Origin of the sequence: Clostridium swellfunianum, assembly GCF_023656515.1 — a bacterium.
In the GTDB taxonomy this organism is placed as follows: domain Bacteria; phylum Bacillota; class Clostridia; order Clostridiales; family Clostridiaceae; genus Clostridium_AT; species Clostridium_AT swellfunianum.
The window spans coordinates 2,277,460-2,392,802 of the sequence record NZ_JAMOFV010000006.1 but is presented as its reverse complement, the minus strand read 5'-3'; the positions used below and the strand labels follow the sequence as shown (position 1 = coordinate 2,392,802).

124 protein-coding genes, 4 tRNA genes, 2 pseudogenes and 1 riboswitch (2 of these 131 only partly in view) are annotated in these 115,343 nt (G+C 34.7%); of the genes and pseudogenes, 118 read left to right on the top strand and 12 right to left on the bottom strand.

The annotated features are described in order from the left end of the window. The 3 genes from NBE98_RS11340 to NBE98_RS11330 all read left to right on the top strand — a co-directional run. Positions 1-34: the 3' end of a DUF4474 domain-containing protein gene (locus tag NBE98_RS11340; protein WP_250815073.1), read on the top strand. 875 nt of this gene lie to the left of the window's left edge; 34 of the gene's 909 nt are visible here — the last part of the coding sequence; the start codon falls outside the window, past its left edge; its stop codon occupies positions 32-34. A 281-nt stretch (positions 35-315) separates the two neighbouring features. Further along, positions 316-398: transfer RNA gene (locus NBE98_RS11335), tRNA-Leu, on the top strand. 36 nt (positions 399-434) lie between these two features. Continuing rightward, entirely contained in the window at positions 435-1,595 is a 1,161-nt protein-coding gene (locus NBE98_RS11330) for a DUF4317 family protein (RefSeq protein WP_250815071.1), read from the top strand. A gap of 43 nt (positions 1,596-1,638) precedes the next feature. On the opposite strand, the gene NBE98_RS11325 is transcribed toward NBE98_RS11330, so the two are convergent. Continuing rightward, positions 1,639-3,033 carry a leucyl aminopeptidase family protein gene (locus NBE98_RS11325; protein WP_250815070.1) on the bottom strand — a complete coding sequence of 465 codons (1,395 nt, stop codon included), beginning with the start codon at positions 3,031-3,033 and terminating at the stop codon, positions 1,639-1,641. A gap of 188 nt (positions 3,034-3,221) precedes the next feature. Between NBE98_RS11325 and NBE98_RS11320 the strand changes: the two genes are divergently transcribed. The 29 genes from NBE98_RS11320 to NBE98_RS11180 all read left to right on the top strand — a co-directional run bounded on the left by NBE98_RS11320 (position 3,222) and on the right by NBE98_RS11180 (position 28,414). Continuing rightward, positions 3,222-3,737, top strand: coding sequence for a GNAT family N-acetyltransferase (locus NBE98_RS11320; protein ID WP_250815068.1), 516 nt, complete (start codon positions 3,222-3,224; stop codon positions 3,735-3,737). Between the two features lie 94 nt (positions 3,738-3,831). After that, a riboswitch (cyclic di-AMP (ydaO/yuaA leader) is annotated at positions 3,832-3,964 on the top strand. A 3-nt stretch (positions 3,965-3,967) separates the two neighbouring features. Next, on the top strand, positions 3,968-4,609 hold the full coding sequence (locus NBE98_RS11315; RefSeq protein ID WP_250815066.1) for a C40 family peptidase: 642 nt from the start codon (positions 3,968-3,970) through the stop codon (positions 4,607-4,609). Between the two features lie 107 nt (positions 4,610-4,716). Continuing rightward, the gene (locus NBE98_RS11310) at positions 4,717-5,421 is read left to right on the top strand and encodes a hypothetical protein (RefSeq protein WP_250815065.1); all 705 of its coding nucleotides are present in this window, start codon (positions 4,717-4,719) and stop codon (positions 5,419-5,421) included. Between the two features lie 156 nt (positions 5,422-5,577). After that, positions 5,578-5,838: a DUF4321 domain-containing protein gene (locus NBE98_RS11305; RefSeq protein WP_250815063.1), complete on the top strand. Its 261-nt coding sequence runs from the start codon at positions 5,578-5,580 to the stop codon at positions 5,836-5,838. 21 nt (positions 5,839-5,859) lie between these two features. Then, positions 5,860-6,435, top strand: a complete 576-nt coding sequence (locus NBE98_RS11300) for a Maf-like protein (protein ID WP_250815062.1) — start codon at positions 5,860-5,862, stop codon at positions 6,433-6,435. Positions 6,436-6,449: 14 nt separating this feature from the next. Continuing rightward, positions 6,450-7,136, top strand: coding sequence for a RadC family protein (radC, locus tag NBE98_RS11295; protein ID WP_250815060.1), 687 nt, complete (start codon positions 6,450-6,452; stop codon positions 7,134-7,136). Positions 7,137-7,156: 20 nt separating this feature from the next. Next, a complete protein-coding gene (locus NBE98_RS11290; protein ID WP_250815058.1) occupies positions 7,157-8,164 on the top strand; it encodes a rod shape-determining protein in 1,008 nt (335 codons plus the stop codon). Positions 8,165-8,167: 3 nt separating this feature from the next. After that, complete coding sequence (gene mreC, locus NBE98_RS11285) at positions 8,168-9,013, top strand: rod shape-determining protein MreC (protein ID WP_250815056.1); 846 nt, start codon at positions 8,168-8,170, stop codon at positions 9,011-9,013. A gap of 11 nt (positions 9,014-9,024) precedes the next feature. Continuing rightward, positions 9,025-9,525: a rod shape-determining protein MreD gene (gene mreD, locus NBE98_RS11280; protein ID WP_250815055.1), complete on the top strand. Its 501-nt coding sequence runs from the start codon at positions 9,025-9,027 to the stop codon at positions 9,523-9,525. Positions 9,526-9,545: 20 nt separating this feature from the next. Next, complete coding sequence (locus tag NBE98_RS11275; RefSeq protein ID WP_250815054.1) at positions 9,546-12,398, top strand: penicillin-binding transpeptidase domain-containing protein; 2,853 nt, start codon at positions 9,546-9,548, stop codon at positions 12,396-12,398. Between the two features lie 123 nt (positions 12,399-12,521). Next, positions 12,522-13,154: a septum site-determining protein MinC gene (gene minC, locus NBE98_RS11270; RefSeq protein WP_250815053.1), complete on the top strand. Its 633-nt coding sequence runs from the start codon at positions 12,522-12,524 to the stop codon at positions 13,152-13,154. A 13-nt stretch (positions 13,155-13,167) separates the two neighbouring features. Then, positions 13,168-13,968 (top strand): septum site-determining protein MinD, encoded by an 801-nt coding sequence (gene minD, locus NBE98_RS11265; RefSeq protein ID WP_250815051.1) that lies wholly within the window; start codon positions 13,168-13,170, stop codon positions 13,966-13,968. An 11-nt stretch (positions 13,969-13,979) separates the two neighbouring features. After that, a complete protein-coding gene (gene minE / locus NBE98_RS11260; protein WP_250815049.1) occupies positions 13,980-14,249 on the top strand; it encodes a cell division topological specificity factor MinE in 270 nt (89 codons plus the stop codon). A gap of 202 nt (positions 14,250-14,451) precedes the next feature. Beyond that, a complete protein-coding gene (gene rodA, locus NBE98_RS11255; protein ID WP_250815048.1) occupies positions 14,452-15,567 on the top strand; it encodes a rod shape-determining protein RodA in 1,116 nt (371 codons plus the stop codon). Positions 15,568-15,596: 29 nt separating this feature from the next. After that, positions 15,597-15,971 (top strand): methylglyoxal synthase, encoded by a 375-nt coding sequence (gene mgsA, locus NBE98_RS11250; protein WP_250815047.1) that lies wholly within the window; start codon positions 15,597-15,599, stop codon positions 15,969-15,971. A gap of 135 nt (positions 15,972-16,106) precedes the next feature. After that, on the top strand, positions 16,107-16,868 hold the full coding sequence (locus tag NBE98_RS11245; RefSeq protein WP_250815045.1) for a M23 family metallopeptidase: 762 nt from the start codon (positions 16,107-16,109) through the stop codon (positions 16,866-16,868). Between the two features lie 33 nt (positions 16,869-16,901). After that, positions 16,902-17,756: a M50 family metallopeptidase gene (locus tag NBE98_RS11240; protein ID WP_250815044.1), complete on the top strand. Its 855-nt coding sequence runs from the start codon at positions 16,902-16,904 to the stop codon at positions 17,754-17,756. Between the two features lie 387 nt (positions 17,757-18,143). Next, positions 18,144-20,003 (top strand): TIGR03960 family B12-binding radical SAM protein, encoded by a 1,860-nt coding sequence (locus NBE98_RS11235; protein ID WP_250815043.1) that lies wholly within the window; start codon positions 18,144-18,146, stop codon positions 20,001-20,003. Then, entirely contained in the window at positions 19,972-20,685 is a 714-nt protein-coding gene (locus NBE98_RS11230) for a TIGR03936 family radical SAM-associated protein (RefSeq protein ID WP_250815041.1), read from the top strand. Before NBE98_RS11235 ends, NBE98_RS11230 begins: the two co-directional genes overlap by 32 nt. Positions 20,686-20,756: 71 nt before the next feature. Then, positions 20,757-22,199, top strand: a complete 1,443-nt coding sequence (locus tag NBE98_RS11225) for an Rne/Rng family ribonuclease (protein WP_250815040.1) — start codon at positions 20,757-20,759, stop codon at positions 22,197-22,199. 120 nt (positions 22,200-22,319) lie between these two features. Then, positions 22,320-22,631, top strand: coding sequence for a 50S ribosomal protein L21 (gene rplU, locus NBE98_RS11220; RefSeq protein ID WP_250815039.1), 312 nt, complete (start codon positions 22,320-22,322; stop codon positions 22,629-22,631). A gap of 3 nt (positions 22,632-22,634) precedes the next feature. Further along, positions 22,635-22,961: a ribosomal-processing cysteine protease Prp gene (locus tag NBE98_RS11215; RefSeq protein WP_250815038.1), complete on the top strand. Its 327-nt coding sequence runs from the start codon at positions 22,635-22,637 to the stop codon at positions 22,959-22,961. Between the two features lie 4 nt (positions 22,962-22,965). Then, positions 22,966-23,268, top strand: coding sequence for a 50S ribosomal protein L27 (gene rpmA / locus NBE98_RS11210; RefSeq protein ID WP_250815037.1), 303 nt, complete (start codon positions 22,966-22,968; stop codon positions 23,266-23,268). A 154-nt stretch (positions 23,269-23,422) separates the two neighbouring features. Continuing rightward, positions 23,423-24,697 (top strand): GTPase ObgE, encoded by a 1,275-nt coding sequence (obgE, locus tag NBE98_RS11205; protein WP_250815036.1) that lies wholly within the window; start codon positions 23,423-23,425, stop codon positions 24,695-24,697. Between the two features lie 18 nt (positions 24,698-24,715). Beyond that, on the top strand, positions 24,716-25,006 hold the full coding sequence (locus tag NBE98_RS11200; RefSeq protein WP_250815035.1) for a YhbY family RNA-binding protein: 291 nt from the start codon (positions 24,716-24,718) through the stop codon (positions 25,004-25,006). Between the two features lie 233 nt (positions 25,007-25,239). Further along, positions 25,240-25,863 (top strand): nicotinate-nucleotide adenylyltransferase, encoded by a 624-nt coding sequence (gene nadD / locus NBE98_RS11195; protein WP_250815034.1) that lies wholly within the window; start codon positions 25,240-25,242, stop codon positions 25,861-25,863. Between the two features lie 5 nt (positions 25,864-25,868). After that, positions 25,869-26,438, top strand: coding sequence for a bis(5'-nucleosyl)-tetraphosphatase (symmetrical) YqeK (gene yqeK / locus NBE98_RS11190; protein ID WP_250815033.1), 570 nt, complete (start codon positions 25,869-25,871; stop codon positions 26,436-26,438). Between the two features lie 11 nt (positions 26,439-26,449). Then, positions 26,450-27,400 (top strand): LCP family protein, encoded by a 951-nt coding sequence (locus NBE98_RS11185; RefSeq protein WP_250815032.1) that lies wholly within the window; start codon positions 26,450-26,452, stop codon positions 27,398-27,400. Between the two features lie 114 nt (positions 27,401-27,514). After that, positions 27,515-28,414, top strand: coding sequence for an RluA family pseudouridine synthase (locus tag NBE98_RS11180; protein ID WP_250815031.1), 900 nt, complete (start codon positions 27,515-27,517; stop codon positions 28,412-28,414). A 10-nt stretch (positions 28,415-28,424) separates the two neighbouring features. Here NBE98_RS11180 and NBE98_RS11175 read toward each other — a convergent pair whose 3' ends face one another. Next, entirely contained in the window at positions 28,425-29,663 is a 1,239-nt protein-coding gene (locus NBE98_RS11175; RefSeq protein ID WP_250815030.1) for a D-alanyl-D-alanine carboxypeptidase family protein, read from the bottom strand. 239 nt (positions 29,664-29,902) lie between these two features. On the opposite strand from NBE98_RS11175, the gene NBE98_RS11170 reads away from it, so the two are divergent. From NBE98_RS11170 to NBE98_RS11080, 19 genes and pseudogenes are all read left to right on the top strand, one after another. Continuing rightward, positions 29,903-30,508: a ComEA family DNA-binding protein gene (locus NBE98_RS11170; RefSeq protein WP_250815028.1), complete on the top strand. Its 606-nt coding sequence runs from the start codon at positions 29,903-29,905 to the stop codon at positions 30,506-30,508. A 150-nt stretch (positions 30,509-30,658) separates the two neighbouring features. Next, positions 30,659-31,687: a selenide, water dikinase SelD gene (selD, locus tag NBE98_RS11165; protein ID WP_250815027.1), complete on the top strand. Its 1,029-nt coding sequence runs from the start codon at positions 30,659-30,661 to the stop codon at positions 31,685-31,687. A 30-nt stretch (positions 31,688-31,717) separates the two neighbouring features. Further along, complete coding sequence (selA, locus tag NBE98_RS11160; RefSeq protein WP_250815026.1) at positions 31,718-33,103, top strand: L-seryl-tRNA(Sec) selenium transferase; 1,386 nt, start codon at positions 31,718-31,720, stop codon at positions 33,101-33,103. Positions 33,104-33,117: 14 nt separating this feature from the next. Next, positions 33,118-35,025 carry a selenocysteine-specific translation elongation factor gene (gene selB / locus NBE98_RS11155; protein WP_250815025.1) on the top strand — a complete coding sequence of 636 codons (1,908 nt, stop codon included), beginning with the start codon at positions 33,118-33,120 and terminating at the stop codon, positions 35,023-35,025. Positions 35,026-35,185: 160 nt separating this feature from the next. Then, positions 35,186-35,282: transfer RNA gene (locus NBE98_RS11150), tRNA-Sec, on the top strand. A 347-nt stretch (positions 35,283-35,629) separates the two neighbouring features. Beyond that, positions 35,630-36,322 carry a response regulator transcription factor gene (locus NBE98_RS11145; RefSeq protein ID WP_250815023.1) on the top strand — a complete coding sequence of 231 codons (693 nt, stop codon included), beginning with the start codon at positions 35,630-35,632 and terminating at the stop codon, positions 36,320-36,322. 89 nt (positions 36,323-36,411) lie between these two features. Then, entirely contained in the window at positions 36,412-37,335 is a 924-nt protein-coding gene (locus NBE98_RS11140; RefSeq protein ID WP_250815022.1) for an ATP-binding cassette domain-containing protein, read from the top strand. Further along, positions 37,328-38,083: a DUF2705 family protein gene (locus tag NBE98_RS11135; protein ID WP_250815021.1), complete on the top strand. Its 756-nt coding sequence runs from the start codon at positions 37,328-37,330 to the stop codon at positions 38,081-38,083. Before NBE98_RS11140 ends, NBE98_RS11135 begins: the two co-directional genes overlap by 8 nt. Positions 38,084-38,100: 17 nt before the next feature. After that, the gene (locus NBE98_RS11130; RefSeq protein ID WP_250815020.1) at positions 38,101-39,000 is read left to right on the top strand and encodes a sensor histidine kinase; all 900 of its coding nucleotides are present in this window, start codon (positions 38,101-38,103) and stop codon (positions 38,998-39,000) included. 24 nt (positions 39,001-39,024) lie between these two features. Beyond that, a complete protein-coding gene (locus NBE98_RS11125; protein WP_250815019.1) occupies positions 39,025-40,473 on the top strand; it encodes a serine hydrolase domain-containing protein in 1,449 nt (482 codons plus the stop codon). Positions 40,474-40,844: 371 nt separating this feature from the next. Then, positions 40,845-41,459, top strand: coding sequence for a GNAT family N-acetyltransferase (locus tag NBE98_RS11120; protein WP_250815018.1), 615 nt, complete (start codon positions 40,845-40,847; stop codon positions 41,457-41,459). 76 nt (positions 41,460-41,535) lie between these two features. Then, positions 41,536-41,980: pseudogene (locus tag NBE98_RS11115) on the top strand (hypothetical protein); the annotation flags it as partial. Further along, positions 41,980-42,945: a DUF2087 domain-containing protein gene (locus NBE98_RS11110; protein ID WP_250815016.1), complete on the top strand. Its 966-nt coding sequence runs from the start codon at positions 41,980-41,982 to the stop codon at positions 42,943-42,945. The pseudogene NBE98_RS11115 and the gene NBE98_RS11110, both read left to right, overlap by 1 nt. 108 nt (positions 42,946-43,053) lie before the next feature. Further along, complete coding sequence (locus NBE98_RS11105; protein ID WP_250817553.1) at positions 43,054-43,578, top strand: VanZ family protein; 525 nt, start codon at positions 43,054-43,056, stop codon at positions 43,576-43,578. A gap of 325 nt (positions 43,579-43,903) precedes the next feature. Beyond that, positions 43,904-45,187, top strand: a complete 1,284-nt coding sequence (locus tag NBE98_RS11100) for a glycoside hydrolase family 1 protein (protein WP_250815015.1) — start codon at positions 43,904-43,906, stop codon at positions 45,185-45,187. A gap of 57 nt (positions 45,188-45,244) precedes the next feature. Next, positions 45,245-47,581 carry an alpha-galactosidase gene (locus tag NBE98_RS11095; RefSeq protein WP_250815013.1) on the top strand — a complete coding sequence of 779 codons (2,337 nt, stop codon included), beginning with the start codon at positions 45,245-45,247 and terminating at the stop codon, positions 47,579-47,581. A 48-nt stretch (positions 47,582-47,629) separates the two neighbouring features. After that, entirely contained in the window at positions 47,630-48,994 is a 1,365-nt protein-coding gene (locus NBE98_RS11090; RefSeq protein ID WP_250815011.1) for a glycoside-pentoside-hexuronide (GPH):cation symporter, read from the top strand. A 97-nt stretch (positions 48,995-49,091) separates the two neighbouring features. Continuing rightward, a complete protein-coding gene (locus NBE98_RS11085; protein WP_250815010.1) occupies positions 49,092-50,879 on the top strand; it encodes an alpha-glucosidase in 1,788 nt (595 codons plus the stop codon). Between the two features lie 139 nt (positions 50,880-51,018). Continuing rightward, positions 51,019-51,579, top strand: coding sequence for a GNAT family N-acetyltransferase (locus NBE98_RS11080; RefSeq protein WP_250815009.1), 561 nt, complete (start codon positions 51,019-51,021; stop codon positions 51,577-51,579). 283 nt (positions 51,580-51,862) lie between these two features. Here the strand turns inward: NBE98_RS11080 and NBE98_RS11075 are convergent, their stop codons facing one another. Next, complete coding sequence (locus NBE98_RS11075) at positions 51,863-52,033, bottom strand: hypothetical protein (RefSeq protein ID WP_250815007.1); 171 nt, start codon at positions 52,031-52,033, stop codon at positions 51,863-51,865. A gap of 427 nt (positions 52,034-52,460) precedes the next feature. Between NBE98_RS11075 and NBE98_RS11070 the strand changes: the two genes are divergently transcribed. From NBE98_RS11070 to NBE98_RS11020, 11 genes are all read left to right on the top strand, one after another. Then, complete coding sequence (locus NBE98_RS11070; RefSeq protein ID WP_250815006.1) at positions 52,461-52,607, top strand: hypothetical protein; 147 nt, start codon at positions 52,461-52,463, stop codon at positions 52,605-52,607. Between the two features lie 84 nt (positions 52,608-52,691). Continuing rightward, the gene (locus tag NBE98_RS11065; protein WP_250815005.1) at positions 52,692-52,910 is read left to right on the top strand and encodes a PF20097 family protein; all 219 of its coding nucleotides are present in this window, start codon (positions 52,692-52,694) and stop codon (positions 52,908-52,910) included. A gap of 59 nt (positions 52,911-52,969) precedes the next feature. Beyond that, entirely contained in the window at positions 52,970-53,347 is a 378-nt protein-coding gene (locus NBE98_RS11060; protein WP_250815004.1) for a VOC family protein, read from the top strand. 71 nt (positions 53,348-53,418) lie between these two features. Then, positions 53,419-53,913 carry a hypothetical protein gene (locus NBE98_RS11055; protein WP_250815002.1) on the top strand — a complete coding sequence of 165 codons (495 nt, stop codon included), beginning with the start codon at positions 53,419-53,421 and terminating at the stop codon, positions 53,911-53,913. 1,362 nt (positions 53,914-55,275) lie between these two features. Further along, positions 55,276-56,247, top strand: a complete 972-nt coding sequence (locus tag NBE98_RS11050; RefSeq protein WP_250815001.1) for a DUF2971 domain-containing protein — start codon at positions 55,276-55,278, stop codon at positions 56,245-56,247. A 63-nt stretch (positions 56,248-56,310) separates the two neighbouring features. After that, positions 56,311-56,640, top strand: coding sequence for a cupin domain-containing protein (locus NBE98_RS11045; RefSeq protein WP_250814999.1), 330 nt, complete (start codon positions 56,311-56,313; stop codon positions 56,638-56,640). Between the two features lie 260 nt (positions 56,641-56,900). Beyond that, complete coding sequence (locus NBE98_RS11040) at positions 56,901-57,722, top strand: class I SAM-dependent methyltransferase (protein WP_250814997.1); 822 nt, start codon at positions 56,901-56,903, stop codon at positions 57,720-57,722. 186 nt (positions 57,723-57,908) lie between these two features. Then, positions 57,909-58,673 (top strand): alpha/beta fold hydrolase, encoded by a 765-nt coding sequence (locus tag NBE98_RS11035; protein ID WP_250814995.1) that lies wholly within the window; start codon positions 57,909-57,911, stop codon positions 58,671-58,673. 149 nt (positions 58,674-58,822) lie between these two features. After that, complete coding sequence (locus tag NBE98_RS11030) at positions 58,823-59,407, top strand: GrpB family protein (protein WP_250814994.1); 585 nt, start codon at positions 58,823-58,825, stop codon at positions 59,405-59,407. A 140-nt stretch (positions 59,408-59,547) separates the two neighbouring features. Then, positions 59,548-60,078 carry a DUF2812 domain-containing protein gene (locus NBE98_RS11025; RefSeq protein WP_250814993.1) on the top strand — a complete coding sequence of 177 codons (531 nt, stop codon included), beginning with the start codon at positions 59,548-59,550 and terminating at the stop codon, positions 60,076-60,078. 98 nt (positions 60,079-60,176) lie between these two features. Next, positions 60,177-61,058, top strand: a complete 882-nt coding sequence (locus tag NBE98_RS11020) for a carbon-nitrogen hydrolase family protein (RefSeq protein ID WP_250814992.1) — start codon at positions 60,177-60,179, stop codon at positions 61,056-61,058. Between the two features lie 576 nt (positions 61,059-61,634). Here NBE98_RS11020 and NBE98_RS11015 read toward each other — a convergent pair. Both NBE98_RS11015 and NBE98_RS11010 read right to left on the bottom strand, forming a co-directional pair. Beyond that, the gene (locus tag NBE98_RS11015) at positions 61,635-62,306 is read right to left on the bottom strand and encodes a DUF1048 domain-containing protein (RefSeq protein ID WP_250814991.1); all 672 of its coding nucleotides are present in this window, start codon (positions 62,304-62,306) and stop codon (positions 61,635-61,637) included. Positions 62,307-62,345: 39 nt separating this feature from the next. Then, positions 62,346-62,672, bottom strand: a complete 327-nt coding sequence (locus tag NBE98_RS11010; RefSeq protein ID WP_250814990.1) for a PadR family transcriptional regulator — start codon at positions 62,670-62,672, stop codon at positions 62,346-62,348. Positions 62,673-62,922: 250 nt separating this feature from the next. Between NBE98_RS11010 and NBE98_RS11005 the strand changes: the two genes are divergently transcribed. The 5 genes from NBE98_RS11005 (at position 62,923) to NBE98_RS22600 (ending at position 66,018) form a co-directional block, all read left to right on the top strand. Beyond that, positions 62,923-63,750, top strand: coding sequence for an MBL fold metallo-hydrolase (locus NBE98_RS11005; protein WP_250814988.1), 828 nt, complete (start codon positions 62,923-62,925; stop codon positions 63,748-63,750). 46 nt (positions 63,751-63,796) lie between these two features. Continuing rightward, positions 63,797-64,207 carry a peptide deformylase gene (locus tag NBE98_RS11000; RefSeq protein ID WP_250814987.1) on the top strand — a complete coding sequence of 137 codons (411 nt, stop codon included), beginning with the start codon at positions 63,797-63,799 and terminating at the stop codon, positions 64,205-64,207. Between the two features lie 43 nt (positions 64,208-64,250). After that, the gene (locus NBE98_RS10995) at positions 64,251-64,511 is read left to right on the top strand and encodes a hypothetical protein (RefSeq protein WP_250814986.1); all 261 of its coding nucleotides are present in this window, start codon (positions 64,251-64,253) and stop codon (positions 64,509-64,511) included. Positions 64,512-64,996: 485 nt separating this feature from the next. After that, entirely contained in the window at positions 64,997-65,479 is a 483-nt protein-coding gene (locus tag NBE98_RS10990; protein ID WP_250814985.1) for an NUDIX domain-containing protein, read from the top strand. Between the two features lie 353 nt (positions 65,480-65,832). Continuing rightward, positions 65,833-66,018 carry a GNAT family N-acetyltransferase gene (locus tag NBE98_RS22600; protein WP_432432666.1) on the top strand — a complete coding sequence of 62 codons (186 nt, stop codon included), beginning with the start codon at positions 65,833-65,835 and terminating at the stop codon, positions 66,016-66,018. Positions 66,019-66,057: 39 nt separating this feature from the next. Here the strand turns inward: NBE98_RS22600 and NBE98_RS10985 are convergent, their stop codons facing one another. Continuing rightward, on the bottom strand, positions 66,058-66,264 hold the full coding sequence (locus tag NBE98_RS10985; RefSeq protein WP_250814984.1) for an alpha/beta-type small acid-soluble spore protein: 207 nt from the start codon (positions 66,262-66,264) through the stop codon (positions 66,058-66,060). A gap of 487 nt (positions 66,265-66,751) precedes the next feature. Here NBE98_RS10985 and NBE98_RS10980 point away from each other — a divergent pair, with 487 nt between their 5' ends. From NBE98_RS10980 to NBE98_RS10855, 26 genes and pseudogenes are all read left to right on the top strand, one after another. Then, the gene (locus NBE98_RS10980; protein WP_250814983.1) at positions 66,752-67,051 is read left to right on the top strand and encodes a hypothetical protein; all 300 of its coding nucleotides are present in this window, start codon (positions 66,752-66,754) and stop codon (positions 67,049-67,051) included. Positions 67,052-67,083: 32 nt separating this feature from the next. Next, positions 67,084-67,905 (top strand): hypothetical protein, encoded by an 822-nt coding sequence (locus NBE98_RS10975; protein ID WP_250814982.1) that lies wholly within the window; start codon positions 67,084-67,086, stop codon positions 67,903-67,905. A 565-nt stretch (positions 67,906-68,470) separates the two neighbouring features. After that, the gene (locus tag NBE98_RS10970; protein ID WP_250814981.1) at positions 68,471-68,893 is read left to right on the top strand and encodes a hypothetical protein; all 423 of its coding nucleotides are present in this window, start codon (positions 68,471-68,473) and stop codon (positions 68,891-68,893) included. Positions 68,894-69,303: 410 nt separating this feature from the next. After that, positions 69,304-69,738: a GNAT family N-acetyltransferase gene (locus NBE98_RS10965; RefSeq protein ID WP_250814980.1), complete on the top strand. Its 435-nt coding sequence runs from the start codon at positions 69,304-69,306 to the stop codon at positions 69,736-69,738. A 98-nt stretch (positions 69,739-69,836) separates the two neighbouring features. After that, positions 69,837-70,061, top strand: coding sequence for a hypothetical protein (locus NBE98_RS10960; RefSeq protein ID WP_250814979.1), 225 nt, complete (start codon positions 69,837-69,839; stop codon positions 70,059-70,061). A 52-nt stretch (positions 70,062-70,113) separates the two neighbouring features. Further along, on the top strand, positions 70,114-70,584 hold the full coding sequence (locus NBE98_RS10955; RefSeq protein ID WP_250814978.1) for a GNAT family N-acetyltransferase: 471 nt from the start codon (positions 70,114-70,116) through the stop codon (positions 70,582-70,584). An 83-nt stretch (positions 70,585-70,667) separates the two neighbouring features. After that, complete coding sequence (locus NBE98_RS10950; RefSeq protein WP_250814977.1) at positions 70,668-71,147, top strand: DUF4829 domain-containing protein; 480 nt, start codon at positions 70,668-70,670, stop codon at positions 71,145-71,147. Positions 71,148-71,235: 88 nt separating this feature from the next. Beyond that, a complete protein-coding gene (locus tag NBE98_RS10945; protein ID WP_250814976.1) occupies positions 71,236-71,946 on the top strand; it encodes a hypothetical protein in 711 nt (236 codons plus the stop codon). Positions 71,947-71,984: 38 nt separating this feature from the next. Continuing rightward, on the top strand, positions 71,985-72,269 hold the full coding sequence (locus NBE98_RS10940) for a hypothetical protein (RefSeq protein WP_250814975.1): 285 nt from the start codon (positions 71,985-71,987) through the stop codon (positions 72,267-72,269). An 85-nt stretch (positions 72,270-72,354) separates the two neighbouring features. Further along, entirely contained in the window at positions 72,355-72,690 is a 336-nt protein-coding gene (locus NBE98_RS10935) for a hypothetical protein (protein ID WP_250814974.1), read from the top strand. Between the two features lie 372 nt (positions 72,691-73,062). Then, positions 73,063-73,392 (top strand): VanZ family protein, encoded by a 330-nt coding sequence (locus tag NBE98_RS10930; protein ID WP_250814973.1) that lies wholly within the window; start codon positions 73,063-73,065, stop codon positions 73,390-73,392. Positions 73,393-73,415: 23 nt separating this feature from the next. Then, a complete protein-coding gene (locus tag NBE98_RS10925) occupies positions 73,416-73,559 on the top strand; it encodes a VanZ family protein (RefSeq protein WP_349305985.1) in 144 nt (47 codons plus the stop codon). Between the two features lie 66 nt (positions 73,560-73,625). Continuing rightward, positions 73,626-73,976: a hypothetical protein gene (locus NBE98_RS10920; protein ID WP_250814972.1), complete on the top strand. Its 351-nt coding sequence runs from the start codon at positions 73,626-73,628 to the stop codon at positions 73,974-73,976. Between the two features lie 172 nt (positions 73,977-74,148). Then, the gene (locus NBE98_RS10915; protein ID WP_250814971.1) at positions 74,149-74,643 is read left to right on the top strand and encodes an RNA polymerase sigma factor; all 495 of its coding nucleotides are present in this window, start codon (positions 74,149-74,151) and stop codon (positions 74,641-74,643) included. After that, a complete protein-coding gene (locus NBE98_RS10910) occupies positions 74,633-75,829 on the top strand; it encodes an anti sigma factor C-terminal domain-containing protein (protein ID WP_250814970.1) in 1,197 nt (398 codons plus the stop codon). Before NBE98_RS10915 ends, NBE98_RS10910 begins: the two co-directional genes overlap by 11 nt. 41 nt (positions 75,830-75,870) lie before the next feature. Then, on the top strand, positions 75,871-76,401 hold the full coding sequence (locus tag NBE98_RS10905) for a GNAT family N-acetyltransferase (protein WP_250814969.1): 531 nt from the start codon (positions 75,871-75,873) through the stop codon (positions 76,399-76,401). Between the two features lie 344 nt (positions 76,402-76,745). Then, positions 76,746-76,820: transfer RNA gene (locus NBE98_RS10900), tRNA-Glu, on the top strand. Positions 76,821-76,827: 7 nt separating this feature from the next. Beyond that, positions 76,828-76,902, top strand: a tRNA-Gln gene (locus NBE98_RS10895). A gap of 934 nt (positions 76,903-77,836) precedes the next feature. Then, positions 77,837-78,226: an NUDIX domain-containing protein gene (locus NBE98_RS10890; RefSeq protein ID WP_349305984.1), complete on the top strand. Its 390-nt coding sequence runs from the start codon at positions 77,837-77,839 to the stop codon at positions 78,224-78,226. Between the two features lie 61 nt (positions 78,227-78,287). Then, positions 78,288-78,812 carry a hypothetical protein gene (locus NBE98_RS10885; protein ID WP_250814967.1) on the top strand — a complete coding sequence of 175 codons (525 nt, stop codon included), beginning with the start codon at positions 78,288-78,290 and terminating at the stop codon, positions 78,810-78,812. After that, on the top strand, positions 78,790-79,137 hold the full coding sequence (locus NBE98_RS10880; RefSeq protein WP_250814966.1) for a transcriptional regulator: 348 nt from the start codon (positions 78,790-78,792) through the stop codon (positions 79,135-79,137). Before NBE98_RS10885 ends, NBE98_RS10880 begins: the two co-directional genes overlap by 23 nt. A gap of 36 nt (positions 79,138-79,173) precedes the next feature. Continuing rightward, entirely contained in the window at positions 79,174-79,347 is a 174-nt protein-coding gene (locus NBE98_RS10875; protein ID WP_250814965.1) for a hypothetical protein, read from the top strand. A gap of 72 nt (positions 79,348-79,419) precedes the next feature. Then, the gene (locus NBE98_RS10870; protein ID WP_250814964.1) at positions 79,420-80,478 is read left to right on the top strand and encodes a DMT family transporter; all 1,059 of its coding nucleotides are present in this window, start codon (positions 79,420-79,422) and stop codon (positions 80,476-80,478) included. 423 nt (positions 80,479-80,901) lie between these two features. After that, positions 80,902-81,270: an ArsR/SmtB family transcription factor gene (locus NBE98_RS10865; RefSeq protein ID WP_250814963.1), complete on the top strand. Its 369-nt coding sequence runs from the start codon at positions 80,902-80,904 to the stop codon at positions 81,268-81,270. Between the two features lie 64 nt (positions 81,271-81,334). Continuing rightward, the gene (locus NBE98_RS22595; protein ID WP_250814962.1) at positions 81,335-81,472 is read left to right on the top strand and encodes a hypothetical protein; all 138 of its coding nucleotides are present in this window, start codon (positions 81,335-81,337) and stop codon (positions 81,470-81,472) included. Positions 81,473-81,475: 3 nt separating this feature from the next. Beyond that, positions 81,476-83,596, top strand: a pseudogene (locus NBE98_RS10855) (heavy metal translocating P-type ATPase); the annotation flags it as partial. Positions 83,597-83,684: 88 nt separating this feature from the next. Here the strand turns inward: NBE98_RS10855 and NBE98_RS10850 are convergent. Beyond that, positions 83,685-85,355 (bottom strand): M20/M25/M40 family metallo-hydrolase, encoded by a 1,671-nt coding sequence (locus NBE98_RS10850; protein ID WP_250814961.1) that lies wholly within the window; start codon positions 85,353-85,355, stop codon positions 83,685-83,687. A gap of 203 nt (positions 85,356-85,558) precedes the next feature. Here NBE98_RS10850 and NBE98_RS10845 point away from each other — a divergent pair, with 203 nt between their 5' ends. From NBE98_RS10845 to NBE98_RS10835, 3 genes are read left to right on the top strand one after another with little or no spacing between them, the layout of a single operon-like run. Continuing rightward, a complete protein-coding gene (locus NBE98_RS10845) occupies positions 85,559-86,239 on the top strand; it encodes an ABC transporter ATP-binding protein (RefSeq protein ID WP_250814960.1) in 681 nt (226 codons plus the stop codon). Then, on the top strand, positions 86,236-88,770 hold the full coding sequence (locus NBE98_RS10840; RefSeq protein WP_250814959.1) for an ABC transporter permease: 2,535 nt from the start codon (positions 86,236-86,238) through the stop codon (positions 88,768-88,770). The genes NBE98_RS10845 and NBE98_RS10840 overlap by 4 nt, the downstream gene beginning before the upstream one ends. Before the next feature lie 44 nt (positions 88,771-88,814). Continuing rightward, entirely contained in the window at positions 88,815-89,087 is a 273-nt protein-coding gene (locus tag NBE98_RS10835; RefSeq protein ID WP_250814958.1) for a SemiSWEET family sugar transporter, read from the top strand. A 99-nt stretch (positions 89,088-89,186) separates the two neighbouring features. Here the strand turns inward: NBE98_RS10835 and NBE98_RS10830 are convergent, their stop codons facing one another. Beyond that, the gene (locus NBE98_RS10830; RefSeq protein WP_250814957.1) at positions 89,187-89,999 is read right to left on the bottom strand and encodes an alpha/beta fold hydrolase; all 813 of its coding nucleotides are present in this window, start codon (positions 89,997-89,999) and stop codon (positions 89,187-89,189) included. A 346-nt stretch (positions 90,000-90,345) separates the two neighbouring features. Between NBE98_RS10830 and NBE98_RS10825 the strand changes: the two genes are divergently transcribed. From NBE98_RS10825 to NBE98_RS10800, 6 genes are all read left to right on the top strand, one after another. Continuing rightward, entirely contained in the window at positions 90,346-90,867 is a 522-nt protein-coding gene (locus NBE98_RS10825; protein ID WP_250814956.1) for a DEAD/DEAH box helicase family protein, read from the top strand. A 569-nt stretch (positions 90,868-91,436) separates the two neighbouring features. Then, positions 91,437-91,874: a GNAT family N-acetyltransferase gene (locus tag NBE98_RS10820; protein WP_250814955.1), complete on the top strand. Its 438-nt coding sequence runs from the start codon at positions 91,437-91,439 to the stop codon at positions 91,872-91,874. A 272-nt stretch (positions 91,875-92,146) separates the two neighbouring features. Then, positions 92,147-92,626 (top strand): NUDIX hydrolase, encoded by a 480-nt coding sequence (locus NBE98_RS10815; RefSeq protein ID WP_250814954.1) that lies wholly within the window; start codon positions 92,147-92,149, stop codon positions 92,624-92,626. 82 nt (positions 92,627-92,708) lie between these two features. Then, entirely contained in the window at positions 92,709-93,566 is an 858-nt protein-coding gene (locus NBE98_RS10810) for a class I SAM-dependent methyltransferase (RefSeq protein ID WP_250814953.1), read from the top strand. A gap of 24 nt (positions 93,567-93,590) precedes the next feature. Beyond that, positions 93,591-94,901, top strand: a complete 1,311-nt coding sequence (locus tag NBE98_RS10805; RefSeq protein ID WP_250814952.1) for a S41 family peptidase — start codon at positions 93,591-93,593, stop codon at positions 94,899-94,901. A gap of 12 nt (positions 94,902-94,913) precedes the next feature. Continuing rightward, positions 94,914-95,513: a YdcF family protein gene (locus NBE98_RS10800; protein WP_250814951.1), complete on the top strand. Its 600-nt coding sequence runs from the start codon at positions 94,914-94,916 to the stop codon at positions 95,511-95,513. A 155-nt stretch (positions 95,514-95,668) separates the two neighbouring features. Here the strand turns inward: NBE98_RS10800 and NBE98_RS10795 are convergent, their stop codons facing one another. Further along, complete coding sequence (locus NBE98_RS10795) at positions 95,669-96,121, bottom strand: hypothetical protein (protein WP_250814950.1); 453 nt, start codon at positions 96,119-96,121, stop codon at positions 95,669-95,671. A 405-nt stretch (positions 96,122-96,526) separates the two neighbouring features. On the opposite strand from NBE98_RS10795, the gene NBE98_RS10790 reads away from it, so the two are divergent. The 12 genes from NBE98_RS10790 (at position 96,527) to NBE98_RS10735 (ending at position 106,274) form a co-directional block, all read left to right on the top strand. Next, the gene (locus NBE98_RS10790; protein WP_250814949.1) at positions 96,527-97,012 is read left to right on the top strand and encodes a hypothetical protein; all 486 of its coding nucleotides are present in this window, start codon (positions 96,527-96,529) and stop codon (positions 97,010-97,012) included. 102 nt (positions 97,013-97,114) lie between these two features. Beyond that, positions 97,115-97,804 (top strand): hypothetical protein, encoded by a 690-nt coding sequence (locus NBE98_RS10785; RefSeq protein WP_250814948.1) that lies wholly within the window; start codon positions 97,115-97,117, stop codon positions 97,802-97,804. 167 nt (positions 97,805-97,971) lie between these two features. Then, positions 97,972-98,559 carry an RNA polymerase sigma factor gene (locus NBE98_RS10780; protein WP_250814947.1) on the top strand — a complete coding sequence of 196 codons (588 nt, stop codon included), beginning with the start codon at positions 97,972-97,974 and terminating at the stop codon, positions 98,557-98,559. Then, positions 98,537-99,562 carry a hypothetical protein gene (locus NBE98_RS10775; protein WP_250814946.1) on the top strand — a complete coding sequence of 342 codons (1,026 nt, stop codon included), beginning with the start codon at positions 98,537-98,539 and terminating at the stop codon, positions 99,560-99,562. Before NBE98_RS10780 ends, NBE98_RS10775 begins: the two co-directional genes overlap by 23 nt. Before the next feature lie 14 nt (positions 99,563-99,576). Further along, positions 99,577-99,984 carry a hypothetical protein gene (locus NBE98_RS10770; RefSeq protein ID WP_250814945.1) on the top strand — a complete coding sequence of 136 codons (408 nt, stop codon included), beginning with the start codon at positions 99,577-99,579 and terminating at the stop codon, positions 99,982-99,984. 37 nt (positions 99,985-100,021) lie between these two features. Beyond that, entirely contained in the window at positions 100,022-101,302 is a 1,281-nt protein-coding gene (locus NBE98_RS10765; protein ID WP_250814944.1) for a S8 family serine peptidase, read from the top strand. A gap of 296 nt (positions 101,303-101,598) precedes the next feature. Beyond that, positions 101,599-102,315, top strand: a complete 717-nt coding sequence (locus tag NBE98_RS10760) for a hypothetical protein (RefSeq protein WP_250814943.1) — start codon at positions 101,599-101,601, stop codon at positions 102,313-102,315. 179 nt (positions 102,316-102,494) lie between these two features. Further along, positions 102,495-102,761 (top strand): metal-sensing transcriptional repressor, encoded by a 267-nt coding sequence (locus NBE98_RS10755; RefSeq protein WP_250814942.1) that lies wholly within the window; start codon positions 102,495-102,497, stop codon positions 102,759-102,761. A 20-nt stretch (positions 102,762-102,781) separates the two neighbouring features. Next, positions 102,782-102,925: an LDCC motif putative metal-binding protein gene (locus NBE98_RS10750; protein WP_250814941.1), complete on the top strand. Its 144-nt coding sequence runs from the start codon at positions 102,782-102,784 to the stop codon at positions 102,923-102,925. 59 nt (positions 102,926-102,984) lie between these two features. Further along, the gene (locus NBE98_RS10745; protein WP_284703628.1) at positions 102,985-105,447 is read left to right on the top strand and encodes a heavy metal translocating P-type ATPase; all 2,463 of its coding nucleotides are present in this window, start codon (positions 102,985-102,987) and stop codon (positions 105,445-105,447) included. A gap of 82 nt (positions 105,448-105,529) precedes the next feature. Further along, entirely contained in the window at positions 105,530-105,745 is a 216-nt protein-coding gene (locus NBE98_RS10740; protein ID WP_250814940.1) for a heavy-metal-associated domain-containing protein, read from the top strand. Between the two features lie 241 nt (positions 105,746-105,986). Then, positions 105,987-106,274 carry a hypothetical protein gene (locus NBE98_RS10735; protein ID WP_250814939.1) on the top strand — a complete coding sequence of 96 codons (288 nt, stop codon included), beginning with the start codon at positions 105,987-105,989 and terminating at the stop codon, positions 106,272-106,274. Between the two features lie 60 nt (positions 106,275-106,334). On the opposite strand, the gene NBE98_RS10730 is transcribed toward NBE98_RS10735, so the two are convergent. Beyond that, entirely contained in the window at positions 106,335-107,396 is a 1,062-nt protein-coding gene (locus tag NBE98_RS10730; protein WP_250814938.1) for a cell wall-binding repeat-containing protein, read from the bottom strand. Positions 107,397-107,542: 146 nt separating this feature from the next. Beyond that, positions 107,543-108,943: an MATE family efflux transporter gene (locus tag NBE98_RS10725; protein ID WP_250814937.1), complete on the bottom strand. Its 1,401-nt coding sequence runs from the start codon at positions 108,941-108,943 to the stop codon at positions 107,543-107,545. A 476-nt stretch (positions 108,944-109,419) separates the two neighbouring features. Between NBE98_RS10725 and NBE98_RS10720 the strand changes: the two genes are divergently transcribed. After that, entirely contained in the window at positions 109,420-109,620 is a 201-nt protein-coding gene (locus NBE98_RS10720) for a hypothetical protein (RefSeq protein ID WP_250814936.1), read from the top strand. Positions 109,621-109,744: 124 nt separating this feature from the next. On the opposite strand, the gene NBE98_RS10715 is transcribed toward NBE98_RS10720, so the two are convergent. Beyond that, the gene (locus tag NBE98_RS10715) at positions 109,745-112,591 is read right to left on the bottom strand and encodes a M14 family metallopeptidase (protein ID WP_250814935.1); all 2,847 of its coding nucleotides are present in this window, start codon (positions 112,589-112,591) and stop codon (positions 109,745-109,747) included. A 292-nt stretch (positions 112,592-112,883) separates the two neighbouring features. On the opposite strand from NBE98_RS10715, the gene NBE98_RS10710 reads away from it, so the two are divergent. The 3 genes from NBE98_RS10710 to NBE98_RS10700 all read left to right on the top strand — a co-directional run. Next, positions 112,884-113,225: an RDD family protein gene (locus NBE98_RS10710; protein ID WP_250814934.1), complete on the top strand. Its 342-nt coding sequence runs from the start codon at positions 112,884-112,886 to the stop codon at positions 113,223-113,225. A 164-nt stretch (positions 113,226-113,389) separates the two neighbouring features. After that, the gene (locus NBE98_RS10705; RefSeq protein ID WP_250814933.1) at positions 113,390-113,989 is read left to right on the top strand and encodes a hypothetical protein; all 600 of its coding nucleotides are present in this window, start codon (positions 113,390-113,392) and stop codon (positions 113,987-113,989) included. A gap of 119 nt (positions 113,990-114,108) precedes the next feature. Then, positions 114,109-115,343, top strand: partial view of an ArsB/NhaD family transporter gene (locus NBE98_RS10700; protein WP_250814932.1) — the 5' portion only. The gene runs 34 nt beyond the window's last position; 1,235 of the gene's 1,269 nt are visible here — the first part of the coding sequence; it begins with the start codon at positions 114,109-114,111; the stop codon falls past the right edge of the window.

Genomic DNA, 115,343 nt, shown 5'->3' with positions numbered 1-115,343 from the left:
TAAAATAGAAAAATTCGCTAAGTATATAAACTAGAAAAGATAGAGCTGGATAGCTAGATGGATATTTAAATAAATATAAGAAGAAAAGAATATAAGAATATAAAAAGTTAACAATTTATCTAGTTATCTGGCTGACTAAAGACTTTAATTGGTAGTTAAGTCTTAAGTAAGGTGAATTTATTATACATGCTTCCACCAATTTTTTCATAAAAACCTCTTGAAAAAAACAAAAAAACAATATATAATCATATTTGTAAAAGACATAAGACATGTATCACATATTTGCAGTACATGTTCATAAGTCCAATAAGAAATGCAGGAGTGGCGGAATCGGCAGACGCGCACGTTTGAGGGGCGTGTGGGAGACCGTACGGGTTCAAGTCCCGTCTCCTGCACCATTTTTTTGTCCAAAATTAGAAGATGGGGGTAGGCAAATGAATAAAAAAGAGCTAAACAGAATGAAAAAAGAGTTTAAGCTAGATAGTGTAATGCTTAATTTTAAAGAGATATATAACGTTTATATTAAGAAGGACAGCAATTCAGTGCTATACTCAAACTTAAGCTATTTTCCAATGATTGATACCGAAGCTCAAGAGCTTTATTTAAATAATTTCAAGAAAATGCTTGGAGGAGCTTTAGATTCAAAATTGTTTGAGCTTCCTTTTATAGCAGTTGAAGAAGGCAACGAGGCACAATTAAACTTTGACAGCATGTATAGAAGCGAGGATTCAGAAAACTTCACTCAAGGTGCTGATAAAATTGTAGCCAAGCTGTTGGAAAACTATACATATGAAACTGATGTAGTTCTTACTCTTGCAAAAGGTGACTACTGGGTAGGAAACAAGAATAGAAAGGCTTCTGATGAAATACAGGAGCTTGATGAAGTTATTCAGTCTTTAAATTTTGTTATAGGAAGTATTAATAAGGTTGAGCCTTTTAAAAAGAGTTTGGTATTTAGCTATGAGGAAAAGGAGTTTAAGCCAAGCAGCGTACTTGATACCTTCATAAACCTAAATACTCCTTTAGATGGATTTATGTTTCCAACCTTCGACAACGGCTATGCCGATGTGAATAAGGTTATGTACTATAACTCAAAGCCAAAGGAGCTTAACTATAGATTTATAGAAAACATATTAAGCTGCAGCATGAAGCTTACAGCAGAGGAAGAGAAGCAGTGCTTTACAGATATAATAAAGACTGTGGTTGGCGAAAGCGTGAGGCCAGAAGTTATTGAAGACATGTATACAAAAATAGATGAACTTAAGGAGCTGCATGATGAAAATGAAGAGACAGCTATTACTTTAAGCGATATGAAATACATATTGAATGGAATAGAGGAAAAAGACATAGAGGTTCTGGAAAGGGCTTTTGAAGACACCTGCGGAAAAGACTACAGCTTTAACGTGAAAAACATACTTCCTGATTTTAAATCCAAGTCCTTAAAGATTTGGAATGAGGATTTATCCATTAGTATGAGCCCTAAAAACCTAAGCTTTATAAAGCAGGTTAAAGGGGATGACGGCGGAAGATACTTAATGATTGAGCTTGCTGATGATGTTAATATAGACGGTTTTAAATTAACTGCAGAAGAATAAATAAAAAATGCCCTGCTTTTTAGCAAGGCATTTTTTATGTGCTTTATTTCATTAGTAATTCAATAAGGGTTCTTGTTGGCATTCCAGTAGCACCAGCGTCGTATAAATCTGAGCCTGAGGCTGAACCAGCGCAGCCGGCAATGTCAAGGTGAGCAAAATTCACATCCTCAGCAAAGCTTTCAAGGAATAGACCTGCAACTATAGCTCCACAGGAGGTTCCAGAGTTTTTAAGATCCGCACTGTCTGTTTTTAACTGTTCTAAGTATTCAGGGTTGTTTGGAAGTCTCCAGAAGTTTTCTCCAACTTCCTTTCCTGTATTTATAATACTGTTTGCAAGCTCATCAGAATTGCTTAAAAGTCCAGCGTTTATACCACCTAAAAATTGTGAGCAGGAGCCTGTTAATGTAGCTATATCTATTATGTTGGTTGCTCCAAGTTCTTTAGCATAAGCTATTGCATCGCAAAGGATAAGCCTTCCTTCTGCATCTGTTGAAATTACCTGTACTGTTTTGCCGCAGTAGGTAGTTATTACATCTCCAGGCTTATAGGCGTTTCCTGAAGGCATATTTTCCACTGTAGGAATAAGTGCAATAATATTCTTTTTTGGCCTAAGCTTTGAAAGAGCCTTCATGGTTCCAAGTACAGAAGCAGCGCCTGCCATGTCTGAAACCATGTTTTCCATGCCTTTACCTGGCTTAAGTGTTATTCCGCCGCTGTCAAAGGTAACTCCCTTTCCAATAATTGCAGTTATCTCCTTGCTTGAAGAATCGCCAAAATACTGAAGGGCTACTAGCCTAGGACTGTGAAGGCTGCCCTTTCCAACATATAAAATAGCGTTCATTCCCATCTGTTCAAGCATGTATTTATCAATTATTTTTATATCAAGGTTTCCCTCTTTTGCTATGTTTTCAGCTTGTTGTGCTATGTATTTAGGAGTTACATAATTTGAAGGCAGGCTTACAAGGTTGCGGACGAAGTTTACAGAATTTCCAACTATAAAGCCTTTGCTTATTTCATCCTTGCAGCTTGATATTACATTCACCTTTTGAAGCTTAACATTAATTTCCTTTTGCTTAATGCCCTTAAATTTATAAAGAGACAATTCTAAAACTTGTCCTATATTATATCCGAAATCTTCCCTAAGATTATCTAGTATATCTAAGTCTTCAATGGAGTTTTTTATGCTTTTTACAGCACTGCCTAAAGCTCTCATGAGCTTTACAGAATTGAATTCCTCTGTGGTGCCAAGTCCTAATATAAATACTTTTTTGTAATCGCACTTCCCCAAGGTATTTAATATTTCCAGTTCTTTTAAATCTCCACTATTCTCAGAATAGGCAAGTATTTCTCTTATTTCCTCTGGATATTCCAATGAAAAATTTTTAAATTTAAAAATCAATAAATTACTATAGAGTTTGTTGTCGTTTACACCTAGCATAATAAACCCTCCCAATCCTACATAAAAATTGATAATCTTATGCGTTTACAATTTATGTCTTCTCTAAAATAATAACACATTTTCATAAAATTGTTTATATTGCTTTTGCTAATTTTTTAAAGAAAAAATGTACAGTTAAAAGGATTTTAAAAGGCTTTGTAGAATTTAAATATTCAAGAGGTGAATTTATGTTTGATATGAATGTTAATATTGATGATGATATATATATTAGAAGCGTTAAAAAAGAAGATGTTGTTTCTATTCAAAAATGGATTAATAATCAAAATTACAACTTAAATGACAAAGAAAAGCCACTAGGGCTAAAAGAGATATATGAAAGATTTTTAGAGTACTATGTAAGTGAAGGAGAATTCTTTTTAAAGATAAATAAGGGTGATGCCTTAATTGGAATTTTAAAAGGAAGGATAGAATTTAAAAATCCTAATGAGGTTTGGATTTGGTATTTTTTAATAGATAAGGAATGTAGAAATAAAGGTATAGGCAGCAAAATAGTAGAAGGTGTTGAAAATTATTTTAATCAAGGTTTTGGCATATATGATTTCTACTGTGGAGTTTGCGAGCAGGATACAAAGTTTTTAAGGTTTTGGAACAAAAACGGCTATAGGCTTATGAGAATATCTAAAGGGTTCTTCAAGGTGGATGAGCAGTATAAAGATATGATGATTTTTAAAAAGGAATTATAATTTAAGGCATAATTGGAAAGTATACCCTAAAAGTTGGTAAATTATTCATCAATATGGTCAAACTTAATTGACATATAAACCTTTAATAAATTATAATGAAAATATGCTGAATCCTATTTTAGGTACGGAGGAACCGTCATATTGGGGTTAATCTGATAAATTTAAATCAGTAGGGAACCTTCACCCGAACCCGTCAGCTAACTCCGGAAGCAAGAAGGGGGGGAACACGAATGAAATTCTCTAAAACAAAACCATTTATTTTTGTTGCTACTGTGATGGCTGTCGCATTAATTTCAAAGTTCACAGCTTATGAGGTTAAAGCAGATGCAGCTGTTAAAGATCAGCCAAGTGTGGTTGTTCGTTCAGCTAGCTTAAACTCGGACAAGACTATAAAAGTTCCAGAGAGAAATGCACAAAGGGAGAACAGAGTAACCAGTACAACTAAGAAAACTACCTTAAACAGAGGTGGCAGCGGATTAAATCAGGCAGGACCAAAAGCTCCTGAAGGAAGCAACAATGTAGTAGCTTACGCTTATAAATTCTTAGGCAAGCCATACATATGGGGTGCTTCAGGACCTAATGCGTTTGATTGTTCAGGCTTTACTTCATACGTTTATAAAGCGTTTGGTGTTAGCTTGCCTCATCAGTCAGGAAGTCAGTATGGTTATGGTAAATCAGTAAGCAAAAGTAATTTAGCTCAAGGAGATTTGGTGTTTTTTAACACATACGGTTCAATATCCCACGTTGGAATTTATATTGGTGGCGGAAGATTTATTCACGCTGGAAACTCCAGAAGTGGAGTTATAGTCAGCAGTTTATCTGAAGGCTACTATGCATCTCGACTTGTAGGTGCGAAAAGAGTATTAAAATAATGGTTGGTCTCGGCAAAATTTGCCGAGTTTTTTTTATCATAAATTTGTCCTTCCATAAATAGTATTAAATATAGTATGGTTCTGTGATTTTAATGGAGGGATATAAAATGAAGTACACAAGATATGATATGAAAAGAAAAAACAACGGCAATTTAGTTTTAGGACTAGTTCTGTTTTCTACACTTGTATTTGCATTTTTAATTGGTACTGTGGTATCAAATGTTTTTCTGAAAAATTCGGCTAGAAAAGATGAGGTTATAAAGCCTCAAAATGCTGTTGATGTGGCTAATAAAACCGAAATAAAAGGCAAGGTTAAATATATAGCAGTTCAGGGCGGGAAGTTTAGAGAAGCTCCGGGAGTGGAAAAAACAAAAAATGCTTTAAGTACCTATGGAAATCCATTTACTATTCAAGATCCAGATGGGACAAGAGTGCTGCTTGGGATATATAGTGAAGAAGAAGCTTTAAGCAAAATAAAGCTTTTAACAGAAAATAATATAGATAATTCCAAAATGATATTTGAATTAGGCGGCTCAGGCGATGCTTGTGATGAGGCTATTGCTGCGGCCATAGGTGCAGAATTGGATGTGCTTTCAAAGCTGAGCGAAAAGGATGTACAGTCTGTAAATAGCAGTGAAATTAAAGAATGGCTTAAAGGCTTAAAAGATGTAGATAAAAACAGCAAAAATTTTGCTTTACTTGAAGAATTAAAGGCGCAAATTAATGGACTTCCTGAGAAGCTTGAAAAGGAGAAGGCTCCGGAGTACTATAGTTTTTTATACGGATATATGAAAAAGTTAGCTGGTAAATAAAAAATAAAAACACCTGTTTTCAGGTGTTTTTATTTTGCCAAAACTGCCATTATAACCTAAATTTCTAAATAATTCTTAAATAATCTTCTAAATACTTGTTTCTATTTTTATATAATGTTAAACTATAGACGATGTATAACAAGGTGGGGGATAATATTGAGAGGTTCGGAAAAAAGTAATGGATTTTTAATTTTCGTCGTTCTTTTAGGCGCAATAGGGGGGACGCTTCTTGGTGATGTGCTTGGTGCAAATGTAAAAGCATTGAACTTTCTAAGAAATGCTTACTCTGTTGGTACAGCTAAACCACTTACGTTAGATTTAAAAGTTTTAAGTCTTTCCTTTGGAATTAATTTTAGTATAAGTTTGATGTCTATAATTGGCATAATTGTGGCAATAATACTATACAGGAAGCTTTAGTAGAATTAGGAAGTGATTTAAATGAATATTGTTTTAGCATCAGCTTCAGAAAGAAGACAGGAGCTTTTAAAGAGAATATTAGGAAACTTTGATATTATAGTCAGCAATTTTGATGAAGATACTATAAAGTTTTCGGGCGACCCTGAGGAATATGTAAAAGCTTTAGCTTATGCTAAAGCAAACCAGGTTGCAGAAAAAATGAAGTCTGAAAGTCTTGTTATCGGCTCTGATACAATAGTTTACCAGGATGGTAGGATACTTGGCAAGCCAAAGGATTATAAGGATGCCTACAGTATGCTGAAAGCCTTAAGCGGAAGTTCCCATAAGGTTTATTCGGGTATTGCAGTTGTGAACTCAGCTTCGAAAAAAATAATAACTGCTGCAGTTTGTACAGAAGTTTTTTTTTCAGAGCTTACAGAGGAGCAAATCAAAACATACATAGAAAGTGGCGAACCCATGGACAAAGCAGGCGCTTATGGAATTCAAGGAAATGGCGGTGTTTTTGTTGAAAAAATTCATGGTTGCTATTATAATGTTGTAGGACTTCCAATAAATAGATTATATTATGTGCTTAAGGAGATGGGGGTAAATCTGTAAAAGGAGCTACTTAAATGGAAAAAGCACTTAGAATTATGGATTTGCCAGAGAGTGAGAGACCTAGAGAAAAGCTTGTAAGATATGGAGCAGAAACCTTATCAAATGGTGAGCTCCTTGCTATAATACTAAGAACAGGCAACTCAAATGAAAACATAGTAAATTTAAGCAACAGAATCTTAAAGGAAACAGGAGGCTTAAATGGCCTTTTAACCACAAGCTGCGAGGATTTTCTAGCTTTAAGAGGTATTGGCGAAGCTAAGGCCGCACAGCTTTTAGCGCTGGCTGAAATATCTAAAAGATTTAAATCCTTTAAGTCTGGAGATGAATATAAAATCTCACAGCCAAAGGACGCAGCAGAGCTTCTAATGGAAAGCATGAGATATTTAAAACAGGAATGTCTTAAAGTAATTATGCTTAACACTAAGAATATAGTAATCACAGTTAAGGATGTTTCACTTGGAAGCCTGAATTCTTCCATAGTACATCCAAGAGAAGTATTTTCCGAGGCTGTTAAAAAAGGCAGTGCTTCTATTATAATAAGTCACAATCATCCTTCAGGGGATCCAACTCCAAGCAGCGAGGACATTAATTTAACCCACAGGATTAAAGAGTGCGGCAAACTGCTTGGTATTGAGCTTTTAGATCATATTATTATAGGAAATGGCACTTATATAAGCCTTAAGGAAAAAGGCATTTTGTAATTTGAAAGGAGATTTTTTAAATGGGATTTTTTGGAATATCCAAGGATATGGGTATAGATTTAGGAACTGCAAACACACTTATATATGTAAAAGGTAAAGGTATAGTTTTGAGAGAGCCTTCAGTTGTTGCAATTAATAATGACACAAAAAAGGTTCTTGCTGTAGGACTTGAAGCTAAGCAAATGATAGGTAGAACACCTGGAAACATAGCTGCAATAAGACCTATGAGAGATGGAGTAATAGCAGATTTTGACGTAACTCAAACAATGCTTAAAAAGTTTATAGAGAAGATAAGCCCAAAGAGTGCTTTTACAAGCCCAAGAATAGTTGTGTGCTTCCCTTCAGGAGTTACTGAGGTTGAGAAGAGAGCTATAGATGAAGCCACAAAATCTGCAGGAGCTAGAGAAGTTCTTTTAATGGAAGAGCCAATGGCTGCTGCAATAGGAGCGGGGCTTCCAGTTAACGAACCTACAGGAAGCATGATTGTTGATATCGGGGGAGGAACAACTGAAATAGCTGTTATATCTCTTGGTGGTATAGTAACAAGCAAGTCCTTGAGAGTTGCTGGCGATGAACTTGACAGTTCAATCATTAATTATATAAAGAAGGAATACAATCTAGCTATTGGAGAAAGAACAGCGGAAGCTGTTAAGATGGAGCTAGGTTCTGCTTTTGAATCAGAAAATGAAGGAACAATGCAGATAAAAGGAAGAGACTTAATTTCCGGACTTCCTAAGATTGTTGATATAACTGAAGGCGAAGTAAGAGAGGCGCTAAGAGAACCAGTAGCATCAATAATCGAAGCTATAAAAACAACTCTTGAAAAAACACCACCTGAGCTTGCAGCCGATATTATGGATAAGGGAATTATGCTGGCAGGTGGAGGCGCAATGCTTAAAGGTCTTGATAAGCTTATTAACCACGAAACACATATGCCTGTACACATAGCAGATTCACCTCTTGACTGCGTTGCTTTAGGTGCAGGAAAAGCCCTAGACAATGTAGACAAAGTAAGCAGAAAAAGATAATATATGACTTTTTTTAAGAACAAACTGGCAGTAACTATCACAATACTGTCAGTTAGCTTTTTAATACTAATAGGTGTAAGTGTCAAGAGGGAAAGCTTATCTATGGTAGAAAGTGGTGCGGGTTCTACCTTGAATTCAGCTCAGGGGCTGATTTACAAAGCTGGATATGCAATTAAGGATTCCTTGGGCTTTGTATTTAATTTTACAAATGTAAAGAAAGAAAACGAAACTCTTAAAGCGAGAAATGACGAATTAGAGCAAAAGGCTATAGAGAGAGACAGCCTTATGAAGGAAAATGAAGCCCTTCGTGAAGCTTTAAACTACAAAAACCAGTACACGGAGTACAACTATATTGGAAGCAATGTAATTGGCAGAAGCGGAGGAAACTTTCTTAACGGTTTTATTATAGACAGAGGTACTAAGGATGGAATTAAGAAAGGGATGGTTGTAGTTACTCCAAAGGGTTTGGTAGGACAAGTAACTTCTACAGCATCAAATTGGTCTAAGGTTGAGTCACTTTCAAGTGAAAATATTGCAGTAAGCGGTATGCTTGAAAGCACTAATGAAACAATTGGTATCGTTAGAGGCTATAAGGATGCTAATAATAAGTTTTTAGCAAAGCTTTACTATTTGCATCAGGATTTCAAAATTAATAAGGATGATGTAATTCTGACCTCAGGTTCTGGAAATCTGTATCCTAAAAATATAAGAATAGGCAAGGTTATAGATATTGAAGAGGATAAGGGAAGGATTATGAAGAATGCCATTATAGAACCTTATGTAGACTTCAATAAGCTTGATCAGGTTTTAGTTGTAGTACCAAAAGATATTAGAGAGATAAAATATTAAGGTGTGAAGTTATGAAAAAACTGTTTACTTTACTATTTATATGTGTGTTGTTTCTTATTTTGGATAACACACTTGTTCCTTTTTTTGCAGTTCGAGGCTTCTACCCAAGCCTTCTTACAGTATTTGTCGTGCTTTATTCAATTATGAACGGAAGCTTTGAGGGGCTGTGGATAGGGATTTTATCCGGCTTTCTTCAGGATATATATTTTTTCAGCGGCTTTGGAGTAAATGCCTTTTCGAATATGCTTATCTGCACTTTGGCAGGTTTTATAGGAATAGGGATTTTTAAGGAAAAAGGTCTTATACCTGTAGTTTCCTCTTTTGCTTTAGCTCTTTTAAAGGGTATAATTGTATTTGTGATTTTATATATTGCCAAGGTTTATATTCCAATCCAAAACGTATTATACAACAGTTTGTATTCAATGCTTGTTGCTATATTTATGTACAGATGGGTTTATAGGCTCTGCCTAAAGGAATATATGCAGAGAAAATGGAGTTTTTATGATAAATAGATAAAAGGAAGGATGAGCCAATGAACAAAAAGAAAAAAGAGTTTAACAGATACACCTCTCTTCTTATCGTAATGGCTTTAGTGTTTACAGCTATTGTGTCAAGGCTTGCGGTGCTTCAAATAGTAAAAGCCGATGAGTATAAGGAAAAAGCCAATACAAAAGCAATAACTGAAATCTCAGAGTATGCTCCAAGAGGTAAGATTTTAGATAGCAGTGGTGCAGAACTAGCAAAAAGTGTACAAAGCTATAATCTTACCTTTGGAGAAACTGAAGATAGCTTGAAATATTTCTTTGACACAATGGATACTCTCTTTAAAATATTGGATGAAAATAAAGTAGTTCAAAAGGACGAATTAGAACTTAAAATAAATCCTTTTAGATTTGAATTTAAAGCGGAGGATGAAGACACCAAAAAAGCTTTAGAAATTAAATTTAAAAGAGATAAGGGAATGAATGATAAAGTAGAGAAAAAGTTGTTCCCAGATAACAAGGATAAGCTTAATGATGAGCAAATTGAAGCAGTAAATGAAAAACTGCTTGAGATAACCCCTGAGGAAACCTTCAATTATCTTGTAGAACAGTATGGAGTTTCTCCAGAAGGTATATTTAAAAAGGTCATCAATCTTTATAATAGTTCACCAGAGGAAGCTTTAACAAAGCTAGCATCAAAATATAAGGCTACAGCTGATGAGGAGTTAAAAACGCTGCTTTCACGATATTTGGAGGAGTCCAAAAAAGCTGAGAAGGATGAGCTTTTTAAGAAGCTTTATGATAAGTGTAATGTTGAAGCTACAAAACTTCAGCCTGAAAAGCAGTTAGAGCTTGAAAGAAGATATATTCTTGTAAAGGATGCCTTAAAGATGCAGAGCTTCTCAGGCTACAAGCCAGTTACAATAGCAAGTGATATCAATTCTGAAGCGGCATATATCCTTTACCAGAAGTTAAATGATCTTCCTGGAGTTGATATTTCTATGCAGCCTATGAGATTTTATCCATATGGACAGCTTGCATCTGGCGTTATAGGGTATATATCTAAAATAGGTTCAAACCATGAGAAGTACGAGGCAAAAGGCTACGATGTAAATACTGACTATATCGGCATACAAGGTATAGAAGGAGTCTTTGAAGACAGGCTTAAAGGAACAAAGGGCGGCAAGGTAGTTAAACTTAACAGACAGGGAAGGGTTATAGAGGAGCTTGGCAGCAGAGAGTCCTCTCAAGGTCAGACAATTAAGCTTACTATAAATAAGGACGTTCAGTATGCCGCAGAAACAGCGCTTGACAAGGTTATGCTGGATCTTCAGAAGCAGGGAAGGAAAAAAGACGTTGATACATCAAATGCTACCAGAGGTGCTGCTGTAGCAATCGATGTAAATACGGGAGCAGTTTTAGCGTTAGTATCAAGACCGGGTTTTAATCCTAATGATTTTTCGGATCCAAAAGGTCTTTCAACAGAAGCTTTTAATAAATACTTTAATCCTGACTATGCAGCTTATGGAAAAAACAGAGGCTTGAGCAGTGCATTAATAGAAAGGCTTTTTCCTGTGAACTCTAAGACAGGAAAGAGGGCTGATAACTTTGACTTTGTACCAAAGCCTTTGTTCAACTATGCAACCTTTTCCTTAACTCCTCCTGGTTCTACCTTTAAGCCTATGACAGCAATTGCAGGGCTTGAATCTGGAGTTATTACGCCGAATACTGTTGTGGATGACCATGCTGTATTTAATGATGGAAAAGGCTTTACTACAACCTTCTATGATAATGGTTCTGGTGCGGGAAGAGTTGCTTTAACAAGAGCTTTAGCGGTTTCAAGTAACCCTTACTTCATGAGGGTTGGGCAATTGTTAAGAGAAACACATGGCGATAATATTTTGGCGCAGTATGCTTGGAAGTTTGGACTTGGAGTTGATCCTAATTCCAATACAAAGCCATCTACTGGCATTGAAATAGCTGAAAACTTCGGTCAGGTGTTTAACACTGCATCAAATACAGAAAGAGTAGCTCAGGGCTTCCTTTGGAGCATTATGGAGTCCTTGAAGCAAGGCACAGGACTAAACAGTCATCAGGATTTCATATCTATTGATTTATATGATGACGCGGCTGATAATGATAATATTAAAAAGCAAAAAGATGATATAAAGAAAAAAATTAAAGATGCTATTAAGGAAGGAAAGCTTCCAGAAAAAGATTTAAGAGCACAAATTAGCAGTCTAATATCTACAGATTCAAAATATAAGGGTAAAACCTTAACTAGCAGCTATATGAACTTTATTATGCAAAAGATATGGCAGGTTGCTATTTATGACGGACATACTCAGGTTATAACTCAGGGTAACATGTACAATGCATCCATTGGGCAAGGTATGAGCAGCTTTACACCACTGCAGCTTGCTAATTATGTAGCAACAATTGTAAATGGCGGAAACAGATATAGTCTGCATCTTGTAGATAAAATATTGGATTCGGACGGCAAGGTTATTCAGGAAACCAAGCCGCAAATTATTGAAAACACAGGTATAAAGCCTTCTACTGTAGAAGCAGTTAAAGCAGGCATGCAGGCGGTTAACTCTGGTGAAGATGGTACCGCAAGATATGTGTTTAGTGGTTTTCCGATTGCTACAGCGGGTAAAACGGGTTCTGCTACCTCCAGCAGCGTTCAAGATGAAATAGGAAGAACCTCAAACGGTGTGTATGTAGGTTTTGCTCCTTATGAAAATCCAAGAATTGCTGTAGCTGTAATGGTATTTGACGGTGGTCACGGAGGCTATATAGCACCTGTAGCAAGAGCTATGTATGAAGCTTATTTTAAAGAAGAATTAGATGCACTGGGCTACACTCCTACCTTCAAGGTAGTTGCTGAACCTATTGAATAAAACAAATTAGACGGATTTTCCGTCTAATTTTATTTTTAGGCACAATTTTTTGCTTATAAGAAGGATTTTAATAAAATTTGTTGAATTATAATATATGGTTATGCTCTTATTTGGAGGTTTGTTATGGTTGACGACAAAATTCAAATCAAAGGAAACAAGGATGGATTATACGCAGTAATTAGCATGAATAAATTTAGAGATTTTGATGATATGTTGGAAGCCCTTATGGAAAAGCTTGAAAGAGGAAAAAAATTCTACAAGGGGGCTACCCTTAGGATAACTACGGAGTTAAAATACATAAACGAGAGAGACCTTAGAAGACTCAAGGATACATTGTTCGATGAATTTATGATAAAGGATTGTATACTTGAAGATAAGGAAGAAAAAACAAGCAAGGTTTTCTCGGGAATATATGAAGGACGTACAAAATTTCTAAGAAAGACTGTCCGAAGTGGTCAGAGCATAAATTATTCAGGCAATGTTGTGATTATTGGAGATGTAAATCCTGGGGCGGAGATTTTTGCAGGAGGAAATATTGTAGTATTAGGAGCGCTTAAAGGTCATGCTCATGCAGGTTTCGGAGGAAACGACAAGGCTATAATAGCTGCCTTTAGTCTTCAGCCTGAAATACTTCAAATTGCAGATATTATGACTCGGTCTCCAGATGACGGAATAAAGCCTCAATTTCCAGAGGTAGCTAAGGTTAAGGATGATAACATAATTGTTGAGCCTTACTTGTTTAATAAATTTATTTAGGATGGTGGAAAACATGGGAGAAGCTATAGTAGTGACTTCAGGAAAAGGTGGAGTTGGAAAGACAACGACTACTGCAAATATCGGTACTGCACTAGCTGCAATGGGAAAAAAGGTTGTAGTTGTTGATGGTGATACAGGCCTTAGAAACCTAGATGTTTTAATGGGTCTGGAAAACAGAATCGTAAACACTCTAGTTGATGTAATTGAAAACAGATGCAGATTAAAATCTGCCTTAATAAAGGATAAAAGGTTTAATAATCTTTTCCTTTTGCCTACCGCTCAAACTAGAGACAAAAATGATATTGAGCCTAAAAAAATGCTTGAACTAATTGAACAGCTTAAGGAAGAATTTGATTATGTAGTTATAGACTGTCCAGCAGGTATAGAACAGGGCTTTGAAAATGCAATTATTGGAGCGGACAGAGCTATAGTGGTAGTAAATCCTGAGCTTACCTCAGTTAGAGATGCGGATAGAGTTATAGGAAAGCTTGATTCTAAGGGACTTGACAGACATGAACTTGTTATAAACAGAATAAACTACGAAATGACTAAAAACGGCGATATGCTTGACATAAACGATATACTTGAATGTTTGGCAGTTAAGCTTTTAGGCGTAGTCCCTGATGACAAGAATGTAACGGTTTCAACTAATAGGGGAGAGCCTATAGTACTTGACGATAAAGCGTTTTCAGGACAAGCATTTAAAAATATTGCAAGAAGAATTACTGGTGAAGAAGTTCCTTTAATGTCTCTTGATAATGTAGACAGTGGATTCTTAAACGCTCTTAAAAAATTCTTCTTCAAATCACGCTAGGAGGGGTACAGATGGATTTATTTAAAATTTTTTCTTCAAAGCCATCTCCTAAGGAAGTTGCAAAAGACAGGCTGCAGCTTATATTAATTCATGACAGATCAGACGTTTCTCCTGAGTTTCTTGAAGTTATAAAGGGCGAGATATTAAAGGTTCTGTCTTCCTACGCTGAATTTGACAATAATGATATTGAAGTTAAGCTTACTAGAACCGAAGAATCAGAGGGTTCATCACCTGCGCTTGTTGCAAGTATCCCTATAAAGAGTATGAAGAAAAGAATATAAGAATTTAACAATTTTACAATATAAAAATTTAAGAATTTAAGCTATGTATAATTTGAATATTATACATAGCTTTTTTTAAAGTGTACTGGTATAATGTTATTTGTGATATAGCTAACAGTCCATTAGGGACAATGAGGAGCAATTTTTTAGGGTCGTAAACAGCCTTTAATTGTTCAGCCTTTAGACAATAAGGAGGATGTTGATGTTTGAAAAACTTAAGATAAACGGCAAACTTTTGAAAGAGCTTGATTACGGAGCTATAATAATTTCGATAGTTATAGTGCTCTTTGGAGCAATAAACATATATAGTGCTACTAGATTAAAATACGGTACTTCTTACCTTAAGCTCCAGGTTGCCTGGCTGTTTATAGGTCTTGGCTTACTGTATGTAATACTGCTTTTTGATTACTCTATTATATTGAATCATGCGGGACTTATATACTGGTCTTCCATAGTTTTTCTTCTTATAAATGATATCTTTGGAAGCGTTGCTAATGGAGCTAGGTCTTGGATATCTATTGGAAGCAGAGGTATTCAACCCTCGGAGTTTGCAAAGATAGGCATGATTATAATGCTGGCTAAGAAGCTTGAGGATATGGAAGGCAATATAAACGATGTAAAGAACTTTTTTATACTGTGCTTTTATGCCATACTTCCAATGTCTTTAATAGTTATACAGCCTGACATGGGTATGACCATGGTTTCCTTTTTTATAGTGCTTGGTATCTTTTATGCTGCGGGACTTAATTCAAAGGTTATTTTATGGGGATTGGGCGCGCTGGTGGTGCTCATAGCAGTAATATGGAATTCTCCGCTTATGGCTCCTTACTGGAAGGTAAGACTTACAACCTTTCTTAACCCAGAAGCAGACGAGCTTGGAGCAGGACTTCAACTTATATCTTCAATGACAGGCATAGGTTCAGGAGGCATACTTGGAAAAGGATTTTTGAAGGGTACACAGATAGCAGGCGGCTTTGTTCCAGAAGCTCATACAGACTTTATATTTGCCGTAGTAGGCGAGGAATGGGGAATGATTGGGGCAATTGCTCTGCTTATAATATACGCAGTGTTAATTATAAAATTTATTAAGATTACAGTAAACTCAAAGGATTTATTTGGAGCAATTTTATGCACAGGAGTTATATCCACCTATATATTTTCCATAGTTCAAAATATAGGAATGACTATAGGTATAATGCCTATAACAGGAATAACTCTTCCACTGATGAGTTACGGCGGAAGCTCTATATTAACTAACTTTATGTCCATCGGGCTTGTGCTTAATGTGGGTATGAGAAAGAAAAAAATCAATTTTTAATATATACAAAACGTAAGGGGGACATTATCATGAAAATAGCTTTAGTTGCTCATGACAAGAAAAAAGATGATATTGTTGAATTTGTAGCAAGATACAAGGAAGTATTTGTAGATCACCAGCTTTATGCAACTGGAACTACAGGAAGGCTTATTTCAGAAGTTTGCGGCCTTAAAGTGCATAGATTTTTATCTGGACCTTTAGGCGGGGACCAGCAGATAGGTGCCAAGCTTGCTGAAGGGGATATGGATTTTGTTATATTTTTAAGAGATCCTCTTACTGCACAGCCTCATGAACCAGATGTAAGTGCGCTTTTAAGAATTTGTGACGTGCATCATGTACCGCTTGCAACCAATATTGGCTCTGCAGAAATTTTTGTAAAAGCTTTAAAAAATCATATATTTTAACAAGCTAAGGCTGCCTGGTGCAGCCTTTTTTATTTAGTCATATTAAGTACTCTCCTTAAATATATATAAGTAGTAAAATTATTTTTCATAAGAGCAAAAGGAATTACTTTGAAGATAAAAGAGGGAGGGTAAAGTATGGGAAGTTATAATTCTCAGTATGAAAACTACTACAGCACACTTGTAAATAAGAAAAAAAACTATGGTGGCTACAGCTATGGAAGGAATAAGAGCAGTACCTTTAAATTAGACGGAAATTATTTTTTAAAAAGATTTATGAGAGAGTTAATAGGGGTATTTATTCTTTTTATATTCGTTATTGGATGTAAATTGATTGTTACTCCTCAAACTGCCGCAGCTTACAAATATTCTAAGGATGTTTTAAATAAAAAATTCGATTATGCTTCTGCTGTAAGTAGCGTTAAAACTTTAGATTTTAAATCTGTTGAAGAAAAGTCCTTAGATTTTATGGACAGCATTAAATCTAAGCTCACTGGAGGAAAAACTCTTAAGGAAAAGCTTCAGGACAGCTTTATGCTTCCTGTTGAAGGAGCTGTAATAAATACAGAAGCTGTTGGAGGCAAAAACAATGAGGGTATTAATATATCGGTTAAGGAAGGAACAGCTGTGTTAAGTACCTTTGAAGGAAAAGTAAAAGATGTTGGCGAGGATAGTAAACTTGGAAAATATATAATTATTGACCATGGTCTAGGCATAGAAACAAAATATGCTTATCTTAATGAAGTATCAGTAAAGATTGAGGACAATGTAAAGAAAGGCCAGGTTATAGGGAAATCTGGCAAAACTTTAGAATCACATACTCCTAATCTTCATTTTGAGCTTATGTACATGGGAGAAAGCAAGAATCCTAAGGATTATATGAGCTTTGCTAAAAAATAACACCTTTGCAGCAATTTGTTATGGAGGCATCACTTGATAAAGGTTAATAAATTCTTCTTCCCATATTTTTTATTTTTATTATTTATAGGTTTTAAAGGTCAGGTAGCAATGGCCTTTTTAATTGTGCTTTTACATGAATTTACTCATTATATAACAGCGCTTATACTTGGCTTTTCAGGCTTCGATATTGAAATACTTCCCATTGGGGCAAGGCTTTCACTTAAAGAATTGGATGATGCAACTCCAAAACAGGATATAATCATATCCTTGTCTGCGCCAGTATTAAATTTGACAGCAGCGGCTGTTTTTTATTTTTTATATAGAACTTATGTAGGGGATATCTTTTATCCTCTGTATATGGGCAATTTGACCATAGGCCTTTTTAATCTTATACCCGCTTTTCCTCTGGATGGGGGACGAGTTCTTAGAGCAGTGCTTAGTCTTAAAACAATTTATAAAAGAGCCAATGAGCTTATGATAAAATGCAGCATTATTCAAGGCGCGGTGCTGCTGTTGATTTTTATATTTCTGCTGTTTTTTAAAACCATAAACATAAATATTGGTATAATTTCAGCTTTTATTATTCATTCATCCTATAAGGAAAAGGAAAGGATAGTTTATATTATTATGGCGGATATTGTTAAAAAGAAGATTAAATTTCTAAAGCATGGCTATATTGAAAATAAGGGCATCTCCGTGCATTACAAAAAAGATCTCATAACAACTTTGAGTCTTGTGGACAAAAGCAAATACAACATCTTCACCATTCTTGATGACGATATGAAGGTAATGGATATCATCTACGAAGAGGAGCTTATTGACGCCCTCAAGGTGCATGGAAACATAAATCTCGAGGATTTTATGGATATAAGGGAAGAAAACATTTGATTAAGCAATTGTTATTAATGCTTTTAAATGTTAAAATATAACGTGATTTATGCTAAGGCTTTGTTTTAAAATAGTGCTGATTTGCAAAGGGAAGCTTCATCTAGAAAGCCGTTCGCTGAAATAAGAAAGTCTAAGCTTTCCTTTGTTTTGAAGCCCTAAGGCTTCTACGATGAAAATTTTCCCTCTGCATCAAAACTATTTTAAAACAGAACTTAATTCATGAGGTTAAAGTCTTAAATTGGCTTTAACGGGCAGTTTGTGAGGTAAAAACTATAAATGAGTGTTGACGACAAACTTGTGGGCATAAGCTGACATTTTAGGTTGCTCAGTTTTTGTAATGGAATAAGACACTTAAACTACCCAGTGTTACTACAAAGGAGGAAACTAATGAACAAAGTTACGGATGATATTTTATATAGAGTTGAAAAGCCAGCTAGATACATTGGTGGAGAGTTTAACTCTGCAAGCAAGGACCCTAGCAAGGTTGATATTAGATATGCCTTTTGCTTTCCAGATGTATATGAAGTAGGAATGTCTCACCTTGGAACTAAAATACTTTATTATGTTTTAAATGAAAGAGAAGACACCTTTTGCGAAAGAGCTTTTACACCATGGCCAGACATGGAAAAGCTTTTAAGAGAAAGCAACATTCCTCTTTATGCCATTGAAAGCAAGGACTCACTAGCAGAATTTGATTTTTTAGGCTTCACTCTTCAGTATGAGATGAGCTATACAAATATTCTAAACATGCTTGATATGGCAGAAATTCCTGTTAGAGCTTCACAAAGAGGCGAGGAGCATCCTATAGTTATGTGCGGCGGGCCTTGCGCTTACAATCCAGAACCTTTATACGACATTGCAGATATGTTTGTTATAGGCGAGGGAGAAGAAATTATTAATGAGCTTCTAGACCTTTACAAGGAATATAAGCTAAAGGGTAAGAAGGAATTTTTAAGAGCTGCTGCAAAGCTTCAAGGTGTTTATGTACCAAGCCTTTACGAGGTTTCCTACAAGGAAGACGATACAATAAAGGAAATGAAGCCAATACATGAGGATGTACCAGCTAAGGTTAAAAAGAGAATAATAACAAATTTAAATGATAATGTGTTCCCAGATAAATTGATAGTACCTTACACTGAAATAGTTCACGATAGAATAGTGCTGGAAACCTTCAGAGGCTGTACAAGAGGCTGCCGCTTCTGCCAAGCTGGAATAATCTATAGGCCTGTTAGAGAGAAGACAACCTCAAAGCTTATGGAGCAGGTGGAAGGCCTGATACTAAATACAGGCTATGAAGAGGTTTCACTATCTTCTCTAAGCATCTGCGACTATTCAGATATAGAAAACCTTGTTCAATCAATGGTTTTAAAATATCAGGATAAAAAAGTAGGGGTTTCTCTGCCATCCTTGAGAATAGATTCATTCTCAGTAGATTTAATAAAGGAAATTCAAAAGGTTAGAAAATCAGGCTTAACCTTTGCTCCTGAAGCAGGTTCTCAAAGAATGAGAGACGTAATAAACAAGGGCGTTACTGAGGAAGATTTAATAACCTCTGTTAGAAGCGCCTTTGAATCAGGCTGGTCAACTATAAAGCTTTACTTTATGATAGGCCTTCCATACGAAGAGATGGAGGACGTAAAAGGAATAGCTTATTTGACTGAAAAGGTAGTTGAGGAATACTATAAAGTTCCTAAGGATATAAGAAACAAAGGTCTTAAGGTTTCTGCAAGCAGCTCAATTTTTGTGCCTAAGCCTTTTACTCCTTTCCAATGGGTAGCTCAGGACAAAATGGAGCTTGTAAGAGAAAAAATAAGAGCTATAAGAGGCACTATAAAGAGCAGAGCTATAAGCTACAGCTGGCATGAATCCTACGTGAGCTATCTTGAAGCTATCTTTGCAAGAGGAGACAGAAGACTTTGTGACGTGCTTATAAAAGCCTTTGAAAAAGGCGCAAGATTTGACGGCTGGTCAGAGTACTTTAACTTTGATATTTGGATGGATGCTTTTAAAGAGTGCGGGGTTGACGGAGATTTTTATGCTTATAGAGACAGAAGCTATGAAGAAATACTTCCTTGGGACTTCATTGATATTGGAGTAGATAAGGAGTTTTTAATAAAGGAAAATGAAAAGGCTAAGAGTGCAAGCCTTACTCCAGACTGCAGACTAGGCTGTACACTATGCGGAGTTAATGTAAACTTTAGAGAAGGGAAGTGTTTTGAAGGTGCGATATCTCGTAAAGTTCAGTAAGGAAAAGGACATTAAATTTGTTTCTCATTTAGATCTTTTAAGAACTATTCAGAGAGTTGTAAGAAGGTCACAGCTTCCTGTAGAATATTCAAAGGGCTTTAACCCGCATATGAGTACCTCGCTTGCTCAGCCGCTTTCTGTTGGAATGTATTCCACAGGCGAATATATGGATATAGTGCTTACAGAAGAGGTTTCTGAAAGCAAAATAATTGCTGATTTTAATAACAACGCGCCTGCTGGAGTAAGGCTTTTAGACGCTGCTCCTGTGAAAGAAGCAGGAGAAGGCAAAAAAGTACCACCTTCCATGGCTTTGGTGGATGCAGCAAAATATATAATAACTATAAAATACAGCAGCATCGAAAAACTATCAGAGGAGTTTTCAAAGCTATTTGAGCAATCTGAGTGGAATATAATTAAAAAAACTAAAAACGGAGAAAAGCTTATTAACATTAGGGGCATGATTAGAGATTTTTCCTACACAATTGAAGAAGACTGTGTTAGAATTACAGCCTTAGTTTCAAGCGGCAGCAGAGAAAATCTTTCCGCAGATCTTTTGGCTCAATTTATAAAGAACAATACAGCAGGGATAAAGGAAGATGCCTTTGTTGACATAATGAGAGAAGACATGTATGTTCAGCTTAAGGATAAATATGTTTCACTTTGTGACTATGTAAGGTTATAATATAGGGGGCTTAATAATGGATTATTTTCATTGTTAAGCTCATTTATTCCTATATAAAGAGGTGTTTAGTTTTGAAGGAAATTTACATAGAGAGAAAAGAAAACTTTTTAAGAGCAGCTGTTTTAAAGGATGGAACCCTTATTGAATGTCTTATTGAAGAACAAACTTCAGAGCCTCAGCCTGGGCAGATATACAAGGGTGTAGTGAAAAACATTGTTCCTGCTATAAAATGCGCTTTTATTGATATTGGCTATGAAAAAAATTGTTACATGTATTTGGACAGAAAGTTTAATAATACTAACATAAAGAAAAATGATGAAATTATGGTGGAGGTATTAAAGGAAGCTGTTGGAGACAAGGGACCTAAAGTCACCAGCGCCATAACTATACCTGGAAGATATGTTGTGCTTGAAACCTTGAACAAGGGCATAAATTTTTCTAAAAAGATTAAGGATGAGAGCTTCAAGGCAAGTGTGAAAGAAAGTTCAGTCAGGCCTGAGGATGTAGGGATAACCTTAAGAACCAATGCAGTTAAGGTTGCTGTGGAGATAATCAACAGGGAAATTGAGCAGCTTTACAGTATTTATTCCGAAATAAAAAGAGAAAGCCAGTATTCAACTAAGACTAAGCTCTTATACAGCGGCGAGGGGATAATTGAAAAACTAATACGCGATGTTGTAGATGAAGAAACTGAAAGTGTTATAGTGGACAGTGAAGAACACTATAATTACTTTAAGAAGTTTTTAGAGCTTGCTAAGGAACTAAACTGCAGCCTTAAGCTTCACAAAGACAGCAGAACATTGTTTGCAAGCTATGGAATAGAAAAAGAAATATTAAAGCTTAGAGAGCGTGAGGTGCAGCTTTCAGAAGGCTCCTACATAGTTATAGACAAAACTGAGGCTATGCAGGTTATTGATGTAAACTCAGGCAAAAATACTAAGGGAAGCAGTATAGAAAAAACTGTTTTTGATACAAATATAAAAGCTGCAGAGGAAATAGCAAGACAGGTAAGGCTCAGAAATCTATCAGGAATAATACTTGTGGATTTTATAGATATGCAGAAGCAGGAATACAAAGAGAAGGTTATAAGCACCCTAAAGGCAGCTTTTGAAGGAGATAAAAGAAAAACAAATATTTACCCTTTTACCGAACTTAATTTAGTGCAGATAGCAAGGGAGCGAAAGGGCAAGCCAATAGCAGAATATATTGAAGAAGAATGCAGCAGCTGTATGGGCAGGGGCAGAAGGATAAGGCTTTGGTACTTAACCGAAATTATAGGAAACGAAGTAGAGAAGCTTGTGAAAGAGCATAAGTGCAAACATATATATCTAGAACTTAATAAAACATATAAGGCAGACATAGAAAAACAGCTTGCTGGGTTTATAGACAGCATTGTCGGTAGAGAGCTTAACATATACGTAAAATTTGTAGAAGAAGAGAAATATTTTAAAATAGAACCGCTAATTCTTTCAAATCACATAGAAAACATGAAAAAATACAAGATATATGGGTAATTCTTCTTTACAAACCTGACCCTGTGTGTTAAAATGGCTTTTGTAGACCGCACACATAAGGTTTAAATCACTTTTGAGTGTACCTGAGATGGCGAGACTGGTTTGAGGAGGTGTATTTTAATGTACGCAATTATTGCTACTGGAGGAAAACAGTACCAAGTTAAAGAGGGAGACGTTATCTACGTTGAAAAGCTAGATGCAGAAGTAGATGGAACAGTTGAACTTAACAGCGTTTTAGCAGTTGGTAAGGAAGATGGTTTAGTAGTTGGTAAGCCTGTAGTTGAAGGAGCTAGCGTTTCTGCTAAAGTATTAGCACAAGGAAAAGCTAAGAAGATTATAGTTTTCAAGTATAAGAGAAAGAAAGACTACAGAAGAAAGCAAGGCCACAGACAACCATTTACTAAGATCCAAATCGAAAAGATAAACGCTTAATATATGATTAGTGCGATTTTTAAAAAGGATTCGGACAATATCATATCTGTAAATCTAAGTGGACACGCTGAGTCCGTAGACGAAGGATATGATATGGTATGCAGTGCTGTTTCGGCAGTATCGCTTACCATTGCTAATGGTGTAACTGATGTTTTAGGTGTAAAACCTGCTATATCACTTGAGGATGGTTTCTTAAGCATGGATTTTAGGCAGCTTTCTCTAGAGGACATAGACAAGTGTCAGACACTATTAGAAACTATGCTTATTGGAATGAAAAGTATAGAAGGAAATTACGGTGATTATATAAAAGTTGAATTAGAGGAGGTGTAATACTATGCTAGTTATGAACCTTCAGTTATTTGCTCACAAAAAAGGAGTAGGTAGCTCAAGAAACGGTAGAGACAGTGAATCCAAGAGACTTGGTGTTAAATGTGCTGACGGACAATTTGTTCTTGCTGGAAACATATTAGTAAGACAAAGAGGAACTAAGCTTCATCCAGGAACTAACGTTGGTAAGGGAAAAGATGATACTCTTTTCGCTACAGTTGATGGTATCGTTAGATACGAAAGACTTGGAAGAGACAAGAAAAAAGCAAGTGTTTACCCAGTTGATGTTGAAGAACAAATAGCTGAGTAATAAGTTAAAGCACCCTTATGGGTGCTTTTTAAATATGGTGAATTTATTTAACAATTTGTAGAAGTGTAAAATAAAATATATAAATTAGTCAATAATATATTTATGGAATTTGAGAAATCAGCCTAATAGTTGTTGATATAAAGGTGGTAGATTTATGTTTATTGACAGAGTTAAAGTATTTGTTAAATCAGGTGATGGAGGAGATGGTTCTGTTTCCTTTAGAAGAGAGAAGTATATTCCTCTTGGCGGACCGGATGGAGGAGATGGCGGAAAGGGTGGAGATATAGTTTTAACAGTTGACCCTAACATGACTACTCTTTTAGACTTTACTTACAAGAGAAAGTATGCTGCTGAGAGAGGTACAAATGGTTCAGGCTCCAACTGCTTTGGAAAGAATGGAGAAAATTTGCACATTAAGGTGCCAATGGGGACCATAATTAGAGATGTTGAGACAAATAAGATAATGGCAGACCTTTCACACCCTGGAGATTCTATTGTAATTGCAAAAGGCGGAAAAGGCGGAAGAGGAAACGTTAGATTTGCAACTGCTACAAGACAGGCACCAAACTTTGCAGAGCCAGGAATGCCTGGAGAGGAAAGAAACATTGAGCTTGAGCTTAAGCTTCTTGCAGACGTTGGTCTTATAGGCTTTCCTAACGTAGGAAAATCAACTCTTTTATCTGTAGTTTCAAAGGCTAGACCAAAGATAGCAAACTATCATTTTACAACCTTAAAGCCAAACCTTGGGGTGGTAAGTGTGCCAGGAGTTCAAAGCTTTGTAATGGCAGATATTCCTGGTATAATAGAAGGTGCAGCTGAAGGCGTTGGACTTGGACTAGACTTTTTAAGACACATTGAAAGAACAAGACTTCTTATACACGTAGTTGACATTTCCGGTGTAGAAGGAAGAGATGCTTTTGATGATTTCTTAAAGATAAACGAAGAACTTAGAAAGTACAGCGTTAAGCTTTGGGATAGACCTCAAATAATTGCAGCAAACAAAGCTGATATGCTTTATGATGAAGAGGTTTTTGAAGACTTCAAGAAAAAAGTTAATGAGCTTGGCTATGACAAGGTATTCAAGATTTCTGGAGCCACAAATACAGGCGTTGAGGAGCTTTTAAAGGAAGCTGCAAGAATACTAACCACAATACCTGTACAGGAGCTTGAAATAGCTGAAGAAGATAAGTTTATTCCAGAAGAAAAGAGATTTACTTACGATATCAGAAGAGAAGATGGAGTTTACGTTGTTGAAGGAAGCTTTGTTGACAGACTTCTTGCCAGCGTGAATGTAAATGATCCTGACCACTTGAAGTATTTCCATAAGGTTCTAAGAAACAAGGGTGTTCTTGACAAACTTATGGAAATTGGCATTCAAGACGGAGATATTGTAAGATTGAACGATTTTGAATTTGAATTTTTACTGTAATAGGAGTGAAACCATTAAATGATAACAAGCAAGCAAAGAAGTTATTTAAGGTCTCTTGCTAACACTATGGAGCCTATTTTTCAAATAGGAAAAGGCGGTCTTGAAGACACCTTCTTCAGACAGCTGGATGAAGCCCTTGAAGCAAGAGAGATATTAAAGATAAAGGTTTTAAACAACAGCGGATATGAAGCAAGAGAAGCTTCAGACATAATCTGTTCTGAGCTTGGCTGCGAAGGAATTCAAGCTATAGGCAACAAGCTTGTAATCTACAGGAAGTCAGAAAAGAAACCAAAGATAGAATTGCCATAACTGCATAGGTAGCATCAAAAGCATGTATTTTTGTAAAGAATATAAATCCTACAATAAATACGTGCTTTTTTTAAAAAGGTAGTGTCAGATTCCCGCGAGGCCATATGGGTAGCTCTATCTAGGAAGCTGTTCTCTTCTGAAAGAAAGTCCTATCCTTGCTCAATGGTTTCTACAATGAATCTGTTCTCTGTTCATACGGTAAGCTGTGCTACCTTAAAACCATAAGAAAAGAGGTGTACGTATTGAAAAAAGGAATATTTGGGGGGACCTTTGATCCGATACATAATGGACATCTTTATATTGCACATGAGGCTCTGAATGTATTAGGACTTGATGAAGTTATTTTTATGCCTTCTGGAAATCCGCCTCATAAGACGGATAGACGAAAGAGCGATGCAGGAATAAGATATGAGCTTGTTAAAATGGCTGTTAGAAATGAAAAGAAATTTAGTATAAGCAGCTATGAAATAGAAGAAAAAGATTTAAGCTTTACCTATAAGACCTTAGAGCATTTTAAAGCTGTCGAGCCTGATACAGAATGGCATTTTATAACAGGAGCAGACTGCCTAGTGGAGCTTGGTTATTGGAAGAATGTAGACAGGATTTTAAATGCAAGCAGGCTTGTGGTGTTCAATAGACCAGGCTATAAAAAGGAAGAAATTTTAGAGCAGAAGAAAAAGGTTGAACAGGAATATGGCAAGGAAATAATTTTTTTAGACCTTAATCTTTTCGATATTTCTTCAACTGCAATAAAGACAATGATAATGAAAGGAAGAGATGCAAGCTATCTGCTTCCGGAAAATGTTTATAATACTGTTTTAGAACTTGAAATATACAATTCTAAGGGGGAGGAGTAGGATTTATGTGGAACGAAGACAAGATACTTGAGTATTTGAAGGAAAACCTAAATAAGCAAAGGTATGAGCACAGCTTAAGGGTAAGAGATACTTCTGTAGAGCTTGCAGAGCATTACAAGGCTGATAGGGACAAAGCCTATCTTGCAGGACTTGTACATGATTGTGCTAAAAATATGGAAGATGAGAAAATAATAAATATTATAGCAAAAAATGGTTATAATATAGAAGGGATATATAAGAGAACGCCAAACTTAATGCATGGATTAGCTGGAGCATTGGTTGCAAAGACAATTATGGGTATAGAAGATGAAGAAGTATTGAGCTCAATTGCATTCCACACCACAGGGAATAAAATTATGACTCTTTTAGATAAGATTATCTACATAGCAGACTATATTGAACCAATGAGAAACTTCCCTGGAGTGGAGGAGCTTAGGAAGCTAGCCTATGAAAATTTAGATGAAGCACTTCTTTTATCCTTTGACAATACAATAAAGTATGTAATAAGTAGAGGCCAGCTTCTGCACCTTGACACCATAGAAGCTAGAAACAGCATACTTGTAGATAAAACTTAGGAGAGCAGAACATGGGGAATATTAAAAATAGAAACAAGTTTAGAAATTTCATATTGGTTTTTGTATCTTTGGTTATATGCTTAGGGTTAGCATCCTTTGGTTACGTATATAGTTTTCTGCAGCAGATAAGCGGCAGAAATGAGGCTGCAAAGATAAAGCCCACAGCGGTTAAAAAAGATGAGCCGGTGAATATACTTGCCATGGGGGTGGATGTAGGTATTGTAGGCTCTAAAAACGACAATGCAAAAAGAACAGATACAATAATGTTAATGAATTATAATCCAAAGCTTGGGGAAGTAAATGTCATATCAATACCAAGAGACACTCTAATAGTTATGAACAATAAATATAAAAAAATAAACGAAGCTCATGTAATTGGCGGCCCTGCGTATTTAATTGATGCGGTGGAAAAACTTCTGGACATTAAGGTTAATTATTACGGCAAAGTAGACTATGAAGGCTTTAGAAAAATAATTGATACCATTGGCCCTATAGAAGTGAAAATCAACAACAGGATGGACTATGACGATCCAGCACAAAATTTACATATTCACTTTAAAAAAGGGGAGGTTGTTCAGCTTGATGGAAAGAAAGCTGAGGAATTCTTTAGATGGAGAAAGAATAATGATGGTTCTGGCTTAGCTGATGGAGATCTTGGAAGAATAGAAAATCAGCATATCTTTATAAGCAAGGTAGCTGAAAAACTTAAAAGTCCTTCTATTATTACAAAGCTTCCAAGCATGCTGTCCATAATACCAAAATATTCTCAGACTAACATGAGTGCAGAGGATATTATAAAATACGGATACACCATGACTAAAATAGATAAGTCTAAAATAAAATTCTCCACCATAAAGGGAGATGCAGAATATATAGATGGAATTTCTTATTTAATTTATGACGAGAAAAAGAATAAGGATATTCTAAGAAACTTGCACTACGAATCAGCCATGAATAAATAGTTTTTGTTCACAAAGGATAAAAATTTGATATAATAGTTTAAGTAAATAAGAAGCGTAATTAACTGTGTTATAGGGTTTTTAAGACACAGTTAATTTTTTGAGGTGGAAACAAATATGAGCAGCAAGTTAGTATACAAAGTAGAAGCAGATGACAATAACGTAAAGCTTAGAGAGTATTTAAGAAGAGTAGCACAACTTTCTGGAAGGCTTATTAAAGGTGCTGCCATGCAGGGCAGAATAGAGGTTAATAATAAGAGAGCTAAGTTAAATCATGTGCTGAAGCAGGGAGACGTAATAACCTTTGAGGTAAATAAAGAGGAAAGCCAAAATATTGAGCCTGAAAAAATAGATATAAGCATTGCCTATGAAGACAGTGATGTTATTGTTGTAAACAAGGCTCCTAACATGGTGGTGCACCCAACAAAAAGCTATCCAACTGGAACTTTAGCAAATGGCCTTTTATACTATTTTAGAGAAAAGGGTGAAAATACTATAGTAAGGCTTGTAAGCCGTCTTGACATGGATACTTCAGGACTTATAATAATAGCTAAAAATCAGTTTTCCCATATGGCTCTAGCAAGGGACATGCAGAATGAAGAGTTTGAAAAAAGCTATATGGCTGTAGTTCATGGGCACTTGTCAGAGAAAAAGGGTACCATAGATCTTCCTATATACAGGCAAACAGACGACAGCATAAGAAGAGTGGTAGACGAGAGAGGCCAAAGAAGTGTAACTCATTATGAGGTTTTGGAAAGCTATGAAGAGGGTGAGCTTGTTAAACTTACTTTGGAAACAGGAAGAACCCATCAAATAAGGGTTCACTTAAGCCATTTAGGACATCCTATTTATGGAGACAATCTCTATGGTGTGGAAGGAGACAGCCATCTTATTGGAAGGCAGGCTCTTCATGCTTACAAATTAGCTTTTCCTCACCCAAGAACAGGTGAGGTAATAAATTTAGAAACTGAGCTTCCAAAGGATATGAAGGAGCTTCTTATACAAATAAGCAGGTAATTTTACCTGCTTATTTGTATATTGAGCGTCTTTTTCTAGATTTTTTAAGTATAGCTGCAATCACTATTATTGATAACCCAAGAAATGCACCAAATAGATAAATGATATTTTTATTTTCGCTTTTAGAAGCTGCCACAGTAGAATTAAAGATTGATTTTATTTCGTGGTCAACCCCGCTCTGTAGCTGAAGCTTTGGCAATTTCTTATCCTCAAGAGTCATTGAAGCTTCTGTAAGCTTATCACCAATTTTAAAGGATTTGTCTGTAAGGACTACTTTTTCAATGTCCATCTTAGGTGTATCTAGAGAGCCCTTTTCTTTAACATAAAAATAATTATCTGAGGCAGTTAGTGGAACCTTAAGGTCGCCATCTGTGATGGTATCCACAATATCGCCTTTACTATAAAGTTTAACAAGTTCAAAATTTTTAAAGCCGTAATCAAACAGTTTTTTAGTATCCTCATAAAACATTTTTTCCTTGTCGTGAACTAAGGCAACAATCAATCTTTGACCATTTTTATTGGCGCTGGCTACATAGGAGTGAAGAGATTGAACAGTATAGCCTGTTTTGCCTGCCTCAGCACCTGGATAATAATATTTAGAATTTTTATTTAGAAGCTTATTCTCATTTCCAAGATTTATCCCTTCCGGATGTTTGTTTGTTGCTGGAATTTTATAAGCAAAGGTAGAAGCGATATCTCTGTACTCAGAATATTTTGCAGCTTCTCTCATTATAAGAGCTAAGTCCTTTGCGGAGGTTTTGTGGTTTGAATCATACAAACCGCTTGGATTAGCGAAGTTTGTATTTTCACAGCCAAGCTCCTTTGCCTTTTGATTCATCATTGCAGCAAAGCCCTCCAGGGAACCACCTATATGCTCAGCAAGAGCTTCTGCGCAGTCATTTCCAGACATGAGTATTAATCCGTATAATAGATCCTTAACTTTAATTTCTTCACCTTCAGCAATACCGATTTTGCTGCCTTCAACATAAGGAACTTTTTTTCCTACTGTAACAACATCATCCATCTTAGTTTTTTCTAAAGTTAAAAGAGTTGTCATTACTTTTGTGGTCGAAGCTGGAGGATAAGCATTGTTCATATTTTTGGAATATAAAACAGTGCCTGTTTCAGCATCCATTAAAACTGCACTATCAGCGGAAACTGTAGGCTCTGAATCCTTCGCGTAAACTTTTACTCCCGTTAAAGAAATACATAACGTAATTGATAAAAAGAAATTTATTAATCGTTTCATTAATATCCTCCACTCTGTTATCGTCTGTTATCGGTTTCTTAAGCATTTTTATTAAATTATAACAAAAAATGTTTAATTAGGCGACAATTATTTTATTAATTTGTCAATAATCTAACTGAGAGATGTTCTAGGAGTGGGCTAAAAATACCGCCAGAAGATATAAGATATGCTTAATGAGCGGTACGCTGCGCAAGGAAATCTATAAAACCTATATTAAACTTGTCATTGGAGGCGTAGTTATGAAAACTAAGAAAAAAATTATTGGCTCAGTTATTATTTTATTTATATTAGGTGTTTTTATAGCAGTGGGTTATGCATTAAACAAGCCTAAAAGCCACAAGTTTAATGAAGATGATATATTTGTAGAAAGTAGCTCGGTGCAAAGTCAGGAAAAGGCAGATTCAAAGCAAGTCACAGTATGCATAAAAGGCGAGATTGCAAGTCCTGGGGTGTATACGCTGAAGGCTGGCAGCATTGTGGAGGATTTAATAAAGAAAGCTGGTGGCTATACGGAAGAGGCAAACAAGGACAGCAAGCTGAATCTGGCGAGAAAGCTTAAGGATGAGGATTACATATATGTAGAGAAAAAACAGGAACCAGGAGCTGCCATGGCAAGTCCAGTGCCTTCAGGTGCAGCTAGTTCTTCAGATGGCAAGATAAATATAAATAGTGCAGGCCTTGCAGAGCTTGACAAAATACCAGGCATAGGTCCTGTAACTGCGCAAAAAATTATTGACTACAGAGAAAAGCACGGATCCTTTAATTCTGTTGACGACCTTAAGAAGGTAGGCGGCATGGGCGATAAGACCATTGATAAGTTTAGAGATATGGTAGACATTAGATAATTAATAATATAAAATGGTTTTTGTATAGGTTTTGAGTTAAGTGAGAGGTTTTAAAATAATGTTGATTTATAGAGTGTAAAGTTCCTCTAGGAAGCCATTCGCTGCAACAAGAAAGCCTAAAAATAACTACTTCGAAAGGGTGATATACATATGGATAAAAGATTAACTGAGATGTCCAGAACCTCTGGATGAGCAGCAAAAATAGGGCCGGAGACCCTTTCAAAAATACTAGGAAAACTTCCTGTTATGCAGGATAAGAATTTAATTGTTGGAATAGAAACCTCAGATGATGCTGCGGTATATAAATTAGATGATGAAAAGGCAATTATACAGACCTTGGACTTTTTCACACCGGTTGTAGATGATCCATATACCTATGGTCAAATTGCAGCTGCAAATTCTTTAAGCGATGTGTATGCTATGGGTGGAAAGCCTCTTGTAGCCTTAAATATAGTTTGTTTCCCTCTCTGCCTTCCAATGGAGGTTTTAGGAGAAATACTTAGAGGCGGTGCAGATAAGGTACTAGAGGCAGGAGCAGTAGTTGTTGGCGGTCATACCGTTGACGACAATGAGCCAAAGTACGGTCTTTCCGTTACAGGCATAGTGCATCCTGACAAGGTTTTGAAAAACTTCGGCTGCAAGGTTGGAGAGGTTGTAATACTAACCAAGCCTTTAGGAACAGGAATTATTAACACAGCTATAAAAGGCGAGGTAGCTTCAAAAGCTGCTTATGACAAGGCGGTAAAGGTTATGGCAGAACTAAACAAGTATGCTGCCGAAGCTATTGAAGGTTATGCTATAAGCGCATGTACAGATATTACTGGCTTTGGCTTCCTAGGCCACAGCTATGAAATGGCGAGCGCTTCAAAGGTTACGCTTAAATTTGATAAAAACAAAATACCATATATACATGAAGCAAAGGATTATGCCGAAATGGGGCTTGTTCCAGAAGGCTCCTACAACAACAGAGCTTACCTTGAAGATCAATACAGCTTCAAGGACATACCAGGCTGGATGGAGGACGTGCTTTTTGATCCTCAGACATCAGGAGGACTTTTGATTTCCTGCTCTAGAGCTGATGGAGAAAAAATAATTAAGAGTCTTAAAGAAAAGAATATAACAGCAGAAATTGTTGGGGAGGTACTTCCTTTAGAGGATAAGTGCATAAAGGTGGAATAACTTGCCTTTAGAAAGGGGATACAAAAGAAGATGGGCAACAAGGAATTATTAAGAAAGCTTCCTAAAATGGATGAGCTTTTAAAGGAAGCTATAGTTATTGATAAATTAAAAGATACTTTAAGGCCAATAGTTTTAGAATCTTTAAGAGAAGCGCTAGACAGCTTTAGAATCGATATATTAAACGGCAAAATAGAGGACTTTGAGAGAAGTAATATTATGGAGAGATTTAGCTCTATAATTGAAGTGAAAAATTCTCCAAAGCTTAAAAAGGTTATAAATGCTACAGGGGTAATTATACATACGAACCTTGGAAGATCCCTTTTATGTGGGGAAGCAGTTAGAAATGTTATAACTGCAGCAGAAAACTACAATAACCTTGAATACAACCTTGAAACCGGCGCAAGAGGTTCTAGATATGCTCACGTAGAGGAACTTATAAAAAAGATAACAGGAGCAGAGGCTGCAGTTGTTGTAAACAATAATGCAGCTGCGGTTATGCTTACCTTAAGCACCCTTTGCAGCGGAAAGGAAGCAATAGTTTCAAGAGGACAATTAGTTGAAATAGGCGGTTCTTTTAGAGTGCCGGATGTTATGCGCTTCAGCGGTGCAAAGCTTGTGGAGGTTGGAACTACAAACAGAACTCACCTCTATGATTATGAAAACAATATAACTGAAGAAACTGGAGTTTTGCTAAAGGTGCATACCTCAAACTTTAAAATCATGGGCTTTACAGAAGAGGTAAGCCTCGAGGAACTTGTTGAGCTAGGCAATAAAAAGAAGGTACCCGTAGTTGAGGACATAGGTAGCGGAGTTTTAGTGGACTTTTCAAAATACGGCTTTACCTATGAACCAACAGTTCAGGACAGCCTTAAAAAAGGCGTGGATGTAGTAACCTTCAGTGGAGATAAAATGCTTGGAGGGCCTCAGGCTGGTATTATTGCAGGAAAAAAAGAATACATAGACAAAATAAAAAAGAATCAACTTACAAGAGCTCTTAGAATAGATAAAATGACACTTGCTGCCTTGGAGGGCACTCTTAAATATTATATTGATGAAACAGAAGCAGTTAAAAAGCTTCCAACACTTTATATGATACTTAGCCCTAAAGAAGAGCATAAAAAGAGGGCTCAAAGACTTAAGACAAGGCTTCAAAGGCTTGGACTTGATTTTAATATAAGGCTTGAGGCCGACTATTCAATGGTTGGAGGAGGCTCCATGCCTACTGAAAAAATTGAAACCTTTGTTCTTAAAATAAAGAGCTCCTCAGCGAGCGCAGAGCAGCTTGAAAAGAAGTTAAGAAGTTATGTTACTCCTGTTATTGTTAGAATATATGCTGGAGAAATAATTTTGGATTTAAGAACTATATTCGATAAGGATTTTGATACAATAGCAGAAGCTTTTAAAAACGTGATGTAGTGGAGATGGGATAGATGAAGCATGTAATTATAGGAACAGCAGGGCATATAGATCACGGAAAGACTACCTTAATCAAAGCCTTAACCGGCAGGGAAACAGACACCTTGAGGGAAGAGAAGGAAAGAGGCATATCCATTAATTTAGGCTTTACCTTTTTCGATTTGCCTTCTGGGAAAAGAGCAGGAATAATTGACGTGCCCGGGCATGAGAAGTTTATTAAAAACGCTCTTGCAGGCGTAAGCAGCATTGATGTGGTGCTTTTAGTTGTGGCCGCTGATGAGGGCATAATGCCTCAGACAAAAGAGCACTTTGAGATACTTCAGCTTTTAAACATTAAAAAAGGCATAATAGTGCTTACAAAGGCTGATATGGTGGATGAAGAGTGGCTTGAAATGATGAAGGAAGAGGTTAAGGACTATTTCAAGGGCACCTTTCTACAGGGCGCTAACATTCATGCAGTGTCTTCAAAGACAGGAGAAGGCATAGCTGAGCTTGTAAAAGACATAGACAAAGCTACAGAGGAAGTTGAAGCAAAGGACACAGAAGGCCACTTTAGATTAACTGTAGACAGAGTTTTTTCTGTAAGCGGCTTTGGAACTGTAGTTACAGGCACAATTATAAGCGGAAGAATAGCAGAGGGAGAAGCTGTACAGCTTTATCCATCCATGGTGGTTTCAAAGGTTAGAGGCATTCAGGTGCACGAAAGCTCCGTTAAATTTGCAGAAGCAGGTCAGAGATGTGCTATAAACCTAGCAAATATTAAGGTTGATGATATAAAAAGGGGAGATATTATTTCAAAGGAGGCTGTTATGGAGCCTTCCCTTATTGTGGATTGTTCTTTAAATTATTTAAGTTCCTGCGACAAACCTCTTGAAAACAGACAGAGAGTTAAGCTTTATCACGGAACCAGCGAGATTTTGTGCAGAGTTGTGCTCCTTGATAAGGAAGAGCTTCAGCCTGGAGAAAAGGGCTATGTTCAGCTAAGACTTGAAGAGCCATTGACAGCTCAGAGAAGCGACAGATTTGTTATTAGAAACTACTCTCCAATGTACACTATTGGCGGAGGAATAATAATTGAGCCAAGAGCTTCTAAAGCAAAGAGATTTGACAAGGACTATGTGGAGGAGCTTAAGATTAAGGAAAGCGGCAGTGCCGAAAGCATACTTGAAAAGGCTGTTGAGAAGATAAGCCCTGATTATCCAGATGCAGCAGCGGTATTAAAGGCTCTTGGGAAGAATGATGAAAAGCTTGAGGAAGGCTTGGAGGCTTTAGTTAAGGATAAGATTCTTATAAAGCTTACATCACTAGATAAGCCAATATATATTCATAAAAGCTTTATTAAGGCAAAGGCTTCAGAAATAGAAAAGCTTCTTTCAAAGTTTCATGAGGGCAATCCTTTAAAGGCTGGAATATCAAAGGAAGAATTTAAGAATAAAATCTTTGGCAAGAATATAAAACAAAAAACCTTTGACGAACTATTAGAACTTTTAGGCGAAAGAAATGTAATAAGCGTTCACGGAAGCTTCATATCCTTGTACGGCTTTGAAATAAAGTACAACAAGGAACAGAAGAGAATGAAGGACAAAATCCTTGCTGCCTTTGAGCAGGGCAAATATACTCCTCCAAAGTATGAAGATGTAGCAGAAGGCGAAAAGGACAAGAAAGCCTTCAAGATGGTGTTTGATTCTATGCTTGATATGGGAGAGCTTACTAAGGCAGCGGAGGACTGCATCTTCCTTGGAAGGTATTATGAAGAAGCAAAACAAAATGTTATAAGCTTTATTAAGGAAAAGGGCAGCATTTCTGCAGCAGAGGCAAGAGATGTGTTTGGCACCAGCAGAAAGTTTGCTGTAGCCATGCTTGAGAGCTTCGACAATCAGAAGATAACAAAAAGAGTTGAGGACGCAAGAGTTTTAGTTTAGGTATTGCTTAAGAATACTGCTTGCTTCAATGCTTTCTAGGCTGAAAGTCACCTGCGTACTTCAGCAGTATTCTTAAGACTAACTGTGTAAAACTTATGGTACACTTGACAGATTGACTAAAATTTTGTAAAATCAATTAGCAACGAAGATTAAAAAATATGGGAGTAGATGGGTGCTGGTGTGCCCGCCAGTCTTCAAAACTGTGTTGTCGTGCTAAGACCACGATGGGTGTGTTCGATTCACACATACTCCCGCCAAAACAAAAAAGGCCGAATGGCCTTTTTTGTTTTTGTCAATAAGAAAAATTTAAAGGACAAATTTGATTTCATACAGATTTTCGCTGATGATGCTGTCGGTTTAGAGGCTGGGTTTAGAAGGATAAGCCTAAGAAAATATGTTATAATAATGCTGATTACAATGCCCTGGTAAATAATTGCTGCATCAGCATTAGGTTGTTCTAAGATATCAATGCCGGTGTGGGGATGGGTAGAGTTAGCCTTGATTATCATCTATATAGCTATAAATAGTGATAAACTAGAAAAAACTGACTGATGCTGTTAAAGTATAATAATATGAAAATCAATTTAGGCAGGTGTTATGGCAAATGAATAATAAAATCACAATATTAGTAATAGAGGATGACAGGGATATAAGCAATATGATTTGTGACTTGCTTTTGCAGAATGGATACAATGCAAAGCCAGCTTATTCAGGTACAGAAGCCTTAATGGTTTTTGATAATAAAGTTGACCTCATATTGCTAGATCTTATGCTTCCGGGACTTAATGGAGAACTGGTGCTGCAGGAGATTAGAAAACACAGCAATATTCCGGTTATAGGACTTTCAGCAAAGAGTGATAAGGCCTCAACCATTAATTTGTTGAAATCTGGTGCTGACGACTATATTGTAAAGCCATTTAATAATGATGAATTACTAGCGAGAATTGAAGCACAAATGCGAAGGTATAACCGGTCTTCAAGCCTCCTAAGTGAAAGTAATAAGCTAAATTATAAAAATATATCAATAGATACAGAAACTTTTTCAGTACAGGTTGACGGTACCCCTGTGAATCTTACTAAGCGGGAATTTTTGATACTGGAATTATTGATGAAATATCCTAAAAAGGTTTTTACTAAATCAAATCTTTACGAGCATGTATGGAATGATGAATTTTTTGGAGATGAGAATACTATAAATGTCCACATTAGCAATATTCGCTTAAAGCTTGCAAAGGCAAACCCTTCAGGTGAGTACATACAAACTGTTTGGGGAATAGGCTTTAAGATGAGCGAGTAAACTTTAGACTTTCTTTAGACTTATTTTATTGATTCTTTAACCCTATACTTAATAATAAGGTCATAAACTAAAGGAGAGGAGCGCTTAAGTTGGCTGAATATATTTTACAAACCTTTAATCTTACAAAGCAGTATGGAAATAATACTGCAGTTAATAGTGTAAATATGAAGATTAAAAAAGGAGATATATATGGTTTTATTGGCAGAAACGGTGCTGGTAAAACAACAATGATTAGAATGATAACAGGACTTGTTTCACCAACAAGTGGTGAAATAGAATTATTCTCTCAGAAGTCTGAAAAAAATATTAATGCTGGGCTTCCTAGAATAGGAAGTATTATTGAACACCCAGCTCTATATCCTGACTTGACTGCATATGAGAATATGGAACTACGCGGCAAACTATTAGGAATACCTGGTAAAAAGGTAATTGAAAGCATACTTAAAACAGTAGAATTATCAGATGTGGGCAAGAAAAAGGTTAAGAACTTTTCCCTGGGGATGAGACAACGTCTGGGCTTGGCTCTTGCACTTTTAGGGAATCCGGATTTTCTTATACTTGACGAGCCGATAAACGGACTTGATCCTGAGGGTATTGTGGAGATGAGAAAGCTTTCAAAAAGACTTAATGAAGAGCAGGGGATAACAATTTTAATTTCAAGCCATATATTAGGGGAGTTGTCTAAACTGGCAACACGCTACGGCGTAATAAATAACGGTACATTAGTGGAGGAGTTTACAGCTAAGGAATTAGAACTAAAATGTAGAAAGTACCTGAATTTAAAGGTGAGTGACAGTTCTGCAGCTTCTTTTGTTTTGGAAGACATCTTTAAAACAACAAACTACGAGGTGCTTCAAGACAATGTAATTAAGGTTTTTGATTTATTAGATATGTCAGGAGAAATCTGCCTGGAGCTTGCGAAAAATAATGTAAAAATATATTCTATTGAATCCAAGGGTGATGACCTTGAAAGTTATTTTATGAAACTGATGGGAGGACACATTTATGCTTAATCTATTAAGAGCTGATTTATATAAATTAAGACGAAGCAAGTCCTTCTTTATTTGTTTAGGGATACTTGCAGCTATTGTAGCTTATATTATTATTGATTTTGGCTCCTCAGCACATATAAAAGAACAGTTTAGTCCCAGTACCTTTCACTGGACATATATGATGTTTAAGGAAAAATCTTTTTTACCATACTTTATGCCTGTTTTTCAAGCTATATTTATTACAATGCTCATAACAAGCGAGTACAGCACGGGAACAATTAAAGATTCAGTTTCCTTAGGCTTCAGTCGCATGAAAATTTATATGTCTAAACTAATAACAGTATCTGTAGGTTCAATTTTAATGATGCTTGCTGCATTTATTACTACAGGTATTACATCAATTCTTGTTTTTGGCATATATGGTTCTTTTTCAATGTATGATTTGCTGCTATTTATTCGAATGTTTTTAATCCAGAGTTTGTTATATACAGCCTATGCATCTGTATTTCTAATGATAGCATTTTTGATTAAAAATATAGGAGGAACAATGGCTTTTAGCATATTCTTCAGCCTAATATTAGGTTCTTTGAGTTCAATATTTGGGAATGGTTATTTGGGAAGAGTTATGCTACTTATGAATTTTTCTCCTACTGCAATGCCGAACCCTCAAGCAGTGGATATAAGGATAGCAATTGCAGTAGCTCTATCCTACCTAATTTTATGCTTTAGCATAGGAGGGTTCACTTTTAAAAACCAGGATATCAAATAGATTTGGAGGCGGATTTTATGCTTTGGTTAATTATTATAGTACTTATATTAGTTATAGGCATATTATGCGCCTATATTTTTCTTTATAAAAGACAGATTAGAAGTATTGCCAAAAGACTTCAGTTTATTAGGGATAATGATACAAATATGAAAATAAACCTCCAAGTTAAGATGAAGGAAATCAATGAACTGGCAATTCAATTAAATCATATAATAGACTATTATAAAATCGAGAAAATAGCTATTTCAAAGGCTCAACATGAATTTAAAGAGGAGATAACAAACATATCTCACGATTTGAGGACTCCACTTACATCTATTGCTGGATATGTACAGATGCTGGAGTCAGAGAAGACTCCTAAAGAGAAGAAGAGTGAGTATTACAATATAATAAGAAGACGTATTGAAACATTAGTTAAAATGCTGGATGAGTTTTTTGAATTTACTAGAATTGAATCTGATGAATACCCGTTGCAGCTTGAGAAAATAAATGCAGGCAATGTGCTTGCTGATGTAATTTCTCTATTCTATTATGATTTCATATTAAAAGGCGAAGAGCCAAACATCCAGATACCTTCAACTCCAATTTATATACATGCAGATAAAGATGCATTGACAAGGATTTTCCAAAATTTGATAAAGAACTATCTAAATCATGGAGCAGGAAATATATCTATTTCAATAAAAGAAGAAGAAAATCATGTATGTACTATTTTTAAAAATTATGCACCTAATATAGATAGTAAAGAGGCTGAAAGCTTGTTTAAGCGCTTTTACACTGCTGATAAATCAAGGACTAAGAAAACTACAGGCTTAGGCCTCTCAATTGTAAAAAACTTGGTTGCCAAAATGAACGGTAAAGTTGAAGCATATGTTGAGGATTCATTTCTAATTATTAATGTAACTTTCAACTTATAATTATAACGGACAGGAGATTTTTAAATGAGAAAAAGGTTATATATTATCTTAATGATAATAACATTTTTAATTCCATTAGCTTTTTATCCTTTATCAGTTAATGCTGATACTACTATTAAAAGAGAAGCTGTTGATGAGTTTGTCACGAACTATATAAAGCGTAACGGATTACCTGGTGCTTCAATTGTAATCGTAAAAGAGGGTAAGATAGTATACGAAAAAGGATATGGGCATGATTCTGAAGGTAAACCCTTAACAGAAAAGTCATTAATGAGAATAGGTTCCGTTTCCAAATCCTTCACTGCGTTTTCAGTCTTGCAATTGGTTGATGAAGGGAAAATTAACTTAGACGATTCTGTTGTTAAGTATTTGCCAGAACTTACAATGAACGATAGTAGATTACAAAAAGTTACTATAAGGCATTTGTTAAGTCATACCTCAGGGATTCCAAGCCCCACCATTGTGCCGCCAGCTAATACCATAAAAGCAGGTGTTGAGCGTCTACAAGACTGGCAACTTAAGTGGCAGCCTGGAGATAAATATTCGTATAGTAATCCTAATTATTGGATACTTGCTCGATTGGTAGAAGTAGTAAGCGGTATGGAATTTCCAAAGTATCTTAAGCAAAAGATATTTTCCCCATTAGGAATGGATGATACGCTATCAGCTATAAACTCAGGTGATCCTGTAAAAGGATTATCTCAAGGATACATAACAGCATATGGTACTGCACTTCCTTGGTCAGAGCTTGAACAAATGTTTGCGGGTTCAGGAGGAATAATTTCAACAGCAGATGACATGGGAAAATGGCTTTCCATGCACACTAATGAGGGAAAAAATGTGAATGGAGAAAGTTTACTATCAAAGCCAATCTTAGAAGAATCCTATTCTCCTCAACCTGGAAGTCCTAAATATGGTCTTGGATGGTCTTTAAGTTCTCAAAATGTTAAGCCAGCACGTATTTCTCATAGTGGGGCATTATCTACTATCCAAGCACAACAAGATATTGTACCTTCTAGTGGATATGCTGTAGCTGTGTTGCTTAATAGCTTTACAACTACCTTAGAACACTCATATGAAATTAGTTCAGGGATTATCCAATTGACTGAAGGGCAAATGCCCGCTGCTAAAGCTTCTACACCTAAGATAATAGACTTATCACTTGGTTTCATTACAATAGTATACTTGATATTAGGTGTCAAAGGTATTATGCGGAGTAGGGAGTGGTCCGATAGACATAAACAACATCCTGCTTGGAGATATTATCTTCGTCTAATGCCGCAAGTAATTCCGACCTTGTTTGTAGGATGGTTGTTTTTTATCGTTCCAAGCCTACAAAATAACAGTTCTACAATCAAAGATGCTTTTGGAATTTGGCCAGCTGCAATGATATTTTTGGCTGTAGTTTTCCTAATTGGAGTTGTAGTTACAGTTATGAGAATATACTATAGAGGAGAATTAAATAGAAATTAAAATGTGTTTTATGTTCCCTCAAACTAAATGGTTTGGGGGAACTTTTATTTGGGGGACTCCTCCATAGTGAATATTAAGATAAATTTTCCCACTGTATCTTCGTAAGTAGTTTTACTCAAGGTATTATACTTTATCAGAACTCATTCTCATAGAAGAATTGATTTGATAAAAGCATTTATTAATTTTACAATGAGTATATACCCATTCGAAAAGGGATGGGATTTATGCTGGGAACAAGAGAACAATTTGAGGAAATGTGCTAGGTTACTAGAGACAAAATTCAATCGGCGGTGATGAAAATCATATTAAAAGATAGTTTTACTATGTCATCAATATCTGTTATGAATGTTTTTTAAGGAAGGAGAATAACTATGACAAATAAAGGTTATGAGTTTACAGTAATTCGAGCAGATAAAATGGATTTAGATGTTAGACTGCAAATGTCCAAAGTATTTGCAGATGGATTTACTCAATGGCTAGTTTTCTTTTCAAAGGATAAAAATAAAATAGCAAGATCCTTTTCTCATATGTTTGTTTTAGACCAATTTTATGTTGCAGTTACGGACAATAAGATAGCAGGAATGGTTGCATGTACAGACTGTAAGACACTATCAGTAAGATTAAATATAAAGGAACTGAGAAAGCACTTAGGCTTTTTCAAGGGCAGCATTGCGGCAATTGTATTAAAAAAAGAATTTGAAAACACGATTGAAAATCCTTCTCCCGTAACAGGATCTATAGAATTTGTCGGGACAGCTTCTGAATTTAGAGAGAAAGGTGTGGCATCACAAATTATAAGTTATATTATTGAAAATACAGCCTACCGAGAGTATTTAATTAAAGAGGTTGCTGATACGAATACAGCAGCTATTAACTTATATAAAAAGTTAGGATTTGTAGAATATAATCGGACACCTGTTCCTCAAATGAGAGCCAAAAAAATTGGGATAAATAATTTCTTAGCACTAAAATATACTATAGAATGAATTATCTTTGTAAGTTATAAAACAAAAAATTAAGAAGTAATACCTATTGAGGTAGATTTTGAAGGAAAACAAAAGACTATTTGGCAGCATTAAAAAGCAAATCATATTAATAACGGTATTTATTTTTATGATGGGAGTTAGTTTGACCATTTCAGGACTACTTCCTCCAAGTGGATTTATCATATTCGTAGTCTGCTGTGCAATTATGGGGCTTTAAATTCTATTTTATAGCTGCGTTCAAACGGCTCTTATTCAAGAAAAAGTTAAGCCTAAATATTTGGGAGGTGTGTTTTCTATGACAGGGAAGCATCATAACTTTATCTATGCCGCTTGGTTTAATCCTCTCTGGATTGCTTATTGATAGAGTGGGCGTAAACCATGGGTTTCTAATATCTGGTCCTTTTGAATTTGATGAAAAATCAACTCTTATCGATAATGGAGTCTTAAATAAATATTGCGGTTTGACAAAAATAGTAACAAATGTTATTATGTCTATGAATTTAATAGACAGGAGAAAGTAATGGATGAGTTTATTCGCAATGCAACTATAGAAGATTTTAAAAGAGGGTATGTTTGGGATAGTAAAAAAGCAGAATTTAATTGTTTAATATGTAGAGAATACATTGGTGAAAATGATGATAGTGCAAAGAGGCATTCTACATACCATGGAACACCTATTCAAAGGATGCTTATGCTAGATAAGAAATATACTGGATTGACTGAAATTCAAAAAGAGTTTTTAGAAATGGTATCAAATAAATATAACGACAAGGAAATTGCAATGAAGCTCGCATGTGCAGAATCGACAGTAAGAAATATGAGATTTGCATTGAGGGAAAGGGCAAGACAAGCAAGAGCATTTTTAGCGGTTATGGAATTAGCTGAGGATAAGATGACTAATATAGCAAACCCTAAGCTTCGTGTTTTCCCTGTTAAAGAAGAGAAAAGAAAAGCATTATTGCCAAGATTTGCTGATTTATTTGAGCCAGCTAGAGACTATACAGAAGCTGAAGTAAAGAAAATAATTAAAACTATTTATGAAGATGACGCAATAATACGACGATACCTGGTAGATTACGGATACTTGAGTAGAACTAATGATGGAAGAAAGTACTACAAGAATTGTGAGGAAAGTATTATGAGTAATATAAACAAAAAGGAACTTATTAATAAGTATAAACAGCAAGAAGTAGAGATGGGTATAATTCAAATATTTAATACAGTTAATGGATATTCTTTCGTAGATATATCCACAAATTTATATAAGCCATTTGAATCGATAAAGTTTCAATTAAATTTGGGTAGAGGTAAGTCTAAGAAATTACAAGAGGATTGGACTACTTTCGGAGAAAGTGCATTTGAGTTTAAAGTTGTAGAAAAACTCAAACCTAAGGAAGGTTCCACAGATAAAGAAAAGGTTGATGATTTAAAAGAACTTTTAAATATATGGATAGAGAATCAAGGAGAAAACCTAAGGCTATATTAATAAAACCCTAAGATTTTCATAAGAAAATTATTATGATATAAATTTTTGTTTGGCAGTATTATAATAATGAGTAGGAATAGCAGGGATGAAATGAAGAATGGAGTAATTATGAATAAAAGAGCGAGAATTAAAACAGTCTTTTTATATGGTGTTTTCATTTGTTATATACTTTTGCTAATTAAAATATTGTTGTTATCAAGAACTTCCCATTCGGAGCTTACATCAATCAATCTCATTCCTTTTTATAGCATAAAGGAATATATATTTAGCAACTCTGCCACTATTAAAAAATTCGCCTATGGTAATGTGATAGGCAATATAGTTATCTTTATTCCTCTTGGTACATATTTGTCATTATTAAAAAATGATAAAAGAGTGATAACCAATCTGGTGGTTATATTTATAGTGAGTTTATTTGTTGAAATCATTCAGGGTGTTTTAGGCATTGGAGCATCAGACATTGATGATATAATTCTAAATTGTTTGGGTGGATTGATTGGTATCTTAGGGTATAAATTTTTATTATTTATATTACGAGATGAGAAAAAAGTACATACTGCAATCACAATACTATCTGCTATGGGATTACCTCTTATATTATTTTATTTATTCATGATGAGAATGAAATTCTGAGTATGTTTATTGCGTAAGAATATGAATTAATAGCACCACACGCCCCCCTTATTTTAGGGGGGCTAACTTTTGCGCAGAAATAGTGATATTTGTTTATGCAGGTAGATGAAAAAGAGCTCTTTTAGATCTGGTAATATAATTAATACGGAGATATGACTTTATGTTATACTGCACTATATCTTAAAACCAGAATAAATATAAAAAAAGATACTTAGATATAAATTCCATATGGATGATTATATGCTATAATTTAACATATAATAGATTGCTATAAAGAAGGAGGCATTTATTTAGATTGCATTTTAGCATAGAAAGGGAGGGGCACATGGAAATTAAGTTTAAAAATCAATTAGCCTTAGGGGTTGCCTCGGCAGCAACTCAGATTGAAGGGGGCGAGTGTGGACATAACTGGAATGACTGGTATGCAAAAGGAAAGATTAAAGATCATTCCAACCCTGCCAGAGCAACGGAGCATTATAAGCTGTGGAAAGAAGATGCAAATCTTATGGCAGAGATGAAGATTAAGCATTATAGGCTGGGAATTGAGTGGGCGAGAATTTGTCCAAATGAGGGACAAGTTGATGAGGCGGTAATTGCACATTACAAAGAGGAACTGCAATATTTAAAGGAGAAAGGAATTAAGGTTCTGCTTACCATACATCATTTCACCAATCCCATGTGGTTTGAGCGAAAAGGAGCATTTACAAAGAAAGAGAACCTAAAGTATTTTCTGGATTTTGTGGAGCTTGTTGTAAACGTATTCGGAGAATTTGTTGCTGAGTATATAACAATTAACGAACCTAATGTATATGCAACCAATTCATATTACTTTGGGGAATGGCCGCCTGGAGAAAAATCGCTTTCACAGGCAGTTGCAGTAATGTCTAATATGGCCATTTGCCATATCAAAGCCTACCAGATGATACATAGCATGCGTAAGGCGATGGGATATGATGATACGAAGGTTAGCTTTGCAAATCACCTTCGTGTCTTCGATCCGCAAAATCCTAAGAATCCCTGGCATTGTATTTGTGCCAAGCTATCAGATTGGTTTTTCCAAGGGGCTATTACCGAAGCCATATCCACAGGCAATTTTAAATGGCCCTTAAAAGGAGCAAAGGATATTACAAAAGGCGAATACCTTGATTTCATTGCAATTAATTACTATACCAGGAGTACCGTATCAGGCTTTGGTGATGGGGTCAAGCAGGATGCACCAAAGAATGATTTAGGATGGGAAATTTATCCGGAAGGGCTTGTTTGTTGTTCTAATAAAGTATATCAGCTTTTAAATCGCCCCATTTATATCACGGAGAATGGTACCTGTGATAATAAGGATGCATTTAGAACTAAATATATCTATGAACATTTAAAAGTCATAAGCGAATCGACACTACCTATAACCCGATACTATCACTGGTGTTATTGCGATAACTTTGAATGGATTGAAGGTGAAAGTGCACGCTTTGGGTTAGTACATGTCAACTACGAGACACAAGAAAGAACCATCAAAACTTCCGGTAAGTTTTATACTAGGATAATTGAAGAAAAAGGCATATCTGAACAACTATACAAGGAATATGTAGAACCTCAAAAATACCACTATTAATAGCCATAAACAAATAGAAACAGTATTAAAAAAAGATAGACTAAAGGAGAATAAGCTTTGATTACAGCTGGTAAAACAAGCTTCAGATTAGATACAGAGCATACAACCTATCTTATTCGCAAAACTAAGTACGGACATTTGGAACATGTTTATTACGGAAACTTATTAGATAAAGAAGACGATGTGGAGGCTTTAGCGCAAAAACGGTCCATTATGGTTGGCAGCAGTGTTCTTTACAGCAAGGATGATGATGTATATAGTCTGGATAGCATGTGCTTAGAATGGTCGGACAATGGGAGGGGTGATTATCGGCACAGTCCAACGGAATTTAAAATGCCAGATAACAGCTTTGTTACGGATTTTGTCTATGAAAATCATGAAGTAGTAGAGGGCTCTGTTCCCATGGAGAACTTGCCCACAGCCTATGGGGGAGATAAAACTCTAAAAATAACATTAAAGGATAAGGCATATCCGATTTTTATTGACCTTTATTATACAGTCTTTGAAAAAACCAATGTGATTAGCAGAAGAGCGGTTGTAAGGAACGAAGGAAATGCTCCTATTACAATGAAGCGTATTATGAGCATTTCTATGGATATGCCGGATGAATGCTTTCAGATGTACACCTTGGATGGAGGCTGGATTAAAGAAGCCAACCTGCATAAGCGGCCGGCTTCCTATGGAATTACCATGAATTCTTCCACAACGGGAGCAAGCAGTAACCGTCACAATCCCGCGTTTTTACTTGCAGAAGCTGATGCTAATGAGGACTATGGAAGCGTATACGCCTTCAATATGATTTATAGCGGTAACCATTATAGTATTGTAGAAAAAAATGAACGGGATTATGTTCGTGTATGTATGGGAATTAACCCTCATCTTTTTGAATGGGTATTATCTCCCGGAGAGAAGTTTGAAACACCGGAATGCGTCATGAGCTACAGCAGTCAGGGGTTCAATGGAACAAGTCATCATATGCACGATTTAATTAATGAACATATTATAAGAGGTGACTACAAGAAAAAGGAAAGACCGATTCTGCTTAATAATTGGGAGGCACACTTTTTTGCTTTTAATGAAGGAAAATTATTGCGGCTTGCCAAGGATGCGAAAAAACTAGGGATAGAATTGTTTGTACTAGATGACGGATGGTTTGGCGAGAGAAATAATGATAAAGCCGGGCTTGGAGATTATAAAGTAAACCCTAAGAAATTACCGGAGGGGATGAAGGCCTTTGCAGATAAGATAAGAAACCTTGGGTTAGATTTTGGCCTATGGTTTGAACCTGAGATGGTTAATGAGAATAGCGATCTTTATAGTAGCCACCCGGAATATGCCATTAAGTTGCAAAACCGTTCTTCGGTTTTTGGAAGAAATCAGCTGGTGCTTGACCTTTGCCAGAAAGAAGTCCGGGATTATATTGTTAAGCAAGTTAGCAGCATTTTAGATGAGGCAGAAATTTCTTATGTGAAATGGGATATGAACCGCCATATTGCAGAAGCATTTTCGAAAGCCTTGCAAAACCAAGGTGAGTTCTATCATCGCTACATTCTTGGTCTCTATGAGGTGTTAAAGAGGATATTTGAGCCGCGGCCCCATATTTTGCTGGAGAGCTGTTCCAGTGGAGGCAATCGGTTCGATTTAGGAATGCTTTGCTTTAGCCCGCAGATTTGGACTTCTGACGATACGGATCCCATTGAGCGGATAAAAATTCAGACAGGCTTATCCTATTTTTATCCGCAGTCCACCTTGGGGGCTCATGTTTCAGAGGCTCCTCATCAGCAAACCTTACGTGAGACACCACTTGCCACCCGTTTCCATGCAGCTTGCTTTGGGTGTCTTGGATATGAGCTTGACTTAAAGTATCTGACACCGGAGCAAAGAAAAGACATTGCAGAGCAAATTGCATTTTATAAGCAGTACCGAAAGATTTTTCAGTATGGAAGCTTTTATAGAATAAAATCCTATAAACCTAATAAAGTTATATGGGAAACGGTAAGCGAAGATAAAGAAACCGCACTCACTGGCTTTTTTCAGATCTTAGCCACCGCGGCAGAAAGCAGCGACAAGCTAAAAGTGATTGGACTTAAAAAGGGAAGGTATACCATTAGAACAAGACCGCAAAAGCTTTATGTTGAGCGTTTTGGAGGGCTAATTAAGCATGTTGCTCCTGTGGAGTTAAATCCCGATGGTGTAATTATGAGGGTAGCCAATCGCCATTATAGTCTGAAGGATTGTGTGGAGACCTATACCTGTTCTTCAGAGGCACTTGCAGCAGGAATACCATTATGTGAGCAGTTTATCGGTACAGGCTATCACGACAAGGTACGAATGCTCGGAGATTTTGGGTCAAATATGTATATTACAGAAAAGGAAAATATACAACAAAAGTAGTATTTTTGCTTTATATTCAGCAAGCTTGCAAAGAAAAGGGGGATAAATATGATAGTAAAAACAAAAAGGAATTATAATCGTTATATGTTTGGTCTTGGTACTATCGGCAGAGATATGCTTTATACAATTGTAAGCATGTATCTTCTATTTTTCTTGACGGATATTTTGGATTTGCCGGATTCCACTATGTGGTGGATGACGGGAGCAATGACAATACTTCGCGTATTCGATGCAGTAAATGATCCAATCATGGGATTTTTGGTAGATAATACTCGCTCACGCTTTGGCAAGTTTAAGCCATGGATTGTGATAGGAGGCATTGTTGGAGGTTTTCTCACAGTTTTATTATTCTTTGATTTTGGCTTGAGTGGAACATCATATGTAACAATGTTTGTTGTTATTTACCTTCTCTGGGACTTTACCTATGGAGCCAATGATATAGCTTATTGGTCAATGCTTCCTTCCTTGACTCTTGACCAAAAGGAACGTGAGAAAACTGGTTCCTTTGCTAGAATATGTGCAAATATAGGACTATTTACAACGGTAGTGGGTATATTGCCTTTTACCAACGCCTTGGGTGGAGATAAAAGGGCTTGGCAGATTACAGCAATTGTGATTGTATTGGTTACCTGGGCATTTCTTATGTTTACGGTATTTGGAGTGAAAGAAGATAAAAATATTAATGTTAAGCAGGAGTCCACTTCCTTAAAGGAAATGTTTAGTGTTCTGTTCCACAATGATCAGCTATTATTTACAGCCATATCAATGGCCTTATTTATGATTGGTTATTCTACTACCACCAGTTTTGGAGTCTATTTCTTTAAATATGCTTTTAAAGATGAAGGAATGTATTCGGTGTTCGCTGCGATTCTTGGGATATCACAGCTGGCAGCCTTATCCGTATTTCCTCTATTCTCAAAGAAATTCAGCAGGAAAACCTTATATGCCTTTGCAACTATATTGGTAGTAGCAGGGTATGTAATATTCTTTCTTTCGCCAATGAGTATGTTGTTTATCGGCGCTGCTGGCATCCTTCTTTTTACAGGGCAGGCTTTCATTCAGCTCTTAATGCTGATGTTTTTGACGGATACGGTAGAGTACGGACAATGGAAGCTTGGACGCCGCAACGAAAGCATCACTTTCTCTGTACAGCCCTTTATCAATAAAATAGGTGGAGCAATTGCTAATGGGATTGTTGGCGTGACCTTAATAGTGTCTGGTATTAATGCTGCAAAAACACCCAATGATGTTACAGATTCAGGGCTTCTTATTATGAAGCTGGCAATGCTGATTTTACCTCTCATTTTTATTGTAATTGGTTATATTATCTATTATAAAAAGTTCAGGATTGATAAACAGATGTATGACAGCATAATATCTCAATTGGCTGCCCGTGGTGATATAAATGCATAACAGGAGTGATGCTTCTATGCTAACAAAAAACAATCGTATCAAAGATGTGTATAAGAGCCCAATTGGAAGGGACATTATTAATAGGGTGCTCTTGCAAATGAATATAAGCAAAAGGGCTATTACTAATCCTATCGTAGGTAATCTGAAGCTAAAGGCTTTGCCAAAGCTTCTAAAAAGCCAGCTGGATGAAGGTTTTGTAGATACTTTTCTTACTCTTTTAAACACCGAACAGGAAACAGCAAAGGTCGATGAGGAACCAATTCAAAAAGCTTGGTGGAAGGAAGCGGTATTTTATCAGATTTATCCTAGAAGCTTTAAAGACAGCAATGGAGATGGCATTGGCGATCTGCAGGGCATAATAAGCAAATTGGACTACATAAAAGAGCTGGGTATTGATGCTATCTGGCTTTCACCTATATATGATTCTCCCAATGATGATAATGGGTACGACATAAGAGATTATCATAAAATAATGGCTGAGTTTGGTACAATGGAAGACTTCGATAAGCTACTAACTGAGGTTCATAACCGGCATATGAGACTTATTATGGATTTGGTGGTTAACCATACCTCAGATGAACATGAATGGTATCAGAAGGCTATAAATGAACCGGATTCAAAGTATGGAGACTATTATATTTTTAAAGACAAACCAAACAACTGGACCTCATTTTTTAGCGGCAGTGCTTGGAACTATGTAGAAGAACGCAAGCAATATGCTCTGCATTTATTTTCAAAGAAGCAGATGGATTTAAACTGGGAAAATGAAACACTTCGTCATGAGCTTCATGCTATGGTAAAATGGTGGCTGGAAAAGGGTGTAGATGGATTCCGTTTAGATGTCATTAATTATATATCTAAGCGCATTGGTTTGCCGGATGGTAATGAAAGTATTGGCAAGCTTATGGGCTATCATGGAGTAGAGCATTATTTCTACGGACCTCGCCTCCATGAATATCTGCATGAAATGAAAGAAAAGGTGTTTAGCCCATACAAGGCTTTTTCCGTTGGAGAAACTCCTGGAACAGGAATGGAGATGAGCAAGCTATTAACTGCTGATTATCGAAAGGAACTGGACATGGTATTTTCCTTTGATCATCTGGAAACTCCGGGACATACACGTTTTGATGACTATCAATATGACCTTAATTATTTAAAAAGCTATATGATTAATTGGATGGAGAATTACGGGAATCATTGTCAGCCCTCACTATTCTATGAAAACCATGATAATCCACGCATGATTTCTAAGATAAATCCAGATATGCAGAATCGAAAGGTCCTGGGCAAGCTTTTGGCAGTAATCCAGCTTACCTTGCGAGGTACCCCATTTATTTATCAGGGTCAGGAGCTTGGAATGATAAATCAGAATTTCAAATCCATTGAAGAGTTTCGTGATGTGGAGTCGTTGAATCTTTATGAGGAGCTGTGTAAAACAATGAATAAGGAAGAGGCCTTTGCTAAAATATTAGCCGGGTCAAGAGACCATGCCAGAACACCTATGCAGTGGAACAATCAGCAATATGCAGGCTTTTCTACTGGGGAGCCCTGGATTATAATGGATGAGGATTATAAAAATTGCAATGCAGAGGCGCAGATTCAAGATGAGAACTCCATCCTTAGTTTTTATCAGAAATTGATTGCGTTCCGAAAAGAGCATAAGGTTATCTATTATGGAGATGTAGTATTTACAAATAAAAAAGAAAAAGATATATTCACCTATTATCGTAAGGATGAAAAAGAAACTCTGTATATTGAAATAAATTTAAGTTCATCCAGTAAGAAACGAACAAAGTCTCCTGAAGGGATTCCTTTGTTATCCAATTATGCAGAAGTATCATCATTCCTACGGCCATATGAGGCAAGTATATGGAAAATTAAATAGTGATAAGCCCCAAAGCAGGAAGTTTAAAGCTTTAGGGCTTCTTTATTATTAAAGCATTGAAAGTCCAGAGATTATATACAACTCTTACCAGGTTTGCTATAATGGTATAAAATTCTAATTAGGAGATGCAGGAGGAGCTATGAGTGCAAATTTTTATCACAATAATTCAAAACAAGTACACTTAAAGAACGGTAGTAATCTTGTAATAAGAAGACCTGTAGCAGAGGATGCGGAAAAAATGGTTGAATACCTTAATATTGTGGGCGGAGAGAGTGATAATCTGCTGTTTGGCAAGGGCGAATTTAGGCTTTCAGTTGAGAAGGAAGCAGAGTACATTAAAAGTATAAGCAGTGATAACAATATTCTTATGCTTTTAGGAATTATAGATAACAACATAGTAAGCGTGGCTCAGATAACCAGCAGCAACAGAAAAAGAATAGCCCATAATGCTGAGATTTCTATTTCAGTAAAAAAGGAATATTGGGGAACTGGTATTGGAAGTGCTGTAATGAGCGAGCTTATAGAGTTTGCCAAGGAACATGATATTATAAAAAATATCAGTCTTGGCGTTAAGGCAAGCAACCTTAGTGCCCTAAAGCTTTATGAAAAGTTTGGCTTTATTAAGGTTGGCGCACATAAAAACTTTTTCAATGTAAATGGTGTTTTTGATGATGAAATATTAATGGATTTATATTTATAAAATATTTTGATTACAAAGAAGCTTAATAACTTTAGGCATAATAAAGCAGTGCTTAAAGTTATTAACATATTCTTGTACCATTATAGCAAAAACGGCTGATAGGGTTTATCAGCCGTTTTCGTTTAGTATTGCTATTTAAATTTTGCCCATATTAATCCTACAGGGACATCAGATAGCTAACATAATCTATCAGGTTCATAAGACCAAAGCCAAATGCTAAAGCAAAGTACTCCATACAATCATCTCCTTTAATATCTTTTGGAAAAGATAACTTTAAAGCAAATTATAGAGTATAGCTTGGGAAACTTTGCGGCCTGACATTATTATTATCTGAAACAAAAACCTTCCTACCAAACGCAGGCTTTTTCTTAGGGCCATCTATTTTACCTGCCAAAACATTAGGAGTTAAAAATATTAACATACATATTAATAAAGAGGTTCTCACGTTTTTCATAGCCAGTACCTCCTTATAAAAATATTTTAGTCAAATAAAACAGACAATTATAGTATACGTAAATATTAAGAAAATAGCCAAAGATGTTATTTTTTATATTTATATAAATAATTTTATACCACGTGGGCAAAAGAAGGGAGTTTATGAGCAAATACTATTAAATCAGATAGTTAGCCTTATAAGCTCCTTTGGAGTACAAGCCTTAACTGCACTGCCAAGAGAGCAGTACATAGCCATTTCAAATAAGCTTAAAGCACTTGGGTAAGAAAATATAAGAACATAAGAACAAAACAATATAAGAAGTTAACTTTTTATATTTTTGCTAGGCTTCAAGATAAACTAGCATCTGAATAAGTATATTAGTGTATTATATGCAAGAATATGGTATTATTTAGTTAGAGGCTAATTTAGTAGGGAGGGGGATTATATGCAAGCTTTGGGAGGAGTTCTTGTTTTTAGTGTACCAGTGATTTTAAAAGCAATTTTAGAGGCATTACTATATATTTCACTTATTGTAGTAGCATTCAAAGTTGTTCAAGCACTAAATATATATATCAATAAAAACTCAAGATAGTTTTTGAGCTTTTGCTCTGCTGGGAGTTTAGTTGTGATGAAAATATTGATATTAGTATTCCTAAAATAAATTAATTAAATGGGGATGATGAAATTGGAATGTCCATACTGTAAGGAAAAGCTGAAAGTAGGATTTATTCAAGGGGGAAGATACTCGTTTAAATGGCACAATGCCGATGCGGGGGCAAAAGAAAAATACACTATTTTTGGCGGTGAAGTGCTAAGTTATAACAGATTGGTTAAATGCTTTAGATGCACAAAGTGTCATAAAATAATAATTGATTTATATGACTGTAAACTATAAGTATAAATAAGGGCAGTTTTAAGGTAACTATTGTACTAAGCCAAAGAGAGGATAATGAAATGTTAGGATTAAAGACAGTTGTTTTAGAATGCAAAGATATTCCACAATTACTGGATTTTTATAGCCAGCTGTTAAAATGGCCGGTTGTATACAAGGAAGAGACCTTTGTGCGAATTCAATCGGGAGATACAGGTATGTGTATAGGTTTTCAATATGCCGAGGATTATATTCCACCGGTATGGCCATCCCAGGTTGGAAAGCAACAAATGATGTGTCATTTGGATTTTGGAGTAACAGATAAAAATGAATTGGAAGCAGCGACGAAAAAGGCAGTACAATTAGGGGCGAAAATTGCAGATGAGCAATTTGGTGAGGATGAATGGATAACTTTGATTGATCCAGCGGGACATCCCTTTTGTTTTGTGCTTTGGGACTGATACTAGATAACTGATTTAAATATAACTTTCTAATTATATCTTATGATGAAATATTTTAAGGGGATTAGATTATGGCTAATAAAATAAAGTTGACTCATAATGTGAAAGCAATCGGTATAATTGCATTAATAGGGGTAGTTATTTTGGGGATATTTTCTCTACCAGATATGCAAAGAAATAGAGCTGCGGATAACTATTATAAATCACTAATTAAGCAGGAATTTAGCAAAGCTTTTAATTACGTACTATTATGGGATGGGGTTGTGAGTACTCCATCAAAATATTCAGAAGAAAAAGCAAAGAGTATTTATCTAGAAAAGATGAACAGATTAACAAAAGAAAAGGATTATAAAATCAAGAGTGCCAATACCAAGATTGTCAACCGTGATAGGATGTTCTTTATCGAGGCTGATGTTACAGCAGAAGTAAATGGTCAAACTATCAAATATCACGATTTATTACAATTTAGAAGCAATAATAAACTATTCATAGATTATAGTGATGATGTTTATAGTCATTTAAGAGATGGGAAGTTAGAAGGATGGAGTGAACTTCTAAATAGATAGTAAGGTAAAAGCTAGTGTTTGTCGCAATGCTCTAAAAGCAGGCACAAACCAATTCCAAAACGCCTACGTCAACTATGCATTTTATAATTAGCAAAACAATATAATTATAATGATTAATAAAATTTAATGGGGGATTTTAATGAAAAAACCATCTGGAAAGGTTAAACCAATTTTCGCGGTATTGGGAATAGCGGTTATAACATTTCTAATTATTTGGGGATTAGCAGCTTTAAAGGGTTTACTAATTAACGGCATATAAGCTTGAATATTTTCTTATATATAATGCAACCACAAAAATCAAATAACTGTTTCTAACACCGTATTATTCATCAATGAATTTTACGGTGTTTTTATTTTTGAAGTTTTGGAAAGAGGATGCTCCATGCTTATAAATGACAGACAAATCATAATATCAGCTGCAGGAAGCCGAAAAGCTGCCTTTTGAAGAAGATTTTTTCTGGCTTGCAAGGCCTAAGAAAATTTCCACTACCATTGCTATTGCTAAGACTACAAACAATCTGCATATTATCTTTGAAAATGACCCGCTATTCCAGGCTGGAAAAGTTAGATTTAATAAAAGCTGAGCTTAAGGCTTATATAGACAACTTTAGTTTACTCAGCGAGGCTGTAGTTAATATGGCTAGAGAGTTTGAGGCCTTGGTTGGTTTTTGTTTTAGATTATTAAGTTGTATTTTTTATATACGACTGTAGAAATCATAAAGTAAATATATAGTAAAAGTTACAGTTGGTGTATAATTTAATTAATAAAAAAGATTGCTGAGGAACTGTAATCTATTACTAATTAGATAGGGGGCTAAGATGCATGAGATTTGATAAGAAATTTATTGTGCTTTTATTAATTATTATCTTGTTTGGTTTGGTGTTGTTTCTACCAAGTATTATTAACTCTATTCCTTCATATAAATTAAAGTTTGTAATTACCATTATAATTTCATTACTATTTTTTTTATTTCTCGTATATATAACTTATGATGATGTAAGAGAAAAAAAGTTTACCACAACTACAGGGATAGTGTTAATAGAACTAATAACACTTCTTGTATATATTGTTGTAAGTTATACTTTCTTTAAAAATTTAAATGTAATAGATACCAAAGTTCTATTACGAGAAAATCATATTCGTGTAGCATCATATATATATTTACTTTGTTCATCAATATTATTAAACTTTCTTAAAAGCGAAAGGTTCATTAAAAAAAGATAACAATATGTTCGCGGACATGCCATAGACTATGCTAAAAGCTAGCTAAGGCTATGGCACGCCGCAAACACGAAACGTTATGTGAAATTAGCTAGGTAGTTTGCGCTCATTTAAATTTAATTATACCAGGGGGGTTTTGAATGAACGAATATCGAAATAAGCATATTAAATGCTTTAATCCATCCACAGAAGATAGAAGTTTATATGCTAAACAACGAATATATCACTATACATCTCCACGCGGGCTTTATGCCATTTTAGACAATTCCACTATTAGATTTACTGATTGCCAGTTCTTAAATGATAAATCAGAATATACGCATATCAAAAAACCACTAATTAAAGCTTTTGAAGAAATTAAACATGAATTACACAATGATTTGGAAACAGGTGTAATGGAATTACTCAATAATAATTTTGAACAAGATGATATTAAGATAGAGGGGAAATCTTCTAAACAATCATTACAATTTATAAAAAAGAGGTATTATGTATTTTGCAGTTCAACAGCACAAGATTCATTAGGAATGTGGAATTACTATGTAAAAGGTGGCAATTATCAAGGATATAATATGGGGCTTAGTATAAGTAAGTTACTTGATTGTTTTTCGACCATTAGAAATCCTGAAATTGATGTTTTTTACGGTAAAGTAATTTATAAGGAAAGGGATCAAATTAATCTACTAAAAGATTTACTATTAAAAGCAGACCAAGATCTCGAAGACAAATTGAGAAAAGCTACAAGTTCAGAAGATATTAGTTTAAGTGAACAAGATATAATAGGAGAAGTGTTAGCATTTATAGAAAACTACAGATTGTTTTTTAAGGATGAAGCATTCAGCAATGAGAAAGAATATCGATTTGTAATAAAACTTCCGATTGAATTTACACCTAATACGAGCGATCCAATTTCTATTGGATTCGATGTTAAAAATGGAGTCTTCACACCTTTTTGTGTATTGTCTATTAGTAAAGAAAACACAATTGATTCTATAATGTTATCTCCAATGCTAGAAAGTGAGTTAGCAGAGCAAGGATTAAAAAGATATTTAAACCTTAAAGGTTTTAGTAGTATTACAATTGAACAATCAAAAGTACCAATACGATATTAAGAATCGTTATGAAAAATGTAGAATCAACATTACAGGGGTGGTATTATGTTAGAAAAAGTAAATTTGAGATCAGCAGTAAATTTGGTTGATAAGTTATATGTATATGATAAGATAGGTCAATTAAATGGGCATATTCTTAGTGTTGTCAATGTAGAAAATCGCACATTGGATTTTCATATTCATGAATGTTCAGATGAATTGTTCTATGTAATTGAAGGCAGGTTTCATTTGGAAACCGATGAAGGATTGATTGAAGTAAATGAAGGAGAATTTATTATTGTACCTAAAGGAATTAGACATAGACCTGTAGTGAAGAACTTAACAAGATTCTTGATGATTGAGTTAGAAGGTACACTTAACAAAGAAAATAGTGGAGATTTATATGAGGATTAACTCAGTATTATAAGCATAATTTACTGTAAGCTTGCTGTACAATATTGAATTATTAGGATAAAGATAGGTAGGTAATTGCCACTGCACATAGCAACATGCCCCGTTTGTTGTGGCGATTTAGGGCCATGCCTACGAGGCATCCACAACACACCTGCAAAACTTATAAATGGATTGACAGGTGTCGGCAGCACGAAATGTTAGTCGACATTTAATTAAATAAAGTATTTGAATAATTTAATTTTCTATATGGGGGAAGGATAATGGATTTAACAAAATCACTTCTGGATGAATTTGGTATAAACCCAAACGAAGAAATATTACAATCGTTAAAAGGTATTGATTATCCAAAAGACTATAATCCTATTGAGGATTTTGCTAAAAAGATAATTGAACGAAATAAATTTATTAATAATCTTATTCAAAAAGGATTTTTACAAAATGACATTTCAAATTTTAATGTTTTAGAAATTGGCGGTGGAATATGTAGTACCGCAGCAGCATTTGCAAATAAATGTAATACCGTAATTTCATTTGAATTAGAAAAAATACATTGTTTATATGCTAAAAGGTGCAAAGAATATTTTAATATTCAAAATTTAGCTATATATTTGGGAAGCATCATCGGAATAGAAAGAAATAAGCATTATTCAATAAAGAGTAATTCAGTAGATTTAGTAATTTCTTATCTAGGAATGTTCAGATTTACTATTTTAGATAGTTTAGACACAATACATGAAACATTAAAACCGAATGGAAAATTCATTTGTGTATATCCTAGATTTTGGACAAATTCAACTGAAATAAACAGTATTGATAAAGAACTTTTAAACAGAGCATTATCTAAAAATCAAGACTGGAATGAATTTGAAAACGAGCTGAAAGAGAAGCTTAGTAATTTAAATTTTGCAATAGAACATGAAGGTGTATTTGAAAATCAAGAAATGATACCAATGGGGGGAGATGTGATAATTGGATCAAATATTGCATCTACAAGGGAAGAGTATTTAAATAATCCTATTGAGGAAGTTATTTTTGGAAAAACACTTATAACATGTAATACTTTAATATGTCGTAAATTATAGAATGTATAAAAATGCCGACTAACAACACTTTGCCGGCTTCAATAGCGTTTCACCCAAATGCCCTAGCTAACCTACTGGAAGACACCTCAAAACTAGAGATAATCGTAAACTATCAGCAAATTTGTATCAAGGTTTATAAGGTTTAGAGGACTGTTATCAAAATATAGTTGCCAAAGGAGAAATTTTATGAAAGAGTATTTCCTAAACAAAACTAGTTGTATGCTTCGCTATAATGATTTTCCGGGCGATGAAATGCCGATTATTTTTATCCATGGACTTGGTTGTGCTGGATCGTTTGATTATCCTCAAGTAGCTGCACAAGAAGCTTTGAGAAAACATCGATGCATTTTAATAGATCTCTTAGGTGCAGGATACAGTGACAAGCCTGATAATTTTGGATATACAGTTAAAGAGCACGCAGAATATTTAGTAGAATTTATTGATTCTTTAAAAATTGATTCATTTATCTTATTTGGGCATAGTTTAGGCGGCGCAGTTGCACTTTCTTTGGCTGACATGTGTAAAGGCAAAATTTCTAAGATTATTCTAAGTGAATCAAATTTAGATAAAAGTGTTGAAGGTTCAACAAGTAAGTATATTTCTTATTTTGATTTACAGGACTTCATTAGTAGTGGATTTAATAAGTTGATTCAGGATAGTAAAGCAAGTGGAAATGAGATGTGGGCAGCATCATTATCTCTTTGGTCACCTAAGGCTGCATATTTGATATCAAAATCTGCAGCAATAGGTGAAGAGCCTTCGTGGAGAGAAATATTATATTCACTTCAATGTCCTAAAACATTTATTTTTGGAGAGAGCTCATTGCCAGATCCAGATATGCAGGTGCTCTCTGAGCATGGTATTAAAATTGAGATTGTAGAGAAAGCTGGGCACTCTATGGCTTGGGAGAATCCAAAAGGACTAGCTGAAGCAATTATGAATAGTGAATGAGAACTTTAATTGGTCAGAAGCTGCATGGGGAAAACATTGAACAGCTTGAAGGCGAAATAAAAAATAATAAAGGTTTAGTTACAAAGCAAGTTGAAGTTGTTTCTTAAAATGAGAAACTAATAAATTGTATATTGTGGGGGTAGGTAAATATGGGAAAAGAGTTATCGGAAATGACGTTAGAAGAATTATGGGAGTTATTCCCTATCATTTTAAAAGAACATAATAAAGAATATAAAAATTGGTATGAAATTGAAAAAGAAAATCTTTTAAATTGTATTAATAAGAAGAATATTTTACGCATAAATCATATTGGAAGCAGTGTAGTTGAAGGGTTAATATCTAAGCCAACAGTAGATATTTTATTAGAAATTGCTAACGAAACAGATATTGAACAATTAACCAATACCCTAATTGAGAAGGGTTGGATATTGATGTCTTCCCGAAGAAATCCAACCTTGCAGCTCTCCTTTAATAAAGGCTATACAAAACAAGGGTTTGCGGAAAAAGTATATCATCTGCATGTTCGTTACTACGGTAACTGGAATGAGTTGTATTTTAGAGATTACCTTATAGAGCATAAAGAAGTTGCTGATGAATATGGCAAACTCAAATTAGGCTTGATTGAGAAATATGAACATATTCGAGATGGATATACAGATGCTAAAGCCAATTTTATTTTGAAATATACAGAAAAAGCAAAAGAAGAATACAATAACAAATATAACCCCGTATAACAATATAGTTACGATTTGCTTGGCACATTTCACATCCTAGAATAAAAGCTATCTAAAGCTGTGAATGTGAAGGCAGTGAGTACAGAATGTTATGTGGTTTTTAAAAAAGAGTATATTTATATTTTGAGAGGTGAGAAAGCATGAAAAAGATAACAAAATTGTTTACCAATATAAAAGCCGAGGAGACCTGGCTTGCTCAGCAGAAGGGATGGAAGCTTGTTTATACCAATGGTATTCGCTATACATTTGAGGAGAGCTGTTGCATATATAATTACGAGTATATATATTTTGATAAAAGCAAGAAGGAATTGGACGATATAAGAAAACAAATTGTAGATGATGACATAGAATTTGTATGCAATTCATCATCTTGGGCTCTTTTCAGAAAAGATGCAGCAAAAGGGCAAATTCATGTTTATGCTGATAACTACCTGAAATATAAGATACTAATGAAAAAATACAAGTCAGCCATGGCTTTAGGTGCCTGCTATATGTGTCTAGGTTCTTCACAGGTTGCCTTAGCATCTGCAGTGAATAGTTTCTTCAATTTAGCTTCGCCATTATTTTATTTAAGTAGTTTTATGTTTTTCATGGCTGCTTCTTCTTATAAGAAATATTCATTAGAGTATGATGATGGTTCCTACGCTGAGAGAATGAAGAAAGAAAAGTAGTGGGAAGTACTTCTTCAAACAATACTTTTAATATTTATACTACAAAAGACTAAAGAAGTCCGTCAATATAAATAACAATTTGAAAGGGGAAGTTTACAGTGAAAAATCTGAAAGTAGCTTTATTGCAGCATATGCCTGGAGATACCTTAGAGGAGAACCTACAAAAGGGGTTGGATTATTGCAGAAAATCCAAGGAAATGGGTGCAGAACTAGCATTGTTTCCTGAAATGTGGAGTGTTGGCTATAACATTCCTGAAGATATTGCTGAATTGAAAGCAAGGGCTGTAGCTGCTGATAGTGAGTTTGTTAATTCATTTGGTAAACTTGCAAAAGAACTTAATATGGCCATCGGAATAACCTTTCTTGAAAAGTATGAGCCGCTGCCAAGGAACACGCTCTGTCTGTTTGATCGTTTTGGCAACAGGAGACTTACCTATGCAAAGGTACATACTTGTGATTTTGGTGATGAGTGCCGATTAACCTCAGGCGAAGATTTTCATGTTGCCAATTTAGATACTGAGCAGGGCAATGTAAAAATAGGTGTAATGATTTGCTACGACAGAGAGTTTCCTGAAAGTGCTAGGATTCTTATGATAAAAGGGGCTGAGATTATTTTAGTACCAAACGCTTGCCCTATGGAGATAAACCGCATTTCACAGCTTAGGGCAAGAGCCTATGAAAATATGGTTGGCATTGCCACTGTAAATTATCCAAAAGGCAAGCCTGACTGCAATGGGCATTCTACCGCATTTGATGGTATTGCATACAGGCCTTCTGACTTTGGTTCTAGAGATACGCTTATTCTTGAAGCTGGTGAACGAGAGGGCATTTATATAGCTGATTTTCCTATTGATGAAATCAGAGAGTATAGAAGCTGTGAAGTACATGGCAACGCCTATCGCCATCCACAGAAATACAAACTACTGGTGTCTGAAAATATTGAAGAGCCATTCATCAGAAAGGATTACAGAAAACAGTAAGGGAAAGCAAAAGGTCAAAGTGTAATCTCAATTTATAATTGTTAGAGCTAGAGGGCTTATTCTCTCGCAGCAGAAAAAGTTAACAATTTAACTTTTTAACAATTTAACTTTTTCTGCTGCGAGAACTTTGTTGGCAATTTGCAGCTTACGCTCTATGCAACGGTAAATAATTATAAAGGAGTATAAGGTTATGAAATTTAATTTATCAAAAGTTTTATTTGGTATTGGTACTCTATTGTTGATAATTTTTTTAGTAGGTTTAGTGTATATATACTATGATTATTATGCTAAAACTATTTTTTCGTACTCTTCTGCGGGGTTATCTGTATATATTATAATTCATGCAGTAATATTTTTAGTTCCAAGTATTCTATGCTTTATAATATCCCTACTGTTGCGTTCAAATTCTAAAAATAAAGCTTAATTCTATGTAGGTTGTTCTCTTAAAGCTACTCAAATGTAAATCCCTTTGAAAAGTGTCACCTTGGGCACTAAGCCAAGTCTAGCTAAGTGCCCAAGGTGTCGTAAATTCACTTAGAAATACCATATGTTAATGCCTTGCTTAAATAACAGAAGCTAAAACACTCTCTGTTTATTACATATTAGTTTATAGGTTTCTGAGGTTAATACAAATAAAATACTGAAAATTAGCAGATATCTTAGTGCATATATATTTATTTGAGCATGGAGAAGATCTAATCCATGCTTTTTTCCTATATTATATAATATCCTGCTTGCAACAATATACAAAACAAATAGAAACATAGAAACTGCACCGGGAGAAAGCATTTTATTATTTCTCGGATAAACAATCTCCTTTTTGGACTTTCGAAATATTGGATTGAAGATAAAAAAGAAAAATCCAAAATAAATTATAGTACTTATCGTGAAGCTTGGTGCATTTAAAAATATCATATCAAGTACTATTCCTAGCAGCATATAAAAGATAAGCACCTCAATAAAACTTATGATTCTCAGCATAAAACTTTTTGTGGTACTGTATTCACTTATTATTGAATCGCAAAAGTTCTTATGGTCATTTCCAAGAAATAAATTTATATCTTTATCTTCAATTTGTGCTTGAAGCATCATATCCAGTACTTGCTGCAATACTTCTTCTCTTTCAAAAAACACTAAGGAACTGTTAGATAGGTAATCTTTTATAGCATCATATGCTTCCCGGTTCGCTTCATTTAGTTTAGTTTGCTGTCTTATCCTTATTCTCAATAATCTTAATTCTAATAGCATATTTTATGCCTCCCCAATAAATAAAAATTAATACTTCAATCAGGATTCATCCTTTAGTACATTTTCTATATTTTCCTTGATTTCTCCCCATACGCTGATAAATTCATTTAACTCAGTCCGTCCAGCATTCTCTAAGTAATAATACTTTCTCATAGGTCCTAAAGGTGAAGGTTTCATAACGGAATATATAAGATGTTTTTTCTCAAGCCTTATGAGAATAGGATACACACTCCCTTCTGTAATTTCTCTAAAACCATACTGAATGAGCTTTTCACAAACCTGGTATCCGTAAGTTTCATTCTTATCAATAATTCTTAATATGCACCCTTCTAAGAGTCCTTTCAAAATCTGTGTACTATTTGCCACTTTTATCACCTACTTTGCATTACCAAATAGCTTATATGAAAATAATACCAATGCTACTTTGCATTGTCAAGTAGTGTGTGAAAATAAAATAACAGATTAATAATCTTTTTATATAGAGCTGTGTAAAATATTGGTCTATAATCTATATATAGGTTGTTGATTAAATGCAGCCAAAACACATGGAGCTAAGGTTCAGGAAAGTGGGCATTCAGAGACGGTAAGTTGGTAATTAATTTAGAGGGGGATATTTATGAAGGTTATAACACTATTTGAAAATAGGACTATTTCAAAAGAATATAAGAACAAGCATGGTTTATCGCTCTATATTGAAACATCTAAGCATAAAATATTATTCGACACGGGAACTGATGATACATTTGCACTTAATGCCTGTAAGTTAGGTGTAAAACTAGAGGATATAGACATAGCAGTAATATCCCATGGCCACTATGATCATGGTGGTGGACTAGAAACATTTTTAAAACTAAATAATAAAGCAAAGATTTATATTGGAAAAGGTGCATTTGATAAGCATCTTATAAAACTATTTGGGATTATTAAGTATAGCATAGGTTTGAAGAAGGATTTAAACAATAACAATAGATTTGTGCTTGTAGATGAAATGATGAAAATAGATGATGAACTGATTTTATTTGGAAATGTTAAAGGTGATAAATTGATACCTAAGGGAAATGATAAGCTATTAAAAGAGTATAGTGATGGATTGGCGAAAAAAGATGATTTTGAACATGAAATAAATCTTCTGATTAATGAAAAGGACAAGTATACTTTATTTTGCGGGTGTGCACATAAAGGTATAATTAACATAATTGAGAGAGCAAAATCCATTATAGATAGCAATGTTACTACAGTAATCGGAGGATTTCATTTATTAGGAATGAATGTTAATAATTTAAACACAAAAGAGTTCTTAAACGAGCTTTCAATGCTTTTAGATAATAATAATGTAGAAAAGTATTACACATGCCATTGTACCGGTGAAAAAGCGTATAGTTATCTAAGCCAAAAGATGAGTAAGCTAAAGGAGATAAAAACAGGAACAGTTATTGAAGTGTAGCAGTTCACTGCACCTAGCAATTCGGTATAGATTGGAGTGATATATAATGATAAAACCAATTGTAAAAGATATACTGTTTTTAGGACAAAAATCAGAAAATGCAACTAAAAATGATATAGTAGTAATTGATGATTTAATAGATACATTAAGAGCAAACCTTGAGAATTGTGTTGGATTGGCTGGTAATATGATTGGAGTGAAAAAACGTATATTAGTATTTGCTGTAGGCAACCTTATTGTGCCTATGATAAATCCAGTTGTATTAAATAAAGAAAAGATTTATGAAACTGAAGAGAGTTGTTTATCTTTACATGGCTTTAGAAAAACAAAGCGATATGAAAAGATAGAAGTGGAGTATCTTGATAGAAATTTTAAGAAGCAAAAGCAAGTGTTTACTGGATTTATAGCACAAATAATTCAACATGAAATGGATCACTTTGAAGGTATAATAATCTAATTTGAAGAAAAATAAGTATTTAAAAAAGAAAGAGAGCGAAAAAATGAAACAGTTTTTTAAAGCAATAGAGGAGAAGATAAGAAAGTCAGGATATCCTGGAGAAGTCAGCGGCGAAGAAATCTACGCTGAAATAAGTGATGAGGCCGAGGATCAAGAAGAAGGAAGTTACTTATTCATGAAGAAGCAAAATGATGATATCATGTTTGAATACAGAGTGGATATTTTAGAGGACAATATTAATTTATCAACCCTCACGATACATACACAAGAGAGAAAATACTTTATTGATTTTGATGCTGAATAGATAGCGATATTGGGCATTAAGTATGTTACTGGGAAAATAAAATTGTATTTTAAGAATTTTTGTGATTTTTTTGAATTAAGAAATAGTTTGGTGATAATAACTATGGTGGTATTACACTTAAAGGAAACTTATTTCCAGATAGAAGACCTAGAGATACGTATAGAAATAATAATATTGATGCAATAATAAAAAGAAATTTTGAAATTTTTACATAAATTTAAAGACAAATTTCAATTTATGTAGTTCGGTAAAGTGTAGCTGCAAAAACTACAGATAAAAAAATTCCGTTCATTTTGGCATGAAAAGACTTCCCAAACACATTCTTTCGCCAAGCGCGATGGTGCTAATTCTCAAGAACGTCGGGAGTTAAAAATGTTATATGTAATTTTAGAGGAACAGAGTAACAGCTTAAAAATTTTAATTTGGTTTTATCGAGACACCTGTGTAATATAAGCATAAGACGCTTTTAAATAGGAGGAATTAAAATGAGTTATCATATTAGAGTAAGTGCCCGCGGCATCGTTATTAATAATGATAGGATTTTATTAAATGAATTTGGCGGTGGCGAATATTATAATATACCAGGTGGAGGTGTTGAACCTGGAGAAACTGTTAAACAAGCTGTAGTTAGAGAAATACTTGAAGAATCTGGTTTAAATGTTACAGTTGGAGATTTAATATATGCACTTGAATACGAGCCAAATAATAGCAATTTTGTTTATGGAAAAAAGCCACAAATTAGTCTTGTGTTTCGTTGCTTCTTAAATGGAGATGATAATATTAAACCTCCTTCTGTCCCCGATAGAGATCCTGATAATTCAGCGATAACAAGTGAATCAAAGTGGATATCAATTTCAGAGTTAGAAAACATTAACTATGTACCTCATATACATGAGCAACTTATGGAATATATTAAGACAAATATATTTTCACCAGTATTTATTGAAGAGCCTCTAAATAAAAACTAAGCAAATCTATATATAACAATGCACTCATGCTTGATTTGGCAGTTTAAGGTGAAGCATTTGAAGGAACGTCTTGTGTGCGAAACGTTATCTGTAATTGTCTACAACATTTTCTCAATAGGAAGGCATACATATCCTAGAATCTTAGGTAGTTCTGCTCTCATAGGCTTGTTCTTTTTAAGGCAATACTTCACTAATGAAAATTCTTCCTATCTTGCGATGCAAGAGTAGTCAATTGTGACGCAAAAAATAGATTTTTAACTAGTATTTTTGAGATGAGGACTTAAATAGAAATGTTGAGATAATAGTCCGTGAATATTTGAAGAAGGATTCTGAAAGATAAGTTTATTGGGAATTTGCTGCTGCCTGAATATTGGGGAAAGGGTTACGGAAGTGAAATTGCAGGAGAACTATTACATAGGGTTGATAAGCTAAAGAGTATAAAGCTTGTTACAGCAGTAACAAGCTCTAATAATTCAGCATCTAAAAATATATTGATTAAGCATGTGTTTGTATCAGAGAAAGTATACATGTCAGAATAAATAAGGAGTAAATTATGTTACATTAAAATTTTATCAAAACTATTTATCTACCAATTTTCTCTCATAGGCCTCAACCATCATTTTGGTCATATTGCCACCAACTGGTCCGCCAATATATCCATTTAATTTTGAGCTTCTATTCCCCTTGTAGCCATCATTGAATTTCATACCAACTTCGTTTGCAAACTCAGTCTTAATTTTATCAAGTCCTTCCTTTGCCTCTGGAACTAGTGGTCTTCGACTCATTATCTAACACCTCCATGTCATTATTAGTTTTATATTTTTGTGTAAAGATATACTTAGTAAAATATTCAGTATAAGCTCATTTAAGGAAGTGTAAATAAAATGAATCCAGGTAACTGGCGTTATTAATATCTGCTGTTTTATTTGCTACATATTAGCCATTTTTCTGCACTCGTCAGCGCACATTCAGCATGCATCGATGCAGGACTGCATTTTGTTTGTTACCATTGTTGCAACACCCATTTATATCACTCCTATACAATCTTATAATTCATTAATTATTGTTTATTAAATAACTAATTTTATGCGAGGCAAAATATAAATGTTTAACTTTTTCTGGATTTTTACCATTTGAAATTATTTTGTTTATGAAATAAAATTGCATTTAACTAATATAACTAAAGTAAGTATATGGAAGAATATACTGTTGATGTATAATGTAATTAGTGAGAATTAGTAAGATAAAGCAAACTAAATAGGGAGAAAGATTATGGATAAAAATATTACTGAGGAAAAGATTACCTTTGTACTGCATAAAATCGTTGCTGGAGCAGTTTACCATGGAGCTTTCACATTTTTATTTAAAGTTCAAAACAATGCTTTAAAACTAAAAAGCCAACTTTTGAGTTTACTAGTCTATTTTGTACCGATTTTACTTTTGGGATGGTTTTTTGACATTAATCGGAAGAAAAATACTTGGAAGCCGTTTGGCAAGTATAGTGATGCATTAGAGGTGATAATTATATTGATTACCATGATAGTATTGTATTTTACCATTGGTATTATTTAGATCTATGTTTAAAGTGAATAAGAGGTTTGATTATGAAAAATAAAAACATAATAAAAATGCTGATTTTATCAGTTATAATAAGCTTTTTTATTCCACAAGTTGTACATGCTGATATGGGTCCAAAACCCTCTGTCACGATTTATGTTAAAAATTTTAAAAGTAAATCATATTATTTAGATTTATTAACTAAAGACAGCGGTATTAAATATGAAGACTTTAATACACACCTTTTCTATACTGATGAAATAAAAGAAATGCCATTCTATAAGTATAATGAAAATGGCTGGATGGCTACTCATATTAGGAATTTCCTACTATTTGGAGGTCTCGAAGGACACTATGATGAGAAAACAGAGTTTATGGTTCATAGATTTTCCTATCATGCTGTTCCAAATACCTTTAAAATCATTGTGCAATATGAAAATGGGGATTTAATTGTTAGTAATGTAATTACTCCAGGGCAATTCAATGCTAAGGTATTATTAGATCTAGAGACTGGAAAAGTTACTAAAGTGCCCCAGGTTTCCTATGGATTCTTTTATTTCCTATGTTTAATAGCACTAACTGTAATAATAGAATTACTAATAGCGAAGTTGTTTAAATTTAAAGATTATATATTAATTATTATAGTTAATATACTTACTCAGCTTGTTTTACATTATACATTAGTATCCATGTTTAAAATTATAAGCTACAAAACATGGTATATGGTATTTTTACTGCTTGAATTATTAGTCGTTATTGCAGAGTTCTCTATATATAGCTTTTTTTCGAAAGAATATAGTAAGAGTAAGCTTTTAACATATACAATAATTGCTAATATTGTAACGTTTATAATTGGTTTACTGGCCTAGATTAATTAGAGTTAAAACTATTTTAAATATAAAATTGAACTCAAACTGGAAACAACTATACGAAATATTCTTTTAGATTTAAATGATATGGACTTTTATAGTTCATTTCAAAAAATACAGGGTTAAGTATAGACGAATTTAAAAAGTATATAGAGATATTTAGATATAATGTGACGAGGATGCATGAGAGAAAGAACAAATGACATTATAGCATACACACTTAGAATAATATCTGCTTTGGTTATATTGATATTTATAGTATTTGACGCTAAGTTATAAAATTCTTTCATAGTATTTCCAATAATGATTATTTCCACAGGCATTGTCGGATTTGTAGCAAACAGAAATCACCGTATGCATCCAACCTTATCAACTCCGAAAGTAATATTACTGCAATTATAGCAAATATAATATCAATATTATCAGATATTGGTTTTCTCATATTCTATATTATTTTCACCCAAAGGTGATAATGTAAGTATATGGAGCATTATACAGTTGACGTATAATGTAATTAGTGAGAACTAGTAAGATAAAGCAAACTGAATAGGGGGGAAGATAGGTTTTGAAAAGAATATCTATTATTATCTTGGCTATTTTAATTGTAATAATTGGATGCGAAATCACAGGTAGCTTGAAAAATGCAGTAAATACAAAAGATAATATTAATGATAATGATGAAGTCATAATAAAAGAATTTCGCTCCCACCATGATTATACTAATAAAGAATTAAAAAGCCTGGAAATTAAATATCTTGGTATAGTTGATGGTTATAGAATTTATTATGTTCCTTTTAAAGGTTCATCAGGGGTTTTAAACCCCAACAGTTGGACAAAAGAAGGATATACTTTTCCAGTTGAATGCCAAACTAGAATTATAGGTATAAAATCCTCTAAGCTTTATACTGTTGGTAATCTGATACATGAAACTCAAATCAATATTAAGCAATTATATGATATTTTGCCTGAAGAATATAAGAGGAAATAGATAAATATTAGTAGCTCGGGACGGTTATCAATTTCTTATTCTATAAAGTGAGGCCCTAATATTTTATAATCGTTCCAGGCAGTGAACTTTTCATCTGGCAGCAGAAGAAGTTAACAATATAACTTTTTGCTCTGTGAGAACCTTAGGTCTGTTTTAATAATATAATTCACTTGTTTTGTTGATTCACGACAAAATTATATTTACTATACTACTAAACAGCAGGCAAAACTTAATTGAAAGCTTTGCCTGCTTTTTTGTTTAGCAGTTAAGCCTGTGTTTTATTAAAAGGCAATTCTAAGTAAGTATTTGGGAAAATATGTTGTTAGTGTATAATTAAATTAGTGAATTATTGTAATTAAACACGAATCAACCTCAATGTGATAGTATCGAAAAATATGGGGGGGGATATCATGGTTAGTTTAGAAAAGATAACACCAAATAATTATAGAGAATGTTTGAATTTAAAGGTTACTGAAGAACAAAAGCACTTTGTTTCACCCAATGTACTCTCACTTGCAAAGGCATATGTTTATGATGATGTTGTACCTTTTGCAATTTATAATGAAAGTTTAATGGTAGGCTTTATAATGATTAGGTTTAATAAAGAACAAAATAATAGCTTTATATGGCAATTTATGATAGACGAGAAATATCAATCCAAAGGCTATGGAAGTAAAGCACTTGGATTAGCTATTGAATGGATGAAAAAGAATAGCAGATGCCACGAAATAGTAACTACCTACATAGACGCTAACGATAAAGCTAAGAAGTTGTATGAAAAATATGGTTTTCAGCAGATGGGAGAATTGACAGATGGGGAAGTTGATATGGTTTCATATATTTAGTTCACAATTTTCGTATCATCTTCAGAATAAGAGGGTAACGATGATGAAGAACGGTAATCTTATATGAAACTAACCTATTGTTGGAAGGTGGGGTTATTATGGATAAGTATAAAATGTTATCAATATTTTCTACTATAATGGCAATTATATTATTTGTTCTAATGAGTGTGAATGTAGCTATTGTGTATTGTAATAACCAAAAATATGAAGGTTCCAGTGCTTCAGCAAATGTTGCAATTATAGTGGCTATTCGGTATATTATAATAATTTTAGCTACTCTTATAAACTCCTATAGACTTTGGAAAAAATCAGAAAGAAATTAAACAAAGATTTTTAGTTGCGCATTATTCTTATTTTTTTATTGGGGGAATAGTAATGGAATTAACTGCAGAAAAACTTTCGGAAGAACAAGCAAAGGAGATTTCAAGTTGGAAATATACTGGAGAGTATTCAATATACAATCTACCATCTTGGGAGAAAATGATTGAAGAGAATTATTCATTGACTGACAATGTAAAAAGAGATAGATTCGTAGGCTACATGAATGATACTGGCGAGTTGGTTGGATTTGTAAATCTATTAGATGAAGGAGATACAGTATTCTTTGGAATTGGCATAAAGCCTGACTACTGCAGTAAGGGAATAGGAAAAATGATAACTAAGATGGCTTTAATTGAAAGTCAAAACAGGTTTCCTAATAAACCTGTTATATTAGAGGTTAGGACTTGGAACAAAAGGGCTGTGAATTGTTATGAATCACAGGGCTTTGAAATTATTGAAACAAAACAGCAAAAGACACATATTGGATTTGGCGAATTTTATGTAATGAGATATGAGTTGAAATAATTTTAGTACACTTGGAGTCTTACTGCCTATTTTATTAATTGGAAGAGAGAGGCTTATATAGGAAAATAAATGGAGGGACTATTATGAAGCTAAAACTAAAGCTTAGTATTCCGGTAATGATTATTGCTTTTATTATACTTGTGGGTTGCTCAACCGAGAAAAATAATAAGACAGCTGATTCTAAAGTAGATTCTGCTCAAAGTGTAGTAGTGAATCATTTTCGATATTATAATGAAAAGAATAAAGATAGACTATTAACTACTTTAACTGAGCATTGGAATGCTTCAAATGTAATTTGGGGATTTGAAAATTTAGATAGTATCAAGATAGTAAATATAGAAGAGGAAAAGGATGAAAAAGTTAAGAAAGGGTATTTGAGTAATGGAAGAGGCAGGATAAATGGGACAAAAGAAAATAACGTTAAGGTATATAAAGTTAATTATGAAGTAAAGTACAAAAAAGATGGAGTTGGCCCACAAGATAGTGGGATATATGATTGGTGGTATTTTGTTATAAGAAAGGATGAAAACTCGCCATGGCTTATAGATGACATGGGTGTTTAAGTAGTTTTTGCCATAACTACGATGAAAGCAGGATTCAATTTTCTAAAGAAAGATTTTATTATGAGTTTTAATTTGCAGGAGGACAGTAATGTCAGTTAAGAGAAACAGAGATGGAAGTGTGACCATAAGAAATCAAAATAGTACAGTTGCTATTGGGAGAGTAGTTTCAGCTTCATGTGACAGTTTTAAACAAAAGTATGAACAGTGGGTAGAGGATTGTGCCAGGGTTATTACCGCAAGCACTCACACCTTTGAGGAGACAGAGAAGTCTTTTCTAGAAGAATGTGATACATTGCCAGTATCGCCAGACAATATTCATCTTAATAGCTATAAGTATAGTCTGATTATGAACTATTGTAAGGATAAGCTGGAGCATCAAGCTGCCGATTTTTCCTTTGATATGACTGATGAAGAAATGGAAAAGTGGCATCAAGAAAATAGTGCTATGCAAGAGGAAGTGAGGAAATCGCCTGCTGAACGATTTGGATTAAATATGAGGGGGTATTTGCTGCCCAAAACAGAACGGAATAGAAGCTTTTACGAAGAGGCTCGCCTGGAAGCACAAAAATATATTAAACATTCTGAGGGAAACAGACAGCTGGTTGAGATGTCAGATATATATTTCTTTTTTGAAGATACCACAGAAAATATTCAAGCTAGCGGCGGTGGAAGAGGTTTAATGAATCAGCTGATAATTTTCAGAGGTATAAGTCAGGAGGACATTGACAAGCGAACACCAAGATTTTTAAATTATATTAATTCATTACTTGAAGCTGGAAAGTTAGCTGATTATAGATAAGAACTGTAGGGATATTTTTAAATAAAGGCGGTAAATTTATGAAGTCACTTATATACAGAAATCCAGTTATCTCAGCAATTATTATAAATATTACTTCACTGATTTTATTTATATATTCAATAAGCAAGGGAGAATATGGTTATGTCGCGTTTTTAATGCTTACAGGGGTTATAAATAGACGGATTATTGATAATGGAGAAAAGCTTAATAAACAAAAGAAAACCATAATTATAACCAGTTGTGTTTTAATGGTCATAATTTTTATAGCCTATTCCGTATATAGGCATAATGTTATAAATGAGCAAATAATTAATGGCTTGTAGTTGGTAAGCTTTTTATAAAATTTATTGATTGTAAAATTGCGATATATGGGCCGTTGTAAACCATGATCTAATGGGGAGGGGAATGATGAAAAAGCACTTTATAAAATCAATGCTACTACTTTATTTATTATCAACGTTTGTGTTAATAGGGTGTTCAAATACACCAAGCGGTAGTTCTTATCCTAATGCTTTAATATGGAGCAACATAAGTTATGGGGTCTCATCCACAGAGGTTTCTAAAGATGAACTCGGAAAGCAATTGGGGGAAATAAAACGGAAAAAGGAACCTATGCCAACAGAGAATGGAGATGCTAATGATACACAAGTTGGAAGCAAACTTTTTGAAATTAAAGGTATTAACACAGAAGAAGCTATTGCTGTTGAGAAAAGCGGCAAATTTTATAAGGCCTATAAATTATAATGTCCTATTCAAATAGGCTCCATTAATCAGAAAAATAGGATATTTGAATCATTATTGAGAGAGTGGAGGGGCTTATTATTAAAAAAATTATTATAACTAATATTGTTTTGTTTGTAACCGTTATCTGTACAAAAGTTTGGCAATTTACTGAATTGAAAAAAGTTAACAATGTTAGAACTATAAAAGGAATTGGAACAGACTTCTTTAATATTGGCATAAGGATAAGCGATGATGTGTTAGCCATTATTCCAGACTTTTCGATATATGTTATATTAGCTGGATTGCTTATTAATTTATTTTCTCTGTATAGATCATGTAAAAAAGCAAAACAACATACTAAAAATTAATCAGCATACCAGGAGGAGAAAAATATTGAGTAAAAAACAAAAGTCAAAGGGTTTAAGATTTATAACCTGGGGGTTATTTATACTTTACTTATTAGTTCTTGTATATGTAATTATCCTAAAGGATGGATCGGCACTCACAATGGTTGAGGTTGGCAAACAAATACCCTTTTCTAAAAAAATAACCCAAATAAATTTTACTCCTTTAGTAAATACAATAATCCCATACTTACAAGGTGGACCGGCTATTCGTATCGCATTGGAAAATTTATTAGGTAATATATTTGCATTTAGTCCGCTAGGGTTTTTTCTACCTATGCTATTTAAAAAGTGTGGCAGGTTTAAAAATATTTTTTAGTATCCCTTGGCGCAAGTCTTTTTATTGAGATAGTACAACTTATATTTTATTTAGGTACTTGTGATATAGATGACTTGATCCTAAATGTCTTAGGTTCTCTTTTGGGATATGGAGTATACCGTTTATTTTATAATTTATATAACAAAAGGGTTGAAGTTGATTCATAACAGTAGAGTTCACAATTTAATAAGTATAATTATAATGACTATATAATTTATAATGGAGGGTATTGTGTGAAGAAAGCGAAATTATCCATAAAAAAGAGATCTGTTTTTACTATTATCTTTGTACTTATGTTAGTTGCAGCCTATATAACTAATCCAACAATAGATAAGTATATAAAAGTTTCCCCCATAGGACATTATATGAAGTCTACAAATAGGCAAGGCCGTCTTACATTTGCTGAAGGAAAGGTAGGAAAAGCAATAGTTAAGATAGAGAGAGTGAACTTTTATATCTTTTCAACTTATACACCATTTTTTTATGTTGAATCAGGTGCAACGGATTTAGGTGTGTTTGGTCATTTTATACGGATTTCAGACGGACAGTTTGATTACCCTTGGTGGTTAGAATTATTTGATTAAATGGGGTTTTCAATTCTAGTTAAGCTAAACAAGGGGAGCCGCGCTTCAATGGTGGTTCCCCTTTATAAATGCTTAAAATCAAAATTATTTTAACAAAAGTTCAATATTAAAACATAAAAGTGTAACCTAAGGCTCAAAACATCGTTTGTTAGGTGAAAGGGGTTGTAAGCATGTGATAAATGATCATCTGGAAAAATTATATGTTAAATATCATAGAGAACTTTATCTTTATGCATTTTCATTGTGCAGAGACCATCACCTGGCGCAGGACCTGACCAATGAAACTTTCTTGAAAGCTTTGCTATCTCTTGAGAATGATATACAGCACATTAAATATTGGCTTTTTAGAGTTTGCAAAAACTTATTCCTGGATTATGTTAGAAAAGATAAAGAAATCACTAGTACTGAAGGATTAGATGATATATTAACCTTAAAAGAAACGCCTTTGGACAAGATAATTGATAATGAAGAAAAAAAGCGTATCTACAGATTAGTTTTAAATCTTCGTCCATCCTATAAGGAAATACTAATCCTTTATTACTATTGTGACTTTACCCTTAAAGAAATGAGTGAAACAACAGGCTTGACAGAGGGGGCAGTCAAGACCTTACTTTTCAGGGCCAGGAAAAAATTAAAATCTGCATTGGAGGGTAAAAATGAATTATAGAGAATTATTGGAAAGATATAAAGAAGGTTTAGTGTCTGAGGAAGAAAAGCAAAGCATAGAACATGATATAGAAAGATATGAAGCAATAGAAGAGTATCTATCGGAAGATATAGATATTGCATTTAATAATCTATCTGGAGCCCGGGAAGGTGAGCAGCCTAATGAGGAAACTATAAAAATCAAAAGGAGTGTAAACAGCCGTTTAAGAAGAGTGGTTTATACCTCTGTAGCCATAGTACTGGGCATTTTAATAGGTATATTTTATGTAATATCTCCATTAATAGACAGCTATTTTTATAATCCGGCAAAGGCCACAATAGGTAAAAACACCAGTGACATTAATTTTGATCTATATGCCTTAACAGAATTAAATATGCCGGGACACTCACTGAGTAGTGATGTATATGTTGACAGGAAAGGGTTTGGAAAGTATGATATTGGTTTCTTCCGAACTAATCTTTTCACTCTTGAAAAGAACTATGTCACCACTAAAATAATGCGAGGAAAAAGAGTTAGAAACTATACTGAGATAATTGACGATATTGGCTTTAATTATTTTACAGATGTCAGGTATCCTGCTGTAAGTTCAGAGCAGATAAGTAAGAAAAAACAACGAATCATGGAGCATATTATGCAGTTAAACCCTGTTTCCTACCTTTCAGCCAACCTTGTTTTTGATAAGGATTTAACCATGGAGGAGCTGCATAGGCTTGAAGAAAAGTATCCAGACATTGATTTTATTTGGGCAGGTATAAGAACAGCTCCAGATGACAAGAAAGCTACGGATTTGATTGGTATTAACCTTATTAAAAGCAACACAATAATAACAAGAGAAGAAAGTGTTGAGGAAAAGTATCCTGCTTTTCATATTTTAGAATGGCTTGTTAATCCAAGTGGCCACCAAGGCAGCGACATGTCCCTTGAAGCAAAGGCCTACGAACTCCATTATAAAAGTCTGCTTAAATATATGATTGACAGAAAGGAAGCTGCAAAGGTGCTTGATTCCAGCTCAAATAGATTAGAGTTTTATAAATCAGCCTTAAATTATGCTGAAAATAATGGAACAAAAACCTTTGGAGTACTTGTTTATGCTAATTCCAAGGATTTAATTAAATTAGTAGAAAATGAATCAATAAAATTAGTTGAGCTTAATGAGGTTTTGGCTTCTAAAAAATATATTAAATAAAGGTTTTATTAACTCAAACTTTTTAAAGGAGATATTTAAAGATGAATATAATTATAAGACAGGAAACTGAAAAAGATTATAAGCTCTCGGAAACAGTTGTAGAAAAAGCATTTAAAAATATAGAGCATAGTGACCATAAGGAGCAATTTTTAGTTGCTAAATTGAGGAAAAGTGATGCATTCATACCCGAACTTTGCCTTGTTGCAGAAATTAACGATGAAATTGTAGGGCATATAATGTTTACAAAATTACTCATTAAAGAGGGAGAAAATAGACACGAATCATTGGCATTAGCTCCTGTTTCAGTCTTACCCGAATATCAGAATAAAGGTATCGGCAGCAAATTAATTCTTCAAGGCCTTAAGACTTCAAAAGAAATGGGCTTCAAATCAGTAATTGTTCTTGGGCATGATAAATATTATCCATGCTTTGGATTCAGAACTGCTAGTAAATGGGGTATTAAAGCACCATTTGATGTACCAGACGAATCATTCATGGCATTGGAACTTGAAGATGGAAGTCTTGGTGGTGTTACAGGAACTGTGGTCTATAGCAAAGAGTTTTTTGAATAAGGTAAATTAAGAATTTCTTTCTTCAAAAAAACCAAATGACCATTCAATAATAGGCCATTCTACGAACTCGCCGCGTGGCTAAATCTTGAACTTATGAAGAATGCTGCTGAAATTGGATATTGTCGTTTCCTTTATGCCTCTCGGAACAATTAGGCTTATGTTCAATATATAATTTGCAGTTTTTTGTATGATACACTAGTTTATGAGAGTGATAATATTTAACCTTTTGTAATTAGAATTATTAATATTTTAAATAAGTAATCTCGTAATGATTTAAAAACACAATTAGACGACTGCAAAAATATTTGCTAATATAAAAAGGTAAAAGCTACTAAATTATTAAGGGCTCCTTGGTCAAGCGGTCAAGACACCACCCTCTCAAGGTGGTAACAGGGGTTCGATTCCCCTAGGAGTCACCAATTTAATTGGGGTGTTGCCAAGTGGTAAGGCTCCATACTCTGACTCTGGCATTCGTAGGTTCGAATCCTGCCACCCCAGCCATTGAACAAAACAAAGGATTATAAATACTCTATAAAATGCAAGGTTTTGTAGAGTATTTTTATATTTAAAGATAAAGAAATAGTTTTTGCTTTTAGCAGCATGGGGGGATAGGCTGTGGATTACGAAGCATTTTAACAGACTTTGTTTTGCCAAATGAATTTCATTAAACAGAAGGATACGGGTATAGTTATGGATTTGAGAGAACTGGCTAAGATACATTGGCTAAAGGACTATAAGGAACTTTGCCTCTATTTGGAGACGGAACGGCAAAGAGCGTTATCAGAGAAGAAAATATTACAATAGTAAAATAAAAATAGCATTGAAATATAACCAATGCTATTTTTATTTTTTGCTAAATTGATGAAGAACGGTGAAAGTTATGTATATCTCTTATAGTAAGAATTATCCATTTGCTATATAATAGTGTTAATTCAGACAAGTTTAATATAATTGGAGGAGCTATTGCACTTATTAGAGTTTTGGTAACTATGTATTTTTCGCGAGGGTAGAAATTGATTTAAGATTCAATCGGTATCAACAGTTATATTGTAGTAACGAGAAAAGAAATAGTTGATGAAAAATATTCTTCTTTTTATATTTTAAAATAGCTTGTTAATCCAAGTGGCCATAAAGGTGCTTGATTCCGTAAAGGTTTTATTAAAAAAGCAAGAGGTGTAGAGATGAAACTTGGAGCAACGTTATACATTAAGGATACAGTTGAAGCCGTGGAGTTCTTGTTGCGCTGAAGTGATAATAAATATGGTATATATTGGTACATAACTGTATAGATATCATTTTGATTAATTAACTTGGCGGATTGACTTTAAAATTTGGAGATAACTTGATTAACGAAGATGTTGAAAGGAAGAAAACTATGTTTATAGAAGAAATAGAATGCGGCATTAGAATTGAAGGTATTAATTATTGAGAGAGAATAGGGGCATATGCACTGATTCTAGACTTAGAAGATAAAATTGCTTTGGTAAAAAGAGATAACAATTTTTTTCTGCCTGGTGGTGGAGTTGAAAATGATGAAACCTATGAAGAATGCTTAAAAAGAGAATGCTCAGAGGAACTAGGATACGATATAGAGATAGCTAAATATATTGGGAAGTTATCCAATTATACTAAATCTATAAAACATAATGAGTACCTAAAACTAGTGGGGCATTTTTACATAGGGAAATTGTTAGATAGGAACAATTTGAAAATCGAAGAAGATCATGAACTTGTTTGGGTTCCTATTAATGAAGCTGCAGAAATAATGCAGGAGGAGTTCCAGGCACATGCTATAAGAAAATATATAAAGCAGTATAAGATATGATTTGCTTAGAAATATATCAAGAAAATAAAGAGAAAAAATGGTACTCAATTGGGGGATTATAGTGGGAAAATTAAATAAACGTTCAGTTTTATGGATTGCTATAATTTTGTTAGGAACAGTAGCCTGGCTTGATTTTTTATTTCATAAAGGTAAGGATTTGCAAAATACAGATGAATTTGTTAAAGAGCTAAAGTCTAGAAATTACATCCTAGAAAGCATAGAGGATGTACCGAAAGATAAGGTAAGCTGGTTTTCTGGTAATCAAAAAATGATTAAGAGTTCAAATATGGAGCTGTCAGTATTTGAATTTAGTAGTGAGGAAGAAGCTATAAATGAGGCAAACCGGGTTTCGAAGGATGGGTTTAAAATAAATGCATCTTCCAATGTGGAGCGTAATACTAAAAATGGTGAAGCTGTTTACCTTGTAACATATCTTAGCTGGGGCGATAATCCTCACTTTTATAGAAGTGGGAAGCTGATAGTTTTATATTGTGGAACATCTTTAAAGCTTCAGTATGACTTAAACAAAATACTAGGAAAACAGTTTGCAGGATTTAAATGGTATGTTCCTGGAAGAAAACATTAAGGCACCAAAAAGAAGCAGTTTAGGTTGGGCAGTCGCTGTTGCAGCATGTGTCTTTTTCAAGGGTAGTGAGATATTGGAATTAACCTTTGGCGGCGATACTGAAGATATTATTCGCTCCTTATCTTTTACGAATGATGAGAAGAAATATATTCCAACACTTGGAGGAAAAACCTGGTGGAAGGATATTCAGACTAAAAACGGCTATACAATTCAGCAAAATATAATATCAAATCATTACAGAATTCTGGATAGCAGCTGTAGAAGGGTAGGTTATTCATTCGAATTGGATTACATGCTGCAAAGACTAAAGGAGCTATCGGAATAAAATATTTCTTAAACAAAAATTTATGGGGGTAAAAGTATGAAAAAAAAGCTATTATCTTTAGTTGGACTAATTGTGTTTATGATTATAGCATTTAAGTTAATTACATACTTTAAAAACACTATAAATGCAGATAGAGCTGCTAACTTAGAAGGAGAACTTTATTACACAAAAAGAATCAATGGAACAACAACACTATTCAATAGCTTATGAAGGAACATGATAGTGCACAAGCACAATCACTTTCACAATAAATAGTTTATTAAATAATAAAGAGGTAAAGACATGAAACAAAATTATAAAAAGTATGTTGCTATTGGGCAGGCAATACTGGCAGCAGCATTATTTGGTATGAGTGCACCTTTTTCAAAGCTGATGCTAAAAGAAATACCACCCTTATTTTTATCATCACTTTTATATCTTGGTGCAGGGCTTGGGATGCTTGCAATAGATATTTTAAGGAGATTGGTTGATGTAGAACGACATGAAGCAAAGCTGGAAAAACAAGAACTTACCTATGTTGTTTTAATGGTGCTGCTTGATATAGCTGCTCCTATATTCTTGCTGCTTGGATTAACTAGGACCACTTCCTCTACTGCAGCTTTATTAAGTAACTTTGAAATTGTTGCAACTTCTCTAATAGCTTTTGTAGCATTTAAAGAAGCTATAGGAAAGCGTTTGTGGATTTCTATAGCGCTTATAACTATATCAAGCATAATATTATCTGTTGAGGACTTCGGGAATTTTTCATTTTCACTTGGAGCTATACTCGTTCTTATGGCATGTATATCCTGGGGTCTTGAAAACAACTGTACAAGAAAGCTTTCGCTTAAGGATCCGCTGCAGGTTGTTATCATAAAAGGTTTTGGTTCTGGAATAGGAGCACTAATTATTGCAGTTTTTGCAAGGGAAGTATTATGGAATATCACATATATTCTACTTGCTTTATTACTCGGTTTCTTTGCATATGGACTTAGTATATTCTTTTATGTAACAGCCCAAAGAGAATTAGGAGCTGCAAGGACCAGCACTTACTATGCAGTTGCACCTTTTATAGGTGTAGGAATATCATTTATTGCTCTCTCTGAACCTGTTACTGTATCTTTTGTGCTAGCAGCTATTGTCATGATAATTGGTACTTATTTTGTAGTAGTAGAAAAGCACTCGCACAACCACGTTCATAAATATATGGAACATGAGCATAGGCATAATCACTCAGACGGACATCATAATCATAAACATCCTTATGCAGCTAAAGGGGAGCATTCCCACCCTCACGCACATGAAGAATTGGTTCATACACATGAGCATACTCCGGATATACATCATTCTCATGAACATTAAAAATACTGTAGATATTGGCAACTTTAAGAGGCAGGGTACACAAGGGTTAATACGCTGATAAATCAAATCAACTGCCTTTCCGCTTTTGGATGACCTTGTGAGTAGAGAGAAAAGTCATTGTATAGCTAGACAGTTAAATAAATATTAATCTTTTAAAGCGTCAATAGAGATATTGGCGCTTTATTTATGTGGTCTTAACAGAGAAATGGCTACGGCATAGCTTACCTTAAATTTTACCAAACTCCTCAAATAAATATCAGATCTATAGTGTCGTCTTATTTATCACATAAAAATTAATTTCTAGAAAACCTACTAAATAAAATATTTTTCTATTTTATTGACACAATAATAAGCCTAGACGTATAATGAATATATGAACAATGGTGCATATGTTCAATTGTCAATATGAAAAGGAATGATACTATGGAAGAAAGAACAAATATTGAAAGTTGTAATTGTTCTGCCATACACGAGGATGTAGTTAATAAGGTTAAACAATGTATACCGGAAGAAGAAATATTATATGACTTAGCTGACCTATTTAAAGTACTTGGAGATTCCACAAGAATCAAAATATTATGTGCTCTATTTCAAGCTGAAATGTGTGTTTGCGATATAGCGGCACTGCTTGGAATGACTCAATCTGCTATATCTCATCAACTAAGAGTACTTAAGCAGGCTAGAATTGTAAGAAACCGAAAAGATGGCAAGGTGGTTTACTATTCACTAGATGACGATCATGTTAAGAGCATTTTTGATCAAGGCCTAATCCATATAGAAGAGAAAAAATAGACAAAGGTTGTTACAGCATCAATTGATTATTTTATATGAATTTAGGAATAAGGGGGAGAAGTTAATGGAAATAGAAAATAAGAAAATAGTAAAAGGAAATATAAAGCTAGCACAAACAAGTGCTGGCAGTAAAGCTATGAAAAATACGGGAAATGAGAATGTTATAAAAAAAGTATTAGTGCTTGATGGCGGCGCTGGCTGAGCAAGCTGTGCTGCTAAGATAGAAAGAGAGAGCAGCAACCTTACAGGCGTAAGGTCAGTAGTAGTAGATTTTATGTCCCTTAGAATATTATTAGAAATAGACGACTCAGCTCAAGTAAACAATATTGTTGGAAGAGTAAAGGAAATTGTAGGCAGAATAGAGCCTGGAATGAAGGTTAAGGAAGCTATTGAAAAAAATAAAGCTTCTAAGGCGGAAAAACATCATCATTCAGAGGCGCATGGCCATGACCATGAGCATAATCATGAACATGGCGAAAGCAACAAAAAAGAATTAGTTAAACTAGGCATAGGCGCAGCAATCTTTGCAGTTGCATCCATAATTACCTTTTCTAATACAATAGAGCTTCTTCTTTATCTTATAAGCTATGTGCTTGTAGGTGGTGAAGTTGTTCTAAGAGCATTAAAGAATATAGCTAGAGGTCAGGTTTTTGATGAAAATTTCCTAATGTCTATTGCAACCATTGGTGCTTTTGCTATCGGTGAATATCCTGAAGGTGTAGCAGTTATGCTTTTCTACCAGGTGGGAGAAATATTCCAAGGCATAGCTGTTAGCCGTTCAAGAAAGTCAATTACAGCGCTTATGGATATAAGACCTGATTTCGCTAATGTTAAAATAGGAGATGAGCTTAGAAAGGTTGATCCTGAAGAAGTAAAAATTGGAGATATTATTGTTGTAAAGCCAGGAGAGAAGGTTCCGCTGGATGGCAAAGTAATAGAAGGAAGCTCCATGGTAGATACCTCTGCTTTAACTGGAGAGTCTGTTCCTAGGGAAATAGCAACTGGAGACAGTGTTATGGGTGGAGTTATCAATAAGAATGGTCTTCTAACTATTGAGGTAGAGAAGGAGTTTGGAGATTCAACTGTTGCAAAAATACTAGAATTAGTGCAAAATGCAAGCAGTAAGAAAGCTCCTACAGAAAAATTTATAACAAAGTTTGCAAAGTATTACACACCTTTTGTTGTTTTTTCAGCACTAGCCTTGGCTGTAATACCACCACTTGTTATACAGGGAGCAACCTTCTCTGACTGGCTTTATAGAGCTTTGGCATTCTTGGTTGTATCTTGTCCTTGTGCTTTAGTTGTATCTATACCTCTTGGTTTCTTTGGAGGTATAGGCGGTGCTTCAAAGAATGGAATACTAATTAAGGGCGGCAACTACCTTGAGGCGTTAAATGATGTAGAAGTTGTAGTATTTGATAAAACAGGTACACTTACAAAGGGTGTATTTAAGGTAACAGAAGTAAAGCCACAAAATAATATTACTGAAGATGAGCTTATAACTTATGCAGCTTATGCTGAAAGCTATTCTAACCATCCTATAGCTTCTTCGATTTTAAATGCTTATGGCAAGGAAATAGTTAAGGATGCTATTGAAAATTATGAAGAAATATCAGGTCATGGTGTAAAAGTTAAAGTTGAAGGCAGAGAGGTTTTAGCAGGTAACTATAAGCTAATGGTTAAGGAAAATATAGCCTACGCTAATGTTGAAACAATCGGTACTGTAGTTCATGTGGCTATAGATAAAGAATATGCAGGCTTTATTGTAATATCTGATGAAATTAAAGAGGATTCTGTAAAGGCAATTAAGTCTTTGAAAGCTATAGGTGTGAAGAAAACAGTTATGCTCACAGGGGATAACAAAACAGTTGGAACTAAGGTCGCTGCAGAGTTAGGACTTGATGAGGTTCATACCGAGCTTCTGCCAGACCAAAAGGTTGAAAAGGTAGAACTTCTAGATAGAGAAAAATCATCAAAGGGCAAGCTCGTATTTGTAGGTGACGGAATAAACGATGCTCCGGTTCTAGCAAGAGCTGATATTGGAATTGCAATGGGTGGAGTTGGCTCAGATGCTGCAATTGAAGCTGCTGACGTAGTAATTATGACCGATGAGCCTTCAAAGATTGCTGCAGCTATAAAAATAGCAAAGAAGACAAGAACAATAGTAATGCAAAATATTATATTTGCTTTAGGCATTAAAGCTATTTTATTAGTGCTTGTAGCAATGGGCTTAGGCACTATGTGGGAAGCAGTATTTGGCGATGTTGGAGTTACACTTCTAGCTGTATTAAATTCTATGAGAGCTATGAAAACAGAAAATAAATAATTATGGTAGGTGCAGTCATTATAGTTTGGCTGCACCTTTTTGATTGCTCTTGCTTGAGCTTTAAGAGAGCTTTCTGCAGAGTTACATTTTACTTATCCCACTCCAACAATCTGGAAATAGCATAGTGAAGAATCTCGGGAGTTCTATGGAACAAGTCCTCCTTGTAAACTCTTTCTGTAAGCTTATGATACTCCTTGCCCCAAGGACCTATATTTATGCAGGGCATGGACATAGCTTCTATGTCCTCAATAGGAATGTTGTAAAGAGTTCCAAAGAGAGGCATGCTTCCTTCTAGAGTTTGATGTATAACCTTTGAGTTTTTAACTGAGGTATAGCTTAAGTCAGAAATACCTGTGAAAAAATATTCTCTTGAGTACTGCTGGTTAAAGTTGTTTAAGGTGTAGTCCATAATTTCTTTTGATAAGTTTTTTGCTTTCTCGCTTATATTATCAAGATACATGTTTGCAACATTAGGATAATAGGGTGGAGCAAGACCTATAACAACTCTTGGAGATAAATCATTGATATATTCATAAACAGCTTCTACAAGGTAGAAATTGCTCTCAATCATAGAAAGTTCTCCAGCTTGAATCTTGTTTTCTATATCTATTAAAACTTCGTAGTATCTTTGCTTAAAGGTATCACCATAGGCTTCATAAGCTTCATCGTAAAGCTCCTTGAAGGTTACAACCTTAGCCTGCCAAGGAAGAGGCTCAAAGGGTTTGTTCATCTTTTCTCTGAAGATTTTATATTTCGCATTCATGCTTTCTATAAGCTCTGAAAAAGCCTGCAAGCTAATTTCACGAAGAGACTCAAGCATTGAAGCAGGCTCTCTGTTTAGGGTAAGAATGCTTAGGCAGCCTGCTGCACTAGGCGGCAGAGAAACATCGTACTGAAATTTTCTTTCCTTAAAATAAAGCCAGGTTGGTGGAGGTGATGCTTCGTCTCCAATAAAGTCTGAAAGCTCTAAGTTTAGCTCTGTCTTGTTCACTATTTCTGAAAGTATACTTACAGGGTTGATTCCTTGAAATATCTTTCCAACGTGTGTTAAAAAGCCCTTTACGTAGAAAAAGGGAAGCATCTTTCCAACAGAACCCTCTGAAAGCACTCCAATATCTTTGTTCATCCTCTCGTGAGGTTCTGAATTAATCATCATTAAATAATTAAGGCTATATTTTTCCTTTAGGCCTTTAAGCAATGAAACGGCACTCATCATTCCTGCTGAGAGATTTTCTTCATCTGGCACAGAAATTAGTAAAATATTGCCTTGAAGGCTGGTAAACTGGGCATATCTTTTTAAAAGAGCAAGCTGTATGGACCCACCGGCTTTCATATCAGCAGCTCCTCTGCCAAAGATAAAATCTCCGCTCTCTAGATCAGCTTTTGCATCTGGCAGAAGTGCATCCTTTATTTTCATTAGCTCCTCTTCAAGTTCAGAAGGAGAGTAAGCAAAAGGTTTTAGTGTTCCAAAGTCTTCAATCGGGACAACATCGTTATGATGAATTAAAACTACAGTGTCGTCACCATTTCCTTTCACTAAACCCCAGCATACAGAACGGTCAAGGGCATCATTTTCAATTTTATAAGTACCATAATGCTCTGGATGATTTTTAAAATAGTCAATACTGCTGAAAAAATCCATTAGAAAAGGCTCTATATCTCGTTCAAGCATAGTATTTGTATCGCTTTTAACTTTAACATATGAATAAAAAATGTCTTCAATGTTTTTCTTGATTTCTTCTAAAACTAAATGCTGCATATTCAGGCCGCCTTTCTTTGTATGATTAATAACGCAATTTATATTATATTAACCTATTTTGAGAATGTCTATATCAATGCATAAAAATACATTGTATGTTAAGTAGTTGTAAGTATATTAGTGTATTAGCTACAAAAATATGGTATGATATATATAAACTTTTTTGAATCGTAATTTAGGGTGAAAGAGGGATGTGGGGATTTATGAATTTATTAAGAACTAACCGTTTGGCAAAGACTTATGGTTTTAAGGAAACGGAGGTTAAGGCTCTTAAGCCTACAGATATTTCAATTGAAAAAGGGGAGTTTACAGCAATAGTTGGTCCTAGCGGCTCTGGGAAAAGTACATTGCTTCATCTTTTGGCAGGACTTGATAGGCCATCTTCCGGACAAGTCTTTATAAACGATACGGACATTTACTCTATGGGGGAAAGAGATCTATCAAGATTTAGAAGAAGGAATATAGGCTTTATATTTCAGTTTTTTAATTTGATTCCTATATTATCAGTTGAAGAAAATATTAAACTGCCTCTTTTAATGGACGGCATAAAAGTAGACGAGGCTTACATAAATGAAATTATGGGAACCCTAGATATTAAAAATAGAAAAGCCCATTTGCCTGGGGAGATATCCGGGGGACAGCAGCAAAGGACTTCCATTGCAAGAGCCCTTGCCAATAAACCCTCAATAATATTTGCAGATGAACCTACAGGAAACTTAGACAGCAAAAACAGCAATGAGGTTTTAGACCTTCTTACCATGTCCATAAAAAAATATAATCAAACGTTAGTTATGATAACTCATGATCCAAATATTGCAGCTCGTGCTGATAGGGTCATAACTATAGCAGATGGAATCATTGTGGACGATAAGAGGGTGGTATGATGAGAAGCTTTTGGGGGATAATTCCACGATATATTATAAAAAACAAAAAGCGCATAGCCTTCATGGGAATAGGTATTTTGCTTTCTGTAGCATTAATAGTCTCTTTAAGTATAATACAGGAATCTGTGACAAAAACAGCTTATGAAAGGATGCTTGAGGATTCCGGCGGTTTATATGACATTTCCTTTTTTACAAGAGATTATAAGACCTTTAAAGAGCTAGAAAAGGATCCATTGGTGGAGAAAATATCAATAGCTGCATCAATAGGTACTCATAAAATTCCTGATTCTAAGGTTACCGTAGATATTAAGGCCTATGATGAAAACATTACAGAGCTTTTAAACTTTAAATTAATTGATGGAAGGTATCCAAGCAAAGGCAATGAAATTGCCCTAGAGCAGTGGGTATTGGATGGATTTTCAGAGAAATATAAAATTGGCGATACAATTAAGCTTTCGCACAGCATAGAATACAGAACACTAGATGGAAAACAGCTTCCAGAAGAAGCAGAAAGCGATTTTGTATTAGTTGGAACCTTTCAGCATACAGCTAATCAGCTGGGAAGTAAAAATACAGCAAAAGCTTATATAACTAAAGAGTTTCTTCAAGACAATTTAAAGAACCAAAATCTTGAGTATAGCGGCTATATAATGGTGAAGCCTAAAATTTCTGTGGCAGATGCTTCCATACAGCTTGCACTAACCAGCAGTTATTCTAAGATATTCTTTAGTGAAAACATTACTAAAACCTCTACCCTGCAGTCTTTAAAAAGCCTCAGCCTGATTTTTAAGGTTTTGTTTATTGTTATTGGGGTTGTAGCTAGTATTATTATTTTTAATGTCTTCAATATATCCATATCAGAAAGAACGAAAGAATTTGGAATGCTGAGGGCTATTGGAGCTTCACCTCTTAGGATTAAAGCAATTGTGTTAGGTGAAGGCATAACTCTTGGGGTAATTTTTATTCCATTAGGAATAGTTTTAGGCAGCTTGGCAGTTAAAGCTGTTATAATGATTTCTTCAGGCTACGGAGACTTAAGTGGATTTCTAGATATACCTAGAGGAGGTGCAGCTGCTGCCCTTGCAGTTGGGTTTTTATCAATCATTATGGGAGTGTACTTTCCAGCAGTAAAGGCATCAAGAATATCTCCTATGGAAGCAATAAGCTCTAATAATAATCTGAATTTAAAAGGAAGAAAAATTAAAAGCTCCCTTGAAGGCAAGGGAAAGCTTAGAAAAAGCTTTAAATTTCCAGCTAACATGGCTTACTTAAATATAAATCGAAATAAGAAAAAATTTATAACTACAGTAATTTCCTTATCTATAACTATAATTATGCTAAGCTGTGCAAACTACTTGATTGGCTCTGCAGACCCAATAGCAAGCTTTAAAAAGAGCTTCCCAGGGGACTTTGTTTTACTTTCCTCTGGCAGTTCAAAGGATTATGGGCTAACTGAAAAAGATATAGACAAGCTTTCCAGCATTAAAGGGGTAGAAAAAATTTCAACAGAAAGAAGGTTGTTTTCAAGCGTAGATGTTCCTGGAGAAAGCATTACTAGTAAAGGCATGAAGTATGTGGAGGCAAATAGCAGTAAAAATCCATATTTGAAGGAGCTATTTGATCAAAAGCAATACTTTTTTGAGACAACCACCCTTGGGTATAATGCTGAAGAACTCGAGAAATTAAAGTCAGGCTTAATAGAAGGAAACATTGATGTTAAGAAAATGAAAGAAAAGCAGCTGGTGATAGTGGCTCAGAATCTTAATTATAAGGAATATACAAACCTGAAAGTAGGGGACAAGATTACAATAAACTACCCAGTTTATGATGAAAAGGGAAATTCCGTTAGAGACTCAAAGGAAGTATTCGAAGTAGGGGCTGTAGTTAAAGAGGATGCGGTAAAGCAATTAGATGCTACCACTAGTGTAATGTTTATAGTAAGCGAGGAGGCAATAAAAAACTATCTGAAGCTTGAAAATTATCAGCAGGCTGCTATTACTTTAAGCAAGACTGCTAACAATGAACAAGTAGAAAAAGAAATAAGAGATACCATGAAGCTTTCCAGAGATTTAACTATTAAATCCTTTAAGGAAGAGCTTAAAGCAGTTAAAGAAAATAATATGAAGCAATCCATGATACTTTACAGCTTTATATTTATCATAGCAGTAGTAAGCATAGTTAACCTAGTAAATATAATGTACATGAATGTTATGCTGAGAAATAAAGAAATTGGAATGATGAGAGCCTTAGGCTTTGGAAGCGATGAGGTTAAAACCATGATAAAGTATGAAGGTATATTTTATGGAATTGCAGCCAGCTTATCAGGACTAATACTTGGGGTGCTGCTGACCTATGTAATTTATATTAAGGGAAGAGGCTCCTTCCAGACAGGAATGACTTGGAGTTTCCCCGCTTTAGAAGCAGCAATAATTTTTATCGCAACCATACTTATTACACTCATAGCTTCTATCCTGCCCTCAAGAAAGCTGTTTACATCCAGTATTATCGAAGCAATAAGAGGAGTAGAGTAAACTCTGCATTTAGCAGTGATGAAAAGAGAAAGTGAGGTATTTCAATGATTTTTGATTTTTTGCAGCTTATAGGCGGCATAATTTTGGCATTTGGCCAAATTCCACAAATAGTCCAGATTATTAGGACTAAATCTGCTAAAGATATAAATTTAAAAACTTATATAATGATGTTTACAGGTATTTTGCTCATGGAAACATATGCTATAAACCTTGTGTCTCACGGTTCGGGAGGAGCATTTCTTATTACAAATACACTTTCCTTATTTGCGGCAGGAGTAATGATTATTCTAATCTTGAAATATGGGAAGAAAAAATAATATAAATATGATTTCATTGTTAGAATTTGAAAATAATAATACCGTAAACTCATTTTGATATGAGTTTACGGTATTATTATTAAATAAACTCAAACTGTATTATTCTTCAACAAATTTTGCTAGCTCTTCATTAAATTTATCCTTCTGATCATAGAAAACTGCATGACCACTATATTTAAATGGTATTAGCCTTGAATTTTTAATGAGTTTGTTTTGTATTTCGCCTAATTCAAAGGGAACAACTTTATCATGAATTCCATGAGCAATTATTGTTGGAACACTTATAGCTTCTAAATCGGAAAAAAGCACTTCATTTAACCAGGTATTTGCAATTGCAGAGGTTGACCATCCAGCTGCCTGTAAGCCTAATTGAAAAAACCAATCTGAAAAGGCTTCAGATATATGCTTATAGAAGAATATATCTCCAAAACCTTTAAGCATTTTAGGGCGGTCTGTATTTGTTCCTTCAATCAATTGTAGAACCGTTTCTTTATCTAATCCGTAAGGAAAATTAGGGCGCTTTATAAGACTTGGAGCTGCAGCGGCAATGAGAACAAGCTTTGATACTCCATGGCCTTTGTGCCTGCTCATATATCTTGCGGCCATGGCACCTCCTGTTGAATGACCTACAAGTGTAATATCATGTAATCCTAATGTGTTAATTACACTTCTAACATCATCTGACAGCGTGTTATAATCATATCCTGTCCACGGCTTATCGGAATTACCAAAGCCTCTTGTGTCTATTCCTATACATCTATAACCAAGTTTAGGCAGTTTGTCAAACTGATATTCAAACAATTTATAACTGCCAGGCCACCCATGTATAAACAAAATTGTTTTTTTTTCTTCTGGATTAAGATCCTCGACGTAGATTTTTACATTTGTTGGAGTCTTAACATAATATCCCACAGGAAACCTCCAATGATTTTTTGCTATACAATTATTTTATTCGTATACCAAAAGAGTGTGATTGATAGGATTGTAAAAGTTAGCTTAATGCCTGCTAAAATATGGTATGATTTAATTGTAATTATTTTAATATTAGGGGGAATAAGAATTGAAAAACACATCAAAGGGTTGGTACGTTGTTTCTATGAGCTTATTTTCTTGCAGAAGAAAAAGTTAACAATTTAACTTTTTAACAATTTAACTTTTTCTGCTGCGAGATCTTTAAGCTTAATTAAGATAATTTGATACATGTGGATTAGTTAGGATTTGTACGCTAAAACAACAAAAAAATTATGGGGGTGTGAAAATGATACCAACTAAAATAAATAAGTTATTTGTGATTACAGGAGCAAGCTGCATCGGTAAGTCAACTGCTTGTGAAATTTTGTTTAAGAACGAAAGAGATTATATTGTAATGGAAAGCGATTTGCTTTGGGCAGAGGTATATAATACACCAGAAGATAACTATAGGAAGTATAGAGAATTATGGATGCGTATATGCAGCAATATTTCACAAATAGGTATGCCTGTAGTCTTATGTGGATGTGCAGTTCCTGAGCAGTTTGAGCTATGTAATGCTAGAGTGTATTTCTCTGATATAATTTATATCGCTATTACTGCTGGTAAAGATGAACTTATTAAACGAATGAAATATGGAAGAAGTGTGACAGACGAAAACTGGCTTAAGAGTTCTGAACAATTTAATGAATGGTTAAAAGAAAATGCAATGAAAACAACTCCCAATATTATATTGGTAGATAATACACACATGAGTCCAGAAGAAACAGCCAATAAAATAGATGAAATAATTAGACTAAATATGGTGTAGTGCATAGTGCAGCAGCTAAAATTACATAAGAACATATACTGGAATTATCGAGAAAGTACAGCTGAAATTTAATGGATTGATAATGACACTGTAATAATTAACGGTCACGAGTTAGATGTACTTTAAGAAAATTTTGACTTTAGAAGAAGCAAGCAAAATAATTAATAATAACACCGTATTATTCAAGTTTGAGTTTTACGGTGTTGTTATTTTTTTATTCTATAAAAGGGAGTTAACCTCCATGGTTATAAATAAATACAAAGTAAATATTTAGAAAATATTACTGTTGATGTATAATGTGATTATTGGATTAAAATATATGACTAAATATGATATTTACTTTAAGAGGAGATATAATTATGAAGAATTTTGTTTCAAATTATCTATTTAGATACATTTTTCTATTTTGTTTTTTCTTACTTTTAGGACAAGTATTCAAATCATTGAATATGGATTCTATCAAGGCATTTGGTTTTGTTTGCGGAACGATATTATATGATGTAATAACCTTTGTCTATAGGAAGAAGAAAGCGCAGTAAACATCATTTTTTACAGATAGGGGAGAGCACATGGGTATTAATTTTAGACCTGTAGATAAAGATAATTGGCTTGATTGTGTTAATTTAGAGGTTACAGAAGAGCAAAATGATTTTGTTACAAACAACACATTTTCTGTACTTCAATCTCATTATGATGATAGAAATTATCCAGTAGCAATATACGATGACAACACAATGGTTGGATTTTTGATGTATCTATACGACGAAGATTTTAAGGCGCATAGATTGCGAAGATTCATGATAGATAAGGATTATCAGCGCAATGGATATGGCAAACTGGCACTTTTAAAACTTAAAGAGTTAATTAAGAATAAGTATGATGGAGATAAGCTGTACACAAGCGTAAAGCCTCAAAATAATGTTGCTAAATGCTTATATGAAAGAGTGGGTTTTAAAGAGACTGGAGAAGTGCGTTGGGGCGAAGAAATATTAAAGGTAGATTTATAGGCTAAAGAGTTTTTAGAAGCATTTTTATCATTTGCAAAGGAAAAGTATAAACTGTTAACCATAGGTCTTTCGGTTCTTAAATTTAATGAGAGAGCTATAAGGCTTTATAACAATCTAGACTTTAAGGTCACAGGTGAATTCATAGGTAAGACCGTTCAAGGTGATATGGAATTTATATCTATGGAAAAAGGGTTATAGTATAAAAATGAAATTACAATCTTCATAGACGGTGATATATGTAATTCGTAGTATTACAAAGGAGTGAAGAATTTATGAATTATCCAGTACATATTGTTTCTGTTGGCGGATTAATAGAAAATGAGGAAGGAAAAATATTAATGCTGTTAAGCCCAGACAGAGGATGGGAAATACCGGGTGGACAAGTTGAGGAAGGTGAATCTCTCACAAATGCATTAAAACGAGAAGTAAAAGAAGAAACTGGAATAGAGATTGTGGTTGGTAAGTTGAGGACAGTTTATTCAAATATAACAAAAAGAGTTCAACTTGATGGAATTAGTTCTATAGGTTCAATCGTTAACTTTGGATTTACTGGTAAAGCAATCTCAGGAGAGTTAGCCACAAGCGAAGAAAGTCTCGAGGTAGCTTGGGTAGATAGAGACAAAGTATTGAATTTAATCGGTAAAGACTTCATGAGAGATAGGGTAAAGAACATGTTAAATCCAGATGATAAAATCATTTATGGTGTTTTCACTCGTGAACCTTATATTCTTCATGAAGAACAATTTATATGATGAATAGATAACTCTTCTGTTCTAAAACAAGCGTAATAGAGGCTTATTAAATACTATTTACATAGCCAGGGGGTAAAAGCTAATGAAAAAAATTCAAGATTTACTTATGTGTCCAGAATGTAAAAGCGGTCTGTCTGAGACGCTTAAGTGTGAGAAGTGTGGAAGTGAATTTGCTTATGAGCAGGGGGTTTTTGATGTTGTTTCTCCAAAAGCTTTATGCAATCAGGAGTGGCAGTGGGAGATAACGGATGAGATGCTCCAAAACGAGGTTGAGACCGCAAGAAAGAAAGCTGAGGATGATGCAGACATTAAAGCTTATAATGCATACAAAAACAAAGAAACTCTTGAGGCCCAAAAGATACATCGTGAATACATGGAGTACTTGATTGAAGGTTTTTCAGGTATGGTTTGCGATCTTTCTACGGGCATGGGAAGCAATCTTCAAAAAATGCTAAACGCAAAGAACAAAGATTTTTCTATTGTTTGTACAGATATAGACAAACGTGTCTTAATGCTGACCAGAAAATTAAAACAAACAGATGACAATAGAGTTTTCTATATAGCAACCGACGGCAGGTCTATGTCAATTAAGGATAACAGCTTTGACTACATTACTTCCTTAGCAGCACTTGGAAATATTCCTGACAGTGATAAGGTTGTAAGGGAATTATACAGGATGCTTAAGCCAAAGGGTAAAATCCTCATTCAAGGCGGCTATATTGAAAAAGGCAGCAAAAGCTTCGAGCTTGCCCAAAGTAAAGGCCTTGAACGAGGCTTGGTTGAAGAATATTTGATTAATGGCTTAAAAGCAGCGGGCTTTGAAAATATTGTATCAACCATTGTGGCAGAAGCTATATGGGCAGAGAATCCATATGATTTACTTCCTGTGGCAGGCGACACTCAGCGTTATTGCATAATTCAAGCTGAACGTACAAGCTAAACATAATTGGAAAGAAGGGGAAATATGGTCAAATTTATAAGAAACAGGGTGTACATACTAATACTTTTGATTTTTGGGGTATTATTGACTGCCTGCAGTTCCACAAGCCAGAAAGTTTCAGGAAACCAGACTGAAAGGGTAAAGGCTTGGACTAAGGATATAGATTACTTGTATAATAATCTCCCTAAAAGTCATAAGAACTTATATCATAATATAAAAGAGGAAGATTTTAAGAAGGAAATAGTAAGCTTAAAGCAGGATATTGAAGAACTTAAGGATTATGAAATCAAATGCAGGCTGGCGCAAATTGTTGCAACTGTGGGAGATGCTCATACTTCAGTAAACTTAGGCTTTAACAATAGCAATGTGTATCCTGTTGTTTTTTGGTGGTTCCAGGAAGATTTGAGGGTAGTAACAACTCTTAAGGAGCATAGGCACATTCTGGGCAAAAAACTTATAGGTATAAACAATATGCCCTTAAAGGATGTAATGCAAAAGGTAAATTCATTAATCCCACATGAAAACGAACAATGGCTAAAGGCGACAAATGTAAGATTTGTTACTATGCCTGAGGTATTAAAGGTGCTGGGAATTGCGTCAGAAGACAAGGTTGAATTTTCTCTTTCAGATGACAGCAATAATGTTACTAAATTAGAACTAACTCCTGAAGGCTTACCCGATGAAAAGATTACAAGGGTTATAGATGAAATGCCTACCAAGCCTTTAAGACTTCAATATAACACTAATAGCCTTTCTGAAAGATTATACTGGTACAAGTACTTGCCGGAGGAAAAGCTTTTATATCTTCAATATAATCAATGTATAGATAGAAGTGTTGCCAAATCCTATGGAATTGAGGATTATAAAGACTATCCGGAATTTTGGGAGTTTTCTCAGAGGCTACTGAAGGCAATAAATGATAATAACCTTGATAAGTTTGTAGTTGATTTAAGATTTAATTCAGGTGGAGATTCAAGCCTTATGACTGGTTTGGTTAATAAGCTGGCTTCAATTGACAAGCTTAAGGGAAAAGTCTATGTAATGATAGGCAGAGAAACCTTCTCTTCAGGAGTAATGGCTGCAATGGATTTTATGAATCAGACAAAGGCAGTTTTTTATGGGGAGCCAACCGGTGGAAATGTGAATGGGTATGGTGATATAAAGACCTTGGAGCTTCCAAACTCCAAGCTTCAAGTATCCTATTCCACAAAGTACTTTAAGCTGTCTTCAAGCATTGAAAAAAATTTCTTGCCAGCTGTACCTGTGGAACAAAATTATAATAATTACAAGCAAGGTATAGATGATGTGTTTGAGGCAGTAAGAAATAATAACTAAGGGAGGTTATGAATGAGAATTATAGACGACATATCCAACTTTATCTTTGTTGAGGATAAGCCGCAAAAGGCAGATATAATTTTTATTCCTGGTGGGTCATATGCTGAAATTTCAGAAGAAGCAGCTAAGCTTTGGCACCAGAGGTATTCTGATTTAATTCTTCCTTCAGGTAAATACAGTGTGAAGCGCGGATATTTTCCAGGGCCGCTTTCAAAAGGAGATATATATAATAAAAAATACAATACTGAATGGGAATTTTTAAAGGATGCGCTTATTCAAAATGGAGTTGATGAGAAAAGTGTATTAAGGGAAGACAACTCTCAATATACCTATCAAAATGCTTTATTTTCTAAAGAAGTTACAGATAAGTATAACTTAAATATTAAAAAAGCTATCATATGCTGCAAGTCTTTCCATGCAAGGCGATGCTTAATGTATTATCAAATTGCGTATCCGCAAACTGAATTTATAGTTTGTCCCTCAAACATTAAAGGGATTAATAAAGAGAGCTGGTTCAAAACTGAGGAAGGTATTGATAAGGTAATGGGCGAGCTTATGAGGTGCGGAAGTCAGTTTAAAGAGGTTTTTGGCGCTGGCTTATTAGCATTATGATTTTTTAATAACTTATCAGTGCTTAGCAGATTGTTTCTTTAGGTGAAAAAACTCAAATAAAGCAATAAACCAGCTGCCAATTTTATGGCAGCTGGTTTTAGGTAATGACTGTATTAATTATTAAATTAACTTAAATTTTTTAAAATAGCAGTATTTTAGTACCCGCCTGAACCTACTGCGTTATGGACAAAGGAAGCTATAGTGCCGATTGGAATATCTACAATAGATCCTAAATTATTAACATGGCAGGTAGCTCTGCCTTGATTGCCGAGATTGTTGTTAAAGTCGCCACTTTGATTGCCAAGATTATTGTTAAAGTCTCCACCTTGTTCGCTCATATTATCACAGCAGCTTCCGCCGTGACCTATTTTATCGCAGCAATTTCCAAGTGCACAGCCTGGTGCTGGGCCTATCTGTGTTATAAGCCTAACAAAAGACGGTGTTACCGTTGCTAAAACTCCTGTAAATCCTGAACCAGATTGTCCACCGCTTGTTGTAAAAATTGTAACTGTCTGTCCTATACGATTAGCCAGGTGATTTACAAAGTTGCTGCCTTCAAAGTTAGCTCCTGCTACATTTCCTCCGCCATAATTAAATCCATTTGCCATGAAGTGTGCCTCCCTTTATTATTAAAAGTTTGGGACTTTTTTGTCCTACTTCATGCTATGGGCATTTCAAGAAAGTGTTACATTATTTTTTTATGAAGCTCGCTATAAGGCTCCGAAGTTGGAAAAATAATTTTGCAGTTTTTATCTATGCTGGATAATAAAATTATTGATAAAAAAACAGGGCACCTTTCGGTACCCTGTCTAACTATTTAATTTCAAGTGCTGTAACAGTGCTTTTAGTTATCTATGCAGAATCCTTAGCCGCTAAATCTCAGCCTGTAGATTCAAGGTAAATAATGTCTGCAGGTAGAAGGATTTGGAATTGAATTGGAGAATATACTATAAATAACAATTGGGATGGTTGCAAGGAAAGTAACAGAAAAAATTAAAGGGGGATTGGATAACATGAAAAAATTTATATGGGTTTTGTGCGGGATTGTAGTTTTGGCTTTAATTTTTAAAGGGTTTACAAAAGAAAGACTGACAGATGAGAACGGAGCCTCCATTAAGGTATATTTCCCTACGCCGGATAAAATTATTATTTATAAGGCTGGCAATACTGAAACTGTAACTAAGGACAGTAAATTGTTCTCAAGTTTAGTTGTTAAAATGAATAGCAGAGTAAGTGGAAGCCTTGCTGGAACTGCTGGATTAGCAATTGATAAAGCTGGAATAGAAAGCATAAAGAAAACAGAAACTGTTGTTGAGTTTGTCTATGCTAAAAAGCAAAAAACAAGCTTTGGCTCAGATAAAAAGGAGTACAGCGGACTAATCTTCCCAATGACAGGCAAGTATAATGACCTGTGCTTTTTTGATACAAACACTAATCATTACAGCGGACCTATTGGCCCGATGGGGAATAACAATGAGGTTTTAGAGCTGCTCAAATAAGAAATACACCTATAACTGCATGGGGAGAACTTAAGCAAAACATAGAAAATGTGCTTGGTGATGAAGCATATCTGAATTTTTATTTTAGTGGAGGGGTTTTAGATGTATTTGGAGTTAAAGCCTATAAGGATAAGGAGAAAACAGCAGGTTAAATTGAATAAGGAAAATAGAAAAGCCTTTGATAGTATAAAGCAATACATGGAGACTAGCTTTTTAGTGTCATTCGAAAGAGAAGAAATCCTTCAGCAAGTTCTAGATAGTATGCTTCAGGCACAAAGCGAGGGCAAGGATATAAATCTGTTCCTTGGATGTAATCACAGGGAATTTTGTGATTCAATAATAATGGAATACAGCACAACTAAAAGCCGTGTGCTTGGAATTATAAGCTTAATTGAAGATGTTATTATATATACCATACTGGGAATGTTTTTTGGAATGCTTTTTTACAAAGCACCTGTTTTTAATTTGAATTCCATAATAACTACAACAGGGCTTCTGCTTATTGTATATCCAATGTCTCGTAAATCTAGACGAGAAAAAATATATCCTAAAAATAATTTTTTACCAGAAGTTAACCAATTTCCTCGAGGACTAGTCTCTTTTATTTTGTACCTTGTCTACGGTTTAATATTAGCTGCAATTTTCTCTTCAATAGGAAAAAGCCAAGGAGTAAATCTTTCAACCGCTCAAATAAGCATATTTTCTGCTAAGCCATTTTTCATAATTGGTATTCTTTTTGTACTGGCTTCAGAAATATATAAATCAATATGCAGCAAACAAAGAAAAATTTAAAATTATGGCTATGTTTAAAAATGTTGATATTACATGCTTAATTCAACATAGTTATTAAACATAGCCAAAATTATAAATATTTTTTAAAAATATTGAACCATTTCTAACAATCACCAGTCTTATAAATAAGAGGGATACAGCGACATAAGAAATGCAGGGGGTGCATTATGGTTGATGAAGCTTTGCTTAGCGGCCTAAAAATGGGAAATGAGATTGCTTTTAGAAAATTATATGAGCTTTATGCAGAGAAGATATATAAAACTGCCTATATGATGACAAATGACAAGGTAGCTGCCCAGGATGTTGTTCAGGAAGTTTTTATTAAGGTATTTAAGAAAATAAGCGACCTGAAATACAAGGAGGCCTTTAGCTCTTGGTTTTATAGGATTACAATAAACAGCTGCCTAAGCTATATGAGCGAAAATTCTAAAGTAAAGGTTCTGTTTGATGAGAACGAGTTTAACAATATTCCTGAGGAAAGAATTTACTTTAACCCGGAAGATAATGCTCTGGAAAGAGAACTTTATGAAGAGGTTATGGAGAATATTTATAAGCTTCCAAGGCTTCAGAGAATAACCATAATACTTTACTTCTATAACGAAATGACTATTAAGGAAATAGCAGGCGTAATGGACTGCTCTGAGGGAACTGTAAAATCCAGATTGTTTCATGGAAAGAAAAACCTAAAAGAAATGCTTGAACATAAAAAGATTGGTAAAGGGGTGAGCAGGTATGGATTTGGAAAGGCTGATTAGCGAGGCTTCAAGGGATAAGGCTGATAAGCTTGAGATGAAGCTGCCAAGCTTTGATAATGTTTGGGAAGAGATTCAGCAGCAAAATAAGTTTGCAAGTGAAAAAGAGCCGAGAAAAAGAAGTATTGCTATTGGTGATTGGATTGGGGTTGCAGCAATTTTACTAATAATGCTGATAGTCCCCTTTACTATTACCAGGCTTAAAAATTCATCAGGTGAAGTTACACCCGCTAATAAACAGGAGCAAGCTATAACACAGGCTGATCAGGAAAAGGCTGGAGAGGCTGCAAGCAAATTTTTGACTATATTCTATACTATTGATGACTATAGGAAAGTAGATGAATACAACTTCTTATTTCCAAAGGATGCTAGAACACAAAACCTAAAGCCCTATGCAACCACAAAATATTATAACGAGAAATTAACCGTTGATGCCTTATCCTTGCTGTCAGTATCCAAATGGACCAGTACCAACTTCAGTGTGAAGGAGGTTAAACTAACTAAATATAGTGAGGATACTAAAGCTAAATATGTTGTTTTTACCTCAGACACATATTTGAAATGCATGCAAAAGGACGGACAGGAAAAAGCTGCATTTTTTAGAGGACAAATCCTTATGGAGTATGATGAGGGCTTGTGGAAGGTTGGAAACTATACAGAAAGAAGCTATGAACCTAAAGAGATGTTTGACAAGGAAGCTATCTTCAAAAACAACGTAAGCACTAACAAGATAGTTAGCGAACTTTTACCCCATCCGTATAATGCAGAAATATACCCTGATTCACTGAAATTTAACGGCATGTGGAAGGGCAGTGTTATGCCTGAGTTTGAGGCTCAGATGAAAAAGCTTGGCTGGGAGCTGTACGATGGAATGGGTTCGAAGAAGTTCTATAAAAAAGACATTAACGGAAAAGAAATTAAAATATCCATTCTTCCAAATGAGCAAGGCGGCCCAGAGGAGAAGAATGCAAGTACAACAATTTCTGTAAATATAGAAGAATATTAAAAGGAGAGAAAGAGATGAGAGCAGCCTTTAAAGAAAAAAGCTTTGTTGCACTTTGGGTTATTATTACACTGCTTATTGTTTCTACTTTAGGATACTTTGCCTTGGCAAAGCCAAAATCCTCAGGCATGACCTTTGGGACAGAGGTTGTAAGCATAGATGATACTAAGCAGTTGGATATACTTAATAAGTATAAAACACCATATGCTTTTAAAGTAAAAGATAATGACAAGCTTTACCTAAGATATTTTTACTATGAGAATAATGCCTCTGTGCCAAAGGAGAGTAATTTTGAAATTTCAAAGGATAGATACGATAAACTTAAGGAAGGAAATAAGTATTGGTTTACTGTGAAGTTTTCAAAGGCCAATGATGAAAGCAAGGGAATTGTAACTGAGCTTATGACTGAAAATCCAGCAAGGTGATAGTATTTTATATGCTTAATGAAGGGATGGGGAACAATTGAAAAGAAAATTAGCTGCAGTGCTGTTATGCACAGCATTTGTATTAAATGCTTCTGCCTGTGACGCAAAAATAAAAAAGGAGACGCCAGTTTCAGCGGATGAAGCTAAAAAAGAAGTTGTAAGAATTACAAAGTTCCCTTTAGCTGTTGATTATCAAAGAGGGAGTTTAAATAGCCTGGAGAAGCTTAATGAGAATGTTGGCAAGTATAATCTTGATTTAAGGAGCTACAATATTGAGGCATTAGATTTGTCAGGCTATGAAAATAAGCTTAATAACGCTATGTTTGACAGCAAAACAAAATGGCCAGCCAAGCTTCCTAGCAATTTTAATCCTCAGAAGATGCTGGAGTTTCACAAAAATCCAGGTCTAGGATTAAGAAAGCTTCATGTAAAAGGGATTACTGGGAAAGGAATAAGTATCGCTTTTATAGATTATTCTCTTTTAGTTACTCATGAGCAGTATTACGACAGAGTTAAGATGTATGAAGAAGTTCATTACGCACCTAAAGAGGCTCAGCTGCATGCTCCTGCGGTTGCTTCTATTGCAGCAGGTAAGGATACAGGAGCGGCGCCAGAAGCTGATTTGTATTTTATTGGATGCGAAAACTATAATATAGTTAACAAGAGCGTGGAGATAGATTTTTCTTGGTTTGCTAATGCCATTGAAAGAATTATTGAAATAAACAAAACCCTGCCTAAGGAAGATAAGATTAGAGTATTATCAATTTCAGCAGGCTGTCAGCCTGAAACCAAAGGCTATAAAGAATTTATTGAAGCAGCTAAAAAAGCTGTAAAAGAAAATATTTTTGTTGCGACAATAAATATGATTGAAATCTATAATGAAAAGTTTTATTTTCATGGCTTAGATATGGATACCTTCTCAGATAAAGATAATGTTTCAGTTTATAAGCCAACAGAGTGGAAAAAATGGCTGTCAAAGGTTGAGCACATTGATAATCTTGATAAGTATTACGAAAAGAAATTTAATGAAGATAAACCTAAAGAATTATTGCTTATACCTATAGACGCTAAAACCTTAGCTAGTCCTACAGGTGATAAGGATTATGCATTTTATAGAGAAGGCGGTTGGAGCTGGACCATGCCGTATATTGCAGGGGTATATGCTTTAGCTTGCCAGGTTAAGCCTGATATTACTCCGGAAGAATTTTGGAAAAATGCGCTTGCAACAGGAGACCGCAGCCCCATAGAGAAAGAAAATGAAAGGTATATCGGGAAAATAATAAACCCTGAAAAGCTGATTTCAAGCTTAAAAAAATAGGTATATTTAAAAATATTGTTTACTTAAAAGATGCAGTGATAGCTTTGTTAGTTATCACTGCATCTTTTAATTTCAGCACTAACCTTAAATACAGTTATATTTTAAACCTGAGAAATTAATAATATTTTTAAATAGGGGAATAAATGAATATGAATAAATAATATTTGAAGTTACTAATTTCTTCATAATGTCTTCATAAGATTTTATTATCATTATACATGTGGAAAGATTAAGTAGATAAGAAACATAAGGATTAAAATCTTTATGGGACACAAACACAATATAGGAGGTATTATATGAAAAGTTCAAGAAAGATGGTGGCTTTAGCAGTTTCTGCTGTAGTTGTGCTATCCTTTGCAGGCTGCAGCAGAAAGGTAACAGGTAGCAAGGAAGCGGACAACGCACTTAAAGCTATTAATGAAATTGTTAAGTCTTATCCTGACAAGAAGGGCTTCCATGAAGCACTTAAGCATTGGGGCTTTGAACTGCCTACAGGTGAAAAATTTGAGTGGAGCAAGGATATGTCAGCTAATAAGGCAGACTTTGCTATGGTAATGCTTGCAGATCCATTAGTTAAGGCAGGACTTGATGTAACTAAGCTTGATAAAAATGAATGGCTCTATGAACCAGCAGGTGAGGAAATGGGAAAGAAACTTCCTAACCGTTTGATAAAGCCTTATAACGTTGGCGACAAAAAAGAATCTTCAAATGGCTCAGAAGATTCTATGAGAAGACTTCTTAAGGCGAATCCAAGCATGGTAAAGTATCATGAGAATCAAAAGCACTTTGGCTTAAAGCTGGGGGATGGCAATGAGGTTCAATGGACAGAAAAACTTGGTTTAAACGATGCAGATATGATATTTGTATTAAAAGCTGAACCTCTTGTAAAAGCTGGTTTGGATGTAAATAAGCTTGAAGGCAGTGGCTGGGTATTTAAAGAAGCTAGCAAGGATGATATGGGAATGGGAGCAAATCCAGACCAAATAGTTAAGATATATGATATAAAGAAATAACTTTTGCTGTAGTTTCACCCCCCCTCTAAGGAGGGGGATAAAAATATTTAAATATCCCCTTGCAAATTAACTACATAAGGATTATACTATAGGTACACCCCCTCCCATGGGGGGTGGGTGAAATTAAGGTTTTAAATAAACTTTAATTGATAAGTGCTAGATCTTAAAGGAGGATGTTTATGAACGAAGAAAAAAATAAAGCTCTTATGGCTTTAAAGACTTCAAAAGGTCAAATAGAAGGAATTATTAAAATGATTGAAGAGGGAAGGTATTGTGTTGACGTATCAAATCAGATAATTGCTGCACAAGCACTTCTAAAAAAAGCAAATATGCTTATCTTAAAGCAGCATATACATCATTGTGTAAAAGACGCCGTAAGAAATGATAAAGGCGATGAAAAAATAGATGAGATAATAGACATTTTAGAAAAGATTATTCAGAAATAATTTAAAAGAGGCGATGAGTAATGTTTAAGTCCTTAAAGAAGTTTTTAAAGAAGCTTGAGGAGGCTAATGAAAAGTCCTTTGGAAATAATGGAAAACTCGATTGCTGTGGAATGAATAAACCTAATAATTTTAACAAGAAGGTAGAAAATAAAGAAAGCAAATAAAGAAAGTGCATAAATTAATAATTATTGTGTGCAATACAGTAATATAGGAGGGATTAAATTTGGAAAAGAGTCTTAAAATAGAAGGAATGACTTGTGCTGCTTGTGCAAAGGCTGTAGAAAGAGCCTCCAAGAAGCTTGAAGGAGTTTCTGAGGCAAATGTAAACTTTGCAACCGAAAAGCTTAATATAAATTTTGACGACAGTAAAGTATCTATATCAGATATTCAAGCAGCTATTGAAAGAGCTGGATATAAAGCAGTTGTTGAATCAACCAGCAAAACTTTAAAAATAGAAGGAATGACCTGTGCTGCTTGTGCTAAAGCTGTTGAGAGAGCTACAAGAAAACTAGATGGTGTTCTAGAGTCTAATGTAAATTATGCATCAGAAAAGTTAAATGTAAGCTATGAGCCTTCAAAGGTTAGGGTTTCAGATATAAAGAAGGCAGTAGAAAAAGCAGGCTACAAGGCTTTGGAGGAAGAAACTACTTCAGTTGATACTGATAAGGAAAGAAAAGAAAAGGAAATTCAACTGCTATGGAAAAAATTTATAATAGCGGCTGTTTTCTCAATACCTCTACTAATTATAACCATGGGGCATATGTTCTTTGAACCTGTAGGCTTCCATCTGCCAAATATCATAGACCCAATGAAGAACCCTAGAAACTTTGGCTTGATACAGCTTATTTTAGTGCTTCCTGTTATGGCGGCAGGCTACAAGTTCTTTACTGTAGGCTTCAAGTCCTTGCTTAGAAGAAGTCCTAATATGGACTCCTTGATTGCAATGGGGACCTCCGCAGCCTTTTTATACGGCATATTTGCCATAGTACAGATATTTAATGGCAATGTAGACTATGCTTATGACTTATATTTTGAATCTGCAGCAGTAATCATAACCCTTATTACACTAGGAAAATACCTAGAAGCAGTAACAAAAGGCAAGACCTCAGAGGCTATTAAAAAGCTTATGGGATTGGCTCCTAAAACTGCAATAATAGTAAGGGATGGAAAAGAAATAGAAATTCCTATAGATGAAGTTGAAGTGGGAGATATAATTATTGTTAAGCCAGGCGAAAAAATGCCTGTAGACGGCGAAGTTGTAGAAGGTATGACTTCTGTAGATGAATCCATGCTTACGGGAGAAAGTATTCCTGTAGAAAAAAATATAGGAGACAAGATAATCGGTGCAAGTATCAATAAAAATGGTACTATAAAATATAAAGCTACAAGAGTTGGTAAAGATACAGCACTGGCTCAAATAATCAAGCTTGTTGAAGATGCACAGGGCTCCAAGGCTCCGATTGCTAAGATGGCGGACATTATTTCAGGTTACTTTGTTCCAATTGTTATAACTATTGCAGTACTTTCTGCTGTAGCCTGGTATTGGTTTGGCGGAGAAACAGGAGTATTCTCCTTAACAATTTTCATATCAGTGCTTGTAATTGCATGTCCATGCGCCTTAGGTCTTGCAACACCAACAGCAATTATGGTTGGAACAGGAAAGGGTGCAGAGTATGGAGTCTTAATAAAGAGTGGTGTTGCACTTGAAACTGCTCATAAGATAAAGACAATAGTATTTGACAAAACAGGTACAATAACAGAAGGAAAACCAAAGGTTACAGATGTTGTAGTTGCTAATGGTATTTCTGAAGATGAATTATTGCAATTGGCTGCTTCAGCAGAAAAGGGATCAGAGCATCCTCTTGGTGAAGCAATAGTTAAGGGTGCTGAAGAAAAGGGCTTAGAGTTTAAGAAGCTTGACTTCTTTAAGGCTATACCTGGACATGGAATAGAAGTTAAGATAGATGGAAAAGATATACTTCTTGGAAACAGAAAGCTTATGATTGAAAGCAATATATCCCTTGAAAACCTTGAGGATACCTCTCACAAGCTTGCTGGAGAAGGAAAAACTCCAATGTATGTAGCTATTGATAATAAAATGGCAGGTATAGTAGCTGTTGCGGACACTGTAAAAGAAAACAGCAAAAGAGCAATAGAGCAGCTGCACAAAATGGGAATAGAAGTTGCAATGATTACTGGTGACAACAAGAGAACTGCAGAAGCTATAGCTAAGCAGGTTGGAATAGACAGAATACTAGCTGAGGTTCTTCCTCAGGATAAGGCAAATGAAGTTAAAAAGCTTCAGGCAGAAGGTAAAAAGGTTGCAATGGTCGGCGACGGTATAAACGATGCTCCAGCACTTGCTCAAGCTGACATCGGTATAGCAATAGGTTCTGGTACAGACGTTGCAATGGAGTCAGCTGATATAGTTCTTATGAGAAGTGACCTTATGGATGTGCCAACTGCAATTCAGCTAAGCAAGAAAACTATTTTAAATATAAAGGAAAATTTATTCTGGGCCTTTGGGTATAATACTTTAGGAATACCTGTGGCTATGGGACTTCTATATGCTCTATTTGATGGTCCGCTTTTAAATCCAATAATAGCAGCTGCTGCTATGAGCTTCAGCTCGGTTTCAGTTCTTTTAAATGCTTTAAGACTTAAGGGCTTTAAGCCAGCCAGATAACAATATAAATTTTTATCAATATAACAAGTTAACTTTTTATATTGGTAGTTTTAATAAATATAATTAAATGGAGGTAATCATAATGACAAAGAAAATATTAATCGAAGGAATGAGCTGCGGACACTGCGTAAATCACGTTAAGAATGCTTTAAGTGATCTTAATGGAGTAACAAGTGTAGATGTAAATTTAGGAGCAAAAACAGCGATAGTGGTAGCATCTGAAAATGTATCTGATGAGGATATAAAGTTTGCTATAGATGATGCTGGTTATGAAGTAGTATCAATAGAAGAAGCTTAATCTAAAGCCAATTTAGAAGCTGTCTGTTATTTTTAACAGGCAGCTTTTTCTTTTCTATAAATAAGTCAGCTAGCTTCAAATCTGTGCGGTGAAAGGTTGTCTTTATATAGAGATATTAAATTGAAATTATGTTTTCTTCATATGTTCTTTATATTAATGTTATAGAATTTAAACATAGGGTGTTTGATTTGAAATTTAGCAGTGTAAGAAAAGTGCTGCGCAATAATACAGGAGGGGTAACATGAATTGTCATGGAAATAATAAGGATAATAACAAAGGTCACAAGCATAGTCCTTTAAAGCATATGCTTCACATGGTTTTATGTTGTGGTCTGCCAATAGTTATAGTTGGATTTTTGCCGCTTATAACTAAATTAAGCCCTAGTGCAGGAAGCTTAGTTGGCAAGATAGTGCCGTTCCTATGTCCAATAATGATGATAGGAATGATGTTTACAATGATGAGCGGCAGCAAAGAAAAAAGCTGCTGTGATAGCTCAAAGCAAGGAAACAATACTGAAGAAATAGTATAGGAAAGATAAATAGGAGAGGCTTATTAGTTCTAGGCCTCTCCTATTTATTTTGTTATTAAACTAGTCCATTCTGACCATTGTATCCATATCCATCATTTCATGGTCAATAGAAAGAATGTTTTCCAGCATAACCTGAGCAGGATAAGAAATCAAAGAGGTATCCCCTAGAATAAACCCATGCATAAATGGGGGACGAGGCATATCTTTAGGAGGCATTGGTTTTACTGATCTAATATATTTTTCTACAACAGAAGGTATTATAGCCTCCTTAATTAAAAGTAGCGGCGTGTGCTTGCCCATGTGAGCAAATAATACACCAGCTATTGTCTCCATAGGGTGCTTTAAGGTACTGAAGGTAAAGGCATGACCATCTCTATAATTTCTGCCCCAGCCAAAATCAGTTTTGGGGTCTTTGTATTTGGCAAAGTTAATTGCGACTTCATAAGGTGTATCACCATCTATTCTAGCTAGGTGCTTAACGTTTGTAAGTTTTGCTAAAGTAGTTTCTACGGTATTTGATATGGTACTTGTAGAACCGAAAATATAAATATTTATATCATTAGAGTTTACTATAGCCTCAATGGTGCAGGAAGGAATGCTGTTTTTCTGTACGTATAAAATCGGATCTCCATGATGAGCAGACCAGTAGGCTGCTGGAAGGGCATCAGAATAATTTTCCCCAGAAACTATAAGGATATTCTTAAACTCCTTTCTAGCTGCAGGAATTTTACAAGCAGTTTCATAATGATTTCTACCAGTTATGCGCCAGGTCTTAAAGCCACATCTATTGAGTTCCATAGAAACATTTCTTGAAATATTGCCAACAAGAATTATTTGTATTCCATCGTAGCCTTTAGGCGATAACCTTGCGATCTCATTTAGGACTTCACGGCTTAATATATTCCCATCTGTAAATAAAATAGCAGCATTTATGGGGAAGTGGACAAGTGCAGAAGCAGCTATACCATCAAATACCTCATTCTTGTTTACTAGTATAACTGCATTAGGCTTCATATTGGTAAATCCAGTTTTAGATACTTCTATAGCAGTTTCTACAGCAGTATCACCACATATTCTTGTGGTGTTTAAGGTTTGGGGACAGCTATTTAAATTGCGATTCATAAATTTCCTCCTAAAAAATTATCCATATTATTATATGAATTTCCTACAAAATTTGATACAAATCATTGTTTATAGCCTAGAGACATAATATTTTTATATCAAAAAAGTACAAACGCCGTTCATCTAAACCGTGAACGGCGTTATTTCTAGGCTTCAACAGCAGCAGTTTTAACTTTTCTATCTCCCTGTGCTGAAATTGAAGATACCCACTTTATTCTCATGATTAGAATAGTAGTAATTATTGCAGCCATATAATTTGAGAACAAATTGCCCCAAAATACTGAATAGAAGCCAAGCCAATGTTCTGTTAGCAAAATAAACACATATCTTAACAACCAGATTCTTAGTATGCTCATAACTAGAGGGATTCCCGTACGTCCTAGACCAATGAAGGCCCCCTGCTGAACCATGCATATGCCAAAGCCAATAACAGAATAGGTATATATATTAAGCGATTTGTTGGCTATGTCAAGTACAGCTTGGTCATGAGTAAATAAAACCGTAAGGTAAGGTGCTAGTGGAATAACTATTGCTATTAAAATTGCTGCAGTAATTGCACTTATTATGCAGCCTTGAATGCAGGAACGGCGTGCCTTATCACCTTGCCCAGCACCAACGTTCATACTTACCATTGTAGTTATGGAAGAACCAAAAGAAGATGGAAGTATAAAGCAAATAGAGGTTATGCTGCCTGCTATTCCTTGTCCGGTTAAGACTATGGGACCATACTTTTCAATTTCATTATTTATTAAAAAGAATCCTAAATTAAGCATTAAGCTTGAAATCATTGAAGGTATTCCAATTTTAATTAACTTTTTCAAAATCTTAAAGTCAAACTTAAAGCCTTTTAAGTTTAACTTGTCATCGCTATTTATAATAAACAGTTCGTAAAACATCCAAATGCAGATAAGAAGATTTGACATTAAGGAAGATATTACTGAACCAATCAGACCCATATGAAGTACTGCAATAAATAAGAAATTAAATATAACTTTTAGTATAAGCATTATTATCATTCTTATAAAAGTTGCCTCAGGCTTTCCGTTGGCATTTTTAATCGCATTATAAATAGATTCAAGAAATAGAAAAGGCAGCACTAAGGAATTTAATGCAAGATATAGAAATACGTCGTGAGAGATTTGAGGATCAACTCGTGAGGATACTGGAAAGGCTACAAAATAAAGCAATGGTGCAGCAATACATCCTATTATAAATGAAAATACAACGATTTGAGTAGCCACATGCTTTGCGCCTTTATAGTTTCCGCGCCCATTCATCTGGCCAATCATGGCCATTCCAGCAACACTTAAACCTTGAGCTAGTGCAATCATCATATTAATAATAGGACCTGAGTAGGTGATGGCGCTTGCACCAATGGTTCCTACCAGATTATTGATAAAAATTCCATCCATAACAGGCATGATAGATTGAACCAGTCCCATCATAAGAGTAGGTACTGATAAAAGTATAAGGGTAGAAGTTATGGAACCATTTAATATTAAATCACGTCTTTTTTCAGTATTTTGTTTTAAAAAGCTTAATTTCATGTGTGTAACCCCCAGCAATCGTTATTGTAATGTCTTTAAATTCATCTAGAGCTAAGTAACAATTTTTCAAAATGCCCCATCATTAATTATAAACTTCGCTATAAAAAGCTTCAAACGGTGAGAATGTATGAATTTTAGATGTATTTTTAATAAGCGGGGATATTAGATAGTTATTGTACACAAATGATTATTTATGAGAGATTTTAAGTATATATACACAAATTTGATGCGAATATGAAGTTTACTGTAGATGATGAAAGCTAAAAATTTAAGTTTTGTGGTAAATATAAATAGTATTTTAAGTGTAAAAATAAATAGAACAAATTTGTACAATATAACCTTTTAAGGTATAATGTTGTAAGCAATATAAAGTATTATCTTGATGAAAAGTAATTTGGGCACGAAGCAAATATTTTAATTATCACCTATTGGATTTTACATTTGCTGGAAAAGCTTTAAAAAGGAGGTAGGAAAGATTGAGAAAAATAATTCCATGTTTGCTATTCATAATTGCAGGAGCAGGGTTCTTTTATTTTGCATTTCAAAGAGATACAAATGCAGCTTTAGGAGTACCTCTAACAATACTCGGCACAGTATCCTTTGGTATAGGTTTTTACAAAAGCTGGAAATGCGGAATTCTAGAATCTATGCTGAATATATTTCATTTCTATCCTTAAAGGAATTCGACTTAAACTTATAAATTAACAAAAGTCCGTAGAAGCACGGCTTTATAAACCCAAATAAAAAAGGCTGCTTATATTTTTAAAATACAAGCAGCCTGAAGCTATTTCGAAAGGAAGGTTATTCTATATTTGAGGCTGAATTGAATATAGTATTTGCAAGCAGCCTAAAGCTGTTTTGAGGGTGTGCCTTATTGGTAAGCGTATTAGCAAAAAGAGATATTCTATGGCCCTGTGAATTATCTGTAATAGCTAAAGTTTTACCTTTTATTGTGTTGTGATTAGGCATCCAGCCTGCAATAAAGAAGTCACTGCTGCTATCTACCTTTGCAATTACCTTCGAGGTGCTTGGAACAGACTTTATATAAGAGCCGTCTACAACATATAAGGCTTCATCTTCGTTATAGCCAGAGGTTATAAGGCTGTCTTTTGTCAATTTTGACTTCAATAAGCCTTCATAATAGCTTCCTACAATACCATAGTCAAAGCTGGGAAGAAGATTATTTTTCTTTACAAGACTTAAAGCTCTAGAGCCTAATCCAATATAGGCTTTTCCTGCTTTAATATGGCTAACAGCTTTTGTGTTTCCGCTGTCATCAATTATAACATTGCTTTCAGATAAATTATTTACTACCTTAAAGCCAAGCTGTTGAAGTACAAATTTGCTTTCCATGCTGCCTGCTGCAAAAACCTTCGGCTGAACAAGCTGCATGATTTTCACTGCATTATCAAAGCCAGTAACATCTAGAAGGAAGTCTTTTCTGATTTTTTGAAGATCGACTTTGGAAACAATATAATCTCCTGCTTTATAGGAATTCCCATCGGTTAAAGCAATTTGTACAGGCTTTCCTTGGGATAGTAACTTGTTAACTGCTTTAACTACATCATTGCTGCTATTTCGAATTACATACTGATCAGAGCTACCGGTAACCTGTGTATTGGGAATGGTAACCTTCCATACAGGCTCGGTGTTAGCTTTGAGGATTCCTGAAGCATAGGTGGAATATACGTCAAAGCCTCTAAGAGCTGGGAAATTCATTACGATTTCTGCATACATTTCTTCAAAGTCAGAAGCATCATAGCCCTTGTAAAGTACCATGTTTGCATAGCCTCTCTTAGCCTGATGCATATTTACTACATAGGTTCCTTCGGGATAGGTTGTTCCGTCCACTACAGCGCTGCTGCTCATCTTTTCAACCTTTACACTATTCCTTAATAAATACTCCACAACCTTATAAACTTCCATTGGATTTTTTTGAAGCTTGCTGTCTACAGGCAGTATATAGTATTCAGGGAAGAAGCTCTTTCTCTCAGTTCTTGGTCTTCCTATGGATTCTCCCTTTGCATTAACGAGCAATTTATCTACTTCTTTAGAATCAATGCCTTCAATGCCGCGCTTAAAGTATTCTAGCTGATTGAAAAACAATTTGTCTTTATTATCAAGCACATATTTAGCTGAACCTAGTATTGCATACACTACTGCGTTATTGGAGTCCTGGTTAAGCTCAGGCATTTCTATTGTATGGCCTAGAGCTCCATGATGCATGGCATAGGTTGCTGTATAGGCAGGTGCTCCATCGTCCCAGCCATAGCCGTAGTCCTTGTAAGGGATAACATAACTATCGTACTTTGTGTTTGTTATTCCCGCTTTGCCCATTGCCTCAGCCTGTTCCAGCATGCTGTCTATAAGCAGATCGTATTCATAGTTTGGATCATGTGGAGGAGTGCAGGGCTCTAGTAAAAAGCCTTTTACAAAACCATGAAGGTCAAGAAAGCTCACTGGATTCCACTTGGCAATCTGCTGTACGAGAATTTGAGACTCTATTTGTGTTTGATAGCCATTATCTCTGTTAACATCGAAGCCATTGGCATTTTGTCTTACATTATAGTATCTTCCATCAGGATTTTCAGTAAGATTCATAACAAATATTATATTATCTAGTAAATTATCAACGCTGAGATTTACTGTTGTTTCCTTATTGTCTTTATCTAGGGTCTTATATTCGATAGCATCCTTTGTTGCAAGCATTCGTAAAATATCTATTTGAGCGTCAATGCCAGGAGCTTCGTCAGGATGAATATTATTAAGGAATATAGGTATTTTATAGTTGTCTAGTTTGCCTTTAGAAAGCATTTCTTGAAGCTGCTTTGGATTATTAAGCATCAAAGGAACTGTATCATTTAAATATTTGTTAACAGAGGCGTTGTCTTTTGCCAAAACCACAAAATGAAAATCTCTGCCTTCAACTGACTTGCCTATAGCTTCATAATTGAGATATCTGTTTGAATTAGCTTCAGCAAATATCTGGTCAAGGGCAGGCTTTAATTCATCGTAGGTATGATAGCTGTCATAAACATTAAGCCTCATTTCTTTTTCAGCTATTTTACCTGTTGATAAATCTTTTACTGATAAATTATAAAAGTCTATAAGTGCAGGATAGAGCGTCCTAAGGGGCCTGCCGCTTAGATCTGTTGTACCATAGACTAATTCAAACTGTATTTTAGCCTTAACAGTGGTTCCTTCAACTGTTGGACTCTCAGAAAATACTATAAATGACGAACCTGTATAACTTTTAGTGGTGGAATCATATTTCTTCCACTCAGAAAAAGGTTTTTCTCCAAAGGTCCATTCTAGCTTGCCTAAATCGGGAGAGTAACCAAAATCTACTTCTACTTCAACGACTCTGCTCTCAGTCATGGATACCAGACTGGTTGATACTTTAAGTTCAATTGCAGAAGATTTTTCATTATCCTTTTTTGATTTGCTGCTTTTAGCTTTAAACGGATTATCCTGTTTTATAAAACTAGTACCTGCATTAAGCTTTTCCTCTTTTTCTCTGTCGCTTCCTTTAACGCTTATTTTTTTAGTATTAGGCTGTTTTACTATGCCTGCCCCGCTTACATTTGTACTGAATACACTTACTGTAACTAATAGTGCAGCAATAATCCCAAGTCCCCTTTTAAACATAAAACACCTCCAAGTGATAAGTTTTAGTAATATCAAAATTTATATTACATGAATAAATATGCAATCGAGGCAGCTAATATTCATATAAATGCATAAGAAAATGTATAAATTTACATATTTCCTTTGAGAGTGAAGAAAAGGATTTTTATTACTAGGAGGTATTATCTATGCAGTACCAACTGATGCTGCTTTTGTGATTTATTATTTAATGTTTACATAAAGGGAATATTATAGCATAATAGATTATGTATAATTAAAGTGATAACTATGGATGGGAAACAGGAGGATAAAAATGTCTGAGAACAATATTGAACAAAAGGAAACTGCAGAAGAGCAGATTACAAGCGAAGAAGCTGTTGAAGTGAGTGTAAATGAAGAAGTAGTTGAGACTGAAGCTAAGGACTCATTTGCAAAAAGACTTGGTGCTGTTATTGTAGACCAAGCTGTGATTGGAGTAATATCAGTGGCGCTGCTTTTCATATTTGATGCAATATTAAAGGCTGCAGGCTATGCTGTAGCTCAAAAAGGAAGTATGCTTTTAATATTCTTTATTGCTACTTCCATACTTTATACTAGCATTGTAGAAACAGCTAAGAGTGGAAAAACAATTGGAAAGCAAATGATGGGTTTATAGGATTTTGAAAGGCCGTTTAGTTTGAAAGCTAAAGGGCCTTTTTAGTTGCCTAATTATAGAATAGTAAATATGTTAAAGGTATATAATGTTTATGTATATAGCGCAAAATGAAGAAATATAATTTATTATTGCAGCATATTATTCTAGGTTTAGGGGGAACTATAATGATTTTCAAAACCAAAGAGCAAAAATATATAAATATCGAAAACAGAGATGTGGTTGAGATAAATGTAGATGTGAAAAATATTGAGGATTTGTTTAAAAATAACGAGAGTATAGCCTCCATTGAGGAAAGACTGGGAAAAGCAATAGAAGACTATCTGTTTAAATCTATAAAGTGCTATCCGCTAGGTCAAAGGGTAAGGCTTCTTATTATTATTAAAGAAAATCAAAAGTTATTTAAGGAGCAAGATATTGCTGAGATAATTCACAGCCACTTTTGCTATAAGGTTAAGGAAACTGAAATATTTTTAAAGCAGCAGTTTAGGCAGTGGAGTATCAATTTCATTATAGGAATTCTTTTTTTGGTGCTTTGTCTTATTGTAAGCGAAATACTTGAGAAGTTCAGCTATATAGGAATCATTAAAATAATAAAGGAAAGCCTTTTAATAATAGGATGGGTAGCTCTGTGGGAGCCTGTAACCTTTATCTTGTTTGGGTGGAGAATTATAAAAAAAGATAAGCTGTATTATAAAAAATTATGCGATATACCAATTGAGGTAATAGAAAGGAAATTCATAAGGCAGGCATATATAGGAAAGTAAGTTGCATAAGTAGTTACATTTTATTAAATATTCCTAATTGTAAGAATTGGGGCTACATGGTAGAATTAACTTTGTAAAGCTTATCAATTCAAATGCCTAATAAGAAAGGAAGAACCATAATGAAACTTATAGCAATTGTACTCTTCATTTTAACTTATGTACTGCTCCTTGTATTTCCTAAAATCAGAGCCTACATCGCACTGGCTTCAGCTTCAGCTTTTGTGATTCTAGGCATATTGCCTATTGGAAAGGTATTCTCTACAGTAGATTGGAATGTTATTTTAATGATTGCAGGAACAATGGGGGTTGTTTCTCTGTTCATTGAATCAAAAATGCCTGCACTGCTTGCAGATCTTATAATTGCAAAGACTCCCAATATAAAATGGGCTGTTATTTCCTTATCTCTTTTTGCGGGTATTATTTCTGCTTTTGTGGATAATGTTGCAACTGTTCTAATGGTCGCTCCAGTTGCTTTAACCATAGCTAAGAAACTTAAAATATCACCTGTGCCAAGCATAATAGCAATAGCTGTTGCTTCTAATCTTCAAGGTGCTGCTACTTTAGTAGGAGATACAACTTCAATCCTCTTAGGTGGATATGCAAAGCTTGATTTTCTAGATTTCTTCTTTTTCAAAGGCAGGATAGGCATATTCTGGGTTGTGCAAGCTGGTGCATTAGCTTCTACTTTAGTGTTAATGTATATATTCAGAAAGGACAAGCAGTTGGTAGATTCTAAAGATAGAACTGTAGTTAAAAACTATTTTCCTACTGTTCTACTTGTAGGTATGGTTGTTCTTTTGATACTAGCGTCTTTCTTGCCAAATAAGCCAAGCATAATAAACGGAGTTATTTGTGTATCTCTACTTATAATTGGACTTATAGAAAACTATATAAGAACAAAGGATATAGGAATTTTTTCATATACACTTAAGGAAATAGACTATTTTACAATTTTATTATTAGCTGGATTATTTATTGTTGTAGGTGGAATAACTGAAGCTGGTGTTGTTGAGGATATAAGCCAGCTTTTTGTTAAAGTAAGCAAGGATAATATTTTCCTTATCTATACTCTTATAGTTTGGGCATCGGTATTGTTCTCAGCCTTTATTGACAACATTCCTTATGTAGCAACTATGCTTCCTGTAGCTTCAGGTATTGCAAGCATTCTAAATATAGATCCATATATCTTGTATTTTGGTCTGCTTACAGGAGCAACTCTAGGAGGTAATTTAACTCCTATAGGGGCCTCAGCAAATATTACAGCTCTTGGAATATTAAGAAAAGATGGACATGAAGTAAGCGCAGGAACTTTTATGAAAATAGGAATCCCATTCACTCTGGCAGCTGTAACTAC

Coding starts and splice junctions, on each gene's coding strand:
- NBE98_RS11330 (WP_250815071.1), top strand. CDS start 435: ATGAATAAAAAAGAGCTAAACAGAATGAAAAAAGAGTTTAAGCTAGAT.
- NBE98_RS11325 (WP_250815070.1), bottom strand. CDS start 3,033: ATGCTAGGTGTAAACGACAACAAACTCTATAGTAATTTATTGATTTTT.
- NBE98_RS11320 (WP_250815068.1), top strand. CDS start 3,222: ATGTTTGATATGAATGTTAATATTGATGATGATATATATATTAGAAGC.
- NBE98_RS11315 (WP_250815066.1), top strand. CDS start 3,968: ATGAAATTCTCTAAAACAAAACCATTTATTTTTGTTGCTACTGTGATG.
- NBE98_RS11310 (WP_250815065.1), top strand. CDS start 4,717: ATGAAGTACACAAGATATGATATGAAAAGAAAAAACAACGGCAATTTA.
- NBE98_RS11300 (WP_250815062.1), top strand. CDS start 5,860: ATGAATATTGTTTTAGCATCAGCTTCAGAAAGAAGACAGGAGCTTTTA.
- radC (WP_250815060.1), top strand. CDS start 6,450: ATGGAAAAAGCACTTAGAATTATGGATTTGCCAGAGAGTGAGAGACCT.
- NBE98_RS11290 (WP_250815058.1), top strand. CDS start 7,157: ATGGGATTTTTTGGAATATCCAAGGATATGGGTATAGATTTAGGAACT.
- mreC (WP_250815056.1), top strand. CDS start 8,168: ATGACTTTTTTTAAGAACAAACTGGCAGTAACTATCACAATACTGTCA.
- mreD (WP_250815055.1), top strand. CDS start 9,025: ATGAAAAAACTGTTTACTTTACTATTTATATGTGTGTTGTTTCTTATT.
- NBE98_RS11275 (WP_250815054.1), top strand. CDS start 9,546: ATGAACAAAAAGAAAAAAGAGTTTAACAGATACACCTCTCTTCTTATC.
- minC (WP_250815053.1), top strand. CDS start 12,522: ATGGTTGACGACAAAATTCAAATCAAAGGAAACAAGGATGGATTATAC.
- minD (WP_250815051.1), top strand. CDS start 13,168: ATGGGAGAAGCTATAGTAGTGACTTCAGGAAAAGGTGGAGTTGGAAAG.
- minE (WP_250815049.1), top strand. CDS start 13,980: ATGGATTTATTTAAAATTTTTTCTTCAAAGCCATCTCCTAAGGAAGTT.
- rodA (WP_250815048.1), top strand. CDS start 14,452: ATGTTTGAAAAACTTAAGATAAACGGCAAACTTTTGAAAGAGCTTGAT.
- mgsA (WP_250815047.1), top strand. CDS start 15,597: ATGAAAATAGCTTTAGTTGCTCATGACAAGAAAAAAGATGATATTGTT.
- NBE98_RS11245 (WP_250815045.1), top strand. CDS start 16,107: ATGGGAAGTTATAATTCTCAGTATGAAAACTACTACAGCACACTTGTA.
- NBE98_RS11235 (WP_250815043.1), top strand. CDS start 18,144: ATGAACAAAGTTACGGATGATATTTTATATAGAGTTGAAAAGCCAGCT.
- rplU (WP_250815039.1), top strand. CDS start 22,320: ATGTACGCAATTATTGCTACTGGAGGAAAACAGTACCAAGTTAAAGAG.
- NBE98_RS11215 (WP_250815038.1), top strand. CDS start 22,635: ATGATTAGTGCGATTTTTAAAAAGGATTCGGACAATATCATATCTGTA.
- rpmA (WP_250815037.1), top strand. CDS start 22,966: ATGCTAGTTATGAACCTTCAGTTATTTGCTCACAAAAAAGGAGTAGGT.
- obgE (WP_250815036.1), top strand. CDS start 23,423: ATGTTTATTGACAGAGTTAAAGTATTTGTTAAATCAGGTGATGGAGGA.
- NBE98_RS11200 (WP_250815035.1), top strand. CDS start 24,716: ATGATAACAAGCAAGCAAAGAAGTTATTTAAGGTCTCTTGCTAACACT.
- yqeK (WP_250815033.1), top strand. CDS start 25,869: ATGTGGAACGAAGACAAGATACTTGAGTATTTGAAGGAAAACCTAAAT.
- NBE98_RS11185 (WP_250815032.1), top strand. CDS start 26,450: ATGGGGAATATTAAAAATAGAAACAAGTTTAGAAATTTCATATTGGTT.
- NBE98_RS11180 (WP_250815031.1), top strand. CDS start 27,515: ATGAGCAGCAAGTTAGTATACAAAGTAGAAGCAGATGACAATAACGTA.
- NBE98_RS11175 (WP_250815030.1), bottom strand. CDS start 29,663: ATGAAACGATTAATAAATTTCTTTTTATCAATTACGTTATGTATTTCT.
- NBE98_RS11170 (WP_250815028.1), top strand. CDS start 29,903: ATGAAAACTAAGAAAAAAATTATTGGCTCAGTTATTATTTTATTTATA.
- selA (WP_250815026.1), top strand. CDS start 31,718: ATGGGCAACAAGGAATTATTAAGAAAGCTTCCTAAAATGGATGAGCTT.
- selB (WP_250815025.1), top strand. CDS start 33,118: ATGAAGCATGTAATTATAGGAACAGCAGGGCATATAGATCACGGAAAG.
- NBE98_RS11145 (WP_250815023.1), top strand. CDS start 35,630: ATGAATAATAAAATCACAATATTAGTAATAGAGGATGACAGGGATATA.
- NBE98_RS11135 (WP_250815021.1), top strand. CDS start 37,328: ATGCTTAATCTATTAAGAGCTGATTTATATAAATTAAGACGAAGCAAG.
- NBE98_RS11130 (WP_250815020.1), top strand. CDS start 38,101: ATGCTTTGGTTAATTATTATAGTACTTATATTAGTTATAGGCATATTA.
- NBE98_RS11125 (WP_250815019.1), top strand. CDS start 39,025: ATGAGAAAAAGGTTATATATTATCTTAATGATAATAACATTTTTAATT.
- NBE98_RS11120 (WP_250815018.1), top strand. CDS start 40,845: ATGACAAATAAAGGTTATGAGTTTACAGTAATTCGAGCAGATAAAATG.
- NBE98_RS11110 (WP_250815016.1), top strand. CDS start 41,980: ATGGATGAGTTTATTCGCAATGCAACTATAGAAGATTTTAAAAGAGGG.
- NBE98_RS11105 (WP_250817553.1), top strand. CDS start 43,054: ATGAATAAAAGAGCGAGAATTAAAACAGTCTTTTTATATGGTGTTTTC.
- NBE98_RS11100 (WP_250815015.1), top strand. CDS start 43,904: ATGGAAATTAAGTTTAAAAATCAATTAGCCTTAGGGGTTGCCTCGGCA.
- NBE98_RS11090 (WP_250815011.1), top strand. CDS start 47,630: ATGATAGTAAAAACAAAAAGGAATTATAATCGTTATATGTTTGGTCTT.
- NBE98_RS11085 (WP_250815010.1), top strand. CDS start 49,092: ATGAATATAAGCAAAAGGGCTATTACTAATCCTATCGTAGGTAATCTG.
- NBE98_RS11080 (WP_250815009.1), top strand. CDS start 51,019: ATGAGTGCAAATTTTTATCACAATAATTCAAAACAAGTACACTTAAAG.
- NBE98_RS11075 (WP_250815007.1), bottom strand. CDS start 52,033: ATGAAAAACGTGAGAACCTCTTTATTAATATGTATGTTAATATTTTTA.
- NBE98_RS11070 (WP_250815006.1), top strand. CDS start 52,461: ATGCAAGCTTTGGGAGGAGTTCTTGTTTTTAGTGTACCAGTGATTTTA.
- NBE98_RS11065 (WP_250815005.1), top strand. CDS start 52,692: ATGATGAAATTGGAATGTCCATACTGTAAGGAAAAGCTGAAAGTAGGA.
- NBE98_RS11060 (WP_250815004.1), top strand. CDS start 52,970: ATGTTAGGATTAAAGACAGTTGTTTTAGAATGCAAAGATATTCCACAA.
- NBE98_RS11055 (WP_250815002.1), top strand. CDS start 53,419: ATGGCTAATAAAATAAAGTTGACTCATAATGTGAAAGCAATCGGTATA.
- NBE98_RS11050 (WP_250815001.1), top strand. CDS start 55,276: ATGAACGAATATCGAAATAAGCATATTAAATGCTTTAATCCATCCACA.
- NBE98_RS11040 (WP_250814997.1), top strand. CDS start 56,901: ATGGATTTAACAAAATCACTTCTGGATGAATTTGGTATAAACCCAAAC.
- NBE98_RS11035 (WP_250814995.1), top strand. CDS start 57,909: ATGAAAGAGTATTTCCTAAACAAAACTAGTTGTATGCTTCGCTATAAT.
- NBE98_RS11030 (WP_250814994.1), top strand. CDS start 58,823: ATGGGAAAAGAGTTATCGGAAATGACGTTAGAAGAATTATGGGAGTTA.
- NBE98_RS11025 (WP_250814993.1), top strand. CDS start 59,548: ATGAAAAAGATAACAAAATTGTTTACCAATATAAAAGCCGAGGAGACC.
- NBE98_RS11015 (WP_250814991.1), bottom strand. CDS start 62,306: ATGCTATTAGAATTAAGATTATTGAGAATAAGGATAAGACAGCAAACT.
- NBE98_RS11005 (WP_250814988.1), top strand. CDS start 62,923: ATGAAGGTTATAACACTATTTGAAAATAGGACTATTTCAAAAGAATAT.
- NBE98_RS11000 (WP_250814987.1), top strand. CDS start 63,797: ATGATAAAACCAATTGTAAAAGATATACTGTTTTTAGGACAAAAATCA.
- NBE98_RS10995 (WP_250814986.1), top strand. CDS start 64,251: ATGAAACAGTTTTTTAAAGCAATAGAGGAGAAGATAAGAAAGTCAGGA.
- NBE98_RS10990 (WP_250814985.1), top strand. CDS start 64,997: ATGAGTTATCATATTAGAGTAAGTGCCCGCGGCATCGTTATTAATAAT.
- NBE98_RS10985 (WP_250814984.1), bottom strand. CDS start 66,264: ATGAGTCGAAGACCACTAGTTCCAGAGGCAAAGGAAGGACTTGATAAA.
- NBE98_RS10980 (WP_250814983.1), top strand. CDS start 66,752: ATGGATAAAAATATTACTGAGGAAAAGATTACCTTTGTACTGCATAAA.
- NBE98_RS10975 (WP_250814982.1), top strand. CDS start 67,084: ATGAAAAATAAAAACATAATAAAAATGCTGATTTTATCAGTTATAATA.
- NBE98_RS10965 (WP_250814980.1), top strand. CDS start 69,304: ATGGTTAGTTTAGAAAAGATAACACCAAATAATTATAGAGAATGTTTG.
- NBE98_RS10960 (WP_250814979.1), top strand. CDS start 69,837: ATGGATAAGTATAAAATGTTATCAATATTTTCTACTATAATGGCAATT.
- NBE98_RS10955 (WP_250814978.1), top strand. CDS start 70,114: ATGGAATTAACTGCAGAAAAACTTTCGGAAGAACAAGCAAAGGAGATT.
- NBE98_RS10950 (WP_250814977.1), top strand. CDS start 70,668: ATGAAGCTAAAACTAAAGCTTAGTATTCCGGTAATGATTATTGCTTTT.
- NBE98_RS10945 (WP_250814976.1), top strand. CDS start 71,236: ATGTCAGTTAAGAGAAACAGAGATGGAAGTGTGACCATAAGAAATCAA.
- NBE98_RS10940 (WP_250814975.1), top strand. CDS start 71,985: ATGAAGTCACTTATATACAGAAATCCAGTTATCTCAGCAATTATTATA.
- NBE98_RS10935 (WP_250814974.1), top strand. CDS start 72,355: ATGAAAAAGCACTTTATAAAATCAATGCTACTACTTTATTTATTATCA.
- NBE98_RS10910 (WP_250814970.1), top strand. CDS start 74,633: ATGAATTATAGAGAATTATTGGAAAGATATAAAGAAGGTTTAGTGTCT.
- NBE98_RS10905 (WP_250814969.1), top strand. CDS start 75,871: ATGAATATAATTATAAGACAGGAAACTGAAAAAGATTATAAGCTCTCG.
- NBE98_RS10880 (WP_250814966.1), top strand. CDS start 78,790: ATGTTCCTGGAAGAAAACATTAAGGCACCAAAAAGAAGCAGTTTAGGT.
- NBE98_RS10875 (WP_250814965.1), top strand. CDS start 79,174: ATGAAAAAAAAGCTATTATCTTTAGTTGGACTAATTGTGTTTATGATT.
- NBE98_RS10870 (WP_250814964.1), top strand. CDS start 79,420: ATGAAACAAAATTATAAAAAGTATGTTGCTATTGGGCAGGCAATACTG.
- NBE98_RS10865 (WP_250814963.1), top strand. CDS start 80,902: ATGGAAGAAAGAACAAATATTGAAAGTTGTAATTGTTCTGCCATACAC.
- NBE98_RS22595 (WP_250814962.1), top strand. CDS start 81,335: ATGGAAATAGAAAATAAGAAAATAGTAAAAGGAAATATAAAGCTAGCA.
- NBE98_RS10850 (WP_250814961.1), bottom strand. CDS start 85,355: ATGCAGCATTTAGTTTTAGAAGAAATCAAGAAAAACATTGAAGACATT.
- NBE98_RS10845 (WP_250814960.1), top strand. CDS start 85,559: ATGAATTTATTAAGAACTAACCGTTTGGCAAAGACTTATGGTTTTAAG.
- NBE98_RS10840 (WP_250814959.1), top strand. CDS start 86,236: ATGATGAGAAGCTTTTGGGGGATAATTCCACGATATATTATAAAAAAC.
- NBE98_RS10835 (WP_250814958.1), top strand. CDS start 88,815: ATGATTTTTGATTTTTTGCAGCTTATAGGCGGCATAATTTTGGCATTT.
- NBE98_RS10825 (WP_250814956.1), top strand. CDS start 90,346: ATGATACCAACTAAAATAAATAAGTTATTTGTGATTACAGGAGCAAGC.
- NBE98_RS10820 (WP_250814955.1), top strand. CDS start 91,437: ATGGGTATTAATTTTAGACCTGTAGATAAAGATAATTGGCTTGATTGT.
- NBE98_RS10815 (WP_250814954.1), top strand. CDS start 92,147: ATGAATTATCCAGTACATATTGTTTCTGTTGGCGGATTAATAGAAAAT.
- NBE98_RS10810 (WP_250814953.1), top strand. CDS start 92,709: ATGAAAAAAATTCAAGATTTACTTATGTGTCCAGAATGTAAAAGCGGT.
- NBE98_RS10805 (WP_250814952.1), top strand. CDS start 93,591: ATGGTCAAATTTATAAGAAACAGGGTGTACATACTAATACTTTTGATT.
- NBE98_RS10800 (WP_250814951.1), top strand. CDS start 94,914: ATGAGAATTATAGACGACATATCCAACTTTATCTTTGTTGAGGATAAG.
- NBE98_RS10795 (WP_250814950.1), bottom strand. CDS start 96,121: ATGGCAAATGGATTTAATTATGGCGGAGGAAATGTAGCAGGAGCTAAC.
- NBE98_RS10790 (WP_250814949.1), top strand. CDS start 96,527: ATGAAAAAATTTATATGGGTTTTGTGCGGGATTGTAGTTTTGGCTTTA.
- NBE98_RS10785 (WP_250814948.1), top strand. CDS start 97,115: ATGTATTTGGAGTTAAAGCCTATAAGGATAAGGAGAAAACAGCAGGTT.
- NBE98_RS10780 (WP_250814947.1), top strand. CDS start 97,972: ATGGTTGATGAAGCTTTGCTTAGCGGCCTAAAAATGGGAAATGAGATT.
- NBE98_RS10775 (WP_250814946.1), top strand. CDS start 98,537: ATGGATTTGGAAAGGCTGATTAGCGAGGCTTCAAGGGATAAGGCTGAT.
- NBE98_RS10770 (WP_250814945.1), top strand. CDS start 99,577: ATGAGAGCAGCCTTTAAAGAAAAAAGCTTTGTTGCACTTTGGGTTATT.
- NBE98_RS10760 (WP_250814943.1), top strand. CDS start 101,599: ATGAAAAGTTCAAGAAAGATGGTGGCTTTAGCAGTTTCTGCTGTAGTT.
- NBE98_RS10755 (WP_250814942.1), top strand. CDS start 102,495: ATGAACGAAGAAAAAAATAAAGCTCTTATGGCTTTAAAGACTTCAAAA.
- NBE98_RS10750 (WP_250814941.1), top strand. CDS start 102,782: ATGTTTAAGTCCTTAAAGAAGTTTTTAAAGAAGCTTGAGGAGGCTAAT.
- NBE98_RS10740 (WP_250814940.1), top strand. CDS start 105,530: ATGACAAAGAAAATATTAATCGAAGGAATGAGCTGCGGACACTGCGTA.
- NBE98_RS10735 (WP_250814939.1), top strand. CDS start 105,987: ATGAATTGTCATGGAAATAATAAGGATAATAACAAAGGTCACAAGCAT.
- NBE98_RS10730 (WP_250814938.1), bottom strand. CDS start 107,396: ATGAATCGCAATTTAAATAGCTGTCCCCAAACCTTAAACACCACAAGA.
- NBE98_RS10725 (WP_250814937.1), bottom strand. CDS start 108,943: ATGAAATTAAGCTTTTTAAAACAAAATACTGAAAAAAGACGTGATTTA.
- NBE98_RS10715 (WP_250814935.1), bottom strand. CDS start 112,591: ATGTTTAAAAGGGGACTTGGGATTATTGCTGCACTATTAGTTACAGTA.
- NBE98_RS10710 (WP_250814934.1), top strand. CDS start 112,884: ATGTCTGAGAACAATATTGAACAAAAGGAAACTGCAGAAGAGCAGATT.
- NBE98_RS10705 (WP_250814933.1), top strand. CDS start 113,390: ATGATTTTCAAAACCAAAGAGCAAAAATATATAAATATCGAAAACAGA.